This window comes from uncultured Tateyamaria sp., assembly GCF_947503415.1.
In the GTDB taxonomy this organism is placed as follows: Bacteria; Pseudomonadota; Alphaproteobacteria; order Rhodobacterales; family Rhodobacteraceae; genus Tateyamaria.
Genome location: NZ_CANNDS010000001.1, coordinates 1,871,919 through 1,983,089, shown reverse-complemented (window position 1 = coordinate 1,983,089; position 111,171 = coordinate 1,871,919). Strand labels below are relative to the sequence as shown.

At 60.4% G+C, this 111,171-nt stretch carries 120 protein-coding genes, 1 tRNA gene and 1 other RNA gene (2 of these 122 running past the window's edge); 54 read left to right on the top strand and 68 right to left on the bottom strand.

All coding sequences use genetic code 11. From position 1 onward, the window contains the following. Positions 1-659, bottom strand: the 5' portion of a protein-coding gene (hemE, locus tag Q1A32_RS09680; protein ID WP_299652244.1) for a uroporphyrinogen decarboxylase. The gene continues 391 nt to the left of window position 1, outside the view; 659 of the gene's 1,050 nt are visible here — the first part of the coding sequence; it begins with the start codon at positions 657-659; its stop codon lies beyond the left edge, outside the window. 65 nt (positions 660-724) lie between these two features. Between hemE and hemC the strand changes: the two genes are divergently transcribed. Next, positions 725-1,681: a hydroxymethylbilane synthase gene (hemC, locus tag Q1A32_RS09675; protein ID WP_299652243.1), complete on the top strand. Its 957-nt coding sequence runs from the start codon at positions 725-727 to the stop codon at positions 1,679-1,681. Between the two features lie 182 nt (positions 1,682-1,863). Next, a complete protein-coding gene (locus Q1A32_RS09670) occupies positions 1,864-3,450 on the top strand; it encodes an acyl-CoA dehydrogenase family protein (protein WP_299652242.1) in 1,587 nt (528 codons plus the stop codon). A 215-nt stretch (positions 3,451-3,665) separates the two neighbouring features. On the opposite strand, the gene hemF is transcribed toward Q1A32_RS09670, so the two are convergent. The 4 genes from hemF to clpS all read right to left on the bottom strand — a co-directional run bounded on the left by hemF (position 3,666) and on the right by clpS (position 6,763). After that, entirely contained in the window at positions 3,666-4,559 is an 894-nt protein-coding gene (hemF, locus tag Q1A32_RS09665) for an oxygen-dependent coproporphyrinogen oxidase (protein ID WP_299652240.1), read from the bottom strand. Positions 4,560-4,629: 70 nt separating this feature from the next. Beyond that, the gene (locus Q1A32_RS09660) at positions 4,630-5,433 is read right to left on the bottom strand and encodes an SDR family NAD(P)-dependent oxidoreductase (protein ID WP_299652238.1); all 804 of its coding nucleotides are present in this window, start codon (positions 5,431-5,433) and stop codon (positions 4,630-4,632) included. A 4-nt stretch (positions 5,434-5,437) separates the two neighbouring features. Next, a complete protein-coding gene (locus Q1A32_RS09655; protein ID WP_299652236.1) occupies positions 5,438-6,421 on the bottom strand; it encodes a class I SAM-dependent methyltransferase in 984 nt (327 codons plus the stop codon). Beyond that, complete coding sequence (clpS, locus tag Q1A32_RS09650) at positions 6,422-6,763, bottom strand: ATP-dependent Clp protease adapter ClpS (RefSeq protein WP_299048401.1); 342 nt, start codon at positions 6,761-6,763, stop codon at positions 6,422-6,424. Positions 6,764-6,873: 110 nt separating this feature from the next. On the opposite strand from clpS, the gene Q1A32_RS09645 reads away from it, so the two are divergent. Together Q1A32_RS09645 and Q1A32_RS09640 are read left to right on the top strand one after the other, a co-directional pair. Then, positions 6,874-7,572 carry an HAD family hydrolase gene (locus Q1A32_RS09645; RefSeq protein WP_299652862.1) on the top strand — a complete coding sequence of 233 codons (699 nt, stop codon included), beginning with the start codon at positions 6,874-6,876 and terminating at the stop codon, positions 7,570-7,572. A 207-nt stretch (positions 7,573-7,779) separates the two neighbouring features. Continuing rightward, positions 7,780-9,225 carry a D-alanyl-D-alanine carboxypeptidase family protein gene (locus Q1A32_RS09640; protein ID WP_299652234.1) on the top strand — a complete coding sequence of 482 codons (1,446 nt, stop codon included), beginning with the start codon at positions 7,780-7,782 and terminating at the stop codon, positions 9,223-9,225. Here the strand turns inward: Q1A32_RS09640 and Q1A32_RS09635 are convergent. Further along, on the bottom strand, positions 9,222-10,031 hold the full coding sequence (locus Q1A32_RS09635; RefSeq protein ID WP_299652232.1) for a zinc-dependent peptidase: 810 nt from the start codon (positions 10,029-10,031) through the stop codon (positions 9,222-9,224). The genes Q1A32_RS09640 and Q1A32_RS09635 overlap by 4 nt on opposite strands. Then, entirely contained in the window at positions 10,028-10,903 is an 876-nt protein-coding gene (locus tag Q1A32_RS09630) for a LysR substrate-binding domain-containing protein (protein WP_299652230.1), read from the bottom strand. The genes Q1A32_RS09635 and Q1A32_RS09630 overlap by 4 nt, the downstream gene beginning before the upstream one ends. A gap of 100 nt (positions 10,904-11,003) precedes the next feature. Between Q1A32_RS09630 and Q1A32_RS09625 the strand changes: the two genes are divergently transcribed. Beyond that, the gene (locus tag Q1A32_RS09625; protein WP_299613081.1) at positions 11,004-11,132 is read left to right on the top strand and encodes a hypothetical protein; all 129 of its coding nucleotides are present in this window, start codon (positions 11,004-11,006) and stop codon (positions 11,130-11,132) included. Beyond that, complete coding sequence (locus tag Q1A32_RS09620) at positions 11,129-11,368, top strand: DUF6552 family protein (protein WP_299652228.1); 240 nt, start codon at positions 11,129-11,131, stop codon at positions 11,366-11,368. The genes Q1A32_RS09625 and Q1A32_RS09620 overlap by 4 nt, the downstream gene beginning before the upstream one ends. Here Q1A32_RS09620 and Q1A32_RS09615 read toward each other — a convergent pair. The 6 genes from Q1A32_RS09615 to Q1A32_RS09590 all read right to left on the bottom strand — a co-directional run bounded on the left by Q1A32_RS09615 (position 11,351) and on the right by Q1A32_RS09590 (position 18,857). After that, a complete protein-coding gene (locus tag Q1A32_RS09615) occupies positions 11,351-12,319 on the bottom strand; it encodes an ABC transporter ATP-binding protein (protein ID WP_299652226.1) in 969 nt (322 codons plus the stop codon). The genes Q1A32_RS09620 and Q1A32_RS09615 overlap by 18 nt on opposite strands. Positions 12,320-12,350: 31 nt before the next feature. Further along, entirely contained in the window at positions 12,351-13,928 is a 1,578-nt protein-coding gene (locus Q1A32_RS09610) for an ABC transporter ATP-binding protein (RefSeq protein WP_299652224.1), read from the bottom strand. Beyond that, positions 13,928-15,106 (bottom strand): ABC transporter permease, encoded by a 1,179-nt coding sequence (locus tag Q1A32_RS09605; RefSeq protein ID WP_299652216.1) that lies wholly within the window; start codon positions 15,104-15,106, stop codon positions 13,928-13,930. Before Q1A32_RS09605 ends, Q1A32_RS09610 begins: the two co-directional genes overlap by 1 nt. Beyond that, positions 15,106-16,197 carry a microcin C ABC transporter permease YejB gene (locus tag Q1A32_RS09600; protein WP_299652214.1) on the bottom strand — a complete coding sequence of 364 codons (1,092 nt, stop codon included), beginning with the start codon at positions 16,195-16,197 and terminating at the stop codon, positions 15,106-15,108. The genes Q1A32_RS09605 and Q1A32_RS09600 overlap by 1 nt, the downstream gene beginning before the upstream one ends. Positions 16,198-16,201: 4 nt before the next feature. Beyond that, positions 16,202-18,049, bottom strand: a complete 1,848-nt coding sequence (locus Q1A32_RS09595) for an extracellular solute-binding protein (protein ID WP_299652859.1) — start codon at positions 18,047-18,049, stop codon at positions 16,202-16,204. Positions 18,050-18,353: 304 nt separating this feature from the next. Further along, a complete protein-coding gene (locus Q1A32_RS09590; protein ID WP_299652212.1) occupies positions 18,354-18,857 on the bottom strand; it encodes a cytochrome c family protein in 504 nt (167 codons plus the stop codon). A gap of 140 nt (positions 18,858-18,997) precedes the next feature. Here Q1A32_RS09590 and Q1A32_RS09585 point away from each other — a divergent pair, with 140 nt between their 5' ends. Continuing rightward, positions 18,998-19,828: a prephenate dehydratase gene (locus tag Q1A32_RS09585; RefSeq protein ID WP_299652210.1), complete on the top strand. Its 831-nt coding sequence runs from the start codon at positions 18,998-19,000 to the stop codon at positions 19,826-19,828. 69 nt (positions 19,829-19,897) lie between these two features. Here the strand turns inward: Q1A32_RS09585 and Q1A32_RS09580 are convergent, their stop codons facing one another. Together Q1A32_RS09580 and nudC are read right to left on the bottom strand one after the other, a co-directional pair. Beyond that, entirely contained in the window at positions 19,898-20,365 is a 468-nt protein-coding gene (locus Q1A32_RS09580; protein WP_299613096.1) for an SRPBCC family protein, read from the bottom strand. Positions 20,366-20,404: 39 nt separating this feature from the next. Beyond that, positions 20,405-21,376, bottom strand: a complete 972-nt coding sequence (gene nudC / locus Q1A32_RS09575) for an NAD(+) diphosphatase (protein ID WP_299652208.1) — start codon at positions 21,374-21,376, stop codon at positions 20,405-20,407. Between the two features lie 151 nt (positions 21,377-21,527). Here nudC and Q1A32_RS09570 point away from each other — a divergent pair, with 151 nt between their 5' ends. Beyond that, positions 21,528-23,345 carry a 5'-nucleotidase C-terminal domain-containing protein gene (locus Q1A32_RS09570; RefSeq protein ID WP_299652206.1) on the top strand — a complete coding sequence of 606 codons (1,818 nt, stop codon included), beginning with the start codon at positions 21,528-21,530 and terminating at the stop codon, positions 23,343-23,345. Positions 23,346-23,392: 47 nt separating this feature from the next. Continuing rightward, positions 23,393-23,490: signal recognition particle sRNA small type (gene ffs, locus Q1A32_RS09565), an RNA gene on the top strand. A gap of 71 nt (positions 23,491-23,561) precedes the next feature. On the opposite strand, the gene Q1A32_RS09560 is transcribed toward ffs, so the two are convergent. Continuing rightward, positions 23,562-24,425 (bottom strand): alpha/beta fold hydrolase, encoded by an 864-nt coding sequence (locus Q1A32_RS09560; protein ID WP_299652204.1) that lies wholly within the window; start codon positions 24,423-24,425, stop codon positions 23,562-23,564. Between the two features lie 84 nt (positions 24,426-24,509). Here Q1A32_RS09560 and Q1A32_RS09555 point away from each other — a divergent pair, with 84 nt between their 5' ends. After that, entirely contained in the window at positions 24,510-25,058 is a 549-nt protein-coding gene (locus Q1A32_RS09555) for a TetR/AcrR family transcriptional regulator (RefSeq protein WP_299652202.1), read from the top strand. On the opposite strand, the gene Q1A32_RS09550 is transcribed toward Q1A32_RS09555, so the two are convergent. Next, positions 25,055-25,891 (bottom strand): neutral zinc metallopeptidase, encoded by an 837-nt coding sequence (locus Q1A32_RS09550; protein WP_299652199.1) that lies wholly within the window; start codon positions 25,889-25,891, stop codon positions 25,055-25,057. The two genes, Q1A32_RS09555 and Q1A32_RS09550, sit on opposite strands and share 4 nt — an antisense overlap. Before the next feature lie 50 nt (positions 25,892-25,941). On the opposite strand from Q1A32_RS09550, the gene Q1A32_RS09545 reads away from it, so the two are divergent. The 4 genes from Q1A32_RS09545 to Q1A32_RS09530 are packed head-to-tail and all read left to right on the top strand — an operon-like array spanning position 25,942 to position 28,886. Continuing rightward, positions 25,942-26,304 carry a YidH family protein gene (locus Q1A32_RS09545; RefSeq protein ID WP_299613106.1) on the top strand — a complete coding sequence of 121 codons (363 nt, stop codon included), beginning with the start codon at positions 25,942-25,944 and terminating at the stop codon, positions 26,302-26,304. 34 nt (positions 26,305-26,338) lie between these two features. Further along, complete coding sequence (locus Q1A32_RS09540) at positions 26,339-28,129, top strand: DNA polymerase III subunit gamma/tau (RefSeq protein WP_299652197.1); 1,791 nt, start codon at positions 26,339-26,341, stop codon at positions 28,127-28,129. Continuing rightward, positions 28,116-28,526 carry a hypothetical protein gene (locus Q1A32_RS09535; RefSeq protein WP_299652195.1) on the top strand — a complete coding sequence of 137 codons (411 nt, stop codon included), beginning with the start codon at positions 28,116-28,118 and terminating at the stop codon, positions 28,524-28,526. Before Q1A32_RS09540 ends, Q1A32_RS09535 begins: the two co-directional genes overlap by 14 nt. 15 nt (positions 28,527-28,541) lie before the next feature. Further along, a complete protein-coding gene (locus Q1A32_RS09530) occupies positions 28,542-28,886 on the top strand; it encodes a YbaB/EbfC family nucleoid-associated protein (RefSeq protein WP_299613112.1) in 345 nt (114 codons plus the stop codon). Here Q1A32_RS09530 and Q1A32_RS09525 read toward each other — a convergent pair. Then, complete coding sequence (locus Q1A32_RS09525; RefSeq protein ID WP_299652193.1) at positions 28,883-29,395, bottom strand: hypothetical protein; 513 nt, start codon at positions 29,393-29,395, stop codon at positions 28,883-28,885. The genes Q1A32_RS09530 and Q1A32_RS09525 overlap by 4 nt on opposite strands. Positions 29,396-29,612: 217 nt before the next feature. Here Q1A32_RS09525 and recR point away from each other — a divergent pair, with 217 nt between their 5' ends. Beyond that, positions 29,613-30,206, top strand: coding sequence for a recombination mediator RecR (recR, locus tag Q1A32_RS09520; protein ID WP_299613118.1), 594 nt, complete (start codon positions 29,613-29,615; stop codon positions 30,204-30,206). Between the two features lie 136 nt (positions 30,207-30,342). Here the strand turns inward: recR and ltaE are convergent, their stop codons facing one another. Genes ltaE through Q1A32_RS09500 form a run of 4 tightly spaced genes read right to left on the bottom strand, consistent with a single transcriptional unit; the run spans position 30,343 to position 34,371 of the window. Then, complete coding sequence (ltaE, locus tag Q1A32_RS09515; protein ID WP_299652191.1) at positions 30,343-31,386, bottom strand: low-specificity L-threonine aldolase; 1,044 nt, start codon at positions 31,384-31,386, stop codon at positions 30,343-30,345. 32 nt (positions 31,387-31,418) lie between these two features. Continuing rightward, a complete protein-coding gene (locus tag Q1A32_RS09510; RefSeq protein WP_299652189.1) occupies positions 31,419-32,813 on the bottom strand; it encodes a trehalose-6-phosphate synthase in 1,395 nt (464 codons plus the stop codon). Beyond that, positions 32,798-33,568 carry a trehalose-phosphatase gene (otsB, locus tag Q1A32_RS09505; protein WP_299652187.1) on the bottom strand — a complete coding sequence of 257 codons (771 nt, stop codon included), beginning with the start codon at positions 33,566-33,568 and terminating at the stop codon, positions 32,798-32,800. The genes Q1A32_RS09510 and otsB overlap by 16 nt, the downstream gene beginning before the upstream one ends. 50 nt (positions 33,569-33,618) lie before the next feature. Next, positions 33,619-34,371 carry a DUF1013 domain-containing protein gene (locus Q1A32_RS09500; protein ID WP_299652185.1) on the bottom strand — a complete coding sequence of 251 codons (753 nt, stop codon included), beginning with the start codon at positions 34,369-34,371 and terminating at the stop codon, positions 33,619-33,621. Positions 34,372-34,495: 124 nt separating this feature from the next. Between Q1A32_RS09500 and Q1A32_RS09495 the strand changes: the two genes are divergently transcribed. After that, complete coding sequence (locus Q1A32_RS09495; protein ID WP_299652183.1) at positions 34,496-35,122, top strand: ribonuclease T2; 627 nt, start codon at positions 34,496-34,498, stop codon at positions 35,120-35,122. On the opposite strand, the gene Q1A32_RS09490 is transcribed toward Q1A32_RS09495, so the two are convergent. From Q1A32_RS09490 to Q1A32_RS09475, 4 genes are all read right to left on the bottom strand, one after another. Beyond that, the gene (locus Q1A32_RS09490) at positions 35,102-35,962 is read right to left on the bottom strand and encodes a sterol desaturase family protein (protein WP_299652181.1); all 861 of its coding nucleotides are present in this window, start codon (positions 35,960-35,962) and stop codon (positions 35,102-35,104) included. The two genes, Q1A32_RS09495 and Q1A32_RS09490, sit on opposite strands and share 21 nt — an antisense overlap. Next, positions 35,959-36,507, bottom strand: coding sequence for a TetR/AcrR family transcriptional regulator (locus Q1A32_RS09485; RefSeq protein WP_299652179.1), 549 nt, complete (start codon positions 36,505-36,507; stop codon positions 35,959-35,961). The genes Q1A32_RS09490 and Q1A32_RS09485 overlap by 4 nt, the downstream gene beginning before the upstream one ends. Positions 36,508-36,867: 360 nt before the next feature. Continuing rightward, complete coding sequence (locus Q1A32_RS09480; RefSeq protein ID WP_299652176.1) at positions 36,868-37,857, bottom strand: NAD(P)H-quinone oxidoreductase; 990 nt, start codon at positions 37,855-37,857, stop codon at positions 36,868-36,870. Between the two features lie 94 nt (positions 37,858-37,951). After that, a complete protein-coding gene (locus Q1A32_RS09475; RefSeq protein WP_299652174.1) occupies positions 37,952-38,647 on the bottom strand; it encodes a COQ9 family protein in 696 nt (231 codons plus the stop codon). A 257-nt stretch (positions 38,648-38,904) separates the two neighbouring features. On the opposite strand from Q1A32_RS09475, the gene Q1A32_RS09470 reads away from it, so the two are divergent. Further along, entirely contained in the window at positions 38,905-40,077 is a 1,173-nt protein-coding gene (locus tag Q1A32_RS09470) for a CAP domain-containing protein (protein ID WP_299652172.1), read from the top strand. A 98-nt stretch (positions 40,078-40,175) separates the two neighbouring features. Further along, positions 40,176-40,382, top strand: coding sequence for a 30S ribosomal protein S21 (rpsU, locus tag Q1A32_RS09465; protein ID WP_155428094.1), 207 nt, complete (start codon positions 40,176-40,178; stop codon positions 40,380-40,382). A gap of 92 nt (positions 40,383-40,474) precedes the next feature. On the opposite strand, the gene Q1A32_RS09460 is transcribed toward rpsU, so the two are convergent. From Q1A32_RS09460 to Q1A32_RS09450, 3 genes are all read right to left on the bottom strand, one after another. After that, positions 40,475-42,208: a methyl-accepting chemotaxis protein gene (locus Q1A32_RS09460; protein ID WP_299652170.1), complete on the bottom strand. Its 1,734-nt coding sequence runs from the start codon at positions 42,206-42,208 to the stop codon at positions 40,475-40,477. Further along, a complete protein-coding gene (locus tag Q1A32_RS09455; RefSeq protein ID WP_299652168.1) occupies positions 42,205-42,498 on the bottom strand; it encodes a hypothetical protein in 294 nt (97 codons plus the stop codon). The genes Q1A32_RS09460 and Q1A32_RS09455 overlap by 4 nt, the downstream gene beginning before the upstream one ends. Positions 42,499-42,575: 77 nt before the next feature. Next, positions 42,576-43,034: an Lrp/AsnC family transcriptional regulator gene (locus Q1A32_RS09450; RefSeq protein WP_299613144.1), complete on the bottom strand. Its 459-nt coding sequence runs from the start codon at positions 43,032-43,034 to the stop codon at positions 42,576-42,578. A gap of 134 nt (positions 43,035-43,168) precedes the next feature. Between Q1A32_RS09450 and ald the strand changes: the two genes are divergently transcribed. After that, positions 43,169-44,287, top strand: a complete 1,119-nt coding sequence (ald, locus tag Q1A32_RS09445; protein WP_299652166.1) for an alanine dehydrogenase — start codon at positions 43,169-43,171, stop codon at positions 44,285-44,287. A 7-nt stretch (positions 44,288-44,294) separates the two neighbouring features. Here the strand turns inward: ald and Q1A32_RS09440 are convergent, their stop codons facing one another. Beyond that, positions 44,295-44,726, bottom strand: a complete 432-nt coding sequence (locus Q1A32_RS09440) for a MarR family winged helix-turn-helix transcriptional regulator (protein ID WP_299652164.1) — start codon at positions 44,724-44,726, stop codon at positions 44,295-44,297. A 101-nt stretch (positions 44,727-44,827) separates the two neighbouring features. Here Q1A32_RS09440 and Q1A32_RS09435 point away from each other — a divergent pair, with 101 nt between their 5' ends. Then, positions 44,828-45,181 (top strand): hypothetical protein, encoded by a 354-nt coding sequence (locus tag Q1A32_RS09435; protein ID WP_299652162.1) that lies wholly within the window; start codon positions 44,828-44,830, stop codon positions 45,179-45,181. 46 nt (positions 45,182-45,227) lie between these two features. Here the strand turns inward: Q1A32_RS09435 and mscL are convergent, their stop codons facing one another. Continuing rightward, the gene (gene mscL, locus Q1A32_RS09430) at positions 45,228-45,662 is read right to left on the bottom strand and encodes a large conductance mechanosensitive channel protein MscL (RefSeq protein ID WP_299652160.1); all 435 of its coding nucleotides are present in this window, start codon (positions 45,660-45,662) and stop codon (positions 45,228-45,230) included. A gap of 147 nt (positions 45,663-45,809) precedes the next feature. Between mscL and Q1A32_RS09425 the strand changes: the two genes are divergently transcribed. Continuing rightward, the gene (locus tag Q1A32_RS09425; RefSeq protein ID WP_299652158.1) at positions 45,810-46,508 is read left to right on the top strand and encodes a glutathione S-transferase family protein; all 699 of its coding nucleotides are present in this window, start codon (positions 45,810-45,812) and stop codon (positions 46,506-46,508) included. Positions 46,509-46,588: 80 nt separating this feature from the next. Here Q1A32_RS09425 and Q1A32_RS09420 read toward each other — a convergent pair whose 3' ends face one another. From Q1A32_RS09420 to Q1A32_RS09410, 3 genes are all read right to left on the bottom strand, one after another. Then, the gene (locus Q1A32_RS09420) at positions 46,589-48,193 is read right to left on the bottom strand and encodes a GMC family oxidoreductase (RefSeq protein ID WP_299652156.1); all 1,605 of its coding nucleotides are present in this window, start codon (positions 48,191-48,193) and stop codon (positions 46,589-46,591) included. A gap of 75 nt (positions 48,194-48,268) precedes the next feature. Beyond that, the gene (locus Q1A32_RS09415) at positions 48,269-48,715 is read right to left on the bottom strand and encodes a YtoQ family protein (protein WP_299613158.1); all 447 of its coding nucleotides are present in this window, start codon (positions 48,713-48,715) and stop codon (positions 48,269-48,271) included. Between the two features lie 61 nt (positions 48,716-48,776). Beyond that, positions 48,777-49,406, bottom strand: a complete 630-nt coding sequence (locus Q1A32_RS09410; protein ID WP_299652154.1) for a class I SAM-dependent methyltransferase — start codon at positions 49,404-49,406, stop codon at positions 48,777-48,779. Between the two features lie 85 nt (positions 49,407-49,491). Here Q1A32_RS09410 and Q1A32_RS09405 point away from each other — a divergent pair, with 85 nt between their 5' ends. After that, the gene (locus tag Q1A32_RS09405) at positions 49,492-50,373 is read left to right on the top strand and encodes a LysR family transcriptional regulator (RefSeq protein ID WP_299652152.1); all 882 of its coding nucleotides are present in this window, start codon (positions 49,492-49,494) and stop codon (positions 50,371-50,373) included. Positions 50,374-50,434: 61 nt separating this feature from the next. On the opposite strand, the gene pheT is transcribed toward Q1A32_RS09405, so the two are convergent. The 3 genes from pheT to Q1A32_RS09390 form a co-directional block, all read right to left on the bottom strand. Beyond that, complete coding sequence (gene pheT, locus Q1A32_RS09400) at positions 50,435-52,834, bottom strand: phenylalanine--tRNA ligase subunit beta (RefSeq protein WP_299652150.1); 2,400 nt, start codon at positions 52,832-52,834, stop codon at positions 50,435-50,437. 136 nt (positions 52,835-52,970) lie between these two features. Continuing rightward, positions 52,971-53,783, bottom strand: coding sequence for a PHB depolymerase family esterase (locus tag Q1A32_RS09395; protein WP_299652148.1), 813 nt, complete (start codon positions 53,781-53,783; stop codon positions 52,971-52,973). Between the two features lie 31 nt (positions 53,784-53,814). Next, positions 53,815-54,027 (bottom strand): phenylalanyl-tRNA synthetase subunit beta, encoded by a 213-nt coding sequence (locus tag Q1A32_RS09390; RefSeq protein ID WP_299613166.1) that lies wholly within the window; start codon positions 54,025-54,027, stop codon positions 53,815-53,817. A gap of 469 nt (positions 54,028-54,496) precedes the next feature. Between Q1A32_RS09390 and Q1A32_RS09385 the strand changes: the two genes are divergently transcribed. Further along, complete coding sequence (locus tag Q1A32_RS09385; protein ID WP_299652146.1) at positions 54,497-55,279, top strand: PEP-CTERM sorting domain-containing protein; 783 nt, start codon at positions 54,497-54,499, stop codon at positions 55,277-55,279. Positions 55,280-55,468: 189 nt separating this feature from the next. Here Q1A32_RS09385 and pheS read toward each other — a convergent pair whose 3' ends face one another. The 7 genes from pheS to pyk all read right to left on the bottom strand — a co-directional run bounded on the left by pheS (position 55,469) and on the right by pyk (position 61,357). Continuing rightward, positions 55,469-56,542 carry a phenylalanine--tRNA ligase subunit alpha gene (gene pheS / locus Q1A32_RS09380; protein ID WP_299652144.1) on the bottom strand — a complete coding sequence of 358 codons (1,074 nt, stop codon included), beginning with the start codon at positions 56,540-56,542 and terminating at the stop codon, positions 55,469-55,471. Positions 56,543-56,827: 285 nt separating this feature from the next. Then, positions 56,828-57,316 carry a hypothetical protein gene (locus Q1A32_RS09375; protein ID WP_299652141.1) on the bottom strand — a complete coding sequence of 163 codons (489 nt, stop codon included), beginning with the start codon at positions 57,314-57,316 and terminating at the stop codon, positions 56,828-56,830. Between the two features lie 98 nt (positions 57,317-57,414). Then, positions 57,415-58,704, bottom strand: coding sequence for a WD40 repeat domain-containing protein (locus Q1A32_RS09370; RefSeq protein WP_299652139.1), 1,290 nt, complete (start codon positions 58,702-58,704; stop codon positions 57,415-57,417). Between the two features lie 229 nt (positions 58,705-58,933). Then, positions 58,934-59,299, bottom strand: coding sequence for a 50S ribosomal protein L20 (gene rplT / locus Q1A32_RS09365; RefSeq protein WP_076629178.1), 366 nt, complete (start codon positions 59,297-59,299; stop codon positions 58,934-58,936). A 17-nt stretch (positions 59,300-59,316) separates the two neighbouring features. Beyond that, the gene (gene rpmI / locus Q1A32_RS09360; protein WP_027257795.1) at positions 59,317-59,517 is read right to left on the bottom strand and encodes a 50S ribosomal protein L35; all 201 of its coding nucleotides are present in this window, start codon (positions 59,515-59,517) and stop codon (positions 59,317-59,319) included. A 142-nt stretch (positions 59,518-59,659) separates the two neighbouring features. Continuing rightward, positions 59,660-59,881 (bottom strand): hypothetical protein, encoded by a 222-nt coding sequence (locus Q1A32_RS09355; protein WP_299652137.1) that lies wholly within the window; start codon positions 59,879-59,881, stop codon positions 59,660-59,662. Between the two features lie 30 nt (positions 59,882-59,911). After that, positions 59,912-61,357, bottom strand: coding sequence for a pyruvate kinase (gene pyk / locus Q1A32_RS09350; RefSeq protein WP_299652135.1), 1,446 nt, complete (start codon positions 61,355-61,357; stop codon positions 59,912-59,914). A 100-nt stretch (positions 61,358-61,457) separates the two neighbouring features. Here pyk and Q1A32_RS09345 point away from each other — a divergent pair, with 100 nt between their 5' ends. The 3 genes from Q1A32_RS09345 to Q1A32_RS09335 all read left to right on the top strand — a co-directional run bounded on the left by Q1A32_RS09345 (position 61,458) and on the right by Q1A32_RS09335 (position 63,177). Beyond that, entirely contained in the window at positions 61,458-62,195 is a 738-nt protein-coding gene (locus tag Q1A32_RS09345) for an N-formylglutamate amidohydrolase (protein ID WP_299652133.1), read from the top strand. A gap of 80 nt (positions 62,196-62,275) precedes the next feature. After that, positions 62,276-62,590: a DUF1244 domain-containing protein gene (locus Q1A32_RS09340; RefSeq protein ID WP_299613185.1), complete on the top strand. Its 315-nt coding sequence runs from the start codon at positions 62,276-62,278 to the stop codon at positions 62,588-62,590. Next, on the top strand, positions 62,587-63,177 hold the full coding sequence (locus Q1A32_RS09335; RefSeq protein ID WP_299652131.1) for an OsmC family protein: 591 nt from the start codon (positions 62,587-62,589) through the stop codon (positions 63,175-63,177). Before Q1A32_RS09340 ends, Q1A32_RS09335 begins: the two co-directional genes overlap by 4 nt. A gap of 71 nt (positions 63,178-63,248) precedes the next feature. Here Q1A32_RS09335 and Q1A32_RS09330 read toward each other — a convergent pair whose 3' ends face one another. The 4 genes from Q1A32_RS09330 to Q1A32_RS09315 all read right to left on the bottom strand — a co-directional run bounded on the left by Q1A32_RS09330 (position 63,249) and on the right by Q1A32_RS09315 (position 65,649). Next, a complete protein-coding gene (locus Q1A32_RS09330; RefSeq protein WP_299652129.1) occupies positions 63,249-63,536 on the bottom strand; it encodes an NfeD family protein in 288 nt (95 codons plus the stop codon). After that, positions 63,533-64,426, bottom strand: coding sequence for an SPFH domain-containing protein (locus tag Q1A32_RS09325; protein ID WP_299652127.1), 894 nt, complete (start codon positions 64,424-64,426; stop codon positions 63,533-63,535). The genes Q1A32_RS09330 and Q1A32_RS09325 overlap by 4 nt, the downstream gene beginning before the upstream one ends. Before the next feature lie 100 nt (positions 64,427-64,526). After that, positions 64,527-65,387, bottom strand: coding sequence for a D-amino-acid transaminase (locus Q1A32_RS09320; RefSeq protein ID WP_299652125.1), 861 nt, complete (start codon positions 65,385-65,387; stop codon positions 64,527-64,529). 106 nt (positions 65,388-65,493) lie between these two features. Then, positions 65,494-65,649, bottom strand: a complete 156-nt coding sequence (locus tag Q1A32_RS09315) for a hypothetical protein (RefSeq protein ID WP_299652123.1) — start codon at positions 65,647-65,649, stop codon at positions 65,494-65,496. Between the two features lie 159 nt (positions 65,650-65,808). Here Q1A32_RS09315 and Q1A32_RS09310 point away from each other — a divergent pair, with 159 nt between their 5' ends. Then, on the top strand, positions 65,809-66,258 hold the full coding sequence (locus tag Q1A32_RS09310) for an Lrp/AsnC family transcriptional regulator (protein ID WP_299613197.1): 450 nt from the start codon (positions 65,809-65,811) through the stop codon (positions 66,256-66,258). Positions 66,259-66,283: 25 nt separating this feature from the next. On the opposite strand, the gene Q1A32_RS09305 is transcribed toward Q1A32_RS09310, so the two are convergent. The 3 genes from Q1A32_RS09305 to dgcN all read right to left on the bottom strand — a co-directional run bounded on the left by Q1A32_RS09305 (position 66,284) and on the right by dgcN (position 68,961). Then, positions 66,284-66,907, bottom strand: coding sequence for an exonuclease (locus Q1A32_RS09305; protein ID WP_299652121.1), 624 nt, complete (start codon positions 66,905-66,907; stop codon positions 66,284-66,286). Continuing rightward, entirely contained in the window at positions 66,904-67,869 is a 966-nt protein-coding gene (dgcA, locus tag Q1A32_RS09300; RefSeq protein ID WP_299652118.1) for an N-acetyl-D-Glu racemase DgcA, read from the bottom strand. The genes Q1A32_RS09305 and dgcA overlap by 4 nt, the downstream gene beginning before the upstream one ends. A 93-nt stretch (positions 67,870-67,962) precedes the next feature. Beyond that, complete coding sequence (gene dgcN / locus Q1A32_RS09295; RefSeq protein WP_299652116.1) at positions 67,963-68,961, bottom strand: N-acetyltransferase DgcN; 999 nt, start codon at positions 68,959-68,961, stop codon at positions 67,963-67,965. Between the two features lie 260 nt (positions 68,962-69,221). Between dgcN and Q1A32_RS09290 the strand changes: the two genes are divergently transcribed. After that, positions 69,222-70,181 carry an L-malyl-CoA/beta-methylmalyl-CoA lyase gene (locus tag Q1A32_RS09290; protein WP_299652114.1) on the top strand — a complete coding sequence of 320 codons (960 nt, stop codon included), beginning with the start codon at positions 69,222-69,224 and terminating at the stop codon, positions 70,179-70,181. A gap of 61 nt (positions 70,182-70,242) precedes the next feature. On the opposite strand, the gene Q1A32_RS09285 is transcribed toward Q1A32_RS09290, so the two are convergent. After that, positions 70,243-70,719, bottom strand: a complete 477-nt coding sequence (locus tag Q1A32_RS09285) for a lytic transglycosylase domain-containing protein (protein WP_299652112.1) — start codon at positions 70,717-70,719, stop codon at positions 70,243-70,245. Positions 70,720-70,831: 112 nt separating this feature from the next. On the opposite strand from Q1A32_RS09285, the gene Q1A32_RS09280 reads away from it, so the two are divergent. Both Q1A32_RS09280 and Q1A32_RS09275 read left to right on the top strand, forming a co-directional pair. Beyond that, positions 70,832-71,299, top strand: coding sequence for a DUF302 domain-containing protein (locus Q1A32_RS09280; RefSeq protein ID WP_299652111.1), 468 nt, complete (start codon positions 70,832-70,834; stop codon positions 71,297-71,299). Positions 71,300-71,397: 98 nt separating this feature from the next. Beyond that, positions 71,398-72,600, top strand: coding sequence for a LytS/YhcK type 5TM receptor domain-containing protein (locus tag Q1A32_RS09275; protein ID WP_299652109.1), 1,203 nt, complete (start codon positions 71,398-71,400; stop codon positions 72,598-72,600). Here Q1A32_RS09275 and Q1A32_RS09270 read toward each other — a convergent pair. After that, positions 72,597-73,049 (bottom strand): Lrp/AsnC family transcriptional regulator, encoded by a 453-nt coding sequence (locus Q1A32_RS09270; protein WP_299652106.1) that lies wholly within the window; start codon positions 73,047-73,049, stop codon positions 72,597-72,599. The genes Q1A32_RS09275 and Q1A32_RS09270 overlap by 4 nt on opposite strands. A gap of 72 nt (positions 73,050-73,121) precedes the next feature. Here Q1A32_RS09270 and Q1A32_RS09265 point away from each other — a divergent pair, with 72 nt between their 5' ends. Both Q1A32_RS09265 and Q1A32_RS09260 read left to right on the top strand, forming a co-directional pair. Beyond that, complete coding sequence (locus Q1A32_RS09265) at positions 73,122-73,715, top strand: LysE family translocator (RefSeq protein WP_299613214.1); 594 nt, start codon at positions 73,122-73,124, stop codon at positions 73,713-73,715. Positions 73,716-73,773: 58 nt separating this feature from the next. Then, positions 73,774-74,736, top strand: coding sequence for an acetyl-CoA carboxylase carboxyltransferase subunit alpha (locus tag Q1A32_RS09260; protein ID WP_299613216.1), 963 nt, complete (start codon positions 73,774-73,776; stop codon positions 74,734-74,736). Here the strand turns inward: Q1A32_RS09260 and Q1A32_RS09255 are convergent, their stop codons facing one another. The 3 genes from Q1A32_RS09255 to Q1A32_RS09245 form a co-directional block, all read right to left on the bottom strand. Next, the gene (locus tag Q1A32_RS09255) at positions 74,737-75,795 is read right to left on the bottom strand and encodes a PAS domain-containing sensor histidine kinase (protein ID WP_299652104.1); all 1,059 of its coding nucleotides are present in this window, start codon (positions 75,793-75,795) and stop codon (positions 74,737-74,739) included. A 67-nt stretch (positions 75,796-75,862) separates the two neighbouring features. Further along, entirely contained in the window at positions 75,863-76,513 is a 651-nt protein-coding gene (locus Q1A32_RS09250; RefSeq protein ID WP_299613220.1) for a GntR family transcriptional regulator, read from the bottom strand. A 31-nt stretch (positions 76,514-76,544) separates the two neighbouring features. Then, complete coding sequence (locus Q1A32_RS09245) at positions 76,545-77,237, bottom strand: M48 family metallopeptidase (RefSeq protein WP_299652102.1); 693 nt, start codon at positions 77,235-77,237, stop codon at positions 76,545-76,547. 143 nt (positions 77,238-77,380) lie between these two features. Here Q1A32_RS09245 and Q1A32_RS09240 point away from each other — a divergent pair, with 143 nt between their 5' ends. From Q1A32_RS09240 to Q1A32_RS09230, 3 genes are all read left to right on the top strand, one after another. After that, on the top strand, positions 77,381-77,710 hold the full coding sequence (locus Q1A32_RS09240; protein ID WP_299613224.1) for a TIGR02300 family protein: 330 nt from the start codon (positions 77,381-77,383) through the stop codon (positions 77,708-77,710). 91 nt (positions 77,711-77,801) lie between these two features. Further along, positions 77,802-77,877: transfer RNA gene (locus tag Q1A32_RS09235), tRNA-Ala, on the top strand. A 317-nt stretch (positions 77,878-78,194) separates the two neighbouring features. Then, positions 78,195-79,049 carry a DUF547 domain-containing protein gene (locus Q1A32_RS09230; RefSeq protein WP_299652100.1) on the top strand — a complete coding sequence of 285 codons (855 nt, stop codon included), beginning with the start codon at positions 78,195-78,197 and terminating at the stop codon, positions 79,047-79,049. A gap of 50 nt (positions 79,050-79,099) precedes the next feature. Here Q1A32_RS09230 and Q1A32_RS09225 read toward each other — a convergent pair whose 3' ends face one another. From Q1A32_RS09225 to Q1A32_RS09215, 3 genes are all read right to left on the bottom strand, one after another. After that, positions 79,100-80,365 (bottom strand): ABC transporter permease, encoded by a 1,266-nt coding sequence (locus tag Q1A32_RS09225; protein WP_299652098.1) that lies wholly within the window; start codon positions 80,363-80,365, stop codon positions 79,100-79,102. A 22-nt stretch (positions 80,366-80,387) separates the two neighbouring features. Then, positions 80,388-81,194 carry a taurine ABC transporter ATP-binding protein gene (locus tag Q1A32_RS09220; protein WP_299613230.1) on the bottom strand — a complete coding sequence of 269 codons (807 nt, stop codon included), beginning with the start codon at positions 81,192-81,194 and terminating at the stop codon, positions 80,388-80,390. Positions 81,195-81,308: 114 nt separating this feature from the next. Continuing rightward, positions 81,309-82,316, bottom strand: coding sequence for an ABC transporter substrate-binding protein (locus Q1A32_RS09215; RefSeq protein WP_299652096.1), 1,008 nt, complete (start codon positions 82,314-82,316; stop codon positions 81,309-81,311). A 390-nt stretch (positions 82,317-82,706) separates the two neighbouring features. Here Q1A32_RS09215 and Q1A32_RS09210 point away from each other — a divergent pair, with 390 nt between their 5' ends. Then, positions 82,707-84,101 carry an aspartate aminotransferase family protein gene (locus Q1A32_RS09210; protein WP_299652094.1) on the top strand — a complete coding sequence of 465 codons (1,395 nt, stop codon included), beginning with the start codon at positions 82,707-82,709 and terminating at the stop codon, positions 84,099-84,101. Between the two features lie 139 nt (positions 84,102-84,240). Here Q1A32_RS09210 and Q1A32_RS09205 read toward each other — a convergent pair whose 3' ends face one another. Beyond that, on the bottom strand, positions 84,241-85,113 hold the full coding sequence (locus Q1A32_RS09205; RefSeq protein WP_299652092.1) for a GTP-binding protein: 873 nt from the start codon (positions 85,111-85,113) through the stop codon (positions 84,241-84,243). Next, on the bottom strand, positions 85,110-86,729 hold the full coding sequence (locus Q1A32_RS09200) for an amidohydrolase (RefSeq protein WP_299652090.1): 1,620 nt from the start codon (positions 86,727-86,729) through the stop codon (positions 85,110-85,112). Before Q1A32_RS09200 ends, Q1A32_RS09205 begins: the two co-directional genes overlap by 4 nt. 156 nt (positions 86,730-86,885) lie before the next feature. On the opposite strand from Q1A32_RS09200, the gene Q1A32_RS09195 reads away from it, so the two are divergent. The 4 genes from Q1A32_RS09195 to Q1A32_RS09180 all read left to right on the top strand — a co-directional run bounded on the left by Q1A32_RS09195 (position 86,886) and on the right by Q1A32_RS09180 (position 91,385). Continuing rightward, positions 86,886-87,884, top strand: a complete 999-nt coding sequence (locus Q1A32_RS09195; RefSeq protein WP_299652089.1) for a TRAP transporter substrate-binding protein — start codon at positions 86,886-86,888, stop codon at positions 87,882-87,884. Positions 87,885-87,951: 67 nt separating this feature from the next. After that, a complete protein-coding gene (locus Q1A32_RS09190) occupies positions 87,952-88,491 on the top strand; it encodes a TRAP transporter small permease (RefSeq protein ID WP_299613238.1) in 540 nt (179 codons plus the stop codon). Beyond that, a complete protein-coding gene (locus Q1A32_RS09185) occupies positions 88,488-89,777 on the top strand; it encodes a TRAP transporter large permease (protein WP_299613240.1) in 1,290 nt (429 codons plus the stop codon). The genes Q1A32_RS09190 and Q1A32_RS09185 overlap by 4 nt, the downstream gene beginning before the upstream one ends. 9 nt (positions 89,778-89,786) lie before the next feature. After that, positions 89,787-91,385, top strand: a complete 1,599-nt coding sequence (locus tag Q1A32_RS09180; RefSeq protein WP_299652087.1) for an amidohydrolase family protein — start codon at positions 89,787-89,789, stop codon at positions 91,383-91,385. A 46-nt stretch (positions 91,386-91,431) separates the two neighbouring features. Here the strand turns inward: Q1A32_RS09180 and Q1A32_RS09175 are convergent, their stop codons facing one another. Together Q1A32_RS09175 and Q1A32_RS09170 are read right to left on the bottom strand one after the other, a co-directional pair. Then, positions 91,432-92,799: a sensor histidine kinase gene (locus tag Q1A32_RS09175; protein WP_299652085.1), complete on the bottom strand. Its 1,368-nt coding sequence runs from the start codon at positions 92,797-92,799 to the stop codon at positions 91,432-91,434. After that, complete coding sequence (locus tag Q1A32_RS09170) at positions 92,796-93,500, bottom strand: response regulator transcription factor (RefSeq protein ID WP_366141215.1); 705 nt, start codon at positions 93,498-93,500, stop codon at positions 92,796-92,798. Before Q1A32_RS09170 ends, Q1A32_RS09175 begins: the two co-directional genes overlap by 4 nt. A 102-nt stretch (positions 93,501-93,602) precedes the next feature. On the opposite strand from Q1A32_RS09170, the gene Q1A32_RS09165 reads away from it, so the two are divergent. From Q1A32_RS09165 to Q1A32_RS09145, 5 genes are all read left to right on the top strand, one after another. Beyond that, the gene (locus Q1A32_RS09165) at positions 93,603-94,709 is read left to right on the top strand and encodes a tricarboxylate transporter (protein ID WP_299652083.1); all 1,107 of its coding nucleotides are present in this window, start codon (positions 93,603-93,605) and stop codon (positions 94,707-94,709) included. Between the two features lie 70 nt (positions 94,710-94,779). Further along, positions 94,780-96,807 (top strand): tripartite tricarboxylate transporter permease, encoded by a 2,028-nt coding sequence (locus Q1A32_RS09160; protein ID WP_299652081.1) that lies wholly within the window; start codon positions 94,780-94,782, stop codon positions 96,805-96,807. A 27-nt stretch (positions 96,808-96,834) separates the two neighbouring features. Then, on the top strand, positions 96,835-97,917 hold the full coding sequence (locus Q1A32_RS09155) for a 4-oxalomesaconate tautomerase (RefSeq protein WP_299652079.1): 1,083 nt from the start codon (positions 96,835-96,837) through the stop codon (positions 97,915-97,917). Positions 97,918-97,966: 49 nt separating this feature from the next. Then, on the top strand, positions 97,967-98,206 hold the full coding sequence (locus Q1A32_RS09150; protein WP_299652077.1) for a hypothetical protein: 240 nt from the start codon (positions 97,967-97,969) through the stop codon (positions 98,204-98,206). Further along, entirely contained in the window at positions 98,203-99,171 is a 969-nt protein-coding gene (locus Q1A32_RS09145; protein WP_299652075.1) for a D-2-hydroxyacid dehydrogenase family protein, read from the top strand. The genes Q1A32_RS09150 and Q1A32_RS09145 overlap by 4 nt, the downstream gene beginning before the upstream one ends. On the opposite strand, the gene tcuB is transcribed toward Q1A32_RS09145, so the two are convergent. Together tcuB and tcuA are read right to left on the bottom strand one after the other, a co-directional pair. Continuing rightward, on the bottom strand, positions 99,168-100,229 hold the full coding sequence (tcuB, locus tag Q1A32_RS09140) for a tricarballylate utilization 4Fe-4S protein TcuB (RefSeq protein ID WP_299652073.1): 1,062 nt from the start codon (positions 100,227-100,229) through the stop codon (positions 99,168-99,170). The two genes, Q1A32_RS09145 and tcuB, sit on opposite strands and share 4 nt — an antisense overlap. After that, positions 100,219-101,604 (bottom strand): FAD-dependent tricarballylate dehydrogenase TcuA, encoded by a 1,386-nt coding sequence (gene tcuA / locus Q1A32_RS09135; protein ID WP_299652071.1) that lies wholly within the window; start codon positions 101,602-101,604, stop codon positions 100,219-100,221. Before tcuA ends, tcuB begins: the two co-directional genes overlap by 11 nt. Before the next feature lie 559 nt (positions 101,605-102,163). On the opposite strand from tcuA, the gene Q1A32_RS09130 reads away from it, so the two are divergent. After that, on the top strand, positions 102,164-103,837 hold the full coding sequence (locus Q1A32_RS09130; protein ID WP_299652069.1) for a class I SAM-dependent methyltransferase: 1,674 nt from the start codon (positions 102,164-102,166) through the stop codon (positions 103,835-103,837). A gap of 673 nt (positions 103,838-104,510) precedes the next feature. On the opposite strand, the gene Q1A32_RS09125 is transcribed toward Q1A32_RS09130, so the two are convergent. Next, the gene (locus Q1A32_RS09125) at positions 104,511-104,987 is read right to left on the bottom strand and encodes a hypothetical protein (protein ID WP_299652067.1); all 477 of its coding nucleotides are present in this window, start codon (positions 104,985-104,987) and stop codon (positions 104,511-104,513) included. 44 nt (positions 104,988-105,031) lie between these two features. Between Q1A32_RS09125 and Q1A32_RS09120 the strand changes: the two genes are divergently transcribed. The 3 genes from Q1A32_RS09120 (at position 105,032) to Q1A32_RS09110 (ending at position 106,355) form a co-directional block, all read left to right on the top strand. Then, complete coding sequence (locus Q1A32_RS09120; RefSeq protein ID WP_299652065.1) at positions 105,032-105,445, top strand: ester cyclase; 414 nt, start codon at positions 105,032-105,034, stop codon at positions 105,443-105,445. Between the two features lie 169 nt (positions 105,446-105,614). After that, entirely contained in the window at positions 105,615-105,998 is a 384-nt protein-coding gene (locus Q1A32_RS09115) for an MFS transporter (protein WP_366141227.1), read from the top strand. A 9-nt stretch (positions 105,999-106,007) separates the two neighbouring features. Next, positions 106,008-106,355: a hypothetical protein gene (locus tag Q1A32_RS09110; RefSeq protein WP_299652063.1), complete on the top strand. Its 348-nt coding sequence runs from the start codon at positions 106,008-106,010 to the stop codon at positions 106,353-106,355. 129 nt (positions 106,356-106,484) lie between these two features. On the opposite strand, the gene Q1A32_RS09105 is transcribed toward Q1A32_RS09110, so the two are convergent. Beyond that, complete coding sequence (locus tag Q1A32_RS09105; protein WP_299652061.1) at positions 106,485-106,940, bottom strand: Lrp/AsnC family transcriptional regulator; 456 nt, start codon at positions 106,938-106,940, stop codon at positions 106,485-106,487. Positions 106,941-107,042: 102 nt separating this feature from the next. Between Q1A32_RS09105 and Q1A32_RS09100 the strand changes: the two genes are divergently transcribed. Further along, positions 107,043-107,723 (top strand): AzlC family ABC transporter permease, encoded by a 681-nt coding sequence (locus Q1A32_RS09100; protein WP_299652059.1) that lies wholly within the window; start codon positions 107,043-107,045, stop codon positions 107,721-107,723. After that, complete coding sequence (locus Q1A32_RS09095; protein ID WP_299652057.1) at positions 107,720-108,016, top strand: AzlD domain-containing protein; 297 nt, start codon at positions 107,720-107,722, stop codon at positions 108,014-108,016. The genes Q1A32_RS09100 and Q1A32_RS09095 overlap by 4 nt, the downstream gene beginning before the upstream one ends. Before the next feature lie 111 nt (positions 108,017-108,127). On the opposite strand, the gene Q1A32_RS09090 is transcribed toward Q1A32_RS09095, so the two are convergent. Continuing rightward, complete coding sequence (locus Q1A32_RS09090; protein ID WP_299652055.1) at positions 108,128-108,997, bottom strand: LuxR C-terminal-related transcriptional regulator; 870 nt, start codon at positions 108,995-108,997, stop codon at positions 108,128-108,130. A gap of 130 nt (positions 108,998-109,127) precedes the next feature. Between Q1A32_RS09090 and Q1A32_RS09085 the strand changes: the two genes are divergently transcribed. The 3 genes from Q1A32_RS09085 to Q1A32_RS09075 all read left to right on the top strand — a co-directional run. Continuing rightward, the gene (locus tag Q1A32_RS09085) at positions 109,128-110,027 is read left to right on the top strand and encodes a 3-keto-5-aminohexanoate cleavage protein (protein ID WP_299652053.1); all 900 of its coding nucleotides are present in this window, start codon (positions 109,128-109,130) and stop codon (positions 110,025-110,027) included. Positions 110,028-110,065: 38 nt separating this feature from the next. Further along, positions 110,066-111,070, top strand: a complete 1,005-nt coding sequence (dctP, locus tag Q1A32_RS09080; protein ID WP_299652051.1) for a TRAP transporter substrate-binding protein DctP — start codon at positions 110,066-110,068, stop codon at positions 111,068-111,070. A gap of 64 nt (positions 111,071-111,134) precedes the next feature. Further along, positions 111,135-111,171: the beginning of a TRAP transporter small permease subunit gene (locus Q1A32_RS09075; protein WP_299652049.1), read on the top strand. Its footprint extends 485 nt past the window's final position; only the first 37 of its 522 coding nucleotides appear in the window; it begins with the start codon at positions 111,135-111,137; the stop codon falls past the right edge of the window.

Below are 111,171 nucleotides of genomic sequence, written 5' to 3'. Positions count from 1 at the left end.
AACGCGTCGCCTTTCAGCGACCCGGCCCAACTGTCAAAAATCTTCACGACCTCCGCGCCTGCATCGATCTGAGCTGCCAGATATTCAATCGTCGCCGCCGTGATCCGCGCCATCAGCGCATCGAACGCCTCCGGCGCGCCTTCGCGCATCGCGTGGGCTGGCCCCTGATCCGGCGTGCCCTGACCCGCGATCATGTAGGTGGCCACGGTCCAAGGTGCGCCAGCAAAGCCGATCAAAGTCGTCTCGGCTGGCAATTCCCGCCGCAAGATCTTCACCGTCTCGTAGATGGGGTTCAACGTCTCGTGAATCGCGTCCACAGGCTTCAACGCATCCACACCCGCCTGATCCGTGATGGTCGACAACCGCGGGCCTTCGCCTGTGACAAACCACAAATCGGCACCCAAAGCCTGCGGCACCAACAGGATATCGGCAAACAAAATCGCCGCATCAAAGCCATAGCGACGGATGGGCTGCAGCGTCACTTCGGCGGCCAGCTCAGGATTGTAGCACAGCGACAAAAAATCCCCGGCCTGCGCACGCGTCGCCTTGTATTCAGGCAAATACCGCCCCGCCTGACGCATCATCCAGATGGGGGGCGTGGGCAAAACCTCACCCGCCAAAGCCCGCAAAATCGTCTTGGCCGACCCACCATCTTTCATCGCGCACATCCCTGTCGTTCGTTTCCAGTTGTCAACATAAGTTGACACACCTAAAAGATAAACCCATGACTGTGCGCCTACCTTCTCCCGCCGCTCCGCTCAAGATCGGAACCCGCGGATCGCCCCTCGCCCTTGCCCAAGCCCACGAGACGCGCCAGCGTCTGAGCACTGCGTTCGATCTGCCCAAAGAGGCGTTCGAGATCGTCGTGATCAAGGTGCAAGGCGATGACCGTTCCATGATCGCCGCCGACCGCCCCCTGAAGGAAATCGGCAACAAGGGTCTGTTTACCCGAGAGATCGAAGAGGCGCTGCTGGATGGCGGCATCGACATTGCCGTCCATTCAATGAAGGATATGCCAACGGTCCAACCGGACGGCCTGATCCTCGACACATACCTGCCGCGCGAAGACGTGCGCGACGCGTTTGTATCCCCGAAGTACAAAGCCATCGCCGACCTGCCCGAGGGAGCCACTGTCGGGAGTTCGTCCCTGCGCCGCCGTGCGCAACTCATGCACACGCGGTCCGACCTGAATGTGGTCGAGTTTCGCGGCAACGTGCAAACACGGCTGCAAAAGCTGACCGACGGCGTGGCCGATTGCACCTTCCTTGCCTGCGCTGGCCTGAACCGCCTGAACATGACAGATGTGCCTGCCACCCCGGTCGAAACAACAGACATGCTGCCCGCCATCGCCCAAGGCGCCATCGGCATTGAACGGCGGCTGAATGACGACAACACGGCCCAAATGCTGGCCGCCATCCACGACGCCGCGACCGGGCACCGCCTCGCCGCCGAACGGCAGTTCCTGTTCACACTCGACGGCTCTTGCGAAACACCGATCGCCGGCCTCGCCACTCTCGATGGCGACACGTTGACACTCACGGGCGAAGTTCTCCGCCCCGACGGCTCCGACGCCATAAGTGGCACACGTCAGGGTTCTATCGCCGACGGCAAAGCCATGGGCACAGACCTCGGGCAGGACCTGCTCAAAACCGCAGGCAAAGGCTTTTTCGACTGGCACTGATCCGCTTTCATCTTGCCGGTTAAACTCCGGGGGAGGCCGCAGGCCGGGGGCAGAGCCCCAATTGTTGGCATACGCAACGGTCCGACCGTCAGGCGCTGTTGAAACAGCGAAGACGAACACGCTCGTGTCATCCACGCGGTCGCCGCTTGACCGACTCACGACCGTGCGCCCACGATTGGCATATGTCCGACCCACGCAGCGATCTTCCCACCCACCAGGTCGAAAACCAGCCCGACCCGCTGGGTGATCTAAACCTCTATGCTTCCGACCCCATCTTGCGCAGCACCGCACCCGATAGCCTGTCCGACTATGGCGCAGCTCTCGGGCAGTCAGAAACGCGCGCCACCGGGCGTTCCGCCAACCGGCACGGGCCGGAGCTTCAGCTTTTTGACAGTGGCGGGCGACGCTTGGACGAGGTCACGTTCCACCCCGCCTACCACGAGATGATGACGCTGAGCCAAGAGGCGGGCTATGCCGCAACAGCATGGGACGGGGGCAGTCATGTAGCGCATGCGGCGATGGTATATCTCGCCAGCCAGGTAGAGCCCGGACATTGCTGCCCTCTGACCATGACCTATGCGGCCGTGCCCGCCTTGCAGGTGAACACCGACATCGCCGCGCAGTGGGTGCCCAAATTGATCGCCCGCGACTATGACCCACGCACGCTGCCCATCGGGCAGAAGCACAGCGCAACGTTGGGCATGGCGATGACCGAGAAACAGGGCGGATCGGACGTGCGCGCCAACACCACGCGTGCAGTGCGTGACGGCGACAATTGGCGACTGACAGGGCACAAATGGTTCTGCTCTGCGCCGATGTCCGATGGATTTTTGACACTGGCGCAGACGGACAATGGCCTCACTTGCTTCCTTGTCCCGCGCTGGCTTGATGGGGACCGAAATGCGATCCACCTGATGCGGCTGAAGGACAAGATGGGCAACAAGGCCAACGCCTCGTCAGAGATCGAGTATCGCGATGCCCTCGCCCACCAACTCGGCGATGAAGGGCGTGGGGTGCAGACGATCATCGAGATGGTCCATCACACGCGATTGGATACGGCCATGGCCCCCGCCGGATTGATGCGCGGGGCGCTGACCCATGCGATGCATTGGGCGCAGCATCGGACTGTGTTTCAGAAAAGGTTGATCGACCAGCCGCTGATGCAATCGGTGCTGGCGGACCTGATCCTTGATTGGCAGGTGGCGACGCGGTTGGGCTTGTATGTCGCGATGGCATTTGATGACCCAGATGCCCGGCCCTTTGCCCGGATCGGCGTAGCACTAGCAAAGTTTCTGAACAACAAGCTGTGCCCGCGCGTCACGCTTGAGGCGATGGAGGCGCTTGGTGGCATGGGCTATGTCGAAGATACGCCCATGCCCATGTATTACCGCGAGGCCCCGCTCAACAGCATTTGGGAAGGGTCCGGCAACGTTATTTGTCTGGATATCCTGCGCACCCTGTCGCGCGACACAGATGCGTTGGAGGCGTTGCGCGCGCGGTTGGATGCCGCCACGGGAAGTGACCCACGGTTTGATCAGGCATTGAAAGACCACCGCGCGCGCTGGTCCAAGCTGCCGGACGAAGGCGAGGCACGGCTTTTCGCTGAACGCACCGCTCTTCTGCTAGCCGGATCGGTTCTGATCCGCACCGCTCCGGGCGCCGTCACCGATGCGTTTGTCGGGACCCGTTTGACTGCCCCGTCAGGTCAAATCGCTGGCAGCATCACCGGCGTCGACGCCCGGTCGATTGTACAAAGCTTCAATGGCTGAAAGGGCCGGCGGGTGGGCGTCTTTGCGCTCTGCGCAAACAGACCAGCCTCGGCCAAAAACTGCGACCGCGCCCCGTTGGGCACAATGGTGCCAAACCTCTGTTTAATTTGACGAAACCGCACCGCACGCTGGATAAGCCTTTGCAACCATTTGCAAATCACAAACCGGCTAAGAAATTGCAAAGCCACCGAAACCCGTGTCCCCGCGGGGACAAATCACACCCATTTCGCCAAAGGTGGCAACGACATCAGCACCGCATTCGCATCATGCCCGGTTTCCAGCCCGAATTTCGTGCCCCGGTCATAGACCAGATTGTACTCGGCATAGAGCCCACGATGCACCAGTTGCGCGTCCTTGTCGGCGTCATCCCAATCCTGCACGCGGCGCTTTTCGACCAGGGGAACGTAGGCTGGTAAAAACGCGCGGCCGATGTCCTGGGTCAAGGCGAAGTCCGCCTCCCAATCGCCGGTGCAGTGGTCATCCATGAAGATGCCGCCAACCCCGCGGGCGCGGTGGCGGTGCGGGATGTAGAAATACTCGTCCGCCCATGCCTTGAGCTTTGGGTAGTGCGCGTCGCCGTGCGGGTCGAGATGCGCTTTTTGCTGGGCGTGAAAGTGCGCCGTGTCCTCGGCGTATTCGATGCAGGGGTTCAGGTCCGACCCGCCGCCGAACCACCATGCGTGCGGGGTCCAGAACATACGCGTGTTCATGTGAACGGCAGGGGCATGCGGGTTCTGCATGTGGGCAACAAGAGAGATGCCGGAGGCCCAGAAGCGTGGGTCATCCTTCATCCCCGGAATGCCCTTGCGTGCGGCCATCGCCATCTGTGCCCGTTCGCCCAACGTACCGTATACGGTCGAGACGTTCACACCGACCTTTTCGAACACGCGACCGCCGCGCATGACGCTCATCAACCCGCCGCCCGCGTCAGAGCCATCGTCTGAGGTGCGCTTGGTGTCCGTCACTTCGAACCGGCCCGGCCCGGCGTCCGACATTGGCCCGGTGTCGTGGCTGTCTTCCAACCCTTCGAACGCCGCGACGATGTCATCACGCAACTGGCGGAACCATGCGGAGGCCCGTGTTTTCTGGGTGTCGAATTGTTCTGTCATCGCGCACTGTCCTGTTTGGTTGACAGATTTTTAGCGCAGGGTGCCACGCGGGGCAAAGGACAAAACGTCTCTAGTGCGCGGGCGCATCCACGGGATCAAGCAGGCTGCGCCCGCCATCCACCGTCATCACATCGCCTGTGACAAAGCCGGAGCCATCAGAGGCGAGGAATTGCACGGCGTCCACCAGCTCCGTCGGGCTGGCGATCCGGTGCAGGGGCGTGTGGCTTTCGATCTGATCGCGCCAGTCCGGATTGTCCCCGATGGAGGATTTGAGCGAAGCCGACATGACCGACCCGAACGCCACAGCGTTCACGCGGATGCGGTTGGGTGCCAGGGCCAGCGCCATGGAGCGGGTCATTTGTTCCAGTCCGGCCGAGGCGATGGAATAGCCCAGCAGTTCGGGCCGCGTCTGATGCGCAGCGATGGAGGAGAGGTTGACGATGGAGCCGATGCTGGTCGATTCCGTATCGTCCTTGGACTGTTTGATCATCCGCCGCGCCACCTGTTGGCTGAGGCGCAAGGCCGTCATCAGGTTCTGCTCCAGCAACATCTCGACAGAGGTATCCTCGGGATTGAGCGCGTCCGTCTCCATCACTTGCCGCGAGGCGTTCACAAGGATGTCGACCTGATCAAAGGCATCAATGGTGGCCGACACGAGATTGGCGATGGTCAGCCGCTGGCGGAGGTCACCGGCGAAGTAGCGGATATTCCCCTCTTCCGCGACATCGCCAAGTTCCGCGTGCAGCCGTTTTTCGTCCATGTCGGCGCACATGACATTGGCACCCCGATCCGCGAAATGCCGCGCGATGGCGAGGCCGATACCGTTGGCCGCCCCCGTCACGATGGCCGTCTTGCCGTTGATGGAAAAGGACATGGGGTTACCTCTTTGACCGTTTGGGCCGTTCGGCCCGCACCAGCTTGAACCGCGCATCGCCATCGAGATCAACCACTTTGGTGAAGTGGGACGCGAGGGCATCCTCGTAAGGCAAGTGCCGGTTGGCGACCATCCAAAGCGCGCCATGCGGCTTGAGGATGCGGGCAGCGTTGGCGATAAAGGAGCGGCCCAGTGACGGGTCGGCGCTGCGGGATTTGTGGAAGGGTGGGTTCATCACCACGGCGTCGACCTTTTCGGGCGGTGTCCACGAAGTGGCATCGGCCCAGTGGAAAAGGGCGCGGTCATCGGTGATGTTGTGGCGGGCGCATTGCAGCGCCATGTCATGCGCCTCGACCAGATGCACGGCTTTGACATCGCGGGTCAGGAGGTGGGCCGACAGGTAGCCCCAGCCTGCGCCAAGGTCGGCGATGGTGCCAACCATCACCTCGGGCAGCGCTTCGACCAGAAGGGCGGAGGCCGGATCGACGCCGTCGGCGGAGAACACGCCGGGCGCGGTCCAGAAGCCGCCCTCGTGCAGTTCAGGACCACGCGCCCAGTCCGCGAAGTCGGCGCCGCCAGCGGTCCAGTAGATCTTGCCGTGGGATTTGGAGATGGGGGCGCTGACCTCGGCCCTTTTGCGCAAGGCCTTTAGCATGGAATCCGCGCCGTCGGTCTTTTGGCCGTCCACGATCACCGGGCCGTCGGTTTGGGCCATGGCGGCTGCAACAAGCGCTTGGGCTTCGGCGCGGGCGCGGGTCAGGCAGACGATGCTGGTGGCAAAGCGCGTATCTTTGGGCAGCTCGGGCGAGACGATATAGCCGCGTTGTTCGAATTGGGTGCAGACGGTGACCAAAGGCGACACGATGTGCACGCAGTCCTTTGGCAAGCTGGACAGGTCGGCATCTTCGGCAGGATGCAGAACGGCCACGGGGCCATCGCCCAATGCGTCCATCGCATCGAGCGCCAAGGGCAAGCGATCACCGATCACTTACTCTTCTTTCTCCATTGTGCATTGCAGCGGGTGCTGATGCCGGCGGGCAAAGTCCATGACCTGCGCCACTTTCGTCTCGGCAATCTCGTGGCTGAAGACACCCACAACGGCGAGGCCCTTTTTGTGGACCGTCAGCATGATCTCGAACGCCTGCGCGTGGTTGAGGCCAAAGAACCGTTCGAGCACGTGGACCACAAACTCCATGGGCGTGTAGTCGTCATTTAAGAGCAGCACCTTGTAGAGAGGCGGGCGCTTGGTCTTGGGCTTGGTTTCAGTGACGACGCTGGTGTCCCCATCGTCGTCCATCGGTCCTGCCATCATGTGCATGTCAGACTGCATGCGCGTCCTCGCTTGCGGGAATCTCTTGGTGAGCTTGGATCACCCTATATAACGCAGGGGACGCTTTAGAAAAGAGGGTGGTGCGGGAATGTCGCGCCGCAGGCAACGGGATGGTCTTCGAAACCAGATGTATTGCGTTCGATGCGGACGACACACTTTGGCACAATGAACGGGTGTTCAAGCTGACGCAGGACCGATTTGCAGAACTGCTGGCCCCGCACGCGGATGTGCCTGATCTGGATGCGCAACTGCTGTCGGCAGAGAGGCGCAACATCGGGCATTATGGCTTTGGTGTAAAAGGCTTTGTGCTGTCGATGATCGAGACGGCGCTGGAAGTGACTGAGAACAGGGTGCCCGGTGCGGTGATCGGCGACTTGATCGCGGCAGGGCAAGAGATGCTGTCGCATCCCATAGACCTGCTGCCCTTTGCCAAAGACGCGGTGGCTGTCGCCAAGGACCGTGGCCCTGTGCTGCTCATAACCAAGGGCGATTTGTTGGATCAGGAGCGCAAGCTGGCGCAGTCGGGGCTGGGGGATTTATTCGACGGGGTCGAGATCGTGTCGGACAAGACGCCTTCCGTTTACGCCCGCATTTTTGCCGAATTTGGCGGGCCGGATCGCGGCATGATGATCGGTAATTCGATGAAATCGGATGTGCGACCGATGATCGATGCGGGCGGCTTCGGCGTCTTTGTGCCTCACGATCTCGCATGGGACCTGGAAGCGGCAGACGCCCCGGACGGGCACCCGCGTTACGCGGCCTTGCCTGACTTGGGCGCGCTGCCGGATTTTCTGCGCATGCGCGATTGAGCGCCGCCACAATCCTGCCACAATCGCCCAAATGGGGCCATTCGGGACCGCATCCGCAACATGTTGAGAGATGCAGGTGCAGAAAAACGGAAACGTGAGTGGCATCAAGACTTTATCGAAAATGCGACCTGTGCTAGCTTTGCGCCAATAAATAAAAAGGTCAGTCGAATAATCGGCGGCCAGAGGCAGTCATAAGGCAGGTTTACCGTGAAGGTTCGACGCGCGCAGTCGGCCCGTATTGGGCTCATTCTTTTTGCAATTTTGTGGATGGTGGTAATTTTGCCCGCCTCCGTCATGGCAGCGCCTTATGCCGCATTCGTTATGGATGCGCGCACAGGCGAAGTGCTGCATTCCCGCAACGCGGACACGCGACTGCACCCGGCATCGCTGACCAAGATGATGACCCTCTACGTCGTCTTTCAGGCGGTCGAGCGGGGCGAGATCACCATGGACACCAAGGTGAAGGTATCCAAGAAGGCCGCCGCCGAGGTGCCATCGAAGCTGGGCCTGCGCGCTGGCTCAAGCATCAAGCTGCGCTATCTGGTGCGTGCCTCTGCCGTGAAGTCGGCCAATGATGCCGCCACAACCATTGCCGAAGCGATTTCCGGGTCCGAAGCAGCATTTGCCCGCCGGATGAACCGCACTGCGAAGTCATTGGGCATGACCCGCACCACCTTCAAGAACGCGCACGGCCTGACAGAAAGCGGGCATATGTCCACGGCCCGCGACATGTCGATCCTGGGCCGCCATCTGCTGTATGATTACCCGCAGTATTATAACCTGTTTTCGCGCACCTCGACAGATGCAGGCATCAAGAGTGTGAACAACACCAACCGTCGGATGCTGGCCAATTACAAAGGCGCGGACGGGATCAAGACCGGGTACACACGGGCCGCGGGCTTCAACCTTGTGGCGTCCGCAGAACGCGGAAATGAACGCATCATCGCCACGGTCTTTGGCGGCAAATCGACCGCATCGCGGAACGCCAAGGTGGCTGAACTGCTGGATTTGGGCTTTCGTCGCGCACCCAGCCGTGCGCCGCTGCGCAAGCCGCAAAAGCCGGGATACGTGCCGGGTGACGAGCCCGTCATCGTTGCCGGCAATCAGGATGCGCCAAAAGGTGCGGGCAAGATCATCCGCCTGAGCGGTGCGGTGAAAACCAGCTACCGACCCAAGATGCGTCCAGGCAGTGCCGCCCCCGTGCTGGTGGCCGAAACCCCGGTGGTTCCCACCGTGTTGCCGGATGACATCCAGACAGCGCTTGTCGCGGCCCAAACCACCGAGACGACGGCCGCGGCTGCAGCCACTGCCGTGTCTGCCGCCTTGGTGCCCACCGTCCGTCCTGAGGCGCGTCCGACGCAGGTGGCATTGACGCAAGAGCCTGAGGTCGTGACCCGTGTGTCTACGTCCGGCGGACGACACTGGGGTGTGAACGTGGGCCGCTATGGCAGCCGCTACAAAGCCGAAAAGGTCCTGTTGCAGACCGCGCTGGCCGAAATGTCATCACTGGACGGCAGCCTGCGCAAGGTTGTGCGACGCCCTACCGGATTTGACGCCAACTTCATGGGTATGACTCGTGATGGAGCGGACCTCGCTTGTCGTCGTCTGCAGTCGCGCAACGTCACCTGCTTCATGATCGGGCCGAAATCCTAGGACCAGCTGGCCGGGTCCACGTTCAGCAGAATGGCGATCTGGTCATAAACATCCGGTTCCGCGCGTTTGAGGGCTTGGGGTCGTTCGAAAAAGGCTTCGACCGCGACCGCAAAGAACTCTTCATGATTTGTGGCGCCATAGGGATCGATAACCGTGCGGCGTCCGGCGTTAATACTGGCGACGTGCCGGTCAAAAGCCTCGACAATCACAGCGCGCCACGTGGCAAAGCTTTGACCCGCAGCCATGGGCGGCGCACCATCGGTCTGGCCGGACAGGTCATCAAGCTGGTGCGCAAACTCATGCAGGACCACGTTCAGACCGTCATTGTCGTTCAACCCACCCTGCTGGGCGTCCTGCCATGACAGAACAACTGGCCCGCGTGACCAGCTTTCCCCAAGCCGCACGACGTCCTGCTCGGTCACGACATAGCCATCCTGTGTGGTCTGCTTGGATTTGAAAGCGCCGGGATAGATCAAAACGGTGGTCAAATGCTTGTACCAGGCATCGGTGTTTACCACGAGCAAAGCCGCCTGAGCCGCAATGCTGAGCGCCATTTCATCCGTGACCTCAAGCCCATTGCACCCCACCAGGTCTGCCTGGTTCAGAAGCAGGGCGACCTTGCCTTCGAACGGTGCTTTGAGGTCCGGCGGCAGCTTGCGAATAAGCGGCATCTGCGCCCGGATGATGCGCCATTCCTCGTCCGTGAGACGGGATGCGAGCACCTCTTGTTGCCATTGGCGTTTGCGCCATGTGCGGTAGGCCAACGCAAGGCCGATCAGGGTAAGAAGGCCAAAGAAGTAAATCATGTCTTGGCGGCCTTTCTGATCCAGCGGATGAAGTCGCGCAGCGGGGGGCGCTGAATGCCGGGGCGCGTGACAAGGTGATAGCCTGCGCCCTCCGTTACGTCCTCGTGCAGAACACATAAGCGGCGCGCCTGAATATCCGCCTCGACAAAGGTGCGAACGGTCACGGCGACCCCCTGCCCGTCCCGTGCGCCGTCGAGCATCAGATTGCCGGGCACTTGGGTGACGGGCCCGCGTGGCATGCCTGCGCCACCGCGCAGGGCAAGCCACTGAGAGCTTTCGGTGGTACCGACCTCTTCCAGCCAAGGCAGCGCGCCAAGGCGCGAGGGATCGGAGATATCGCGCCCTTCGATCAGGTCAGGGGCTGCGACCACGACCATGGAGGTGGGCACCAGTAGTTCGTTGTCCAACCCCTCCCATCCGCCCGTGCCATAGCGGATCGACACGTCCACACCGCCGGGGGTGAGCGTGACCAGTTCAGCAGTGGGGTTGAGCACCAGATTGATGCCGGGATGCTGCGCGCGGAACTCTGACAGGCGCGGCATGAGCCACGCGGCCGCAAAGCTGGGTGTAGGCGAGATATGCAGTGGGCGCGCGGCCTCCGCTCCGGTGACCATCGCCAAAGCGCGGGCAATGCTGGCGAAACCGTCAGCGCAGCCCTGCGCCAGCAATTCCCCATCGTCGGTGAGGCGCATGGCCCGGCCCGAGCGGTCGAACAGGCTGACACCAAGATGCGTTTCCAGCGCGCGGAGTTGCTGGCTGACCGCCGCATGGCTGACGGACAAGGCGTGTCCCGCCGCCACAACGCTGCCGGTGTCGACAAAAGCTGCAAAGGCGCGGAGTGCGGCCAATGGGGGAAGGTCACGCCATTCCATATGTTATTTCAGCTTACATGTGTGCATTCCATTTGAGTCGCATGATCAGCCTTATTCGTCAATATAGGTGCATATTCCTTCTTTCCCCAAGAGGTGCACCATGCTGGATATCTACGCACAAACTTTCATGACCGCGACGCGCAATCGCCCCTGTACCCGTGTGACATTGCCCAAGACCCGCTGGTGGCAAGGCAAGCGCACCAAATGCATCGATCTGGACAAGCTGTGATTGCTGTTCTTCGGCGGTCCGTCGACACGGACACGATCAAATGGGCAGCGTCCCTCGTTCAAATCATGGGCTATGGCGCGACAGCCATGGGTGCAACACCTGCCAATCTGTACTTCTTCCTGGTGGGTATTCTGGGCTGGTTCGTTGTGGGCTGGCGCTGGAATGATCGGGCGATCATGCTGATCCATATCGTGGCGCTGGCTGCCATGATGGTGGGGCTAGCTGCCGGGGCCTGAAACCTCTCCCCCCTCAAAGCTGTCGCGCAGCAGGCCATAGCGCATCCGCGCGTCAGCGATGCCCCGGTAGGACCCGATCAGATCCCGGATCGGGTCCCCGATCCGCTCCAATCCAGAGATGAACGCAACAATCACACCCACCTGTACCTCGCCCTGAATGGCAAGGTAGCCGCCATAGGCGATGACCCCGAACGGCCCGAGTGCGATCAACAGGTTGTTGATCGTTTTCATCGTGTGCTTGGTCAGAACAAAGCTTTTGCGCAGATCACGGATGCGATCCGACATGCTGTTGAACTTGTCCGGCGGGTCGTGGTTGAACAGGCTGTCGTCTGGTTCATCCACCATGAAGTCACCCAGATCGCGCGTCTCTTCTGCCTTGGCCTTGGCCAACCGGTTCATCCGGGCCTGCGCGATGGGAACGATCACGAATTGCGGCAGGTAGAGTCCGATGGCAATGGCCGCGATCACCGGCTCGACCGCCAGCATGTAGCCCAAAACCGCAATGAGCGTGCCCGCCTGCAACAACGGTGCGGAGATTGCATCGCCCGCAAACCCGCCCAGCTTTTCGACCTCGTTCGACAGGATCGACACCACGGCGCCATCATCGACAGAATCGCCGTCATCCTTGCGGTATTGGGGCGGACAGTGCTCGGTATAGATGTTCCGATAGGTGTCATCCCGCAGACTGCGCGTCACATGGGCCGAGATGTAATCGCGCCAGAGACGCACGCCGAATTTGACAGCGGCCGCCCCGAAGATTGCCACCAGATAAAGACCGCATAGAAGTGTCAGCAGATCGAGATCGCTGTTCGCGACGGCATCGTCCAATGCCCGGCGTTGCAACTCAAGCGGCACAGGTTGTAGCAGCGCCAAGATCAGCGTCAGCCCGGCAAGACCGATTTGCTGGCGCCGCGAGTGGGCAAGGATATAGCGGTACAGTGAACGATGCATGCCGTGGACCTAGCGCACGGAACCGTTTGGCCTAGTGCGTGGCTTGCAGAAGAAGGCGCGTGTAGTCGGTTTGTGGCCGTTCAAACAGGTCGTCCGCATCGCCTTGTTCGACCACGTCGCCCTGTTTCATCACCATGACCTTGTGGCTCATTGCGCGCACGACCTTGAGATCATGGGAAATAAACAGGAACGCCAGCCCGTATTTCTGCTGAAGCCCGCGCAGCAATTCCACGATTTGCACCTGTACTGTCATGTCGAGGGCGGAGGTCGGTTCGTCCAGCACCACCAGCTTGGGTCGCAACACCATGGCCCGCGCGATGGCAATACGCTGCCGTTGACCACCCGAGAACTCGTGCGGGTAGCGATCCATCGTCAGGGGGTCGAGGCCCACTTCGGCCATTACCTCTGCAACCACCTCGCGCGCGCTGCGTCCGTCGTCGATGCCGTGCACGCCAAGTCCCTCGGCAATGATCTGCATTGCTGTCATACGCGGGCTGAGCGACCCAAACGGGTCCTGAAACACGATCTGCATGTCTTTGCGCAGGCGCCGGAGTTCGCGGACCGACCATGACCGGATGTCCTGCCCCATGTAGACGATGCTGCCCTCTGACGAGATCAGCCGCATGATGGCCAGTGCAAGAGTGGTCTTGCCTGACCCGGATTCGCCGACAATGCCGACTGTTTCGCCCGCATGCACTTGGATGGTGGCGTCGTTTACCGCCTTCACATGTCCAACAGTCTTGCGCAACAAGCCTGCCGTGATGGGGAACCAGACCTTGAGGTGTTCCGTCTCGGCCACCAGTTCGGCGCTTTCGGGAACGGGGGCCGGTTGTCCGGTGGGTTCGGCGCTGAGCAATTTCTGCGTATAGGGGTGCTTCGGGTTGTCGAAGATGTCCTTTGTGGGACCGGTTTCCACGATTTCGCCGTGCTGCATGACACAGACGCGGTCTGCAATGCGGCGCACGATGCCAAGGTCATGGGTGATGAACAAAAGGCCCATACCCTCCTTTTCTTTCAGGTCCGCCAGCAGGTCGAGGATTTGAGCCTGGATGGTGACGTCGAGTGCGGTCGTTGGCTCGTCCGCGATCAGGACATCAGGCTGGTTGGCAAGAGCCATTGCGATCATGACGCGTTGACGCTGACCGCCAGACAATTGGTGAGGATAGGCGCCAAGGCGGCTCTCCGCATCGCGGATGCCCACCTTGTCCATCAGTTCGAGGATGCGGCTACGGGCAGCATCGCCAGCAATCCCCTGATGCAACGCAAGGCTTTCCGCGAGCTGCTTGTAGATCGTGTGCAGCGGGTTCAGGGATGTCATCGGCTCTTGGAAAATGAACGAGATGTCGTTGCCGCGCACTTTGCGCAACAGGCGTTCGTCGGCATCGATCATTTCCTGCCCGTCATAAGTGACCGATCCCGACACCTCTGCGCTGTCGCCCAAGAGCGAGACGGTGGAAAGCGCGGATACCGATTTGCCAGACCCGGATTCGCCCACGAGTGCGACAGTTTCACCCCGGTCGACATGGAAGGACACGCCTTTGACCGCCTCAGTCAGCTGACCATCCTGCCGGAAACCAACGCGCAGGTCATTTACTTGGAGAAGCGCCATCAGGAGAATGTCTTTCTTGGGTCGAATGCGTCTCGGATGCCTTCGAAGATAAAGATCAGAAGGCTGAGCATGATCGCGAACACGGTAAAGGCAGTGAAGGCCAGCCACGGCGCTTGCAGGTTCTGCTTGGCTTGCAACGTCAGCTCCCCCAGCGACGGGGCCGATGACGGCAGGCCAAAACCAAGGAAGTCGAGGACCGCGAGGGAAGAGATGGTGCCGGTGATGATGAACGGCAGCATCGTCAGTGTCGCCACCATCGCATTGGGCAGCATGTGGCGGAACATGATCGTCAGGTTTCCGACGCCCAGCGCCCGTGCGGCACGCACGTATTCGAGGTTGCGCGCACGCAGGAATTCGGCGCGGACCACACCCACAAGACCGGTCCAGCCAAAAAGGACCAGCAGGAACACAAGCAGCCAGAAACTTCGCCCCAGGATCGCGAACATGATGATGATCACGTAAAGGCTGGGCGTGGACGACCAAATCTCGATGATGCGTTGGAAGATGAGGTCTGTTCGTCCGCCGAAATATCCCTGCACGGCGCCCGCGATAATGCCGATGATGGCGGAGGCACCTGTCACTACAAGCGTGAACAGCACCGACAGGCGGAAGCCATGGATGACGCGTGCCATCACGTCGCGCTTGGTGCCATCCGTACCCAGCAGGTTCTCGCCATTGGGGGGCAGCGGGGCTGCACCGGGCCGGTCCACGGCGGTGTCGAAGCTGTAGGGGATCAGGGGCCAGATGGTCCAACCCTTCTGGATCTCGACGCCATCAACTTCGCCATCCTGCGCATCTGCAATGATACCTTCGGGGTCGTCAAAACAGTCGATCAGACCGCCCGAGACAATCAGACATTCGACCTCCGGATCGCGGTAGCTCGCCTCGGTTCGAAAGTCGCCGCCGAAATCTGTTTCGGAATAGAAGTTCCAGATGGGCGTGTAGAACTGGCCTTGATACCGCACGAGGATCGGCTTGTCGTAGGCGATGAATTCCGCGCAGAGCGAGAGGCCGAAAAGGATCGAGAATATCCAGAGCGACCAGTAAGCCCTCCGGTTTTTCTTGAAATTTCGCCAGCGGCGTTGGTTCAGCGGCGACAGGGAAAAGAACGGGCGTCGCGGCGCTGGTACCACCGCCGGTGCCGGTGCCACGTCGATTTCGGTTTCGGGCAGCGCCATCAGCCTTCCCTCCGCTCAAAATCAATGCGGGGGTCGACAAGCACGTACATAAGGTCCGAGATGATACCAACCAAAAGGCCCATCAAACCAAAGATATAGAGCGTTCCGAAAACAATCGGATAGTCCCGCGCGACCGCCGCTTCGAACCCCAAGCGGCCCAAACCATCGAGCGAGAAGATGGTTTCGATGATGAGCGAGCCGCCGAAGAAAACACCGATGAACACTGCCGGGAAGCCTGCAATCACGATCAGCATGGCGTTGCGGAATACGTGGCCATAGAGCACGCGTCGTTCTGACAGGCCCTTTGCACGGGCCGTCATGACGTAAAGTTTCTTGATCTCGTCGAGAAAGCTGTTCTTGGTCAACAGCGTGAGCGTTGCGAAAGCACCGATGGTGCCTGCGAGAACGGGCAAGGTGATGTGCCAGAAATAATCGAGCACTTTGCCGATCGTACTGAGGTCTTCGAAGTTGTCAGATGTCAGACCGCGCAGCGGAAAGATCTGGTAGTAACTGCCCCCCGCAAAAAGAACGAGCAATAAGATCGCGAAGAGAAAACCGGGGATGGCGTAGGCGGCGATGATCGCCCCCGACGTCCATGTGTCAAAGGGGGTGCCGTCCTTGACCGCCTTGCGAATGCCCAACGGGATCGACACGAGATAGGCAATGACCGTGGACCACAGGCCAAGCGTGATTGATACGGGCAGCTTTTCGATGACAAGGTCTATGACGCTGATAGATCGAAAGTAACTTTCGCCGAAATCAAAGCGGGCGTAGTTCCAGATCATGTTGAGAAAGCGTTGGATCGGTGGTTTGTCAAAGCCGAACTCGCGCTCTAACTCCTCGATGAACTCGGGCGGCAGGCCCCGTGCGCCGACATAGGTGCTGTCGGAAGCCGTGTTCAGCTCATCCGCGCCCGCGTCATTGTTGCCTCCCGCGAACCCACCAAAGACGTCACCGCCCCCTTGGGCCCTTGCGATGGCTTGTTCCACAGGGCCGCCAGGCACGAATTGGGTCAGTGTGAAGTTGACCAGAAGGATGCCAAGAAGGGTCGGGATGACCAACAGCAACCGTCGCAGGATATAGGGGGCCATCCGATTATCTCAGTGCGCCGGAGGACCGAAGTGCTGCGGCCTTTTCTTCGTTGAACCACCAGAAATCCAACTGGCCCAGCGCATAGGGTGGAATCGTCTCCGGGTGCTCGAACATGTCGTAGTAAGCGACCCAGAAGCTGGGGTTGTACCACACAGGGATCATTATGAATTCGTAGCGCAGTGCCCGGTCGAGCGCCATAACGGCAGCCACTTCTTCCTCACGTGTTTCCGCGGTGAGAGATGCGTCGATGATCGCATCAACCAGTGGGCTGGCCAGTCCGGCAGGGTTGAACAATGAAAATTCGGCGGCTTCGGATCCGAAGCGTTGGCGCAAGCCGGTGCCCGTACCAAGAAAGGCGGCGTAGGCATCATAGACCAGATCGTAATCCCGGTCCCGCTCTCGAGATGTGTATTGCGAGGGATCGACCTTCTCGAAAGAGATGTCGACCCCCAGCTTCTCGACGTTCGAAACGAAATTCTCCATCGCGCCCGACAGCGTGTCCGGCGACGATGAGTTAAACAGGTAATTGATTTTCAGCGTGTCACCATTGGCGTTGCGGCGGACGCCATCATCGCCGACGGCCCAACCGGCCTCATCCAACAATGCCATTGCCTTGCGCGCGTTGCGCCGGTCAAACAACCGTGCTTCGCTTGAGGTGTGGGGTTGACGCACGTCTTCGGTCAGCATGTCTGGCGGAACCAGATCGCCCAGACTTTGCAGCAATTCCAGCTCCGCCCCTTCCGGCTTGGCCTTCGCCATCACGGGTGTGTCCTGACTGAACGATGCACGCTGTTTGAACAGGCCGTATTGCAGCGACGCATTGGTCCACTCGAAGTTGAAGGCCAAGGCCACCGCTTCGCGCACGCGTTTATCTTCGAAGACAGGCGAGTTCAGGTTGAACACGATGCCCGACGGTGTGGGGGGCGACCCGTTTGGCAGCTCTTTCTTGACGATGGAGCCGTTGTTGACCTTGGGAGTGTTGTAACCCGTCGCCCACTTCTTGGAATCATTTTCGGTGCGGAAGGTAAACTCACCGGCAAGGAAGCCCTGAAAGGCCGCCTCTGCGTCACCAAAGTATTCGATGCGGATGCTGTCAAAATTATTGCGTCCGACGTTGAAGGGCAGATCGTTGCCCCAATAATCGGGATTGCGTTTGTAAACGACGCGCCGGTTCACATCGAAACTGTCGAGCATGTAGGGACCCGAGCCGGGCGAGATTTCAAGCCGTGCCTCGTCCAGCCGCGCACCTGTTTCCTCGTACCACTTCTTTGACCATGCCGGGACAAAGCCCACCTGATCGATCAGCGACCGGCGAGAAATTCCTTCTGCGAAGTGGAATTTGATCGTGTGATCGTCCAACACTTCCACCTTGGGGATGCGTTTGCGCACCGCGTCGGCATAAGATTTCAGGCCTTGGTCAAGCAGCAGATTGTGGCTGAACTCAATGTCATGGGCCGTCACTGGGGAGCCATCGGAAAACTTCGCCTCGGGACGCATGTAAAAGATAACCCAGTTCTTGCCTTCGTCATATTCGAGGCGTTCCGCCAAAAGGCCATAGTATTCAGCGTAAACATCTGCTGGTGCGGGCGCGGCATTCACACCCTCGCCCAGCAAGCTCTCGAACATCACACTCGACAGAGCCGCACCGCGGCCTTTGCGCGTGTAGGGGTTCAGGGAATCAAAGGTGCCGACCGTGCCCAACGATATTTCACCACCCTTGGGGGCGTCCGGGTTCACATAATCAAAGTGCGGAAAGTCCTCGGGATAGGTGAGGTCGCCGTAGAAGGAATAACCGTGGGCCGATGTTACGTTCTCATGACCATCTGCGCGGGCCACTCCTGACACTGCCATCGTGATCAAAAGACCGAAAACCCCAAGTCCGCCCCACAGGATGTGTTTGTTCCGTGCTGCTGTCACACGCGATGTCACATGGGCCTGCTTTTGAGCGCGATTGGGGTTGGGTCGCATGGAATTCCTCCGGTCAGTGGCATTCAGGGCCGTCTTGTCATTGGAAATAAGCTAAATACGCGCCACGCCAATATGCAACTTGAGAATCCGTGATCCGATCCCTGCCATGTGAGAGGACTGTAACATTTGGCACAAAAAAAGCCGCGGGCGAGACGCGCGCGGCTTCGATTGTTGGTTTTGAAGCGGATCAGTTGACGACGCTTTGGAGATAGGCAATCAGGTTTGCCCGGTCTTCGACGTCACGCAGACCGTTGTAACCCATGGATGTGCCCGGCGCGTAGCCGCGTGGGTTTTCCAGAAATCCGTTCAGGTGCTCAGGCGTCCAGACATCAGCCACTTCCTCAAGCGCGCCGGAATAGGAACCGTAATCCGTCCCGTCGACTTCACGTCCGACAACGCCATAAAGGGATGGTCCAACAGCATGTTCGCCTTCCTCAAGCTTGTGGCATGCGCTGCACTGACGGAACACGCGGGCACCTGCGCCTGCGTCGGCCGCGGCAAACACGTCGGCAAAGGCCACTTCGACCACCTCTTCTGCAGATTCGTCAGCCCCTGTGTCGATGACATAGGCCTGATCACCGTGACCATTGACATGATACAGTTCGTCCGCGGCCCACTTGCCCAGCAAAAGAACCAGCAGCGCGCCACACAGGCTGGCCGCAATCTTGGTAAAGGTCATGGTGTCGAACATTTGGCTTCCGATTCCGTGGCTTTGTTGTCGTCGTTCCGGCGGGTATCTACGGCTTCCCCTTGGCACTGGCAAGGTATAGAAACCGCGACCAATCGCCCTGCCCGACCACGAGGTAGCGGCCCGGCAGCAAAGGACAAACGATGTCGACACGGATTGCGTTCCAAGGAGATTTGGGCGCTTACGGCCACGAGGCCGTGCTGAAAGCCCGACCTGATGCCACGCCTGTGCCCTGTCATGCCTTTGAAGATGTCATCGCCGCCGTGCGCGAAGGCGCTGCCGATATGGCCATGCTGCCCGTCGAAAACACCACCTATGGCCGCGTGGCGGACATTCACAGGTTGCTACCGCAAAGCGGCCTGCACATCGTCGACGAGGCGTTTGTCCGCGTGCGCATTGCGTTGATGGCAATGCCCGGCCAAAGCCTGGACGACATTTCGCTGGTCCGCGCTCACCCGGTCTTGATCCCACAGGCGCGTGCCTATCTTGATGCGCGCAACATAGCGGCAGAAGCCGCGCCCGACAGCGCTGGTGCGGCTGCCGCAATTGCCCAAGCGCAGGAACTGGGTGTCGGGGCGCTGGCATCATCCGTCGCCGCAGAGATTTACGGGTTGACCGTGCTGGCCCGCGATATCGAAGATCAGGGCCACAACACGACACGTTTTTTGCTGATGTCGCCTGACGACGACACCACGCGCCGGGGCGACACGATGATCACCACCTTCGTTTTTGAAGTGCGCAACATTCCCGCCGCTCTCTACAAAGCCATGGGCGGTTTCGCGACCAATGGCGTGAACATGACAAAGCTGGAAAGCTACATGGTTGGTGGGGCCTTCACCGCAACGCAGTTTTATGCGGATGTCGAGGGACACCCGGACGATCCTGCGTTGGCACGGGCGCTGGAGGAACTGGATTACTTCACCCATCGCTTGGATATCTTGGGCGTATACCCGGCCGCACCCGGTCGCGATTGATGGAACCGGGTCGGCGGGTGGGCGCATTTGGCCCGTTAAGGGACAAACAGAGCCGCCCGACAGGCCCGATCAAGCGCTGCGCTGCAACCGGTCTTCCAGCGTTTTTGCATAATCGGCAACACGCAGCTTGAATCGCTTGGTCAACGACGATTTCGCAAGTTTCAGCGATTGTACGAAGAGCCGCGTCGACAGCGTCAAAGGTGCGATATGCAACGCCAACGCCATCCGCGTTCGACTGCGCGACAACGCCAGCAGCTCAACAGTGAAGGTGCCGGTCATGCCGGGCGACGCCACATCAAACACCATTTCATTGGGGGCATCGTAGCGGCTGAGTTCCAGATCAAGTTCTCGACGACGACCGCGCATCTTGAAGTAAATCTTCCACCGCATGCCAACACCGGCCTGCGTCAGCGGGTCCACCCGCTGCACTTCGGCCCCACGACGCATGGCCTGTCGTTCAAATCCTTCAAAGTCGTTGAGAGCGGCAAACACCTTGTCGATAGGAGCCGCAACGTCTTCCCGCGCCGAGAATTTCATGCCAGTTGCCTGCAGTTTTTTTCAGGCCCCAGTCTCCCCTCAATCCAGTGTATCTGCAAGCCAGTTTTCAAGTAAAAAGTGTGCAATGGCGCCTTTGCGTGCTGGCAGGATGTTTGCGTGCTCTCCTGCAAAGATCGCCAGCATTTCTTCGCGGCTAACCCAAATGGCGTCCTCGATTTCCGCCGGGTCGATGGTGATGTCACGGCTCGTGGCTGTGCCTTTGCATCCGAACATCAGTGACGCAGGAAAGGGCCAGGGCTGACTGGACAGATATTCGACCGCCCCAACCCGGATGCCCGCCTCTTCGAACACTTCGCGTCGCACTGCCGCTTCAAGCGTTTCGCCAGGCTCCACGAACCCAGCGATCAGGGAATACATCCCGTCCGGCCAACCGGGCGAACGGCCCATCAGGACCGAATTGCCGTGTGTGATCAGCATGATGACAACGGGATCGGTGCGTGGAAAGTGATGCGCACCACAGGATGGGCAGATCCGTTGCCAGCCCGCTTGTGTCATGTCGGATGCCGTGCCGCACTTTGCGCAGAACCGGTGCGAGTCGTGCCAGCCGAAGATGGCTTTTGCCGTGGCCGCAAGCTCTGCGTCGCGGGGTGTGAGCCAGGTCATAACCCTGCGCAACTCGGCAAATACCTCGTCTTCCGCAAAGGCCGGATGGTGCTGCTCCGTCGGGTCCAGAAAACCACCCAGCTGGCTGGGATCAAGGTCTGCTGGCTCCCATTTCGACAGATCGAGAGCAAAGCGCGCGGCGCCGTCTTCGCGTCCCAAGAACACAGCTGTGTCCAGATCTGCGTCCCTGCAAACCGGGTGTGTCAATGCCACACGCATCAATTCGGCAGGACGCGTTCGCGCGATCAGCGGTTTGCCGCGCCAGATCAGGATGGCACGCGCAGTCGCTTCTTCCATGGCCGCTTCAATCGCTTGGGCGTCGCCGCGCATTTCTGCTGCACGGTCGAGCGCCGATCCCCCGAATGTCACGGTTTCCGCATGTCTCATGCCTGCTCACTCGTTCCTTTTGTTCGTCCACGTGATTGGCACGGGCCGTTCGGTGACGCAATGGGACAGCGTATGGTGCCCGTGCGGACAAACCCATGTGAATTACTGATTTTTCTTGCGTCTCACTCAACCTTAGGGTGCAAATGGGACTATGACTTCGTTCACGGCCCATTTGCGCATCGCCGCAACCACCGACGTGCACATGCATCTGACCGGTTGGGATGCACTGCGAGACACGCCGTTGGCGCATAACGGCATTGATCGCCTCGCCACGCTGATCCGGGACGAGCGGAGCCGCGCACGTGGTGGCTTTGTGCTCGTGGACAATGGCGACGCGTTGCAAGGCACTCCTTTGGGTGACTTCTGCACGCAGATGCCGGACGACCATCCGTGGCCCGCAATTCTGAATGCGCTGGACTATGACGCCGTCGGCTTGGGCAATCATGATTTCGATTTTGGCCTTCCCTTTCTTGAGCACGTCATGGCGCAGGCCAATTGTGCGGTCTTATGTGCCAACGCGGTCGGGGGTGCGATCAAAGGTATCGCACCCGTTTCTCTGATAGAGCCCTCTATTCCCTGTTCAGACGGGACGGACCGATCCTTGCGCATCGGTCTGACGTCCGTATTGCCGCCACAAACCGCGGTCTGGAACAGGCGTTGCCTGGATGGGTCCGTGCGGTTCGAGGGGGGCGTACATGCAGTACGCCAGTCGGTTGCTACCCTCCAGCATGCGGGCGCGGATCTTGTGATCGTGCTGTGTCATAGCGGCATGACGGACGGTCTGGACCCGACCGGAGAAAACTTTGGCGCGGCCATTGCGGCGGAGGTGCAGGGCATAGATGCGATGGTCCTTGGCCACACCCATCTGCGGTTTCCCGGACCCGATCATGCTGGGTTTGACGGGGTCGATAATGCAACCGGTACACTGCATACGGTCCCGATGGTTATGCCGGGACACGCGGGACATGAACTGGGCGTCATCGACCTGACACTTGACCACGGTCCGAAGGGTTGGGCTGTCGCGACACACCATGTGCGACGGCGCGGCATAGGTGCGAATGATGCGCCAGACGCGTCGATCGTTCACATCACGCGCCCCGTGGTCGAAGCCGCGCAAACCCACCTGAACACGCCAATCGCCACAACGACCGAGCATCTACACACATGGTTTTCCATGTTGCGCCCCTCGCGCGCCGAAGACCTGATGGCGCGCACTCTGTCCCATACCGTGGCCGAAGCTGTGGCAGGAACGGAGCTGGAGAGCCTGCCGCTGTTGGCGAGTGTCGCGCCTGCGGCGCTGGGTGGTCGGGCGGGGCCATTTAACTTTGTCGACATCCCTCCGGGTCCGGTGCGCGAACGTCACCTTGCCATGCTCAGCCCATATCCCAACACCGTGTGGGGCACCGTTTTGACCGGGGCGCAGGTTTGGGAATGGATTGACCGCAGCCTGGCATTTTTTGCGCCACTGGGCGCCGATGGGGCCGATTTGGTCAATGCCCACGCGCCCGCCTTCAACTTCGATGCGGTACACGGGATTGAGGCAGAGATTGACCCTTTCGCGCCCACGGCTTTCGACGCGAATGGACATAGGGTGGCCCAAGGTGCCACCCGTGTGCGCCGTCTGACCCACGCAGGACGTGACGTGCAACCACAGGAACGCTTCGTTATGGCAATGACAAGTTACCGGGGTGCGGGTGGCGGCAATTTTCCTGGTTTGGGGCCGGAAAGCCGAACGGTCCGAACCGATGTCGAAGTCCGCGAAGCACTGCGCAACGTGGTGATGCAGGCCACGTCCGTCCAACCAATGAGAAACGCGCCGCCATGGCGTTTCGCGACATGGGGCGACACCCGGCGGGTGGTTCGTACGTCACCCGCAGCAGAGCAGTATTTGGCCGACATTGCCGCTTTTGAGCCGCGCGTCTTGGGTGTCGGCAAGGATGGTTTTCTGCACATCGAAGTTTCAATCTAGCGGAACGCCCCCTTGCGTCGCCCCATGCGCCGCTTTATATCTCTCACTGAGAGGTTGGCGCGGGCGAGCGCCTCGCCAACCCGGTCAGATCCGGAAGGAAGCAGCCGTAACGAGCCCCGCTTGGGTCGTTGTCAATCTCTCACCTCAGCGTAGCGGGCGCAGCACGATACGCGTCAGCCCGGCAGCGCATCATAGATGCGCGAGACGGCCAAACCCTTACTCCTCCAGCAATATCGGCCAGATTGCTCTGTTCTTGCGTGAAAACGCGCCAAGATGCCCGACTTTGATCAGGTCGTAGTCCTTGGGATCGATCAGCACCGGGTCGGCACCATAGACCTTGGCCAGTTTTTCCACCTGCGCAGGTGGAATCAGATCATCATCCGCAAACGCATGAAGGCGCACAACCGCATCGCTGTCCCAGTTCGGCGCGGGCAAACGCGGGCCCAAGTCGTTGTCGTAAAACGCACGCGACGTGCACCATTTGCGCCATTGCCAGAAGACGCCTGCGGGCAGGTCCTCTCCGAACCGCAGACGCTTTCCGGGTAGGTATCCGCACAGCAACGTCGCCAACGGACCAAGGGTGAACCAGAAGTTCAGCGCGACAGCACGGTAGGGCCAGGGATGATCGTTGTGATGAACCATACCCGACGCGACACCGATCACGCGCACCACGTCCTCAAGTTCCGGCTGATTGGGCAGCAGCATGGCCCCGAGGGAATGTCCCACGATCCAAAGCGGTGCCCCCGGCACCTCGCGCCGAATGGCACGGCGGGCGGCGACTTGGTCGCGGATGCCCCAATCCGTCATGTCAGCTTGCACCTTTCGCATGGGCCCCGCATGCGAGCGACCCAGACCGCGATAGTCGTAGGTCAACACCGCCATCCGGCGCTCAGCCGCGAGCCACCGTGCGAAGTGAGTGTAGAAGGTCTGCGGCACGCCTGTGGCACTGTTCAGCACAACGGCAGCAAAGGGACGCCTTTCGGGGCGATAGAGACGACCCACCAGTTCAGCACCATCTTCGGTTTTGAACGCCAGCGACCGTTCCGTCACCTCGCCTTGCACCACGCTTGCATCAAGCATCGGATGCCTCCTTGCATCAAGACTAGACCACTCGGTCTAATTCACACGCTGGACCAATCGGTCTAATCCTGTCAAGATCAAAGAATGAGCGACCGCCCTCTTCCGACCAAAGACCGACTGATCCTGTCGGCGGCAACACTGTTCCGCACGCGCGGGTATCACGGTGTGGGTCTCGCGGATCTTTTGGCCGAAGCCAAAGCGCCCAAAGGATCGCTGTATCACCATTTCCCGAACGGCAAGTCGGACTTGGCGATGGCCGCTGCAACATGGGCATCAGACGAGATGCTACGCCTCATCGCAGCCAGTTTCGATGGGTCCGACACCTTCAAGGATGGGGCCACAACGCTTTGTTTCAAATTGGCAAAACTGTTCAACATCACGGGTTGGGATACCTGCCCCATCGCAGCCACGCTGTTCGAAGGCCCCGACAACGAAGACTTCAGATCACACGCCAGCCATATCTACGAAGGGTGGATCAAGGAAGTTCACGATCACGCGGTACGTCTGGGCATGTCCGACAACGACGCGCAGGCCAAGTCCGAACACCTGTTCATGCTGATCCAGGGGGGCTGGGCACTGGCCCGCGCGCGGCGCAGTTCAGATGTGATCAGGCAAATGACAGATCGCCTTTAGAGTTGCTGAACAGCAAACGTATCGCATTCCGACATCATGCCCGAATCGTACCCACGCTGGAACCAGCGTGCGCGTTGTTCCGATGTCCCATGCGTGAACGTGTGCGGCTGCGGTGTGCGCCCCGCCTGACGTTGCAGGTGATCATCGCCAATCATGCGGGCTGCGTTCAAAGCCTCCTGTAGATCACCGCGCTCCATCAGATCACCCACGTTGCGCGCCCAGATGCCGGACAGACAATCCGCCATCAGTTCGGACCGAACCGTTAGCGCGTTGGACTCGGCTTGGCTGGCGTTTCGACGAGCCTGCTGAAGCTGATCAAGTATGCCGAGTTCGTTCTGAATATGATGCGCAACTTCATGCGCGATGACGTAGGCAGCAGCAAAATCCCCACCCGCCCCCAGTCGATCCCGCATTGTCGTGAAGAAAGAAGTGTCGAGATACGCCTTCTCATCAGCAGGGCAGTAGAACGGTCCGGTTGCACCAGATGCGCCGCCACAGGGGCTTTGCGTGACGCCGGAAAACAGGACCATCACAGGAGGGTCATAAGGACGGCCAACCTGTTCAGGAAACTCGCGCGACCAGACCTGTTCGGTGGTTGCAAGGACACGGGCAGCAAACTCGCCTTCGCGCTGGTCCGCCTCGGTTACGGGTCGGCTGACTGTTGCCGGGGCCTGACCGCCCGAGATCAGGGGCATCACATCAATGCCCGTCACCCAGCCGATCACAAGCAATAAAAGGATACCGCCGATGCCCAGCCCTCCGGCGGCACGACCACGCCCTCGGCCCCGACGATCTTCGATGTTTCGGCTTCTCGTGATCCCACGCAGGCGCATGATGTCCCTCCCTCACTTGCAAGTGAACGCATTCACCCCACAATAGGTTCATGTCTGACAAAAATGAACTCGCCGAAAACCGCACGGACTGGGCCGAAGACCGTACAAGCCTCGCCAATGAACGGACATTTGCAGGATGGATGCGGACAGGTATGGCGTCCGTGGGCGTGGCGATCGGATTGAAGGCTGTGTTCGGTGCAACTGATCCAACCTGGTTGGCCAAGTCTGTTGCCACGATTTTTCTGGCGGCAGCGTTGTTCATGTTCTGGGCTGCCCGGCAGCAGGCATGTGCATCCCATTCCCGCCTCAGCGAACGCGATGCCAAGACCCAAAGCAGCACCAACTTCACCATGATCGCCATCGCGATGACGTCCGGCACGATTGCAACTGCCGTGATCCTGTGGCTGATCTGACGGCAGTGGTGGACGCCGCCCGCCCTGCCCCGTAGTGTCCACAGGTCACTCCGAATCCGCGCGAAGGCCCCCGGAAATACCCATGTCAGACGAGACCCAGAAATATCAGGTATTGGCCCGGAAATACCGGCCTGAAACCTTTGTCGACCTTGTGGGTCAGGACGCGATGGTGCGCACGCTGAAAAATGCGTTCGAAGCCGACCGGATCGCCCAAGCCTTTGTGATGACTGGCATTCGCGGAACGGGCAAGACAACCACGGCCCGCATAATTGCCAAAGGAATGAACTGCATTGGCCCCGAAGGTGAGGGTGGTCCGACGACGGAACCTTGCGGACAATGCGAACATTGCGTGGCAATCATGGAAGGGCGTCATGTGGACGTTCTGGAAATGGACGCCGCATCAAACACCTCCGTCAACGACATCCGCGAGATCATCGACAGCGTTCACTACCGTGCGGCCTCTGCCCGCTACAAGATCTACATCATCGACGAAGTGCACATGCTGTCCAACAGCGCGTTCAACGCGCTGCTGAAGACGCTGGAAGAGCCGCCGGCGCATGTGAAATTCATCTTTGCCACGACAGAAATTCGCAAGGTGCCCGTCACGGTTCTGTCGCGGTGCCAGCGCTTTGACCTGCGCCGGATCGAGCCGGAGGTGATGATTGCCCTGCTGCGCAAGATCGCGTCCTCCGAAGGCGCCGAAATTGCGGATGACGCACTGGCCCTGATCACACGGGCTGCGGAAGGATCCGCACGGGATGCGACATCACTTCTGGATCAGGCGATTTCGCATGGTGCAGGCGAAACGACTGCTGATCAGGTGCGGGCCATGCTCGGGCTGGCGGATCGGGGCCGGGTACTTGACCTCTTCGACATGATCCTCAAGGGGGATGCCGCCGGGGCGTTGACCGAACTGGGTGCGCAATATGCGGATGGGGCCGACCCGATGGCCGTGCTGCGCGATCTGGCCGAAATCACGCATTGGACGTCGGTTGTAAAGATAACACCCGAAGCGGCGGATGATCCCACCATTTCGCCGGACGAACGCAGCCGGGGTCTGCAGATGGCAGAGACGCTGCCAATGCGCGTGCTGACCCGGCTTTGGCAGATGCTGCTCAAGGCGCTGGACGAAGTGGCAGGCGCTCCGAACGCGATGATGGCGGCCGAAATGGCGGTTATTCGCCTGACCCACGTCGCTGACCTGCCCAGCCCCGAAGACCTTGTGAAGAAATTGCAGAACGCGACGTCGCCGCCATCCCCTGCCCCGAGCGCACCGACGGGTGGAAGCACCGGTGCCCAAGCGGTGCTGCAGGCGCAAACCCGCATGGCCGCCAGCCCAAATGCAGCGGGGCAAACGACGGCACTGGCGCAGGATATCGACGCAGCGCTCGCCCGCTATCCAACGTTTGACCACGTGATCGAACTGATCCGCAGCAATCGCGATGTGAAGCTGCTGGTCGAGGTTGAGACAACCCTGCGTCTGGCTGCCTATCAACCCGGTCGGATCGAATTTGAACCGACTGAAAAAGCACCGCGCGATCTGGCCCAGCGTTTGGGCGCGCGTCTGCAAGTCTGGACGGGCAATCGGTGGGGCGTGTCCGTCGTTAATGACGGGGGTGGTCAAACCATCGCCGAAGTGCGCGATGCGGCCGACCTTGCGTTGAGATCCAAAGCGGAGGAACACCCGCTTGTGCAAGCCGTCCTAGCCCAATTTCCAAAGGCCAAGATCACCATGATCCGCACACCCGAGGAAATCGCCCAAGAAGCGCATATCGAGGCGTTGCCCGAGGTCGATGACGAATGGGACCCCTTTGAAGAAGATTGAATTCTGGCCCGTCCGGCTTGCCCCACTGGCGCTGTTTGCAGCGGCTGCGCCAGGGCAAGCATTGGCGCAGGCCTGTGCAACCCAGCGCCCCGATTGGGACGGAACGCCTGTTTCGGCTCTGGACGAAGCACTGGCGCTTTTGCTGTCTCCCGGAGGCTTGTTCTTACTTGCTGCAACGGCTGTGGCATTGGTGGTGCGCAGCCAATGGGGCGGACTTGTGACGGTGCTTTTGTGGACCGGTTTCATCACATTGATCACGATGTTCGACCCGACCGGCCTGCGCGGCCCAGCGGCGGCGGAGGGCTGCGTTGGACCACCCACCTTGTTCATCGGGGTCGCGGCTGCGATATGTGTTGTGACCGTTCTTCTTACCATGCCGCGTCAAAGCGGCGACTGACATTCGGAGATGACTATGCTCAAAGGACTTGGCGGGCTCGGCGATATGGCCGGGATGATGAAAAAAGCTCAGGAAATGCAGACCAAAATGGCGGAAATGCAGGACGAGCTGCACAACGTCATGGTCACCGGCGAAAGTGGTGCGGGCCTTGTCAAGGCGACGGCCACGGCCAAGGGAGAGCTGACAGCGCTGGATATTGATCCATCGATTTTCAACGGTGATGACAAGGAAGTGGTCGAGGATCTGATCCTCGCTGCGATCAAGGATGCACAGATGAAAGCGCAGGAACGTGCGCAGGAAGAGATGGGCAAACTGACCGAGGGTCTGGGCCTGCCACCGGGTATGAAACTACCGTTCTAGATCAGCTCCGCGTCATCCGGCTGCGCTGGTTCGGCGGCTCGAGCTGCCCTTATCCGATCCTTGATCGAACGGCGGGCACCAAGCAGGAACGCAAGAAAAGCCAAATAGATGGTGAAGGTGATGCTGAGCCGAGCGACGCCTTCACGAAACGTCAGCGCACGTCCACCTGATCCTTCTGACCGGTCAGAGCCGTGTTCGGCACTTTTTGCATCTTCCGTGCCACCGGCAGAAACAGCCGTCCCGGTGCACGCACCGCGCACGGCCTGTTCGAGGCGCGCCACGTCTTCCCGCAACTCAAGGGGGACGGCCATACCCCGCCCGCCGGCAAGCGCCACTGCGGTGTCGATCACGGCACCCGCCGCGCGGGCGTCACGGCGCGCGATATCTTGTCTGAGGGTCCGTTTCAGGGCGTCGGGAGTGACCTGTGACATGGCCCGGCGGAGTGCCTCACGTTGGTGGATGGAGACGGTGCCACCGTTGTCCAAAACGGCAAGCAACGTTGTGTTCACACTGCGCAACGGTGCAGGAAACGCGCAGGCCCAAACCATGGCCGGACATATCAGAAATAGCATTGATACCCAAAGCGTTGGCCGAAAGCGTCGCATACAAGACCTGTCCATTTTGTTCGTTCAGCACGCTACGGCCAATGGGTTGAGAACTGGTGAACTGCCGCTATGGCAATACTTCCTTTTTGTTCTGTCCAAACCGCAATAGGGTCTGGGGCACATGAGCAGCACACGTGACATAGACAACCTGATCGAGATGATGGCGAAACTGCCGGGGCTTGGGCCACGGTCTGCGCGACGGGCTGTGCTCCACCTGATCCGCAAGCGCGCGCTGTTGCTGACACCGCTTGCCGATTTGATGCAGACTGTCGCCGCCACCGCACGGGAATGCCTGAACTGCGGGAATGTCGGCACCAGTGACGTTTGTGATATCTGCACATCCGAAAAGCGCGCAAACTCAGAACTTTGCGTGGTCGAAGACGTCGCTGATCTGTGGGCGATGGAGCGGTCGGGTGTGTTCAAGGGACGCTATCACGTACTGGGTGGCACGTTGTCGGCTTTGGATGCAATTGGACCGGACGAGCTACGGATTCCGCGGCTGATTGACCGGGTGCAGACCGAGAATATCACGGAAGTTATTCTGGCTTTGAACGCTACGATCGACGGGCAAACAACGGCGCACTACATCGCGGATCAACTGGACGGACAGGTTAAGCTGACGTCGCTGGCCCAAGGTGTACCGATCGGCGGTGAGCTGGACTATCTGGACGATGGCACGATCACGGCGGCACTGCGGGCGCGCAAGGCCTTATAGATGGCAATGCTGCATGCGGTGGCCCGATCGCGGTCCGAGGGCAACTACATTTGCCAGATTGGGTCATAGTTAAGAAATTCTAGGCTGCCGTTGACGTTGGTCAGTACCGTTACTCGTCGAGCGTCGTTTTGTCGTCCTAACCACCAAAGTAGCTGCGGAATCCGGTGATTGCGGCCCGTAGACCGTCATCCGTGACGTCCTTGTGCAGAACCAGCCGTGTGGTGCCAGTGGCTCCGGTCAGTTGCACACCGTGCGCCGCCATGTGCTGTGGCAGGTCGGGCTGCACACCACCCTCGGGGGTGAAAAAGATCATGTTCGTGGCATGTTGTACGTCACCGTAGCTGCGCAGGGCGTCTGCCAGTTGTGTGGCGCGGGCATGGTCGTCGGACAGACGGTCGATGTTATGATCAAGCGCATACAGACCCGCGGCGGCTAGGATGCCCGCCTGCCGGGTGCCACCGCCCAGCATCTTGCGCCAGCGACGGGCCCGGTCGATCAGGTCCTGCGGGCCGACAAGAACCGAGCCGATCGGCGCACCAAGGCCCTTGGACAGACATATGGAAACGGAATCGAAAAGGTCTGCAAGCGCCGCTTCGGGGCAATTGAGGGCCGCGATGGCATTGAAATACCGTGCCCCGTCCAGATGCACGGCAAGGCACGCGTCGTGCCCAGCCTGCACAGCCTCTTCTAACCGAGTGAGTGGGATCGCCATGCCGTTATGCGTGTTCTCCAACGCCAAAAGCCGGGTGATGGGCATGTGTGGGTCGTCATCTTTGACCGCCGCCGTGATGTCCCGTGGTTCAAGCGCGCCATCTTGCGCCACATCCAGCGGTTCCAACGCGATACCGCCTAGGACGGAGGTGCCTTTCGCCTCGTACTTATAGATGTGGTAGGGGCGACCTGTGATGATCTCCTCGCCACGTGCGCAGTGGGCGAGAAGGCCCACAAAATTACTTTGAGTGCCAGACGTAAGGAACACGCCCGCCTCTTTGCCCAGACGTTCGGCAAGTGTCGCTTCGAGGCGGTTCACCGTGGGGTCATCGCCAAAGACATCATCCCCCACATCCGCGTCAGCCATGGCCTTGCGCATGGCGGCATCGGGGCGCGTGACGGTGTCGCTGCGAAGGTCGCAAATGATATGCGTGGGGCTCTCGCCCGCGACTGTTGCATACTGGTTCATCGCGCCGGTTCCCTTGTGGACTGACCCGCAGTCTAGGCGGCGGAGCCGGGAACATAAAGATCGGGTTGCGGCGCGGGCGCGGTTTGCAGCGCAGTGAGGTAGCGATCCGTCCACCACCCAATGTTTTCCTTCATAACGTTGTCGCGCAAGGACGCATGGCGCCGTTTCCGTTCATCCAGCGGCATAACGAGCGCTTGCTCCAACGCCAGTGCAACGTCCTGCGGATCGTAAGGGTTCACGAGCAGTGCATCGCTGAGCTGTTCCGCGGCCCCGGCAAAATGGGACAGAATCAGCACGCCGGGATCTTCGGGGTCCTGAGCTGCGACGAACTCTTTGGCCACAAGGTTCATGCCATCAGCTAGCGGCGTCACCATCGCTACATCTGCACGGCGGTACAGTCCCGCCAACCTATCGCGATCGACCGAACGACGAATGTAGCGGATCGGGGTCCAGTCAAGCTCGGCATGAGCGCCGTTGATCATGCCCGAGGTCTGTTCCAATTCGGTGCGGATATCGCGGTAGGCATCCACATCCTCACGTGAAGGGGGCGCGATTTGCAGCAATGTCGCCTTGGGGCTGTCGGGTGTGCGCCGGTCCAGATAGGTTGCGAACCCATCAAAACGGTGGCGCAACCCCTTGGAATAATCGAGCCGATCCACGCCAAGCACCAGCTTTTGCCCGGCGGTCATACCAAGTTGGACGTTCACCTCTTCACGGGCGGCCAGTTTGGCGAACTCCTGCGCGTCAATCCCGATGGGGAAGTGCCGGGGGCGCATGCCCGTATCGGAGGCGACCATGCGCCCTTGGGTGTTGAACACAGCGCCAGGATCATCGCGGTAATGCGCCATAACGCGGGCCACGTCGCCTTGGGTCTGCACGCCGAACACGTCAAATTCGGCGACCCATGTTTTAAGATCGCCAGCCTGCGGCAACGCCATGATGTCGGCCACGACGGGAAAGGGGATGTGCAGGAAGAAACCGATGCGCGCCGTCACGCCCGCCTCGCGCATCAATGCAGCCAGTGGCAGGAAGTGGTAGTCATGCACCCAAATCAGGTCGTCCGGCGTTGTGAAGTCCGCCAGCATCTGCGCCAGCCTGCGGTTCACCTCCATGTAGTGGTCCGCAAAATCCGGTTGCAGGTCGATCAGGTCCGCCCGCCGGTGAAACAACGGCCAGAGCACGGAATTGGCGTAGCCCAAATAGTACCCCTCATGTTCTTCGGGCGATATATCGAAGACCATGCGGGTATATGGACCGTCGGCGATCTGGCGGAGTTTGGGTTCCGGTGACGCTTGCGGATCACCACTGGTGCCGATCCACACCCCGCCACGCGCCGTCAGGCAATCGTGCAAAGCAACGACAAGGCCGCCTGACGGCTCAGCCTCTGTCGGGATGCGATTGGAGACTACAATCAGTCTGCCAGACATGCAGGATGCTCCTTCGCCCAATGGGTCAGAACGGTGCGGACGGCATTTGGATCAGCGAGGCGGTGGTGGGCTTGGCTGTCCCCTTCGCCGACCTTGATACCTAGCCCGCCGCGGGCCTGAGCCCAGATGAGTGCCGGCTCGTCCGTTGTGTCATCCCCGATCATCAACGGGGTCCGGCCTTTGAACGGGGGCATGGCCATGAGATCGGCGAGCGCCTTGTCCTTGCCGACCCCTTTGGGACGCAGTTCAATGGCCATTTTTGCGGGATGCGCCTCGAACTCCGGATGCTGTGCGACCAGTTCATCGGCGATCTGTTCGACGTGGGACTTCATTTTGGGCGCTGCGCGGTAGTGCAGCACGGCGCCGGTGGGTTTGCGTTCAAGCAGTGTACCGGGGTGGTTTTCGGCGAACGCGTGAGCGCTGTCGGTGAGAACGGAGAGGCCGTCAGAGTTGACGTTCACACGTGGCTTCACCGCGTCACCCACCCGCCATTCAGCGCCGTGCCCGCCCACGATGATGCCAGTATAGCCCGGCAGGTGGCGCACTATGTCGGACACGGACCGTCCGGACACGAGGGCAATTGCACCTTCCAAACAGCGCAACAGGTCTGACAAAAGGGTATCGAGTGCGTCGGGAACTGCGATGCTGTCCGGCGTCGGGGCCAGATCCACCAATGTCCCGTCAAAATCCAGAAAGACTGCCGCCCGAGTGCAGGCCGGCAGCCGCGATGCATCAAGCAAATTGAAAACGGCCATATCGCTGCAACGCGGCATGGCCGTAAATAGTTCCCGAAAAAGCGTGATGCCTAGGGTTGTTCGTCTTCGTCGTCGCCGCCCTTGGGCAGGTTGAAGAAGCTGTCCGCATCCACAAGCGTGCTTTCGTCTTCCTTGTCGTCATCGCCATCGTCGGCGAGCGAGAAGGTTTCGAGCCCTTCGATGGCTGTCGGAATCTTGGGTTCTGCTTCCATGCCAAGGGACTGCTCGGTGCTGACCAGCTTGCGACGCTCGTCGTCGGACATCACCTCGCCATCAGCAGCCTTTTTGGCGGCGGCTTTTTGAACGGCGGCATCCAGTTCGGACTGCTTGGTCAGACCCAGCGCCACCGGGTCCACCGGCTGGATATTCGAGATGTTCCAGTGCGTGCGTTCACGAATCGACTGGATCGTCGGCTTGGTCGTGCCCACCAGTTTCGAGATCTGGCCATCCGTCAATTCGGGGTGGAATTTCACCAGCCAGTAGATCGCGGCAGGCCGGTCCTGACGCTTGGACAGCGGCGTATAACGCGGGCCACGGCGCTTTTCCTCGCCCACGGCGGCCGCGTTGAATTTGAGCTTCAACTTGTGCATCGGGCTGGCTTCGGCCGCGTCGATTTCTTCCTGCGTAAGCTGGTTGTTTGTAATGGGATCAAAGCCTTTGACACCTGCGGCCACGTCGCCATCGGCGATGCCCTGCACCTCCAGTTCGTGCATGCCAACGAAATCGGCGATCTGCTTGAAGCTGATCGTCGTGTTGTCCACCAGCCAGACGGCGGTGGCCTTGGCCATGATCGGTTTTGCCATTGTCACATGCTCCTATGCATAACTGTCCCGTCGCCTGAAAGAGGCTGCCTTGGGATCAAGGCGGTTTCCATTGTCGGGGAACTTGAGCGGGATATAGTCGGCTGTGACGAAAAAGGAAAGCCTCATGCGCGTTGTTTTGATTTGGGTGGTGATGGCAGGTGCGGCGTGGGCGCAGGACCGTTCGGGCGCCTTTGACTACTATGTGCTGAGTTTGAGCTGGTCGCCCAACTGGTGTGCCTATGAGGGCGATGCCCGGGGATCAGACCAGTGCGATGCGCGCCATGACCATGGCTGGATCATGCATGGGCTTTGGCCGCAATATCATCGCGGCTGGCCCGAGTATTGCAACACGGCGGAACGCCCACCAAGCCGTGCGATGACCCGCGATATGGCCGACATCATGGGCACGTCCGGGCTGGCGTGGCATCAGTGGAAAAAACATGGGGTCTGTTCGGGCCTGTCGGCGCCAGCCTATTACGCGCTGTCGCGTCGGGCCTATGAGAGTGTCGTGCGCCCGCCGGTGTTTCGCAAGCTGGACAAGACCGTGAAGCTGCCTGCGTCGGTTGTGGAAGAGGCGTTTTTGCAGGCCAATCCGGGGTTTGAGAAAGATGGCGTGACCATCACCTGCCGCGATGGTCACATTCAGGAGGCGCGCATTTGCCTGAGCCGCGATCTGCATCCGGTGCCATGCGGTCAGGACGTCGTGCGCGACTGCACAGCCCGAGATGCGCTATTCACGCCCATCCGCTGAGGGCCGCCACCCCGGCGGACGCATCATGAAGTGCCACGCCTCTTTCCAAGTGCGCGCATTGACGACGTCGCGCCAGAGCCCCGGCAATTCAGAGAACCAGACCCTGATGGGATTGCGGCTGTCGAAATCGCGCTTGAGGCCGTAGCGCGGGGTTTCTTCCTCAGCCTGATAGGTACCGAACAGTTGGTCCCAGATCACGGTGATCCCGCCGTAGTTCTTGTCGACATACTTGTCGTCGCAGCCGTGGTGCACACGGTGGTTGGCGGGGCTGTTCATGATCGCGTCGAACCACCCCATCTTGCCGATGACTTCGGTGTGGATCCACGTCTGGTAGGCCAGCACAGTGATGATGCCAAAGAAGATCAACTCCGGCGAAAAGCCAAGAACGACGAGGGGGATGTGCATGATCAAGCTCCACACACCCTCAAGCGGGCCAAAGCGGATCCCGGTGATGATGTTGTAGTCGCGCGAGGAATGGTGCACGGCGTGCTGGGTCCAGAGCAGACGCACCTCGTGTGCGATACGGTGCTCCCAATAATAGGTGAAGTCAGCGGCGATGACCGCCAGCACGATGCCCCACCAAGCAAGCGGGATCTGCCAAGGCTGCGCCAATTCGGCCAGAATATAGTAGATGACATAAGCCCCAGTCAGGACAAAGATCTGCACGGCAATGGAGGGGATTTGCGTGCTGGCACTGACCAGCATTTCCGCGATGGTCCGACCGCGATGGCTGCCTTTGAACAACATTTCGGCCAGTTCGATCAGCAGGATCGCAAGACCGATCAGAACAAATGCGTCGTCTATCTGCCTGCCAAGGGTTTCAAGCATATCGGGGGTCATGGTCGGGCTCCTCGTGTCAGCGTACGCCATGCCAGAGCGGAGGCCTGTTTCGGCGTTGCATCGCCGGCAGAGACCATTGCCCAACCGGCGTAGATCAGGTTTTCATAGGCTTGCACGATCCATTCATTGGGGATGTGCGGGTCGAACGTGCCTTCGGCTTTGGCCATATCGACGTCATGGGTCAGATCGCGGGTTTGTGACGCGTAAACTTCCGCGACACGCGGGTCGTGCGTCGCTGGTTCCGTCGCCAGAAACATGTGCCGCGCTGCCAGTGGCAGGATCGCCCCAAGGGCCACTTCCAGCCCTTCGGTATAGGTTTTGCAGTCAGCCACTGCGGCGTTCACTGCCTCGTCCAGCTCCTGTGCCGCCGCCAATGTCAGGGCGACCATCAGCTCGTCACGTCCCGCATAGTGGCGATGCAAAGTGGCGCGTCCCACGCCCGCCTGCTTGGCCACATCCGCCAAGGACGCGCCGGGGTTTTGACTGAACACCTCGAAGGCCGCCTCAAGGATGAGGTCAGGTATTGATACATTTTTGTCTCTCATGAGACACATATGTCTCGCCTGGTGCGCAAATTCAAGAGGCAACCACATGAATGCGCGCCCATTGTTTCCGACGGCACCGCATCTGACAGGTATAGGAGCCTCCGGCGGTGGTATTTTCAGTCAGAAGAAACGAAACCGCCCGCGCCACTCATCCGATGTGGGCACCGCGGGCGAAGAGGGAAGCATACGCTTCTCCTGACACGGCCATCGGCTCCACAGCCTGTACCGCGCGACGACAAAACAGGCGTCAACCTTAAGAATGCGTTTCTTCTGACCAAAAACACCACGGGGGGGCCCAAAGGGCAGGGGCAGAGCCCCACAAATAGTGGTGTCGCCGCAAGGCGGCCTTTGGATCAGAGACTACCCGCCTGCGACTTCCAGAACGATCTTGCCGATGTGTCCGGAGCTTTCCATACGGGCGTGTGCCTCGGCCGCCTCGTCGAGTGGGAATTCGGAATCCATGACAGGCTTGATCCGCCCCGCCGACAGTAGCGGCCAGACCGCCTCACGCAAATCCTGAGCGATACGCGCCTTGGCCAGATCACTTTGCGGTCGCAAGGTGCTGCCAGTCATCGTCAGGCGACGGGTCATGAGTTGGGCAAAGTTCACCTCAGCCTTTGGGCCTTGCAAGAAAGCGATTTGAACCAATCGCCCGTCGTCAGCCATCGCAGACAGGTTCCGGGCGATGTAGGGGCCGCCGACCATGCACAGGATCAGATTGGCGCCACCTTGCTCTTTCAAAACGTCGACGAAATCTGCATCGCGGTAGTTGATGGCCACCTCTGCCCCCAGATCGCGGCAGGCTTTGCACTTGTCGTCGGATCCGGCCGTGGCAAAGACGCGGGCGCCGAAGTGGTTGGCGAGTTGGATGGCCGTGGTGCCGATACCCGACGATCCACCGTGCACGAGAAACCTTTCGCCACCCTTCAAGCCGCCACGTGAAAACACGTTTGACCAGACAGTGAAATAGTTTTCGGGCAGGCAGGCCGCTTCTTTCAGGCCAATTCGATTGGGCACGGGCAGGCAGTGGGCCGCGGGTGTTGCAACGTATTCTGCGTAACCGCCGCCCGGCAAAAGGGCACAGACCTGATCGCCGACCGACCAGTCGCTGACGCCGGTCCCAATCTCGACAATGGTGCCGGACGCTTCCAATCCCGGCAGATCGCTTGCGCCAGCTGGAGGATTGTAGAGCCCGGCGCGTTGCAGCGCATCAGGGCGGTTTACCCCGGCCCAAGCGACCTCGATCACAACCTGTCCGTGACCTGCCGCAGGACGTGGTCTGGTGACCGACTGCAGCACCTCCGGTCCGCCGGGGTTGGTGATTTCGACGGCGCGCATGTCCTGAGGCATTCCTGATCCTTTCCTTTTTTGCACCGTATCCCGGGATACGTCAGGAAAGAAACCCGTTCGCTGACCTTGGGTCAGGGTCTAAACACTTGCTGTGTCAGTCGCGCGGCGATGACCACGTGCCGGGCAGGTCGGAATTGGACATGGCCGATGGCGCTTTGATCTGGTCCAAAATCCAATTTGGACCTGTGAACAGTTTCGACAGGACCTTGTTGTCCCGCACCTGGGCTTTGAACTTTTCAATCTGCATCACATCATCGATCCGTCGGTCGAGAAAGGCCCATGTTGCCTGATTGTCCGTGCTGTCATCCCCCAACCAATAAAGCACTGTGGCGGAGTAGACGCCCGAAAGAGTGGCGCGCTTGGTGTACCAGTTCACATCGTCCGACGTGTCGCCAAGCGCGGTCCATATCTTGTCGGCCGTGCCCCAAATTGCCTTGGCCCCGTCCGCGGCATGCATGGGCAGCGCAAAGAGCGTTGTACCGCGGCGCACGGCTTCCTTGTCCGTGACCGCTTCGATCCGGAACCGTATGCCTGCCGTGACCTTGTCGCGGAAACGGTCGGGCAGGTCGTCCGAGTGCAGGCGCTCGACCATCGCCGCGTCGCCTCTTGCGTGATAGGCCAGCGCCAGATCGACAGCCCCGCGTGGGCACATCGCTCTGGCCATGACCATATCGATGTCGGCGTCGCGGGCGGCGGCCTTGAACGTCACCTCTGACCAGCCGTCAAAGGGTACGTGCATCAAGGCCGCATCCAGCAGCCGGTCGATCAACTCTGAAGGTGTTTGTGTCATGTCTGAATACCTAGAGCGCGGCTGGCAACCGGACAAGTGTGCGTGCCGTCGCATCCCTTCCCCCACCGCACTGCGCCATCTTTTGCCGCGCCGGTCGGCATACGGCAGCGACAGTTGGCCGACCCGCCAGCCACGACGTCTCAGGCGCGGATTGCTGCCGCGTCCAAACCAACTTTTCTGCGCCCGCCCGCTGAAATCAGCCGGCACTCCCAATCGGCTTGCTGCGGCGTCTATGACCGCTGACACAGAGGGCCACCATGCAGAAAACAAAGGAAAATGCCATGTCCGTTGCCAGCACAGTCGAACGCTTGATGCTTGACCTGATCAACGAAGAACGCATCTCGCGCGGTCTGGACCCCCTCGCCCTCGAGCTGCGTCTGAACGATGCCAGCGAGGACCACAGCACATGGATGGATGACACCGGAGTATTCAGCCACACAGGCGCTGGCGGGTCGACCGCGGGTGATCGGATCGAAGACACGGGCTTCACCCTGTCGGGCAACTGGACGTGGGGTGAGAATATTGCCTTTCAGTCCGAACGCGGTGCGCCCGGGATCGCAGACGATGTCGCTGACCTGCACACCTCACTGATGAACAGTCCCGGGCACCGGGCCAACATCCTGAACCCGAATTTCGAGTTGATCGGCATCGGCGTCGAGATCGGAGATGGGCGCGGGTATGACGCGGTGTATGTGACGCAGAACTTCGCCCGCACCTCAGCCCCGGTGCAGATCGATTCTGGCACACCCACCCCGCCGGAACCCGACACCGACGTTCTGACCGGCACTGCGGGCAATGACCGCTTGAGCGGGGGGGCTGGCGAAGACGCCTTGCGTGGGAATATGGGGGCCGACACCCTCCTTGGCCGGGACGGAGATGACTCCATCGAAGGGGGGACCGGATGGGACCACCTCTATGGCGGCGAGGGCAATGATACTGTGCGCGGCGAACAGGGCAACGACCGTGTCAGTGGCGGTCTAGGCAATGACCAGGTCTTTGGCGGTGCCGGGGCAGACGTACTGTTCGGAGGGAACGGTGCGGACGTGCTGATGGGACGCTCCGGCAACGACACCATGTTCGGCGGGTTCGGGCAGGACCGGTTGGAAGGCGGCGCGGGCCGTGACGCAATGACAGGCGGGGCCGGACAGGACCGCCTGAATGGCGGAGCGGGCAATGACACCATGACCGGAGGCACGGCCAGCGATGTCTTTGTCTTCTCGGTTGGCCGCGATGTCGTGACCGAATTCAGCGACGCCGACGTGGTCGACTTGCGAGGCGTGAACTCGATCACGTCATTTGCCGATCTGTCAGGGAACGGGCATTTGCGGCAATCGGGGAACAACGCCATCATTGACGATCTGGCGGGCAATACGCTGGCATTGCGCGGCGTCGATGTGGATGATCTGCAGGCCAATGATTTCCTGTTCTGACGTGCCCGCCCTGCTCTGGACAAATCGGAATTGGTTTGCTATGCGCACCTTTCCTGCAAATCCTTGCAACTCTTATCTAGAAAGGTGGTGACAACCACATGCAGGTTAGTGTTCGCGACAACAATGTCGATCAGGCGCTTCGTGCCCTGAAAAAGAAGCTGCAGCGCGAAGGCGTGTTCCGTGAAATGAAGCTCAAGCAACATTTCGAGAAACCGTCCGAGAAAAAAGCGCGCGAGAAAGCTGAAGCGATCCGCCGGGCCCGTAAGTTGGCTCGCAAAAAAGCGCAACGCGAAGGGCTTATGTAAGTCAGGCGCACACGCGACGAATCAAAGAACCCCGTAGCCGCCCGGCTGCGGGGTTTTTTCGTGGACGGACCTGACGCCCGATGGCTTATGCGTCAGGCGGTCTGTTGAAGGTCGGGTGCTTCACCTGCCGTGTCTGCCCCAAGCGGTGCCCCGAGTTTGAATTGGGCAAGCGCGTCCATCATCTTCTGCATGCCGTCCATTAGGGACGTACATGTGGTGTTGGTCTCATCGAACATGGTCGCATTTTCCTGAGCGACCTTGTCCATCTCGGACACCGACACATTTACTTCGCTCAATTGATCGGACTGGGACCGTGTCGCTTCGGCTATTTTCTGAACTGAACCAGTCACGTCCGATACGGACGTCACGATGTCCCGGAGCGCTTCGCCAGCGCGTTTGACCAACACGACACCGGACTGAACCTGATCCGTACTGGCCTCGGTCAGGTCATTGATGCTGCGCGCCGCTTCGGTCGCGCGCTGGGACAAGGCCCGCACCTCTGAGGCGACAACGGAAAAGCCGCGTCCGGCCTCGCCCGCCCGTGCCGCTTCGACACCGGCGTTGAGGGCGAGCAGATTGGTCTGGAACGCAATCGCATCCATAACCGCATTGATTTTTGCGATCTCGTGTGACGATCCTTCGATATCGCTCATGGCATCAATGACACAGTGCACCACCTCACCACCCGCAATCGCATCGTTGCGCACCTTGTCGGCAGATGTGGCCGTTACCTGCGCGTTGTCGGTAGAAGCGCGCACGACACAATGTAACGTATCGACTGCATGGCTTGTAACTTCAAGCGACGCCACCTGCGCCTCTGTCCGACGAGCCAAATTGATGGCCGATGCCTGCACCGCCGCTACCAGCGCCATCAGGTCAGACGTGCCCCTCGTGACATCAGCAAGCACATCCCGCAGATTTGCAACGGCCCGATTGTAGTCGGTACGCAAAGGTTCGTACGCATCGGGAAATTCCTGATCGATCCGATGCATGAGATTGCCCCGCGCGATATGTTCAAGCCCGGCCCGCAGTGATGTCACAACGATGGACTGCGCGTCGAATTGCGCTTTCTGAGCTTCTGCCGCGCGCGCATCTGCTTGCTTGACCGCTTCGCTGGCCTGTTCGCGTGCTACTTGTTCGGCTTCGAGCGCCGTCAGCAGGCTTTCGGCTTCGGACTGAGCCGATTGCGCGCGCAGTGCCTCTGCTTCGGCCTCTTCACGGGCGCCTTCAGCCTGCTTTCCAGCGGCATCCGCCGCACTTAAGGCTTTGTCCGAAGCGTCCAGCGCCGCCTGCACATCAATTGTCATTTGCAGGCGCTTGCGCACCGTTTGCGCCAGAATAAAGACCTGTAATGAAACGACGGCACCGTGAAATAGCGCGCGTTCGATGTTTTCGACAAGATCAACGGTCGGAAACACTAGATGCGGCAGAGCGACACCCAATGAGACATGGTGCAATATGATTGTCGTTGCCGCAAACAGGATTGTGGGCACATGCACAAGCCCGACGAGGGCGGAAAGCGCCACGAAGAAAAGCATGTGGCCATCGCTTTGCCACCCTGTCCCGCTCAGGGCTGCCACAAGGCCGATGGACTGCGCAACTGCACTTTGTCCGACAAGAATACAGTAGTGTTTGTGCCGCGTCCGAAAGGCCCAATATCCAACCAGCGCGGAGCCGAGACAAAAGATGCCGGGCAAGGCAGAGTGGACAGGCAACACCAGCCCCAAGCCCGTGACCGCAATGCCAAGCACGCCACAGCCCACGAGAATCCAATACGCGGCCAGCCTGCGTGACCGTTCTATTGATTTCTGAATATCCACTCTCATACGCTCACCCCGCACAAGATGGCGACTGTCTTTCCATTCAGGACAGCCAGGGCACCCGCTGCACGCGCAGCCGCGGCAAATGCAGGTACGTCATCGGTTTGGGCGAGGACCGCGAACAACGCCCGATCCGGACCAATGACGTTGCCTCCGGACATCCTCACCACCCTTTGTGCGTTGTGCCAAGGGGCCACGATCACCAATCGCAAATCGGACGCATCGTCCGGCCCCGTCGCCAGTCCAATCAAAGGCCCGCAAACGACCAGACATACCATCATAATAAACACGCGCATGCCGCACCATCCAAACTTGGTGGCGCAGTTCTAGGACGGAACCTCTGAACAATTGCCTAAGGCAGTCTGAGTGCCGCTTAGACAGGCAGCGCTGTTGTCTTGAAGACAGTCCTCAGCGCAAAGCTGGATTGCATCTGCGCCACCCCCGGCAAGCGCGCAAGATGCTGGCGGTGGATGCGGGCGAAATCTTCGGTCCCTTCAGCGACGACCTTGAGGATGTAGTCCGCCGTGCCCGCCATCAGGTGGCATTCCAGTACGTCAGGAATGCGGGCAACCGCCTTTTCGAATGCCTCAAGAACCTCGTCCGCCTGACCCTGCAACGTGATCTCGACGAACACTGTTGTGGGCACACCCATTTTGCGGGCGTCCAGCAGCGCGACATAGTCACGGATGTAGCCCGCCTGCTCCAACCGTTGCACCCTGCGGTGACAGGCCGAGGGGGACAGGTGCACAGCCTCACTCAGGTCTGCGTTCGACATCCGCCCCTGTTTTTGCAGGGCTGTCAGGATGCGGCGATCTGTTGGATCGAGTGCCATGGGCGCAGGATTCTCCGGCATTTCAATGCATATGCGCATGTTTCTTCGACTGTTATGCGCCAACACGAGCCTTTTACGGTGCCCGATTGCAAGCGAAATGCGACACGCTTGGAGGAAGCGGAGGAGGAAACACCATGCACATCGGATGCCCGACAGAGATCAAGGCACAGGAATACCGGGTCGGTTTGACCCCGAATGCCGCACGCGAGGCGGTGGCCCATGGCCATGCGGTCAGCGTGCAGACGGGTGCGGGCAAGGGCGCGGGGTTCGAGGATGCCGCCTACGTTGCCGCCGGAGCGGCCATTCTGGACAGTGCCGAAGAGGTGTTCGCCACCGCCGACATGATCGTGAAGGTGAAGGAACCTCAAGCCGGTGAACGCAAGATGCTGCGCGAGGGACAGTTGCTGTTCACCTATCTGCATCTGGCCCCTGACCCTGAGCAGACCCATGATCTGCTGGCGTCTGGTTGCACCGCCATCGCCTATGAAACCGTGACCGACAGCGCTGGCGGGCTGCCCTTGCTGGCGCCCATGTCAGAAGTTGCGGGTCGTCTTGCCCCGCAGGTCGGCGCATGGACGCTGCAAAAAGCCAATGGCGGGCGCGGAGTGCTGATGGGCGGTGTGCCGGGCGTGGGCCCCGCCCGCGTGGTGGTCATTGGTGGTGGTGTTGTGGGAACCCATGCGGCCCGAGTGGCTGCGGGTATGGGGGCGGATGTCACTGTGCTGGATAGGTCCCTTCCCCGGATGCGTTATCTGGACGATGCGTTTTCGGGCCTGTTCAAGACCAGCTATGCCAGCGCAGGCAACACGGCTGAACTGGTGACGCAGGCGGATATGGTGGTCGGCGCGGTGCTGATCCCCGGCGCAGCGGCCCCAAAACTGGTCACCCGCGCACAGCTGTCAGACATGAAACCGGGCGCTGCCATAGTCGATGTGGCAATTGACCAAGGCGGATGCTTTGAGACATCGCGGGCCACAACCCATGACGACCCGATCTATGACGTGGACGGGATCATGCATTACTGCGTGGCAAACATGCCCGGAGCGGTCGCGCGCACATCGACCATCGCGCTTGGCAATGCAACGATGCCGTTCATGCTGGCGTTGGCGGACAAGGGGTGGCGAAAGGCATGCGAAGATGATCCTCACCTGTTGGCGGGCCTCAATGTGCATGCCGGCAAGCTGACATATTACGCCGTGGGCAAAGCACTGGGGATCGACGTGATTTCGCCTACTCTGGCCCTCAAGAGCTGAGGGACGACTAAGGCGCAACTTCGTTCGCGATTGCGTCCAGCGTCTTGCGCAATTGAGCCAAGTCATCCGGCCCCAAGAGGTCCACGACCTCCGCATGCAGGGCCGTTTTGACCTGCACCAAGGCCGCGACCAGTGCGCGACCCTTGTCGGTGTGCATCACTCGTTTGGCCCGCGCATCGTTCGGGTCCGGTTCGATCCGGACATAGCCGCGTTGCACGAGGCTGCGGACCTGCCCCTGAATGGCCTGCTTGGACACACCGCGCCCGCTGGCGATCTGCACCATGCTCTGTCCAAGCGGGCCAATCTGAACCAGCACGTCGCTGTCGGTGACGGTAATGTCGTCAAACCCAAGGCGGGCCACGCGATCAAACATGGCCGCCTCATACGCTTTGAAGCCGCGCCACAATTCCACACCGATATGATCAGGGTCTTGGTCCAAAATCCCTCCATTTAGTCAAGCGTATTGACTATCCAACATAGTCAAGCTAGTTGACTAAATCGCTTTAGCAGTACGGAAGAATGAAAATGAGAGGACTTGCAATGGTTTCTTTGCTGGCTGCCACCGCAGCGCAGGCCGATACGCAAATGTCGGAGCCACAATTGGACGCGTTGCTGACCGGCAATACGGTCTATGTCGCAACGCCGGGCGGCGAGGCGCCGGTGTTCTATGGCGCAGATGGGCGCGCGGCCGCAAATCTGCCCAATGGCGTAGAACTACGCGGAACATGGGCCTTGAAAGATGGCGGATATTGCGTCGATTGGACGAACGGTCCGCAGAACAGCTGCACGCGCGTGGTTAAATCTGCAACCGGTCTGGCAATGTTTGATCAAGCCGATGATGCGCCACGCGGTTCGGTCGTCCGCATTGTGCCCGGAAATGCCGAGGATCTGTGACGGCAATGCAAAAGGCCCGCAACGCGCTGCGGGCCTTTCAAAATGACTAGCCCTGTTTGGCCAGTTGGTCCCGAATTTCCAGCAACACATCCAGCTCGGATGGACCGCTGTCGACCTCGGGCGCTACTTCTTCCGGCTTTTCTGCAGCGGCTTTGACCTTGTTCACGTAGCGGACGAGCATGAACACCACGAAGGCGATGATGAGGAAGTTGATGATGGCCATGATGAAGGCGCCATAGGCGAACACGGCTGCTCCACCCTCGCGGGCGGCTTCCAGCGATGCACCTTCAGCCACGTCCCCTGCCAGAACGGCATAATTGTTGGTGAAGTCCAACCCGCCCGTGAACAGACCGATCAGCGGATTGATCAAGTCGCCCACCAATGATGTGACGATTGCAGTGAAGGCGGCGCCGATGATGATCCCGACGGCCATGTCCATGACATTGCCCTTGGCGATGAAATCCTTGAATTCGTTTAGCATATTTAGTCCCTTGTTCGCTTCCACACGCATTATCTTGTTTTTTGGTGCGTGCACGAACATTGGTTAACACATCTTTTCACATGGCAAAGGCTATTTTAGGGGGGAATTTCGCCTATGTGGTGCCCATAGTTACAAGGAGACATCCCTATGGCTGACCTCAGCGAATTTCCCATTACCCAGAAATGGACCCCGCAGGATCCGACAGTTCTGCAACTGTTTTCGTTCCCCACACCCAACGGGGTGAAGGCGTCCATCGCGCTGGAGGAAATGCAAATTCCTTACGAGGCGCATCTGGTCACGCTGTCGGATGCGGATGTCAAAAGCCCGGAATTCCTGTCACTGAACCCCAACAATAAGATCCCCGCGATCATCGACCCGAACGGCCCCGATGGCGCGCCCATTGGCCTGTTCGAATCCGGTGCGATCCTGATCTATCTGGCCGAAAAGTCCGGCAAATTGATGGGTGAGACGGCCAACGACAAGGCCAAAACACTCCAGTGGCTGATGTTTCAGATGGGCGGTCTTGGACCGATGCTGGGGCAAATGGGTTTCTTCGTGAAATTCGCAGGCAGCCAATGGGACGACAAACGCCCGCAACAACGTTACGTGGACGAAGGCAAGCGCCTGCTGGCCGTGCTGGACAAGGAACTTGACGGCAAGGACTGGATCACCGGCCAGTACTCCATCGCCGATATTGCCATTGCGCCCTGGCTGAACGCGCTGAACTTCTACGAAGCCAAGGACATGGTCGGCTGGGATGACCATAAAAACCTCGTGGCCTATCTTGAGCGGTTCTACGCCCGCCCCGCCGTCGACAAGGCCAAAAACATCCCGCCCCGTCCCTAAGTCTTCTTCTGACTTAAAATATCACGGGGTTTGGGGCAGAGCCCCAGCAAAAAATGGCGTCGCCGCAGGCGCGCTTTGGGTCAGGCGGCGCGCATCCCGGCACTGATCTTTTCGGCCATCATGATGGTGGGGGCATTCGTGTTCCCACCAACAAGTCGCGGCATCAGCGACGCATCCACCACGCGCAACCCGTCGACACCATGCACACGGCCCTCGGGATCGGTCACCGCCATGTCATCCCGCCCCATCCGGCATGTCCCCACAGGGTGATAGATCGTGTCGGCGCGCGCGCGGATATCGGCCTCAAGCCCCGTGTCACTCCCATCATGCGCATAGAGCTTTTGCCCACGCCAAGGCTCAAGCGGGGGTGCGGTCAGGATATCCTCCATCTGCCGCGCCCCTTTCTTCATCAGGTCAAGATCGCGCGGATCGGACAGATATGCCGGATCAATGCGCGGCGGCTTGGACGGGTCCGACGAGCTCAGGCCCACATGACCGCGACTGTACGGGCGCAGCACGCAGACATGGCACGAATAGCCAAACTTCAGGTGAATCTTGCGCATATGTTCATCCACGATACCCACCACGAAATGCAGTTGCAGATCGGGCCGCTCCACCGACGGGTCAGACCGCAGGAATGCGCCTCCTTCGGCAAAAGGCGAGGCGAACATACCCGTCCCGTCCTTGCGCCATTGCAGCCCTGCCTTGGCCAGCGCCATCAAGCCCTTGGGCCCCAATCCCACAACATCGTCACGCTTCGAATGATAGCTGATGATGTAATCCAGATGGTCCTGCAGGTTCTGTCCCACACCGGGCAATTCGTGCACCGGTTCGATCCCATGCGCCGCCAATTCGTCGCGCGGTCCGATCCCCGACAACAACAGCAACTGCGGGGACCCAAAGGCACCGCCCGACAGGATCACCTCACGCGATGCCTCAACCAACTTGACCGCACCGCCGTGCTTGATGCGCACGCCAACGGCACGGGTACCCTCCATCTCGACCTTCTGGGCCATCGCGCGGGTCAGGATTGTCAGGTTGGATCGCGCCTGCACCGCATCCGGCAGGTAGGCGGCTGCGGCAGACCAGCGTTCGCCCTTGGCAAATCCTGAATGGGCTTGCGTCACCTGATACAGCCCCACACCGGCCTGTTCCGCATCGTTGAAATCCTCAGTCACACGCAATTGCTGCTGTGCCCCCGCCTCGATAAACGCATGGGTGATGGCGCGGGGCTCGGACTGTTCGGCGACTTGCAACGGGCCATCTGCACCATGCAGATCATCGGCCCCCCGCATATTGCCTTCGGACTTTTTGAAATAGGGCAGCACACTGTCCCAGTCCCATCCCTCAGCCCCCAGATCGGCCCACTCGTCGTAATCCTTCTGATGCCCGCGTACGTAAAGCATCGCATTGATGGCGCTCGAACCGCCCAACGTCCTGCCGCGCGGCTGAAACCCGCGTCGCCCGTTCAACTCGGGCTGGGGCTCGGTGTGAAAGGCCCAATTGTTGATCTTGGGCCGGCCCGAGATCATGCCCGCCACCAACGCAGGCGCGCGCACAAAGATATCCCGTCCTGCACCGCCCGCCTCGATCAGGCAAACGGATGTGGCTGGATCTTCGCTGAGGCGCGAGGCCATCACACAGCCCGCAGACCCACCACCGACAATCACGTAGTCGAATTTCATCCAGCACTCCTCCCGGTCGGACGGAGGCTAAAAGCGCTGCTGCCGCGAGACAAGCGTGACCCAAGGTCGGCCCAATTATCCGGGCAATGTCCCGGACAGGACGTAGCGCAAGATATCGACCACTTGCGCGGGCTCTTGGGCCACCGCAAGGGCCGCGGCATCCACCTCTTTCAACGCATGGGCATGATCGGGACCATGCAGGATAATCAGCGACTTACCCAAGGCCGCGGCATAGCCTGCATCAAAAGCGGCGTTCCATTGCTTGTACTGATCGCCAAAACGCACGACGACGATGTCTGCGTCCGCGATACCCTTGCGGGTGCGGATGGCGTTGACCATCGCGCCCTTGTGATCATGCCAGTACTTCTTGTCCTCGCCCCCCAGGATCGCCACACCGCAATCGTCGCTGGCTCCGTGATCCGTCACGGGCGCGGAAAAGGTCACATCCAGCCCCTGCGCCCCGTCGATGATCTGTTCGCGCCAATCGGTATGGATTTCTCCGGACAGGTAAACGTTCAGCATCGCGACACTCCTTTGGCTGTGACGTGCCTAACCTGCGCCTGTGCGCGACAAAGGCAAGGGGTCAAATATGGCGGGCTACAACGAAATGGTTCGGCGGTCGGATTGGGTAGTTGCCGGTTTCCACAATCTCGAACCCGGCGCGGATGATCCTTGCGTCCAGCTCGGCGATGGTCTCGAAACGGACAAATGGCGCTTTGCCCACCCATTGCATCAGCGGGATAAGCCGTTTCAGCAGCCCGAATTTCAGACCCAGTGACCGCTCAGCCAGACAAGGCGATTTCAAGATGAACAGGCCACCCGGTTTCAAAAGGTCATGCACCCGCACCATGGCGGCATCCACATCCTCGACCAGATGGAACAGGTTGAACCCCATCACCACATCAAATGATCCATCCTTCAATCCCGGGCTGAACGTGTCAGCCTGCAAGAAGCGCACAGTGTCGGAACCTGCCTTGACCTGCGCCTGCGCGATCATACCGGCAGAAAAATCGGTGGCGAGGATGGACCCGGCATGGGGTGCCAGTTTCAACGCCGTGCTACCCGTGCCGCAGCCAAGTTCCAGCACCCGATCCGCAGGTTTCAGATAGGACACGACACGTTCCAATGTTTGTTCGTAAGCATCTGGGTTGCTCACCGGTTGAGCCGCGTATTTCACAGCAACCTTGTCCCAGAAGTGTGGGTTCATTTTCATCATATGTCTCCTTCAAGAGTGCATATACGACCGATGATTTCAGCCATAAATTGACGAAAATCGCAGAATATGTATACGGATTTGCATGGATAGAGGCTTTGATTGGACACAACTGCGCGCCTTTCTCGCCACGGCCGAGACCGGGTCGCTGTCGGCAGCAGCCCGGCAATTGGGGCTGACGCAACCCACCGTGGGGCGACAAGTCACTGCGTTGGAAGACGAATTGCGCCTCGCCCTGTTCGAACGCACCGCGCGGGCCATGACCCTGACCGACGCGGGCCGCGATCTGCTGGTCGAGGCACGCAAGATGGGCGAGGCCGCCACGCGCATCAGCGTGATGGCGCAGGGACGCACGCAGGGGCTGGAGGGGACAATCCGCGTCACCGCATCGGACATGATGAGCGCCTATGTCCTGCCCGACACCCTGCTGAAACTGCGCGACCTCGCCCCGCGCCTGCGGGTTGACGTGATCGCCGCCAATGACATCCGCGACATCCTGCGGCGCGAGGCCGACATCGCCATCCGCCACGTCCGCCCGACCGAGGCCGACCTGATCGCGCGCAAGATCAGCGACGCATCCGCGCATCTCTATGCCTCGAAATCCTACGTCGCGGCGCGCGGCCTGCCCGAGACGGTTGAGGATCTGAAGCACCATGACTTCATCAGCATGTCGGACGACGAGATGTATATCGCAGCCATGGCAAATTACGGCATCCCGATCACAGCCGCCAATCTGCGCACCGGGTCCACCAGCGGGATCACCACGTGGGAGTTGATGCGCAAGGGGTTTGGGATATTTCCGATGTCCGACCACATCGGTGATCAGTTCGAGGATGCGGTGCGCCTCTTGGACGGGGTAACAAACCTCAGCTTCCCGGTCTGGCTGGTCACACACCGGGAACTGCACACCAGCAAACGCATCCGTCTGGTGTTTGACCTGCTGGCCGAGATGCTGAGCGAGAGCTGACCCGCATCTTCATCTTGCCAGAAAAACTCCGGGGGTGAGGGGGCTGGCCCCCTCTCCTGCCCTATCCGCGCAAGCTGCCGCCCGTCGCCTTGGTGACTTTCTCGACCACTTTCTGGGCCACAGCCTCGATATCGGCGTCCTTCAATGTCGCGTCTTTGGGCTGCAAGCGCACGGTCAGGGCCAGGGACTTCTTGCCCTCGCCCAAGCTGCCGCCAATGAACTCGTCAAAAATGCGCACATCTTCGATCAATGCCTTGTCGGCGCCCATGGCCGCGTTGACCAGCGTCAGCGCCTCAACCTCTGCATCGACGACAAAGGCAAAGTCGCGCTCGACCGCCTGCAAATCGCTTATGTCCAAAGCGCCCTTGTTGGCCCCAGCCTTGCGGGGCAGCGGCACTTCGGCGGGCCAAAGGGTGAAGGCCATGGCCGGTCCTTTGACATCCATAGCCTCCAACACGCGGGGGTGCAGTTCACCAAAGATGCCCAGCACCTTTTTCGGACCGAGGCATATCTTGCCGTGCCGCCCCGGATGCCACGACGCATCTGCGCCGCGCATGATCTGCACCTTCGCAGGTGCGCCTATGGCCGACAGGATCGCCTCGGCATCGGCCTTCACGTCATAGACGTCGACCGCGCGCGACGCGCCATGCACATCCTTGGGACCTGTGCGCCCCACCAGCAGGCCAGACACCAACAGGTTCTGTTCACCGGGCTCCCCACCGCTGAAGGCGGGCCCAACCTCGAACAGGGCCAGATCGGCAAACCCACGCGCCTGATTGCGTGCGGCGGCTTGCAGCAGGCCGGGCAACAGCGCCGGGCGCATATGGCTCATGTCGCTGGAGATCGGGTTTTCCAGCATCGTGGCGTCATCGCCTCCACCGAACAGTTCGGCCGATGCTTGGTCAATGAAGCTGTAGGTGACGCATTCGTTGTACCCCAGTGCAGCCGCCGTGCGTCGCGCGATCTGTTCGCGGCGCTGGATGGCCGTCATCACCGGTTTCGGCACACCCGAGGTGATCCGGGGCAAAGGACGGCCCTGCAGCTTGGTGAGCGAGGCGACGCGGGCCACTTCTTCGACCAGATCAGCCTCTCCCATCACGTCAGGACGCCAGCTTGGCACGTGGGCCATGTCGCCTTCGAGCCGGAAGCCAAGCGCCGTCAACGTCTGGCGCTGTTCGCTTTCGGGGATGTCCATGCCCACAAGGCTTTGCACCCGTGCCGCATCCAGCTTGTAGGCGCGCGTGGTGTCGGGGATTGCCCCGGCCTGCACCTTGCTCGACACCTCGCCGCCAGCATGCTCCATGATCATCTCGCACGCCAGATCCAGCCCTTCAGGCGTGAAGGCGGGGTCGATCCCGCGTTCAAAGCGGTAGCGCGCGTCCGAGTTGATCTTGAGCGCGCGGCCCGTATAGGCGGTGCGCACCGGATCGAAATAGGCGGCCTCGACAAAAACATTCACCGTGTCTGTCGTGCATCCGGATTGCAGGCCGCCCATCACGCCGCCGATGCTTTCGGGGCCGTTTGCGTCGGAAATCAGAGTCATGCCTTCCGCGAAGGTGTATTCCTTCTCGTCCAGCCCCATGAGGGTCTCGCCACCTTTGGCCCGGTGGATGCGCAGGCTGTTGCCCGCGACCTTATCCGCGTCGAACACGTGCAGGGGCCGGTTGCGGTCAAAGGTGAAATAGTTGGTCACATCCACGAGGAACGAAATCGGGCGCAGGCCGATGGCGCGCAGGCGGTCCTGCAGCCACTCGGGGCTGGGGCCGTTTTTCGCGCCACGGATCAGGCGGCCGAAAAAAACGGGGCACTGGTCCAGCGTGTCGTCATCGATGGTGACGGAGATCGGGCACGGGAACGCGCCCTCGACCGATGGGTGCGGTGCCGGTTTCATCTTGCCAATCCCGCGTGCGGCCAGATCGAGGGCAATGCCGCGCACGCCCAAGGCGTCGGGGCGGTTGGGCGTGATCGCGATCTCGATCACCGGGTCAACCTTGGCGGGGTCGTTGGCGGCCAGCCAGTCGACGAACCGCTCGCCCACCTCGCCCGAGGGCAACTCGATGATGCCGTCGTGCTCCTCGCTAAGCTCCATCTCACGCTCGGACGCCATCATGCCGAAGCTTTCAATGCCGCGGATCTTGCCCACGCCGATGGTGGTGTCGATGCCCGGCACGTACACGCCGGGCTTGGCCACGACGACAGTGATGCCTTCGCGCGCGTTCGGGGCCCCGCAGATGATCTGCTTCTCGCCCTCATCCGTGGCCACCTGACACACGCGCAACCGGTCCGCATCGGGGTGCTTTTCGGCGCTCAGCACCTTGCCGATGGTAAAGTCGGCCAGCTTCGCCCCACGGTCCTCGACCCCTTCGACCTCAAGGCCGAGGTCGGTCAGCGCATAGGTGATCTCGTCCACCGATGCGGCGGTGTCGAGGTGCTGCTTGAGCCAGCTGAGCGTGAATTTCATGGGGCGTATCCCTTGGCGTCCGAATTGGCTCTGCAATGGCAAAGATCGGGCCAAGGTGCAAGCGTGGCGGGGGCGGAGGACACCTCCGCCTTACCGGGCGCATCTCGTAAGGCGGAGGTGTCCTCCGCCCCGCAGGTCAGGGATAGACAGGTTCGCGGCCCAGAAGCTCATCCAGTTGCCGGGCGATCCAGCCATGGGGAATGAAATGGCCCCCCGGATGGACATCCAGCGCCACCTTGGTCCCGTTTTCGCAATCGCGCCATTCCGTGCGGCTGAGCGTCAGGAACTCAACCGCCGACCAATCGCGCACCTGCGTTGCCGTATCGGTGCAATCGAGATGATCCCGCCACAGGAAAACTGGATACGTGATCTCCCCATGCGGGCCATATGGAAAGTCCAGCACATTGTCTTTCAGGCCATGCACGTGTCGGGCCTCCTGTGGGGCCTGCGCGCAGTTTTCGGACTGACCGATGGTGCCTGAAATGCCCAGAAGCGCGCGTACTTTCATCTCGGTCCCACGATCACAGGCCACACGCCACGCCATGATGGAGCCATAGGAGTACCCCGACAAATAAATGTTGTCGGTGTCCACCGGATAGCGCCGTATCACGTCGGCCAACACATCTGCGGCGAATTGCACGTCTTCGGTTTCAGATGACCACATGTTCCAGGTCTTGCGATTGCCATTGGGCGCGATCAACAACACCCCCCGCCGCCGCGTCGCACCAGAAATGCGCTGGTGTTGCACGGGCAAGGCACCTGTCCTCTGCCAGCCGTGGAAGTGTATCAGCACGGGCATCGGGCTTTCCCCGTCCCAATCATCCGGCTCTCTCACATGATAGGATCGGTCGCCAAGGGCACACGGTGCATCCAGGTGGCAGGCGTCCCTTTGTGCGGCATAAGCGGGAATGGCCCAACACAGGGCAATCAGACAAAGCAGGTATTTCATGTGCCGCACGCTACGCAGTTACACAGGCGTGTCACGTCACATTGTCGTGGTCATCACGGTTGCGCCGCTGGATCGCGTCGAGCCAACGGTCGATCAGAAGGATGGGGGCCAATACGATGGTCCATCCAGCCGCATTGATGATCGTGAACGTGAGCTTCAGATGCCCCGGCATGTCGGAGCGCCACAAGAATACATGGGCAACCACGATCATGATGACCATTGCGATGACGAGATAAACTTTCATGATCAAAACCTAATACGATCGCCGCCCTTGGGTAGAGCACTGCCGTGCCCCCGTGCGGGAACCCCGGCCTTATTTGGAGGGCTGAAACAGAGAAGTATTGAGCGCAGAAACAACTTTTCGGTTTGCAAAGCGTGGACGCAACCCGATCTTGCTGAGGTAAGGCCTCGGCTACGGACCAATCCACGTGGTCTGTGACGGAAGCAAACCCGAGTTTCCCCGATGAGTATGCAGACACAATTATGCCTTATACAGCTTTGTGACAATGGCTGCCCCAGAGCCTATGGATGCACGCAAAAAACCGGCACGGCGGAAGCTGGCGAACAGTGCTTATAGCAATTTATCGTCAAGGTTGAATTACGGCAAAACTGACACCAAAAGTTGACACTTCACTTGCGACTTGGTTGCAAAGGGGCCTTTTTTAGTGCACTGATGAGTCATTAAATTGCCTATGGTACTTTAGGAGTAATTGGTGAAACGTTTTTATTTGAGTTCAGGAGCCGCAGTTGCAGCCCTGGTTCTAAGTTCCCTCAGCACAGCAAATGCGTCCACAATAAGCATTGTTCGCCACAATGATGCCGAAGTTGAGATGGTTGGTGGCATCCGTGATGACACCTCGACCTATGGATCGGATCTGGCTGGGGCACGAATCTACGCGCACTACGCAGACGGGACGAGCGAAGAGATTATTTGGGAATCGCATGCCCGGACATTCGTCGAGCCGAATGGCGAAACCTGGAGCACGACCGAGGGCGGAGCAAGCGGCACCGACATCGACCTGTCGATGACATGGGACGGCTTCGTCGTCACGACGCGGAACGTCTTGTCCTACATCACTATCGATTTGCTGAATGCCGGTGTGGTTTTCGATACCACCACGACGTTCGACTACGACTGGATGGGCAATCCGACAAACGGGTCCACGCTTGGGTCCAGTTTCGGATATGGCTTCGAGTACTACGATGAATACGAACCGCTTCCCGGACACACGACCGCATCCTATTACGGCGTCGTGAATGAGGTTGGCGAAGAAGCCGTGGGTGATCTCTACACGACAATGACCGTTGATTTTTCCGGGATGGAAAACAACGGGATTTTCGGGGATGTCGCGTTTCGGTCAGACCTTGATGCTCTGAGCATCACGGACGGTCTGTCTCAGGTGCCGCTGCCGTCGAGCCTGTCTTTGCTGCTTCTCGGCTTGGGCGGATTGGGTCTGCGCCAACGCCACTTGAACCGTGCGAAAGCGCGCGCTTGATCCAATACTTCGGAGCGTAGGGCATTTCTGAATGCCCCGCTCACCCTGCCTTGATCTTGTTCAACTGATCGGCGTCATCAGACACAGATAGTGAATATGCCACCCGGAATTCGTTCCGGGTGATTTGCATTTGAGGCGCGTCCCACGTGGCAGGTTCGTCACTGCCCTTGCTGCCTGACGTGTGGGCCGCTAGCGGCTGAGGCCGCCGTGCAGCGTGGGGACGTCGAGCGCCGCAAAACCGTAGTGACGCAGCCAGCGCAGGTCACTGTCAAAGAAGGCACGCAGATCTGGCACGCCGTATTTCAGCATCGCAATGCGGTCGATCCCCATACCGAAGGCAAACCCCTGCCATTCCGCCGGGTCGATCCCGCCCGCTTCGAGCACTTTGGGGTGCACCATGCCGGAGCCGAGGATTTCGAGCCAGTCGTCGCCCTCGCCCACTTTGAGCGTGCCGCCTTCCCAGCTGCACCGGATATCAACCTCGGCCGAGGGTTCCGTGAATGGGAAATGCGAGGCACGGAAGCGCAGGTCGACGCCGTCCACTTCGAAGTATGATTTCACGAATTCTTCGAGCACCCATTTCAGGTTCGCCATCGAGATGTCGCGGTCGATGGCGAGACCCTCGACCTGGTGGAACATGGGCGTGTGGGTCTGATCGTAATCGGCGCGGTAGACGCCGCCGGGGCAAATGATGCGGGTGGGCGCGCCTGTGGCCTCCATCGACCGGATCTGCACGGGCGAGGTGTGGGTGCGCAGCACGTGGGGCGGGCGATTGTCGCCGTCGGCGCGGTGCATGTAGAACGTGTCCATCTCGGCCCGTGCGGGGTGGTGGCCGGGGATGTTCAGGGCATCAAAGTTGTACCAGTCGGTGTCGATCCGCGGGCCTTCGGCGACGGAGAACCCCATCTCGGCAAAAATGGCCGTGACCTCTTCGGTGACCTGGCTGATGGGATGGATGGTGCCGCGCCGCTGGGGTCGTGTGGGCAGGGTGACATCCAGCCATTCCGACCGCAGCCGCGCATCGAGGGCTGCATCCGCGAGGGCTGCTTTCTTGGCGGTGAGGGCGCTGTTGATCTCGTCCTTGAGGGCGTTCAGGGCGGGGCCCGCCACCTGACGTTCCTCGGGCGTCATCTTGCCCAGCTCGCGCATCTTGAGGGCCACTTCGCCTTTCTTGCCGACGGCGGCGACGCGGATGTCTTCCAACCCCGCCTCGTCCGCGGCATCAGCGATCAGGTCGATATACTTGTCGCGCAGGTCGTCCATGGGGGGTCCTCGGGTCGGTGTTCTCTGGCGATCTACAAAACTGGGGAGGGCAGCGCAACTGTTGCTGGCCCTTGATCGGGTGTCCCATGCTGGGACAGGCCCCGGCGCACCAGAAATCAATGGGTTACAGGGGGCGATTTACGGGCTGTTAAGGAATGGACCGCAGCGTCAGACATGGAGGGTCGCCCCGTTCGGGATGCAAGCCCACATATCCGGACCGCGCCACGACGGGCATCTGCGCCCGACGGAAGCCGCCGATCCATGGCTGCGGGGACGGAGCGGTGGTCAGAGGCCCTCGCACTGGGTGCTGGCCTGAAGCGCGTTCAATGCCCCTGCGGAGCCCGACAGGTCGAACCGGGACATGACCTGACCGCCAAGCATCACGTCCACGGTCGATCCGGCCCGCAGGGCGGAGGTGATGGCCGTCATTTCGCGGACTGGCCAGGGGCTGCCGCCCAGCATGAAATCCTGAAAACACCCTCTGGCGACGCAGGTCGCGGGCATCTGCAAAGGCTCACCCCCGTCCACGCGGAAAAAGACAACCGCGCCATCCGTCAGGAAATTCAGATCGGCGGGCCGTGTGTCGGGGGTCAGGGAGATGGCGATGGTGCCGGAGTTTCCGCATCCGATGGCCAACCGGTGGCCTTGTGCATTGGTGACGGACGCGCCGCCATTGTCGTCAGCCGCCGAGGACGGACGATGCGTCCATTCGGCATGGGCCATACCGGCTGCAAGGGTGCTGGCCACTGCAATGATCGTCAAAGCCTTTGTCATGTTCTGGTCCAATCCAATTTTTCAAATGCTGTCAAAAAGTAATACGCGCCCGCAAGGTCAGCCTGATCGCCCCGCCCCTGCGCTTGTGGGCATCTGCGTCAGTCCCGCACCACCTGTTCGGCGGCGACCTCGTCCTTGAGCGCGGTGGGGAACCGGTCGATGACCGCCTGATAAAGCTCCAGCCCGCGCGGCATATCCGCACCGCGATAATCCAGTAGATCAGGTGAGCCGCCCATCATCTCGCCCCCCAGAGAGAACACGCCGTGAATGGCTGTCAGCTTGTCGATATCGTCCAGCGGCGCGTCTGTGCCGTTGAAATTCAGGCGGCGCGGTAAGGCGTCCAGAGACGACAGCAAAAGCACGCCCTCGCCCGACGGGGCAACGACACCCGTGGACTGACCGATGATGCTGGAGGGCAGCCGGGCCACTTCGTTGCCGGTGGCGCGTTCAAACACGATCAGGTCGAAATTGCCGTTGGGCATGGCAAAGAGCCGGTCCATGTCGTCCGTGGCAATGCGGCCCCAATGCGCGCCAAGGCCGGATGGTTCGGGCGGGAACTGGCGGACAAGGCCCGCGCCGTTGCGTCCGATGCCCCAAAGCTCGACCGGGGGCGGATTGCCCTTTGCCACATCGGCGGCGGTGAAATTCATGGTCCCGTCGCGCCCGCCGTCAATCGGGCTGAGCAAGGTAAAGTCGCCAAAATCCTGGCTGGCAACGCGTTGCCACGTGGTGGTGTCCCACAGATGCGCCACAGTGGGGGACGCGCCCAGCGTCAACAGCAGCGATCCGTCACGCGAAAAGGCGGTGCCGCCCGAATTGGGGATGTTGCCGGGTGCGTGCCCGGGCAGGCGCGCAATCTCTTGTCCGGTTGCCGCATCAAAGACCACGGCCACACCATCGACGGGCGCCATCTGGACAAGAAACCGCCCATCCGGCGAGAATGCGGGTGCCTGCACGCCCCACGCCCCGCTTGTCAGGACATCAATGGGCAGCAGGTCTGCCAGTTTCTGTCCATTGCGCGGGTCCCACAGGGTCAGGCCACTTTGAGACTGGTCCCCGTCCGTCGATGGAAAGAGCCCCACGCTTGCCAGCCGCGTGCCTGTCCCGTCAAATTCGAACACCGACATGACCGGCAGGTCGAGCCGCACGGACCGGGACACGGCCGCACGGACCAGCGCGTCATAGGCGTCGCTGAACCGCGCAAGATCCGGCGCCTGCGGGTCGGCGGGCAACCCTTTGATCGCGGCGATGATGGCGGCGGCACGGTCGCCTGTGCCAAGTGCTGCGCGGGATTGCTGTGCAAAGTCCCGAGACTTGAGGTCTGCCAGCGTGTCCGCCCAAAGCGGCGTGATCAGAAGGGTCAGTAAAACAGCCAGAAATACGCGCATCCATACACCTTTTGTGCGCGGTGACGGGCAACAACACCCCTTGGTCAAAGCGCTTTTTCAAATTTCAAAAACGTCGTCCGGTGATTTGAATACGCGGCCGAATGTCTGTCAAGCCTGCAGCGCTGTCACCGCGCGGGTGTGTCTGGGGTCCGAACCTGTGTGCAGGACACAAAAAAAGCGCCCCGTTTCGGTGTGAAACGGAGCGCTTTTGTCGTGTTGTCTGCGTCGCTTACGCGGTCAGCTGGGCCTTGGCCTGATCCACGATGGCAGCAAATGCCTCTGGCTCGTTCACGGCCAGATCGGCCAGAACCTTGCGGTCCACTTCGATGCCAGCCAGGTTCAGGCCGTTGATGAAGCGGCTGTATGTCAGCGCTTCGTCATGGGCGCGGACAGCCGCGTTGATGCGCTGGATCCACAGGGCGCGGAAGTTGCGCTTGCGATTGTGACGGTCACGCGTTGCGTATTGGTTGGCCTTGTCGACCGCCTGGCGTGCGACCTTGAAGGTGCTCTTGCGGCGGCCATAGTAACCTTTGGCGGCCTTGATGACCTTCTTGTGACGGGCGTGGGTGACGGTTCCACCTTTGGTGCGGGACATGTATCTGCTCCTTCTTCTTAGCGGTCGTAGGGCATGAAGCCCTTGACGATTTTCGCGTCGGGGGCAGACAGGGTCGTGGTGCCACGGGCGTCACGAATGAATTTGCGGGTGCGCTTGATCATGCCGTGGCGTTTGCCGGCCTGACCACCCATCACCTTACCGGTGGCGGTCACCTTGAAGCGCTTCTTGGCGCTCGATTTCGTCTTCATCTTGGGCATTTCCGTCTCCATCATTTGAGTTCGGTCGGTACGCGACTCGGCATGCCACTTGGGCCGGACGCGCGGAACGAAATGGGCGTATAGGACGAGAATGCAGCGGTGGCAAGGGCCTATCAGGCCGGGCCACGCACAAGGGCGCGCATCAGGTGAAGCTGGCAATCACCCGGACAAAAACCTCGGGAATTTCCTCGAGGCTGTACCCGCCCGGCTGACTTTGGATCGCCAGCAGGATCAGCCCCCCCGCGATGAGGATCGTGATCGCCGACGCCCGGGGCGCACGCCGATCAGATACCGCCGACAAAATGGATGGGATTGAAAATCCGGCGATCAGAATGCCGAGAACCAAGTAAAAATCTGGGCTCATAACGTGACCTTAACGTTTAGTCAGGTCACGCTACTCCGGATCGGTCGAGTAAATCAAACGTTCATCGCATGGCGCCACGCGGAGGATGTTCGTCGTCCCCGGCACGTTGAACGGCACCCCTGCGGTCACGACGATCTGATCCTCAGCCCCGGCAAAGCCCCCATCGCGGGCGGCGCGGGCGGCACCGACGACCGCTTCCTTGAACCGTTCCATCGTGGGCGTGATGTAGCAATTGCACCCCCAGCTGAGCGCCATGCGCCGCGCGGTGCGCGCCAGTGGTGTCAGCGCAAGGATCGGCACGCGGGGCCGTTCACGCGCCACAAGCAGCGCCGTGGTCCCGCTTTGCGTGAAGCAGCAGATCGCCTTGATGTCCGTCGTTTCCGCAATCTCACGGGCGGCGGCCACGATCCCGTCGGCCACCGATGCGCGGCTGGCGCTGCGGCTGGCTTCGATGATCTGGGTGTAGGTCGGGTCCTGTTCGACCTCGGCCGCGACGCGGTCCATGGTTGTCACCGCCTCGATCGGATAGCTGCCCGCCGCACTTTCGGCGCTCAGCATGACGGCGTCGGCACCTTCGTAGATGGCCGTGGCCACGTCGCTAACCTCGGCGCGGGTGGGCATCGGGCTTTCGATCATGCTTTCGAGCATCTGCGTGGCCACGATCACGGGCTTGCCCGCGTGGCGGCACTTGCGCACGAGGCGCTTCTGGATCGGCGGCACGTTCTGAACGGGAAGCTCAACGCCCAGGTCGCCGCGGGCAACCATGATCCCGTCGCTGACCTGAAGGATATGATCAAACCTTTCAACCGCATTGGGCTTTTCGATCTTGGACAGCACCGCGGCACGGCCCTTGATCAAATCCTTGGCCTCCTCGACATCGGCCGCCCGCTGCACAAAGCTGAGGGCAATCCAGTCGACACCCAATTCGGCCACGAATTTCAGGTCCGCCTTGTCCTTTTCGGACAGGGCGGCCAGCGGCAGTTCCACATCGGGCACGTTGACGCCCTTGCGGTTGGAAATCACGCCACCCGCAATCACAACGCAATTGGCAAAGTCAGGGCCGCACTCCTCGACCCGCAAACGGATCTTGCCATCATTGACAAGCAACGTCTTGCCCGCTTCAAGGGCCGCAAAAATCTCGGGGTGGGGCAGGTTCACACGGGTGCTGTCCCCGTCCTTGGTGTCCAGATCCAGACGGAACTTGGCGCCCTCGTCCAGCATCTCGCTGTCACCGGCAAAGACGCCGACACGCAGCTTCGGGCCCTGCAGGTCGGCCAGAATCGCGATGGCAGAGCCTGTGTCCTCTTCGATCTTGCGAATGATCGTGTGCTTTTCGGCAATCTCTTCATGGCTGCCATGGGACATGTTCAGGCGGAACACATCCGCGCCCGCGTCGTGCAGCGCCCGGATCGTTTCATAAGTGTCCGAGGCCGGGCCAAGGGTGGCCACGATTTTCACGTTGCGCAGGCGTCGCATGATCTTGCCCTTTTCTGATACCGCTAACAGCGCCCTTATTGCCCAATTCACATCGCGTGGCAACTGGCCTAAACCTGCGACACAAAGAGGTGACTGGCAGATGACGCATACCCCCTTTTTCATTGATGGCGCAGCACGAAGCGGCGCATGGGTGATCACCTGCGATCACGCCACGAACACGGTTCCGCCGCACGTCAATGGCGGCACGCTTGGTCTGCCCGAGGACGAGATGGAGCGCCATATCGCCATCGACATCGGCGCATTGGGTCTGGCGCATGCGCTGGGTGCGCTGCTGAACGCACCTGTGGTCAGCGCCAACTTCTCGCGGCTCGTGATTGACCCGAACCGCGGCGCGGATGATCCCACACTGATCCCGCAGCTCTATGACGGCACGATCATCCCCGGCAATCGCGTCCTGCCCGAGGTGGAACGGCAGCGGCGCATCGACATGCTCTATGACCCATATCACGACGCCATTGCGCGCACGGCCTCGACCCGGGACATCGCGTTCCTTGCGGTGCACAGCTTCACCCCACAGCTCAAGAAGCGCCCGCCGCGACCCTGGGAAATCGGCGTGCTGTCGGCCAGGGACAGACGCATCGCGGACCCCCTCATCGCGGGTCTGCAAGGCGCACTCACCAGCCCGGTCGGCGACAATGCGCCCTACGCCGGGTTCTTCCCCGGCGACGCCATGAGCCAGCACGCCCATATCCCGGGCCGCCCAAACGTGATTCTCGAAATCCGGCAGGACCTGATCGCGGACGCGCGCGGACAACAGCACTGGGCCGCCCTTCTCGCCACACACCTTGAAGCCGCGCGAACAGACGCCAATCTTTGATCCAATCTTCATTTCGCCACATAAACCGCGGGGTCCGGGGCAGCGCCCCGGTCCGACAGAGCCAAAAAAGGACCACACATATGGATGACCAAACCCGCCTCGAGCTTGAAGCCGCCGCCTTCCGCCGCCTGCGCCAGCACCTGATGCAGGACCGCACGGACGTCCAGAACATCGACATGATGAACCTTGCGGGCTTCTGCCGGAACTGCCTGAGCCGCTGGTATCAGGAAGCCGCTGCCGAAAAGGGGATCGAGATGTCCAAGGATGACGCACGCGAGACGTTCTACGGCATGACCATGGCGGACTGGAAAGCCAACTATCAGACAGAGGCAAATGACGCCCAACAGGATGCGTTCAAAACCGCCTTTGCAGAAAATGTCGGGGACAAATCGTGACCTACCGGGTTGGCACACGGGCAACAGGTGCGCCCACTCCGACGGCCTTTACGCCCGATCCGTTCGAACGGGCCAAGGCGCCGGATCCGCTGCAATTCGAGGTGAACCTCGTGGCCGAAGCCGGCACCATGCAGCACAAGACAGGCTCGGTGTCCGTCAACATCCCCGGCTTCTCGCCGCTGACGCTTTATTGTGATGAACAACCGCCCGTGGGCGAGGATCAGGCCCCGCCGCCGCTGGCCTATTTCTGCGCAGGCATCGGGTTCTGCCTGATGACGCATCTGACGGACATCTACTCCGCCCGCAAGATCGAGATCACGTCACTGAAACTGGAACAACGGGTGCGGTTTGCCACCAATCTCGGGCACATGCGCGAGCTGGGGCACATGACAAACGGCAAGACCGAACTGGTCGAAACCCATGTGCTGATCGAAAGCCCCGAACCGCGCGACAGGATCGAAGCGCTGCTGGCCGAAGCCGAAGGCGCGTGCATGGCGCATTTCGCGCTGCGCAACCCGATCCCGTGGACCACACGGCTGGTGCACAACGGGGAGGAGGCGCTCAGCCATTCCGGCAATGGCGCGTAAGGCGGAGTTCACTCCGCCCCAAGCACCGCAAAAAAACCCGTAAGGCGGAGGTGTCCTCCGCCCGCGCGCGGTCAGTCGTTGATATCACGGTCCCATAGCTTGACCTGGCCCTGCCGCACACCAATCGCGCGGCGCAGGGCAATGGCGGCGATCAGGCTCGCCACGGCGAACAGCATCAGCAAGGTGGGCAGGCCCGCGCCAACCCAGCCCAATGCGCCAAATCCAAGCGCCACGCCAACTACAACCGCGCCAACGGCCATGCCAAGAAACACAAAGGCGGGCACAAACACCTCGACAAAGGCAAGGATCAGGGCCGCGACGATCCAGACCCACCAGATGCTCCACAGTGCTGTCATCATTTCTTCCTCCCGGCCAACATGCCAAAGGCTTCGCCAAAGGCGTCCATTGCGCTGGCGGGCAGAAGAACCGTCTGCTGGCCCGCGCCTGATGCAAGTGTAGACACCGCATCCACCTGTTTCAAAGCCACCTGATATTGGGCCGCCTCGATCCCGTGCGTGGCAATGGCCTCTGCCACCACCTGCGTGGCATAGGCTTCGGCTTCGGCCTCCACACGGCGGGCCTTTGCACCCTGTTCGGCGGCATAAAGCTCCGCATCCGCATTCAGTTCCGTGGCCCGCTTGTGCCCTTCGGCTTCTGTCACCGCGGCACGGCGTGCGCGTTCGGCATTCAGCTGTTGCAGCATCGCCTCGCGGGTCGCCTTGTCCAGGTTGACGTCCAGAATTTCGGCGCGCGTGACCTCGATCCCCCAATCGTTCACCGCTTCCTCGACCAGATGCTTGATCTGGGTGATCAGTTGCGACCGGTTCGACTGCACCTCGTCCAGTTCCATCTTGCCGATCTCGGCACGCACGATCCCGGCCACGGTTGTCTGCACGGCCCCGTCCACGTCGCGGATCCGGTACACGGTGCGCTCGGGCTCGGTCACGCGGTAGAAGATGCTGGTTTCGACCTGTACCAGCACGTTGTCCGACGTGATCGCATCCTGACTTGCATTGGGCAGCTGGCGTTCAAGCACCGACACCTTGTGCCGCACCACGTCCAGAAACGGCACGATGAAGTTGATGCCCGGCCCCAGCACCGAATGCAGACGGCCAAAGCGTTCCACCACGTATTTTTCGGATTGCGGCACGATGCGGACGCCCAGAAACAGGCAGACCAGCAGGAACGCCGCCCCGAGGATGAGGATCAGGTTCTCGCTCAGCAGGTTCAGGATTAACTCTTCATTCATTTAATTTGTCCCTCGATGTTAATATTGTTTACATACTGAGATGGGAACAAAAAGCCCGCTTTTCAAGGGGTAATCGAAAAGCGGGCTAGAAATGAGGGGCTTAGATGGCGGCCTTGCGGCTCTCGTCCAGATAGATTTCGCGCAGGCGCGGGGCGACCCGACCGGGCGTGCCATCGCCCAGCTTTGCGCCGTCAATCTCAACCACCGGCATCACGAAGGTCGAGGCCGATGTGATGAACGCCTCGTCCGCCGCGCGCGCCTCGTCGATGGTGAAGTTCCGCTCTTCCACTTCCATCTGCGCCTCTGCCGCAAAGCGCAGCACGGCGGCGCGGGTGATCCCGTGCAGGATGTCGTTGGATTTTTCGCGCGTGATGATCTTGTTGCCCTTCACGATATAGGCGTTGTTGGAGGTGCCTTCGGTCACGAACCCGTCCTGGATCATCCACGCATCATCCGCGCCCGCCTTCTTGGCCATCATCTTGCCCATCGAAGGATAGAGCAGCTGCACCGTCTTGATGTCGCGCCGGCCCCAGCGGATGTCGTCGATGCTGATGACCTTCATGCCCTTCTTGGCTGCCGGATTGTCGGCCAGCCCGGGCTTGTTCTGCGTGAACAGCACGATTGTGGGCGGCGTCGTTTCGGGGTCGGGAAAGACGAAGTCCCGGTCATCCGGTGCGCCGCGCGTGATCTGGAGATAGATCATACCCTCTTCGATACCGTTCAACCGCACCAACTCGCGGTGCACCTCGAGCAGGTCCTCTTTGGCGATGGGCGATTGCATCTCCAGCTCATCCAGCGAGCGTTGCAGGCGGACCGCATGGCCGTCAAAGTCGATCAGCTTGCCGTCGAGAACGCTTGTCACTTCATAGACACCATCCGCCATCAGGAACCCGCGATCAAAGATCGATACCGTGGCTTCGGTTTCGGGTATGTACTCTCCGTTGACATAGACGGTGCGCATCTCGGATCTCCACTCTTTGGCGTGCGCCGCATGCCTGCACCGCAACAGGTTTCACGTCAACGCCAAAGCACGAAACCGGCATGCGGCAAACCGCTGCTGAGGTGGGTCAACGGCGCCGCTGGATGGGTGCGCCAGAGGGATGCACACCGATGTCGCGCTGAACATCACGTGGCAGGTCCGCCAGAATGCGCCGCGTGGACACGGCGCGCAGGCGGGCGCGAAATGCGGTCATGTGCTGCTTGAGGCTGAGGGGGTGTCGCATCGAAACTCTCCGATCTGGTGAATGTGATGCTGTCAGATTACGGATGCCGCATTGGGGCTTTTCGCGAAAACTCCGTACTGGATGATAAATTCTTGCATCTTTTCACCAATATTGCGGTAAACTCACACGCGATACGAAACCAGAAATCGCAGCACCCCAATGGACACACTCGATTCCTTTGACAGAGACCTGCTGTCCCTGCTGCGGCGAGACTGCCGCCGCACGGGCGAAGAGCTGGCGGCCGAGGTCGGGCTGTCTGCGGCGAGTTGCCTGCGCCGCGTACAGCGCCTGCGCCGGATCGGCGCCATTCAGCGCGAGGTGGCGGTGGTGGCCCCCGATCTTCTGGGCACCCCTGTTACGGTGGTCGTCCTGCTGACCCTGCGACGGGGCGGGCGCGACCGCGTGGATCGGTTGCGCCAACACCTTCTGGGCCTGCCTGCCGTCGAACAGCTGATGCACGTCACGGGGCCTGCGGATTTCGTGCTGACGCTGCGCTGCGCCTCGATGGAGGCATATGCCGCCTTCACCGAAGCGCATTTCTACGATGATGTGATCAGCGGGTTCGAAAGCCTTGTGGTCCTGCGCGACCACGCCCCCGATCTGGGCTGAAACGCGCGCCCCGACTGGGCCGCTGTCAGCTTTGCGGCCCGGTCAACAGGTCCGGATCAAGCTGGCCCTCTTGCATCAGATGGCGCAACACTTCGGTCACCATGCGCGCATCGCCCAGCGCATCGTGGCCGCGCGCGTCTGGCAGGCTGAGGCCGAAATGGTCCAGCATGGTGTTGCTGCGCAATCCGTGGATCACATCCAGTGGCACGCCCGCTGCCAGAAACAGTTCGGGCGCGTTGCCAAAGCGGTGGGCCGGGATTGGTGGGGCGATGCCCGCGACATAGCAACTGATCGCCATCATGTTAAACTCGTCCTTGCCCCACGCCCACATGCGGTCTTGGCCCGCAAAGGCGGCAAACCGGTCAAGCGCCTCGGCCAGCGTGACGCCTTCGGCGTCCAGACGGTCAGTTGTGACGCCGGTCAATCTGGCATTGAGCGGGTCGAGAACCAGCGGCGCACCTGTCCGGTCCAACGGGCGGATCAACACCTCGAACCGCTCAAGGCTTTGGAACGGCGCATCCAGTGACATCCGCACAGCACCAATCTGGAACACGATCGGATCCGGGTCGTTTGGCCCGCACCAGAACCGTTGCGGCGCGCCGGGCGCGGTTGCAAATTCGCAATCGTAGATGATGGCTGTGCCGCTCATCCCCACAAGGCCGCTTGCGGTGGATGCACGCCGGATGTGTCGTAGACAAGCGGGGCTTTGCGATCCTCGGCCAAGAGGAGCGGGCCATCCAGATCCACAACCGCGGCACCCTGGGCCACCAGCGTGGCCGGGGCCATGGCCAGTGACGAGCCCACCATGCAGCCCACCATCACGCCATAGCCTTCGGCAAGCGCCGCGTCCCGCAAGGCCAGTGCTTCGGTCAGGCCGCCGGTCTTGTCGATCTTGATGTTGATCATGTCATATTTGCCCTTCAGCCCGGGCAGGCTGGCAGTGTCGTGGCAGGATTCGTCGGCACAGACCGGCACAGGCCGCGCCATCCCCAGCAGTGCATCATCCTTGCCCGCAGGCAGGGGCTGCTCGACCAGCTGCACGCCCAAGCGCACCAGATGCGGTGCCAGATCGGCATAGACCTCAGCTGACCACCCTTCATTCGCATCGATGATGATCGACGCCTTGGGCGCACCGGCGCGCACCGCCTCGAGCCGGGGCATGTCATCGGGCGTGCCGAGCTTGATCTTCAACAGCGGGCGATGTGCATTCTGTGCGGCCTGTGCCTGCATGGCTTCGGGCGTGTCGAGCGACAGGGTATAGGCCGTGATTTCCGGCCCGGGTTTGGGCAACCCGGCCAGTTCCCACACCCGCTGGCCTGTGCGCTTCGCCTCCAGATCCCACAGGGCACAATCCACCGCATTGCGCGCCGCCCCGGCAGGCAGCAGGTCATACAGACCTGCCCGGGTCAGGTCGCCCGACAGCCCGTTGATCTCGGCCGTGACCGAGTCCAGCGTCTCGTCATATCGGGCATAGGGCACACACTCGCCCCGGCCCGTGTGCACACCGTCGCTCACCTGCACGGTCAGCACATGCGCCTCGGTCCGTGAGCCGCGCGAAATGGTAAACACCTGCGCCAGCCGAAACACGTCCCGCGTCACTTCTATGCGCATTGGTCCACCCTTCCCTGTTTCAAGAATTCTCCCCCTCTGCCCGGCAGGTGGCTCTGCCATCGAGGGGGAGGGAGCATCTGAAAAGTGCCAGCCTCAGGATGTCAGCGCATCCACCAGCTTGCCAGCCCCAAAGCGGAACGGGTCGGTTGCGGGCAGGCCCATGCGGTCCTCGATCTCGGCCAGACAGGCGCGCGCGGCGTTTTCGTCCAGCGCCTTGGTGTTGACGGATACACCGGCCACAAAGCAGTCGGGGTTTGCCACGCGGGCCAGCGGCACAGCGGTGTCGCGCAGCGTTTCAAGCGACGGCAGCCCAAATTGCGGCAGGCCGCGCATGTGCGTGCGCGTCGGCTCGTGGCACAGCACCAGCGCGTCGGGCTGGCCGCCATGGATCAGCGCCATGGTCACGCCGGAATAGGAGACGTGGAACAGGCTGCCCTGCCCTTCGATATGGTCCCAGTGATCATCGTCATTGTCGGGGGTCAGATACTCCACCGCACCGGCCATAAAATCGGCGATGACCGCGTCCAGCGGCACGCCCTTGCCGGTGATCAGAATGCCGGTCTGGCCCGTGGCGCGGAAGGTCGACTTGAGGCCCCGGTCCCGCATCTCGGCATCCATGGACATGGCCGTGTACATCTTGCCACAGGAGCAATCCGTCCCGATGGCCAGCACCCGCTTGCCGCTGCGCTTTTGACCGTTTGCAATGGGATAGGCGATGGTCGGGACCCGCACGTCATGCAGGGTGCCGCCGTTGACCTTGGCCGCGGATTGAAGTTCGTTCTCGTCCCGCAGCAGGTTGTGCAGGCCCGCCGCCAGATCGTATCCCATCTGCAGCGCCTGAACGAGGACCTCTTTCCACGCGGTCGAGATCATGCCGCCCCGATTGGCCACACCGATCACCAATGTCTTGGCCCCGGCATCCAGCCCCTCTTGCAGCGACATGTCCGTCAGCCCCATATCCGCGCCGCAGCCCGGCAGACGGAACTGGCCCACCGCGTTTTCCGGCCGCCAGTCCTTGATGCCCTGGGCCACTTTTGCAGCCAGCTGGTCCGGCGCATCGCCGAGAAACAAAAGATACGGTGTCTGAATCATGTCGGGCCTTCCTTTGGTCGTTGCGCGTCATTCTACTCATCCGCAACGCAATCACATCGCGAAACGTGCCTGAAAGACGGGAAGTGTCGAAAGATCGTGCGTGAAATGGCGAAAGATGGCACAAATTTGCGCAAGGCCGGGGCGTGCGCACAGAATCTGCGCGCCGATGCTGCACCTGCAAAATGACCCTTGCAGCGCGTGGCGCAATTTAATACCAGCGAGCGGAAGAAAAACGAAATTATCTTACCAAAGGACGCGCCATGTCTTTCCGCCTGCAACCCACCCCTCCGGCCCGTCCCAACCGCTGCCAATTGTTCGGCCCCGGCTCGCGCCCCGCGATCTTCGAGAAGATGGCGGCCTCGGCTGCGGATGTCATCAATCTGGACCTCGAAGACAGCGTGGCCCCGTCCGACAAGGACAGTGCACGCGCCAACATCATTCAGGCCATCGGTGATATTGATTGGGGCAACAAGACGCTGTCGGTGCGGATCAACGGGCTCGACACGCCCTACTGGTACCGCGATGTGGTGGACCTGATGGAACAGGCGGGCGACCGGCTTGACCAAATCATGATCCCGAAGGTCGGCAATGCGGCTGACATCTATGCGGTGGATGCGCTGGTCACAGCCATCGAGACGGCCAAGGGCCGCACCAAACCCATCACCTTCGAAGTTATCATAGAATCCGCTGCTGGCATCGCCCACGTGGAAGAGATCGCTGCCGCTTCCCCCCGCCTCGCAGCCATGAGCCTCGGGGCCGCCGACTTCGCCGCCTCCATGGGCATGGCGACCACGGGCATCGGGGGCACGCAGGAAAATTACTACATGTACCGCGATGGGCAAAAGCACTGGTCCGATCCGTGGCACTGGGCACAAGCGGCCATCGTCGCAGCCTGTCGCACACATGGGGTGTTGCCCGTGGACGGCCCCTTTGGCGACTTTTCGGACGACGAAGGGTTCCGTGCGCAGGCTTTGCGGTCGGCCACGCTTGGCATGGTTGGCAAATGGGCGATCCACCCCAAGCAGGTCGCCATTGCAAACGAGGTCTTTACCCCGTCAGCAGAGGCCGTGTCAGAGGCCCGCGAGATCCTCGCCGCGATGGAAGAGGCAAAGGCCAAGGGCGAAGGGGCCACGGTCTACAAGGGTCGCCTCGTCGATATCGCGTCGATCAAACAGGCCGAGGTGATCGTGAAACAGTCCGAGATGATCGCGAACCATTAAGCAAAAAAGGGATGGTGGGTGGGGTGTCTTTGGCGGATGCCAAAGCACGTCACCCATCAGACTAATCCGGCCAGACCTTGCGCCCGTCCACGCCGGTTTCTTCGATCAGGCCAAGGCGCTTGGCCTCGTAATAATATCCGCGCGCGTACCACATCACGGCGGCATCCATGTCGTTGCCCGACACCAGCCACGCCCCGCGCAAATAACGCGTCGCGTATTTCAGGTTGGTTTCGGCATCGAGCAGATCATTGGGCTGCCCCCGAAACCCCATACTGCGCGCCGTCGCGGGCAGGATCTGCATCAACCCGTAATAGGGTCCGTTTCGTGCTTCGGGACGGTGCGTGCTTTCACGGATGACAACGCGCTGGACCAGGGCCACGGGAATGTCGTTCGCGGCAGCCGCCGCTTCGATCTGGGCACGCAATGCAGGCGTCTCATTGGGATACAGCGGCACGGTCTGCACCGCCGGTACTTCGGGTTCGGGCGCGGAACAGGCCGCGACACAGGCCAGCGCACATATCAGGAAAATTCGTATCATGGGCGCACCGATACTGCGGCACGGCCCGTGATACCACGCACACAGACGTGATTGGGCAAGACCCCGCCCACATGGTTCCCTGCGCGCCAAATCCAAATGCCGGAGACACCCCATGCGCGCCATCCTCGCCGCCCTTGCCCTGATCCTGACACCGCTGACCGCCCTGGCCGAGATGGCCCCGCGCGACGGCTGGTCCGTCACGCCGACGGACAAAGGCTATGACCAGTTGATCGCAGACGTGAAGTCAGCGGCCAAGGCCAACAAGATGGGCGTGGTCACGCAGGCCGGGCCAACAGGTGCCGCCAAATCCCGTGGCATCACCATCCCCGGTAACCGCGTGATTGGCCTGTTCAACAATGTCTATGCGGTCGACATCCTGAACCTGTCGACCGCCGCGATGATCGAAGCCCCGGTGCGGGTGTATGTCACTGAAAACGCGGACGGAACGGCAACGCTCAGCTACAAGCTGCCGTCCATGGTCTTTGCGCCCTACGTGCAAGAAGCGGGGCCAGACCTGGAAGCACTGGCCGGAGAATTGGACGTCATTTTCGCCTCAATCGCTCAAGATGCCATCAAATAATGCATAAATTCTAATTACTTACGGCGGAACTCTGCCGGGCATTTCGCCTTTTCTTCATCAATCCAGTCTTTGTTGGATGGCGGTGAAAGAGGTACGATATGACGTTTGTTGGTGTTTCGGTTTTATTGGATTTTGTCAGTTCGCTGGCGGTTCTGGGCCTGCTTGTCGTGGGCTTCAGCGCACTTGCACCAAGTCTGACCTACAAGTGGTTCAGTGCCCCGCTTCTGGGGGTGTTCTTTGCGCTTGTCGTCGGGCTTCAGATGTCCATGCCGCTCAGCCCGACGGACGGTGTCATCGTCGATATGCGCAACGTGCCCATCGTGCTGGCAGGCGCGTTTCTGGGTCTGCGCGGACTTCTGATCTGCCTTGTCATATCCATCGCGTTTCGGGCGGGGCTGGGTGGCGTTGGCACGATGCCCGGGATCATCGGCATGTTGATTGCGGGCGGCGTCGGATATGCCTGGTCACTGGCGCAGCCGCTGCTCAAATTTGGCGATATCGGCAAACTTGGTGTTCTTGGGTTGCTGGTGAACCTTCACATGTTGTCCGCCTTCACCGCACCGCCACAGATTGTAGAATGGTATTTCGCGCAGGCCGCGCCGACGATCTTTTTGCTCAACATGATCTGCGTGCCCGCGCTCGGGTGGTTGATGTTGCGCACCCAGTATCTTGTGGCGCATCAGGCACAGCTTGCGGCATCGGCGCATGTCGATCCGATCACCCGCCTGCTCACCACAAACGCCTTTGCCCGCGAAGTGGCACATTTCCATTCGGCAGATGCGCAGCGACGTGTTCAGGGCATGGTGGCCGTCACGCTCAAAAACGCCGCGTGGCTCGACAAAACTTGGGGGGAGACGGCGACGGTACAGGCCCTGGGTGCCCTGCGCGTGCGGTTGTCTGAAATGTTCCATGACAACAGGCCCTTGGGTGCCGATGGGCAGCAACGTGTTTTGATCCCCGTTACCGTCTCGGAAATGCAGGACCTGCGCCCCTTGCGGCACGCGTTGCGGCGACTGGCGTCCGATATGCCCATCAGTCTTAATGGCGATGTCGAGGTGCCCTTGTCCGTGCTGGTGGAAACCGTCAGCTTTCGCAACCCGGACAACCCGGACGAGACATTGAAAGACATTCGCCGCTCTGCGTCGGTTCGGCGGTCTGCCGGAGCCAAACAGGGCCCTGCGCCCCGGCCAGCGGGACGCGACATCGATATGTCGACCCCCGCCGGTGTATGCAGCGCCACGCTGAGACGGCTTTTTGACGAAACGGATGCACAATTGCAGAGAGTGGCGCGCCAAAGCTAGGCGCGTTCATCCTTGGGCGATCCCATCACCACATAGGATGTGATGCCGTTCACCTGTGGCAGTGCGCCCAGCATGTCGGTGTGAAAGGTTTTGTAACTGGGCAGGTCGGCACATTCGATGCGCAGCAGGTATTCGATTGTCCCGGTGATGTTGTGGCATTCCCGAACCTCAGGCGCGCGGGAGATGGCACGTTCGAACGCCTCTTGGCTGGCCTTGGAATGGTCGTTCAATCCCACGCCGATATAGGCGACGAACCCCGTTCCCAGCTTGGTCCTGTCCAGCACCGCCCGGTAGCCGGTGATGATCCCCGCCCGTTCCAGTTCTTGCACCCGCCGCAAACAGGCCGAGGGGGACAGACCGACGCGATCCGCCAATTCGATATTGCTGATGCGGCCGTCACGCCCCAACTCTTGCAATATTCGTTCGTTTTTCTGATCCAAGGCCACCATTTGTTGCAGTATTAGACAGGAAGGGTCGTACTTTGCAATCTTTCGCCGATCGAACACCGTCACTTCTTGCACATGACTTTTGAACTGATCACCGCCCTTGCGGCGTTTGCCTTTGTCAGCTCCATCACGCCGGGGCCGAACAACCTGATGCTCATGGCGTCCGGGGCAAATTTCGGGTTTCGGCGTACGATTCCGCACATGCTTGGTGTTGGCCTGGGCTTTGTCTTCATGGTGCTTCTGGTGGGGGCGGGTCTGGTGCAGGTGTTTGATGCCTATCCGATCAGCCACACGATCCTCAAAGCCCTGTCCGTCGCCTATCTGCTGTATCTGGCGTGGAAAATCGCCAATGCGGCGCCCATCGCGGACAAGGGGGACAAGGGCACGCCCATGACATTCCTGCAGGCGGCGGCCTTTCAGTGGGTCAATCCCAAGGCGTGGACCATGGCGTTGACCGCGGTCACTGTCTACACGCCCGACACGACGTTGTGGGCCATCGCGACGGTGGCCGTCGTCTTTGGTGCGATCAACCTGCCGTCGGTGAGTTCGTGGACGCTTCTTGGCCAGCAGATGGCCCGCGTGCTGACCAATCCGGCGCGCCTTGCCGCCTTCAACTGGACAATGGCGGTGCTGCTTGTTGCCTCGCTCTACCCGGTGATCTTTCCCTGACGTTGCAAAAGATGCATCCTGCGGCCATATAGCGGCAAATTGCATCGGGGACGCAGGCGTGACGCAGTATCTGGAATTCGAAAAGCCATTGGCGGAAATTGAGGGCAAGGCAGAGGAACTGCGCGCCCTCGCCCGGCAGAACGAAGAGATGGATGTCACGGACGAAGCGGCGGGGCTGGATGCCAAGGCCGCCCAGATGCTTGAGGACCTGTATGCGGATCTGACGCCATGGCGGAAATGCCAGGTCGCCCGCCATCCGGACCGGCCGCATTGCGTGGACTACATTGACGCGTTGTTTTCGGAATACACCCCTCTGGCCGGTGATCGCAATTTCGCGGACGATCATGCCGTCATGGGCGGGTTGGCCCGATTTGGCGACCGACCGGTCATGGTCATCGGCCATGAAAAGGGCAACGACACCAAGTCGCGCATCGAGCGCAATTTCGGCATGGCCCGGCCCGAAGGGTACCGCAAGGCGATCCGCCTGATGGACATGGCCGACCGCTTTGGCCTGCCGGTCATTACCCTCGTCGATACGCCCGGCGCCTATCCGGGCAAGGGCGCGGAAGAGCGCGGCCAGTCCGAAGCCATCGCGCGGTCGACCGAAAAATGCCTGCAGATCGGCGTGCCGCTTGTGTCCGTGGTCATCGGAGAAGGTGGATCAGGCGGGGCCGTTGCATTTGCCACGGCCAACCGGGTGGCGATGCTGGAACACTCCGTCTACTCGGTGATCAGTCCCGAAGGGTGCGCGTCGATCCTGTGGAAAGATGCCGAAAAGATGCGTGAGGCTGCCGAAGCCTTGCGTCTGACCGCGCAGGACCTGCGCCAGCTGGGCGTGAATGACCGCATCATTCCGGAGGCCACGGGTGGCGCACACCGGCATCGGGACGCGACGATCAGTGCTGTTGGCAACGCCTTGACCGCGATGCTTTCGGAGTTGGACAACAAGGACCCTGCCGAGCTGATCGCCGACCGGCGCAAGAAGTTCCTCGGTCTTGGCAGCACCGGTCTGGCTGCCTGATCAGCTCACCTTGCTTAATTCAGGTGCCGGGTCGATCATCTGGCCCGGTAATTCAACACGCACCTCCGCCCCCTCGCCCGTGGCCGGAGCACCGAACTTGACGGTGCCGCCCCGCGCCTTGACCAAGCGTCTGACACCCATCAAGCCAAAGCCGTTGGCGACAGATGTTGCCGGGTCCGCGTCCGCAGGCGCTTGCTGAAACCCGGGGCCGTGATCCCGGACACAAATCGCAAGGCGTCGCGTGTTCATCTGGTCGACAGAGATTTCGACCCGAAGTGCATCACGGTCCGCATGTTTGAATGCGTTGTCGATCAAGTTTCGCACGATGATCTGAACTGCGGTGTAGTCCGCATCCAACGTGATCCGCGGATAGGACACCGAATGTTCCCGCAGCGGGTCCAGCAAGACCAGAATGTCGTCGCACACCCCGCCGAAATCGAAGGGGCCGGACTTGACCGGGGCGCTTTTGGCCATGACCTGCGCCATGGTTTCGGAAATCACATCAAGGGACTTGTCCGCCAGCGTGTCGATCATGTTGATCAGTTCCAGCTTGCCGTCGCCGTGGTCCACGAAGTCGTGGCGCATCAGGTAGGCAAGAGATTTCATGTTCCCGATGGGGCTGCGCAGATCGTGCGCGGCGAGGCAGACAAGATCTTCGACCTCGCGGGCGGCGGCGGCAGTCATGACTTCCTGTTGCAGCAGGCTGCGCTCTGCGGAAATGTCGTGTGATGTGCCCACCATGCGCACCAGCGCCCCGTCTTCGTCATGTGTGGCCACAAGGCTGGTCCGAAACCAGACCTTGTCATCGCGCAAGGGCAGCGCAATCTCGTAACAGGTGGTTTGCCCGGCTTGCCATGCGATCAATTGGTGACGAAAAACCGAATAGGCGGCGCGCCCGTCAAACACCTCGTGGGCGGCTTTTCCGATGATTTCATCCAAGCCCTTGCCAAGGCGGTCCCGCCCGACCTTGTTGAGAAAGTCATATACCGGCCTGCCCTCGTCATCGGCGACAAGAACGAAGACCGGGGCATCCACCAGGTCGTAGATCGAATAGTCCAAGCGTCACATCCTGCGTCCGTTCACTGTGCGATGTACCTATCAACGCCTGGCTACCAAACGTTTAAGCTCAGCTCGCCAACATGCGCAAACCTTGAGTCACATCCGAACGAACTGCCAGTCGCAGGCTTGGTTCATCACCCGCGCGCAACGCGGCGATGATCAAACGGTGGTATTGTGGCGGCTCCGTTCGGCGCAAACGGCCATAGAGCGCGCGCATCGTCGGCCCCATCTGCAGCCATACCGTTTCGGCCATCGCCAGCATCGCCGGTGCCTGTGCACGCAGGTACAAGGTGCGGTGAAATTCGAGGTTGGTGCGGATGTAGCTGACCGCGTCCCGATGCGCGACCGCCTCGGCCACAGCGCTGTTGATCGTTTGCAGGCGTTCGATCAGGGCCAGATGCGCACGCGGCAGGGCACGGGTTGCCAGCTCCACTTCGATCAGGGCACGCAGTGCCGCCAATTCCTCGATCCGTTCGTTGGACAGCTCGGGTGTCGACACGCGACCCGATTGCGACATCGTCAACGCCCCTTCGGCCACCAGACGGCGCACCGCCTCGCGGGCGGGCGTCATCGACACATCGTATTGCTTGCCGATCCCGCGCAGCGTCAACGGTTGGCCGGGTGCGATGTCGCCATGCATGATGCGTGTCCGCAGCCGTCGGTAGACGCGGTCATGGGCGGCAGAGGTGGTGTCTCGGGTGCGCGGAACCTGTTGCATGGATATTTGTGATCACACCTGATGACGTCGGTCAATTGCCAAAGCGATACCGGTGCAAGGCATTGCCCTGCGTCCGCAACCATTTGCGTTCCGCGTCATAGGGTCCATGAATGCGCGTCACCTCGGCCCAGAAAGCGGGCGAGTGGTTCATTTGCGCCAGATGCGCGACCTCGTGGGCCGCCACGTAGCGCAGGACCTGCGGCGGCGCGAGGATGAGCCGCCACGAGAACATCAACCGGCCCGCCGAAGAACACGACCCCCAGCGCGAACGCGTGTCTCGCAAGCTGAGCCCCGAATAGGGACGCCCCAAACGACCCGCATAGTCGTCGCAGGCCGCAGCCAGCACATCACGCGCACGGGCCTTGAGAAAGGCCTGAACACGGCGCGGTGCCGCCTCGGGCGTGCCCGGAACCTCAAGCGCGCCTTCGCTCAGCCGTACCGTCCGGCCACGGCCCGGCACAATCTCGAACGCTGCGCCCTCCACCGGGAGGGATATCCCGACGCGGACCGCCACATCCTCGACCCGGTCCGACAGGTGCTTGCGAATCCACGCCTCTTTTTCCCGCGCGAAGGCCAGCGCCTCGTGCTCGGGCACGTGCTGGGGCAATGTCAGCGTCACGCGGCCATCGAGGGATGAAATGCGCAAGGTCAGCCGCCGCGCACGGGCGGATCGGCGCAGCGTCAAAACAATATCGGGCTGCCCTTGAAGAACACGCTCGGCCATCCCATCTCCCACGACCTGACCATAAGGCTTTGACTCCGTCCCGGCCTTATGGCACTTGCCCAGAATCGCCGCAACACGAGGCACACCCGTCCGCCCGCTTATCAAGTGCCGGACCGGGCCACGCGCAGACAAAAGGATGACACATGCCAAAGGAAGAATGGGGCACCAAACGGCTTTGTCCGACGACCAATAAGCGGTTCTACGACATGAACCGGTCGCCCATCATCAGCCCCTATACCGGCGATGTGGTCGAGGTCGACAGCTCCAAGACCCGCATGATCGCAGCGGATGCCGAAGATGCGGCATCGGCAAAGGCCAAGGCGAAAACCGCCAAGGACAGCGACGATCAAGTGCTGGACGAAGACGACGTCGAGGTCGAACTGGACGACGATCTGCTGGACGATGACGAAGAAGAAGACAACGTCCCGCTCGAAGAGTTGGCGGACGTCGCAGCCGAAGACGACGACTCTTGAAAACGCACTGCCGGACGGGGTCTTTTTCGCTTGATCCCGTCAGGCAAAGCGCCTAATCAGCGGCGCACGGCCAAGGACGGCCACCAAGGATGGGGCATTAGCTCAGCTGGGAGAGCGCCTGCATGGCATGCAGGAGGTCAGCGGTTCGATCCCGCTATGCTCCACCATCCCTCTTTTCAATCGACGTACGAAACGGTACGCCCGGCATTGGCCGCAGGCGCCGACTTACGCGCGCCCGCGAAGCGGTCACTCTGAGTGCAGCGGTCGGGTCCCGCTATGCTCCACCATCCCTCTTTTCAATCTACGTAATGAACGGTGCACCCGGCATTGGCCGCAGGCGCTGACTTTCGCGCATCGGCAGGGCTTGGGCAGCCGCTGCCCTTCGAACACAAGCCAATCGCGCTGACACACGTTCATGCGAGCGGGCTCGCAACGTGGCGGGCAAATCCAAACCTAGGGAGCACTCACTGCCCGAAGGTGCCTCATGCTGCGTCTGTTCCTTGTCCTGTCCGCAATCCTCGCCATCACCGCCTGTATGCCCATTGAACGGCTCTTTGCGCCCAAGGCGGACCTTATGTCGGACAGATGGAGCAGAGTGGCAGGCACGCCCGGCACCGCACCGGATTACGGGGCGTTCGACGCTTTTCTTGCGACCTACCATGCGGACACACCCAACGGGATGACCCGCGTGCGTTACGCGAATGTGACCGAGGCGGACGAGGCCGCGCTTCTTACATTTCTGGCGCAGATGCAGCGGGTTGATCCCGCGACGCTTGACCGCGATCAGCAACTGGCATTCTGGATCAACCTTTACAACGCGCAGACGATCCGCGTGATCCTCGATCACTATCCGGTCGACAGCATCCGCGACATTGGCGACGGTCTGTTGGGGCTTGGGCCTTGGTCCTACGCTGATCTGCGGGTGAACGGCACGGCCCTCAGCCTCAATGACATCGAACATGGCATCGTTCGGCCCGTCTTTGACGATCCGCGTATCCACTATGCGCTGAATTGTGCGGCTGCCGGATGCCCGAACCTTGCCGCGAAAGCGTGGCGCGCGAGCACGCTGGAGGATGATCTGAATGCCGCCGAACACGCCTATATCCATGACCCGCGCGGGATCACCATTGCGGACGATGGCGCGGTCACGGTGTCGAAAATCTTTGGCTGGTTTCGCGAGGACTTTGGCGGCACCGAAGCCTCGGTCCTTGCCTACCTGATGGACCGGGCCAACCCGGACCTGCGTGCCGCACTGGAAGCACGGGGCCAGATCGACAGGTATGCCTATGACTGGTCACTGAACGATGCCCCCGCAACAGTGGCGCAGGTCGCGGAATAGAAAACGGCGCCACGCGGGCGCCGTCTTTGATCACATCTGGCGAATGGGCGTCAGCCCTTGCCCTTCCAAGGCACGAGGATCCGTTCGGCCCAGCGCATCAGCATGTCGATGCCGAAGCCGATGATGCCGATCAGGATGATGCCCATGATCACGATGTCGGTATTCTGGAACTTCGAGGCGACCATGATCATCATGCCAGCCCCCTGTTCGGCGGCGACCAGTTCAGCCGCAACCACAGTGCCCCAACAGACGCCCATAGCGACGCGCGCGCCGGTGAAAATCTCCGGCAGCGAGTTGGGCACAATGACGTGCCGCATGATCTGAGCCTTGGACGCGCCGAGGCTGTAGGCCGCATGCACCTTGGAAATCTTCACACCGCTCACACCCGACCTGGCGGCAATGGCCATGATCCAGAGCGCGGCAAGGAACAGCAGGATGATCTTTCCGGTCTCTCCAATGCCTGCCCAGATGATCACAAGCGGGATCAGGGCCAAGGGCGGTACGGGGCGCATGAATTCCACGATGGGATCAAACCAGCCCCGGAACCAGTTGGACAGGCCCATGGCATAGCCCAACGGAATGCCCACCAAAGCCCCAAAGAAGAAGCCGACGACAACGCGGAACAGGGAGTACCCCAGATGTTCCCACAGGGTTGAGCCACGGAAACCTTCACTCGCAATCTCGCCAATGCGCTGCACCACCGCTTCGGGTGAGGGCAGCCAGATGGGTTCCATCTGCCAGCCTTTGGCGGGCTGAATGTTGGGCGTGCCCTTGTCGGAAATGGTCACGGTGCCGAAATCGACGTCGACCGTGTCACCGGGCTGCACCTTCTGGCCGTTGATCTCGATGATCTCGGCCCCGTCACCGCGGCCCAGTTCATCGTTGCGGTCCACACGCAGCAGGCCCGAGCGCCACATGCCGATGGCCACACTGTCATCCTTGGCCCAACCATCCCCTTCGGCCACGTCGGGCGCGTCCGTTGGGGTGTCAATCGGGTGAACAACGACCGTAACGGTGGCCGTGTCGATCTCATTGCCCGCCTGCGCGGTGTATTCAAACGTGCCGGTCCCCTCAAACGGGCCGGGGGCATGCAGGAAACGGGGCAGCAGGGACGATCCCGTGAACATCCCCCAGAGCAGGAAGATGGTCAGGATCGAGATGACCGATGCGGCCCGGTTGGGCGTCACGGCGCTTTCGTCGCCAAAGGTCACGGTCTTGAGCGAGCCGTAATCCGAAATGGCCGACCGTTGCGCGATCTTAGTGACGACAAAAAAGGCGACCACGAAGATCGCGACGTAAATCAGAAACGGGATCATGTCGCTGCCTCCATAAGATTTTTCATGCGCTCGCCTCCGACCGACCCATAATTTCTTCTTCCATGTCCCAGATCATGCCGAGGATTTCTTCGCGGCGCTCTCCGAACTCGGGGTGCTTCTTGACCTCACGCAGGTCCTGACCCACGCCCATCTCGGCAAAGGGCAGGCGGTATTCCTTGTGAATGCGCCCCGGGCGCGGGGCCATGACCAACAGGCGCTCGCCCAGCAAAAGCGCCTCTTCGACCGAGTGGGTGATCAGGATGATGGTCTTACCCGTCTCTTTCCACAGCTTCAGAACCAGGCTTTGCATCTTTTCGCGGGTCAGCGCGTCCAGCGCGCCCAGCGGTTCATCCATCAGGATCACGTCGGGATCGTTGGCCAGACACCGGGCCAACGCCACACGCTGCTGCATCCCGCCCGACAATTCATAGACGGCCTTTTCCTTGAAGTCCTGCAGGCCCACCACGTCCAGCAGGTGATCCACGATCTCCGCCTTGTTGGTCTTGGGCATGCCCTTCATCGACGGGCCAAAGCCCACATTCTCGCGCACGCTCATCCATTCGAACAGCGCGCCTTGCTGGAACACCATGCCGCGTTCGGCATCGGGTCCGTTGATTTCGTGACCGTTCAGGATCATCTTGCCATCGGTCGGGGCCAGAAAGCCCGCGACGATATTCAAAAGCGTGGTCTTGCCGCAGCCCGACGGGCCCAGCACGCTCAGCAATTCACCGGCCTTGAGGTCCAGCGACACATCTTGCAACGCCTGCACATGCCCGCCACCCGGCAGGTCAAAGCGCATCGAAAGGTTTTGAATTGAAAGTCCGGACATCGGTTCCCACCTGTCGCTTAGGTGCAAATGCACCCGGTAGGGCGGGGTTCACCCCGCCTCGGTATCGCAGAAAGGGCCCGCGCGCATCACGCACGCGAGCCCAATCAAATGGTCTTAGTTGATCGACGACAAAGGCGCTGTGTTCACAGTACCTTCGTAGCTGTCGAGCGCGCTGTCGATCGAACCCGCGTTCACGAACACGTCGGCCACACCTTTCATAAACGAAGGTGCCGTGCCGCCCAGCCATGCTTCGCTCAGCTGCTCTTCGACCGTGGGGAATTTGAAGGTCGCCAGCGTGGCCGCTGTTGCGTCTTCGTCCATACCCGCGTCTTTCGCGATGACAGGCAGCATTTTCGCGTGGTTGGCTTCATCCGCCCACATCGCGTTGGCTTCGGCTGTCACGGCCAGGAACTGGCTCAGCGTTTCGCCTTCTTCGGCGATGAAATTGGCAGGCGCGGTTGTGGCGTCAAACACCAGAATGCCCAGCTCTTCCTTCTCCGCACCGGTCAGCAGCACGTTGCCGCTTTCCTTCATGCGACGCAGCGCGCCACCCCAGCCACATGCCATGTCGACCGAGCCTTGTGCCAGAGCAGCCGCCCCTTCCGCCGGTGCCATGTCCACAACGTCAAGCGACGCAAGGTCGACGCCAAAGTGGTTCATCTGGCTCAGGAAGCCGTAGTGAGCAGCTGTCCCCAGTGGCACAGCCACTTTCTTGCCAGCCAGCTCGCCTGCGGATTCCTTGTCAATCTCCAGACCGGAGGCGACAACACAATTGTCGTTCTCGGAGTAGCTCACAGCCACGTCCACGATCTGGATGTCCTGACCGGCAGAGGCCGCAACCACGAAGGGCGGAACGCCTTGGCTAACCGAGATCTGCACGTCGCCCGACGCCATCGCCGCGCTCATCGCGGTGCCGGTGTCAAAGCTCACCCAGTTGATCTTGGTGCCGCCCATGGCCTCTTCGTACATGCCGGTCTCTTTGGCGAACTGGAACGGCATCGGCCACTCCAGGAAATAGGCGACGGTGATCTCGCCACCATGGCCCGCGGCCACAGCGCCTTGCGCACCGGCCAGCATCGCAGTGGCTGCCACAGCACCCATCAGCTTTGTCTTGAATGTCATGTCTTAACTCCCGTGTTTTCACGCAGGTGAGCCCTGCGTCTGGATCGTTTTGGACGGTATCCCGCCTCTCGTCGCACGCGGGTCCCGCGGCGCTGGCGTGATCCGAGCCGATAATCCGGCCCGGATCAACGTAAAATCGGGGCATCTGTCATAATTTTGTGCAGGTGAAACGGGGCTTTCGGAAATCCAAATTTCGGACAGGCCCATGAAAACAAGGCATTTCCACTGCCCGGCACTGGACCAGGCGACGCATACACGCGTGAACTGGCTTTACTTGTGACCCCAAACTGGCCCTACTGTTGTGACCAGATTCTCAGCGATTGTGCACGCCAGCTAGCGTATTTGGCCCTTAGTTTCATGGGCCGCCCCCTCTTTCGAAAGGTTCGACCCATGGACGGAACGTTCAACGAAAACGACATGAGCCGCGTGATCGAAGCCGACCGCGCAAATGTGTGGCACCACCTGATCCAGCACCAGCCGTTCTTCACTGGCGCCGACCCCAAGATCATCATCGAGGGCAAGGGCCTGCGCGTGTGGGACCAGAAGGGGATCGAACATATCGACGCCGTCTCGGGCGGGGTCTGGACGGTGAACGTGGGCTACGGCCGCGAAAGCATGGGTGACGCCGTGCGCGACGCGATCGTCAAGATGAACTTCTTCGGCGGCACCGTCGGCTCGATCCCCGGCGCTTTGTTCGCCGAAAAGCTGCTGACCAAAATGCCCGGCCTCGACCGCATCTACTACGCCAACTCCGGGTCCGAGGCGAACGAGAAAGCCTTCAAAATGGTCCGCCAGATCGCGCACAAGCGCTACGGCGGTAAAAAGCACAAGATCCTTTATCGCGACCGCGATTACCACGGCACCACCATCGCCTGCCTGTCAGCGGGTGGCCAGGACGAGCGCAACGCGCAATACGGCCCCTACACCCCCGGCTTCGTCCGCGTCCCCCATTGCCTCGAATACCGCAAGCACGAACAGGACGGCGCGCCTGACGCGAACTACGGTGAATGGGCCGCCAACCAGATCGAAGAGATCATTCTGCGTGAAGGCCCCGACACCGTGGGCGCGCTCTGCCTTGAACCCGTCACCGCAGGCGGCGGCGTGATCGTCCCTCCGGAAGGCTATTGGGAGCGGGTGCAGGAAATCTGCAAAAAGTACGACATTCTGCTGCATATCGACGAGGTTGTCTGCGGCGTGGGCCGCACCGGCACATGGTTCGGCTACCAGCACTACTGCATCAAACCCGACATGGTGACGATGGCCAAAGGGGTCGCCTCGGGCTATGCCGCCATTTCGTGCCTTGCGACGACCAACGAAGTCTTCGACATGTTCAAGGACGACACCAGCGATCCGATGAACTACTTCCGCGACATCTCGACCTTTGGCGGCTGCACAGCTGGCCCTGCTGCGGCGCTGGAAAACATGCGGATCATCGAGGACGAGGACCTGCTCGGCAACACCACCGCCATGGGCGACTACATGTTGGACAAGCTGGCAGAGCTGAAAGAAAAGCATGCCGTCATCGGTGACGTGCGCGGCAAGGGTCTGTTCCTTGGCGCGGAGTTGGTCGCAGACCGCGACAGTCGTGATCCGGCGGAAGAGGCCAAAGTGCAGGCCGTGGTCAAGGACTGCATGGGGCAGGCGGTGATCATCGGGGCCACCAACCGCAGCCTACCGGGCAAGAACAACACACTCTGCTTCTCGCCCGCGCTGATCGCTACCAAGGACGACATCAACCAGATCATCGAAGCGGTCGACGGCGCACTGACACGGGTGTTTGGCTAGGGCGGATCAAGATCCGCCTTACCGGGCTTGCATCGAACGACATGAGGAAAGGCGGAGGTGACCTCCGCCTTTTTTAGTTTGCGCGGGCGAAACCCGGCCGGTTTTTGCCAGTCGTTGGAGGCAAAGCTCGAAGCCGCCGTCAGGTACCCAGCCACCACCGCCTGATCTCTGCTTGCGACAGGGCATCGTTCAACCCGATGGCCACAAGGCCGATTGAGGCGACATCGTCCCGTCGCCGTACCTGCTTTTGCCGTCCGACAACGTGAACCTCCCAGAACCCGCTGGTCTTGTCAGGAACAAGGGCCTTCAGCCGCAGCAATCCGGGCGGCATGTCGGACAATCGCAAGTAAATGTCTTCTCTGGACAACGCAGGCGGGGCAGTGTCCGACCAATGCAGATAAGCGGGATGGCTCTGCGCGTCTGAAGCCGGCCGCGCCGACAAGTCTGTGCGGTCCAGCATCAAGGCGGCAACCGTTTCAAGATCATCCGCGTAAGCCCAGCGCGGAATATCCATGTCCTGCAACAACGACCCGACATGAAAATCCCGGATTTTGCTGACGACAACCAGATCAGCGGACCGCAGCTGGCTTTTTACCTGCTCCGAAATGCGCGGGTCCGAGAGTTGTTCTGCGATATTCAAGCCGTCCGCCACCGTGATGATCCCGGCATAACGCAGTTCTTTTTCCGCCAGCGAAACGGCCGCGATCTTGGCTGGGTCGCCGATGCCGCTTGCCTCGATCAGAATGTGATCGGGACGGGGGTCGCGATCCAGAAGATCACCGATGGTAAAGAACAGATCACCGGACATGGTGCAGCAAATGCAGCCATTGGTCAGTTCAATCGTGTCCTCCGTGGCAGATTGAAGCAATGCCGCATCGATATTGATTGCGCCGAAATCGTTCACCAGAACGGCCAGCCTGAGACCGTGCGCCGCGCCCAGCACTTGGTTGATCAGGGTTGTCTTGCCCGCCCCCAGATAGCCGCCGATCACAGTCAGTGGCAGGCCTGTCATGGCAGATGCACCCGCCCTCCGAACACCGTGCCAAGGACCGGCACATCTTTCAAACTCGCCCCGTCCCCGATGGTTGGATCGTCACCCAGCACGGCAAAGTCGGCACGTTTGCCGGGCTCGATACTGCCGATGTCATGGTCGAGCCTGAGCGTGCGGGCCGCGCCCAATGTGATCAATTCGAGCGCCTCAGACACGGAAATCCGTTCTTCGGGCCCAAGCACTTGGCCGGTCATGGTTTCGCGGTTGACTGCGCACCACGCGGTGAACAGCGGCCCAAGTGGCGTGACCGGTGCGTCGCTGTGAATGGCTGTCATCACACCGGTATCAAGCGCGGTGCGCGTGGCATCCATCCGGCTCGCCCTGTCGGGGCCAATTGTCAGTGCCGCGTGTTGATCGCCGAAATACCAAAGGTGATTGGCGAAGATGTTGCAGGCGACACCCAGCTCAGCGGCGCGCGAAAACAGCGCCCGGTCCATCATCTGACAATGCTGCAGAACATGCCGCGCGCCGGGCCACGGGTGCGCACGCGCGGCCGCCTCAAGCGCTTCAAGCGAGACCTCGGCCGCTTCGTCGCCATTGACATGGATGTGCATCTGAACGCCGCGGCGTTGCATTTCTTCGGTCAGGGCGAAGATCTCGGCCGGGGCCGTGTTCCAGATGCCGTTTGGCTGCCCCCCAACATATCCGGGCCAGCGGACGCGGGCCGTCCATCCTTGTATCGATCCGTCCGTCATCAGTTTCACGGCACCAAGCCGCAGCTTGTCGGTTGATTGTTCGCGCAGCGCCAGAGCCTTGTCCGCCACATGTGCAGGCGCGCCGCTCGCACCAAGTGCGGGGACAATGCGCAGGGGGTAGTCGTCGGCCCCCGTCAGGCGCAGCATCAGCGCGATATCCTCGTCCTCCAGCATGGAGTAGAGGTCTGTCATGGTGGTGACCCCTGCCCGCGTCGCGATCTTGCCGTAGCTTTGTATCGCGTCCTCGCTCTGCGACAGGGTTCGGAAGTCGATCTCCATCCGCCGCAGGACCGGAAACATGGCCGCCATCTCCTGAAGCTCTCCGGTGGGGGTGCCATCGGGTCCCTTCACAACACCTTCGAGCGGCGTGTCGGCGTCATAGCCCGCCATCTCGAGCGCGACGGAGTTCACGCACATCAGATGGAAATTCGAGAACAGGACGGCGACGGGGCGGTCGGTTGAAACCTGGTCCAGATGGGTCTTGTTCAAACGCTCAGAGGATAGAAAGATCGGATCGAAACCCCAGCCGAACACCTTTTCGTTCGACTGTGCGGCCCCGTCCCTGAGCCGTGCAATCATAGCATCTGCAGTATCGATCCCGGCCCATGCGCGCCCGTCCGGGTCCGTTCGGTCGTGATAGCCGACATAGGTGAATTGCCACATGGCGCCCGCCATGAGATGCGCGTGCCCTTCGACAAGGCCCGGCATGATCACGGTATCCGCCAGCCGGTTGTCCATGGTAAAGTCACCCCAAGGCGCTGCACAATCGCCGTCACCCACCGCGAGAATGCGACCTTCACGCACCGCCACATGGCTGGCTGTCGGGCGCAGCGGGTCTATTGTCAGGATTTTTCGGGCTTTGAAAACGCGTGTTTCGGTCATGTCATTCGTCCGCAATGTCGGGCGCAGCTTTGCCCATTCCATCGCCGTAGTCCATCGACGGCCACGCTTAAATCCTTGACGGGACGCGCAATCCCGTGATCGGCTTCCTAAAAAACCGAGAAAAACAAAACACCAAGCGGACACGGGAGGTCCAGAATGATCAGAAGACATCTACTCAAAACAACAGCGGCATTGATGCTGGCAACACTGACGGCTTTGCCCGCAGCGGCGGCTGACGTCACCATGAATGTCGGCTTCGGCGCGCCCGAAGAATCCTTGTACGGACGCTTCGGAAAGATTTTCCAAGCCAAGGTCGCGGAAATCTCTGGCGGCGATATCGAAGTGAAGCTGCGCTGCTGCAATCAGATCTCCAGCGAAGACGAAGCGTTCAAGGCGATGCAGCTGGGCACGGTCGATGGGTTCTTTATTACTGCCAACAACGTGTCGCCGCATTGGCCGCTGATGGACGTGACTGTCCTGCCCTACATCTTCCAGAACGACGCGCATCTGGCACGTGTACTGGACGGTGATGTCGGGCAAACGATGAAGGACAAGCTGCAGGCCGACACCAGCGTTCACTTGCTGGCCTTCGGTCCGGCCCTGTATCGCGACTTCTACAACTCGGTCCGGCCCATCAACACGATGGCCGACATGGAAGGCCTGAAAATCCGGGTGCCCAAGAACGAAGTGATGATTGCGACGTTCGAAGCATTTGGTGCCAACCCCGTGCCGCTGGCGTGGTCGGAAACCCCGACAGCGCTTCAGACGGGAACCGTGGACGGTGGCGACAACGGTACGTCCTTCATCCGGGACATGAAGTTCTTCGAATTTGAACCGCACCTCGTGATCCTGGAACACTTCGTGTCGTTCGCCCCGCTCTTTGCGTCGGACAACTTCATGAAGAAGCTGAACGATGAGCAGCGTGCGCAGATCATCGAAGCGGCCGAAGCGGCAGGCGTTGAGTTTGCGGCACAGGTTGCAAACGAGACCGAGGAAGTGCGTCAGTGGCTGGTGAGCGAAGGTGGCATGGCACGGACCGACCCCGACAAGGCGGATTTCGTAACTGCGGCCAAGACGGTTCAGGACGATTTTGCAGCCAAACGCGGTGAAGACTTCGTCGAACTGGTCAAGGCAATTCAAGCGGCGGCCGAGTAAGACATTTCGACTCTGTCCAGGGGCGGTGATCCGCCCCCGGACAAACACTTTGGGGATTGGGGCAGATATGGCCGGGCTCAGATGGCTTGAGCGACACTTCGAAGAGCTGATCTGCTGTGTTTGCCTGTCAGTTATCGCGATCAGTGTCTTTGCGCAGGTGGTTGCGCGTTACGTTTTTGAAGTGGCACTGCATTGGACTGAAGAGACCGCTGCCATGTGCATGGTCTGGGCGGTCTATATGGGCGCATCGCTTTGTGTCCGCGAACGGTTTCACATCCGTATCATGGTCGCCGTTGCCGCCCTGCCGACAACGTTTGGCCGGATCGTCATTTTTATTGCGGATATCCTCTGGGCCTTCTTTTGCCTGTTCATGCTGCGGGTCAGCTGGGATTACCTGTCGGTGTTCTGGCGGTTTCCGGAGACGAGCCCCAGCCTGGGCATCAACCAGTTCTATCCACAAACCATATTGGTCATCGGCTACGGGCTGATGCTTGTCCGGCTGATCCAGACCTATGTCACGTGGTGGCGCGACGGTGCTGATGGCCTGCCCGGTATGCTGGCAGAAGAGTGGGAAGACACGACGAAGGATCAGGAGCACCAGATTTGAGCCCCTTGATGATCCTGGCCATCGCCTTTGTCGTTTTGACGATCATGGGCATTCCGCTGTTCGTGGCCGTAGGCCTGACCACGGCACTGGCGCTTTACCTGATCGACATCCCCTACACCCTGATGGCGCAGACAGGCTATGGCAGCCTGACGCCGTTTCCGTTGTTGACCATCCCCCTGTTCGTCCTTGCCGGGCGGCTGATGGAGGTGGGCGGCATGGCCAACCGCATGATTGCCATCGCCACCAACCTTGTCGGGGCTTACCGCGGCTCAATGGGGCTGGTCACGGTCTTTGCGTGCATGCTGTTCGCAGCCCTGTCCGGGTCCGGCCCCGCGACGACGGCGGCCATCGGTTCGGTCACAGTCCCTGCGATGAAGCGCGATGGGTATGACGTGCCATTCGCCGCGGCCATCACCGCAAGTGCAGGCGCACTTGGCAGCTTGATCCCGCCCTCGAACCTCATGATCATTTACGGGCTTGTGTCCGAAACCTCGATCCCGCGCCTGTTTCTGGCGGGTCTGCTGCCGGGTCTGATGGTGACGATCCTGCTGATGATCACCACTTACATCATCGCGCGCCGTCGCGGGTATGGCGGCGATGGGGACCCGTTTTCGTGGGGGCCCTTTCTGAAAGCAGCCTGGGACGGCAAATGGGCCATCGGCGCACCCGTGCTGATCCTTGGCGGCATCTATGGCGGCGCATTCACACCGACCGAAGCGGCTGGCGTTGCCGTCTTTTACGCCCTGTTCGTTGGTCTTTTCGTCTACCGCGAGCTTACGCTGCAAAAGATCATCTCGGCCTTGCGCTTTACGGCGTTGCTGACCGGTATCCTGATCCTGCTGACGCCGACACTGGCCTTCGGTCAATTGACCGCCTTTTACGATGTGCCAACCGCCGTGCAGGAGGGGATCACATCGATCACCACCAACGTCTTTCTTGTGATGCTGCTGATCGGGATCTTCTACATCTTCATCGGCACATTCATGGAAAGCCTTGCACAGATCGTGCTGTTCACCGCCGTTTTCCTGCCGCTGGTCACGTCGCTGGGCGTTGATCCTGTCATGTTCGGCGTCTTCACGGTCATCACCTGCGAGATCGGGTTTCTGACCCCACCGCTGGGCGCGAACCTGACGGTGGCCGCACGCATATCCGGCATTTCGATCGAGCGGATATCGGTCGCTGTCCTGCCCTTTATCCTTGCCTATATCATCGGCATGGTGATCCTGATCTTCTTCCCGGACTTGACGCTGTTCCTGCCCAATTGGGCATATGGCGAAGCGAAATAGGAGGCCCAAATGTTCGATGTCATCCTGAAAGGCGGCGAAGTGTTCGACGGCACGGGCACAGCAGGCATCGTCACCGACGTGGGCGTGACGAACGGCAAGATCGCAACAGTTGGCGACCTGAGCAAAAGCAGTGCCGCACAGGTCATCGACGTTCGCGGCCTGACGGTGGCCCCCGGCTTTGTCGACATGCACACGCATTCCGATTTCACCCTGATCGCGGATGGTCGCGCCGAAAGCCAGGTGCATCAGGGCGTGACAACCGAAGTCATCGGCCAGTGCGGGATCAGTTGCGCACCCGTCTGCTCGCACAAGGATATCCGGGCCGTGTCGCCTTGGTATACCGATCAGGCCAAACACCGGAACTGGCTTGGCTTTGGCGAATATCTCGATGCGCTCGACGCCACTGACCTTGGGGTGAATGTCATGGCCTTTGTTGGCCACGGCACGATCCACCGCGCAGTTCTGGGCGACGAATTGCGTGCAGGCGAACCCGAAGAAGTGGCCCAGATGGCCAAGCTGGTTGATCAGGCGATGGAGGAAGGCGCGGGCGGTTTTTCGTCGGGGCTTGAGTACTTTCCCGGCATTCTTGCCGCACCTGAGCATCTGGTGCCCATGTGCGAGGTCGCGGCGGACCGAGGGCGTTTGTATGCCACCCATGTCCGCAACCGCGACACACATTACGATCTGGGCTTTGCCGAAGCGATTGCCACCGCCCGCCAGTCCGGGGCGCGCCTGCAGATCAGCCATATCCAGCCCAAGTTTGGCGCACCTGATTACGCCATGAACCACACGCTCGAGATGATCGAGCTGGCGCGTCAACACGATGTCGACATTGCTTTTGATGTGATCCCGCATGACTGGAACCACACGCTGATGGCGGCAATCCTGCCCAAATGGGCACAGGCAGGCGGCGTCGACGAGGTGATGAAACGTCTCGCCAATCCGGAGATGCGCGAGCGGATCAAGGCCAATCCCCAGCCGATGTGGCTGATCGTCAAAGCGGACCGCTGGGATGACATCGTGCTGCTGAACGCGACCGTCAACAAGGACATCGTGGGCGCTGATTTTGCCGAGATCGGACGCATGCGAAACACGCACCCCTACGATGCGGTGCTGGATATCCTGCTTGAGGAAGGCGACAACCTGATGTCGTGCATGTGGTCATCCAAAAGCTTCCGCAACAGTGATGTGGACCTGTGCCTTCAGCAGTCGGAATGCGCCGTCATCTCGGACACGGTTGCCATCGCCAATGACGGCATTCTCAAGGATCACATCGGCTCGCTCAGTGGTTATGGCTGGGCCGCACGCTTCCTTCAGCACTATGTGCGGGATCGCGGTGTACTGAACCTGGCCGAGGGCATCAGCAAAATCACCTCTGTGCCGGCAAACCGCCTTGGACTGAAGGATCGGGGCAAGCTTCGGCCGGGCTATGCCGCAGACATCTGTGTGTTCGATTCCGCCAACATTGCCAGCAACGCCACGGCGCGAAACCCGCGCCGCTATGCGTCCGGCATTGCTCACGTGCTGGTCAATGGCAGGCTGTCCATGTCCAATGGGCAACGCACGGACGTAAACGCCGGGCAGGTGATCCGAGAGTTTGCCGCCTGAGCGACGCTGCCTTGTATTGAAGTCACATTTTGGGGACGGCTGACCGTCAGGGTCGGTCGATCGGAAAGGTGAGCTGGATACCCGCACCATCCGGCACATCCAGAATGTTCAAGTGCCCCTTGTGTTGAGACATCACCCTGACGGCAATGGGAAGCCCTAGCCCGCTGCCCGGCCCTGCGTTCACCTGACCAAAGCGATTAATCGCCTGCAGGTGCTTGGTCTTGGGAATACCGACACCATCGTCCCTGACCGTCACAACCGCCGTATCGTCACAATCCGAAAGCGTGAGCACGATGCGCGTCAACCGCCCCCCGCCATGGACCAGCGCGTTGCTGAGAATGTTGCGAATCGCCTCCTTGATCATGATCCGATCCCCGCGCAGTCGAAGCGCACGGTCTGGCACCTCGACATCAAGGGTCACATCCGTACCCGCCAAGTCTGCGCCAAAGCTGTCTGCCACCTCGGTCACCACCGTGTTCAGGTCAAACAGCTCGGAATTGAGCGAAAGATCAGAGCCTGCGGCACGCTCGAATGATAAAAGCTGGTTGGTCAGGCGGCTGGCTTGGCGCGCAGCAAGTATCAATTCGGCGCTGCGTGTCTTTGCCGCCTCGGGGTTTGGCGCGTTTTCGACGGCTTCCGCCAATGCCAGAACACCTGCCACCGGGTTCCTGAGTTGGTGGGCTGCGTTGGAAATGAACTCGTCTTTCGAGCTGATCCGCCGCGACACCCGGTCCAGCAGCGCATTGAGCGTTGTGACGATACCCCGTGCCTCGGCAGGCACATCGCGGCGGATCGGCTCAAGCTCTGTCGGGGTGCGTTTGGCAATCGCCTGTTCGAGGTCCAGAAGCGGCCGCAGCCCAAGACCGACGCCAAACCAAACGATGAAACCCACCGACACAACCAGCGATGCGATAACCATGGTGGACCGCGTGACCAACTCCTGCACGAAATTGCGCCGAAGCGCCGCGTTTTGCCAGACCGTCACATTGTACACGCCCGCAACGTCACTGACCGTCGTGACATATTGAAACCGCATCACCCGCACATCGCGGCCCTGATAACGCGCATCGTAGTAATACGGCTCGGACAACTCGGCAGGCACAGACTTGGGCAGAACCGGCGGAGTAGAATAGCCGGTCACGAAAACACCATCCGGCGCGAAGACATGGTAGAACACCTCGCCCCCGGACGTGTTGTTGATCAAACGGCGCGTGGTCGGGCTTAGCGCGTCTCCGTCCGAAATCGCCACGTCCCTTGAAATCGCAAGCGCTGCCGACAGAAGCCCCCGGTCAAAGATGTCCTCGGCCCGGTCTGTCTCGGACGAGAACTGCCAGACGGTGACCCCCGCAGCGATCAGAAGAAGCGGTGCCAAGATGATGACGATCAAGCGGGACCGCAGCGACGGAAACGTCATGTCCCGGCCTCGGCCAGCAATTGATACCCCAAGCCGCGTTGCGATTTGATCTGGATGCCGAATGGTTTTAGGCGGCTGCGCAGACGGGACACGTGTACTTCGACCACGGATTCCTCAACATCCGCGCCGGTCCCGTAGCAATGCGCAATCAAGGCGGACTTGGGCACCAACCGCCCGTCCGCCATGGCAAGGCATTCAAAGACCGACAGCTCGCGGCGGGGAATGGTTAACTCCTGCCTACCAGACACCAGCTGGCGCGAGGACACGTTGTACTCGATCGCCCCGACCGTGCGCACGACATCCTGCGGCACGGCCCGTCGGCGCAGCAAGGCGCGCACGCGTGCCTCAAGTTCGGCCATCTCGAACGGCTTGATCAGATAGTCATCGGCCCCCGCATCAAGGCCCACAACGCGGTCTTCGGTTTCCGCACGCGCTGTCAACAAGATAACCGGGCGCGCATCCCCGCGTTTGCGTAGCTCCTTGAGTAGGGACAGCCCGTCCAACCCCGGCAGATTGATGTCCAGAATGACCAGATCGGACCTGTCAGATTTGAGGAACTGTTGAGCCTGAAGGCCGTCATCAAGGACATCGACCGCGTGCCCTTCGTCCTCCAGACGATATGCTATGCCCTTGGCAAGGCTGACATTATCTTCGACCAGAGTGATCCGCATCCGACTATTTCGGGCCTGTGCAAGTTTCATGCAAGCTTCGCAGGTCATACCCTAAACATCAACGCGGGGCGGACACCCCGCGTGATTCGAACATCGTGACCCGGAAAACGGGCACACAACCGGGAGGAACATATGTCCATCTTCAAAACCACGCGGCGCGTGGCCGTTAGCCTTATTGCAGCCGCCGCAGCCACAATCGCCCTTCAGGCCAACGCCGGGGGCCATGGCATTGATCTGGAAGGCAAGACCGTCGAATGGATCATCCCATTCTCCGAAACCGGCGGGTCGGCCAAATGGGCCAACTTCTATGCGCCGCTGCTGTCCGAGGCCCTGCCCGGCCAGCCCACCGTCGTCGTCAAGTTCATGCCGGGTGCCGGTTCGACCAAGGGTGCCAACTTCTTTCAGGAACAATCCTATGATGACGGCACACTGATCTTCGGCTCTTCGGGCTCCACGCAGTTCCCGTTCCTGCTGGGTGATCCCCGCGTGAAATATGATTATGCCGACTGGAATGTCGTTCTGGCCTCTGGCACGGGCGGTGTCGCCTATCTGCCGCCTGAGTTGGCGGCCAAGATGGACGGTCTGGATGCCAGCGGCTTGCAGGGCGAGGATTTCATCTACGGCAACCAGGGCGCCACACGTCTGGACCTTGTTCCGACGCTTGCATGGGAAATGCTGGGCCTGAATGTTGAATCCGTCATGGGCATCAAGGGTCGCGGTGATGGCCGTCTGATGTTCGAACGTGGCGAAGCCAACATCGACTACCAGACCTCGTCGTCCTTCCTGTCCGGCGTGACCCCGCTGGTTGAGGCGGGCACAGCCGTGCCGATGATGACATGGGGCTCGCTGGATGCGGATGGCAACATCGTGCGTGACCCGACATTCCCCGACATTCCGACCTTCAAGGAAGTGTGCGAGGCCACAGCCGGCTGCGAGACGTCCGGTGAGAAGTGGGATGCGTGGAAAGCGTTCTTCATCGCGGGCTTCCCTGCGCAAAAGATGGTGTTCCTGCCAAATGGTGCGTCCGCTGATGCGATCGCGACCTACACCAAAGCGTTCGAAGACGTGCAGGCCCGTGCAGACTTTGCCGAGATTTCGTCCAAGCGTCTGGGCAAGTACCCGCAAATGACCGGTGCGGCGGCAGAGACCGCCAAGGCCAGCGCCACCAGCGTGTCGGCAGACGCCAAGACATTTGTCGTCAACTGGTTGCAGGAAAAGTACGGCGTGTCGCTGAACTGATCTTTGCTTATCGAGCGCCCCGCCCCCAGCGGCGGGGCGCTTAGATAAGGAAAGAGGGGGGGAAGGCGCCATGGACGTCATCATGGAGGCCCTGCCGGCACTGTCAGACGCGTGGGCGCTGATCCTGCAGCCGGTTGTTTTGGGATATCTCGTCCTCGGCGTGGTCATGGGCCTTTGCATTGGCGTGTTCCCCGGGTTGGGTGGCATCGCGGGCCTGTCGCTGCTTTTGCCGTTCATGTTCGGGATGGATCCGATCCTTGGCCTTGCCCTGATGGTGGGAATGGTGGCCGTGGTACCCACTTCGGACACGTTCGCCTCTGTCCTGATGGGCATCCCTGGGTCGTCCGCGTCGCAGGCCACCGTGCTTGACGGCTTTCCCATGGCAAAGAAGGGCAAGGCCGCGCGGGCGCTCTCCGCCGCCTTTGCCTCGTCCCTGTTTGGTGGGCTGGTGGGGGCCACGTTCCTTACCGGTTTCATCCTGATCGCGCGCCCCATCGTGCTTGAGTTCCGCACGCCGGAGCTGCTGATGATCACAATCTTCGGCCTCTCCATGGTCGGCATCCTTGCAGGCCGTGTGGCGATCAAGGGGCTGGTGGCCGCAGGCCTTGGTATGCTGATCGGCACAATTGGTGAGGGTGCGTCTTCGGGTGATCTGCGCATGTCCTCGTATGATTTTCCGTATCTCACTGATGGGTTGAAACTGGTTATCGTGGGCCTTGGCATCTTCGCCATCCCCGAGATCATCTCGCTACTGCGTCGTGACCGCGCCATCTCGTCCGAGCCTCAGCTGGGCGGCGGTTGGCTTGAAGGGGTCCGCGACTGGTTCGCCAATATCTGGCTGTCGGTGCGCTGCTCCATCATCGGCGTTGTGGTCGGCGTGATCCCCGGCCTTGGCGGGTCCGTCGTGGATTGGATCGCCTATGGCCACGCGGTACAAACGACGCCGGACAAGTCGAACTTCGGCAAGGGCGAAGTGCGCGGTGTGATCGGGCCGGAAAGCTCCAACAACGCCAAGGAGGGCGGTGGGCTGGTCCCTACCCTGCTCTTTGGCATCCCCGGTTCTGGCTCAATGGCGATCTTCATCGGGGCCATCGCCCTGCTTGGCTCGGGCCAGATCGAGGTTGGGCCCGCGATGCTGCAAAACAACCTCGACATCACCTATTCCATTGTCTGGCTACTGGCGCTGGCGAATGTGGTCGGTACGGTCATCTGCATCGCGGCCTCCGGTGGCATCGCCAAGCTGACCACCATCCGCTTCGTGCTGCTGGCGCCGTTCCTGTTCATGATCATCAGCTTCGCGGCCTTCCAATCGGGGCAAAACCTGATGGACCTTGTGGCACTTTTTGCCATCGGCCTTCTGGGCATCCTGATGCGCCGCTTTGACTGGTCGCGCCCGGCCTTCCTCATCGGCTTTGTCCTGTCCACTCCGGCCGAAAACTACGCCAACCAGGCCGTCCAAATCGCCTCGTCGCGCTTCCGCAAAGGGTTTGGCGAAGGGCTCGACTACATCTTTTCGCCCATCGTGATTGTGCTGCTCATCATCACCGTGATCTCCGTAGTGCTGGGCCTGCGGCAAGCCAAGAACATCATGGCCGAAGGCGACGTGCAGTCGGGCAGCAAACGCGCGCCGTTCGTCTTCCTGATCGCGGTGACAGGCTACATCGCCTACGCGTTCTACGATGCCGCTTCCATCCCGTCCTTCAGCCGCGACCGTGTGTTCCCGATGTTCGTGGCGGGCGTTTGCCTTGTGGGATGCGTGGCCCTGATCATCCGCATGATGCTGAAACCCGAAACGGACACGATTTTTGCCGACCGAGAGCGGGAGGGTGATGACGCCGACAGCACCTATGGTCTTTGGCCCACGCTGGCATGGTTCGCGGGGCTATTGGTTCTGACATCGCTGCTGGGGTTCATCCTTGCCCTTGCCCTGTTCCTGTTCACCTTCATGAAGCTGCGCGCGGGTCTGTCCACGGCACTGGCAACCGCCTACACAGCCGCGGGCATCGCATTCATGTGCTTCATGGCATGGCTGTTGAACCGCGATTTCCCGCCGGGGCTGTTGCAAGACTACACCGATTTGCCCTGGCCGTTGGGCTAGGTCCGCCGCCACATAAGAGACTGACATATGCAAACTGCCATACCCTTCCTGTTCATGCGCGGCGGCACCTCGCGCGGACCATACCTGAACCGCGCCGACCTGCCCGAAGACCTCGACACGTTGGCCCGCGTGTTGATCGCCATGGTCGGCTCTGGCCACCCGCTCAACATCGACGGGATCGGTGGTGGGGCCGCGGTGACAACCAAGGTCGCCATGCTGTCCCAGTCCGACGATGACTGGGCCGACATCGACTATTTCTTTGCCCAGGTCAGCGTCGAAGACGGGCTGGTCGATTTCAAGCCCACCTGCGGCAACATCCTGTCAGGCGTTGGCCCCGCGGCCATCGAGATGGGGCTGATCCCGGCGCAGGACGGCGAAACCACGGTCAACATCCGGGCGGTGAACACCGGGGCCAAGGTCAAGGCCATTGTGCAGACCCCTGACAAGGCGGTGAACTACGAAGGCTCAGCGCAGATCGACGGTGTGCCCGGCACGGCAGCCCCGGTGGCGCTGCAATTCATGGAAACGGTTGGCGGTGCGACCGGCGCGCTGCTGCCCACGGGCAACCTTGTGGATACGATCGACGGCATCGACGTGACCTGTATGGACGTCGCCATGCCTATGGTGATCGCACAGGCCTCCAGCTTTGGCCTCACCGGCTACGAAAGCGCCGAGGCGTTGAATGACAACGCCACCTTCTTCGCCCGGATGGAGGCGATCCGGCTCAAGGCGGGCGCGCTGATGGGCATGGGCGATGTGTCCTCATCGGTCACGCCGAAATTCGGAATCGTCGCCCCGCCACGGGACGGCGGCACCATTTCCACACGCTATTTCATGCCCTGGCAAACCCATCCGTCCACGGCTGTAACAGGCGCGCAATGCCTTGCGTCCTGTGTGCTGACGCCCGGCACCGTCGCCAACGCACCAATCCCGAACGGACGCCCGGCAGGCATCGTGCTGGAACATCCCGCAGGACAGATCGACGTGATGGTGGACTACGACCTGACCGACGACGGCATCACGATCAACTCTGCCGGGCTTGTGCGCACGGCACGCAAATTGGCGGCGGGCCAGGTCTTTGTTCCCAGCGCAGTCTGGGATGGGAATTGACGTTTCAGCAATATTGTATACCATGGTATACACAATATAGGGGCCACAGATGATCGACACATACCAGAACTGCATCATCGCCGCGCGCGCGGAACTCGCCATGGCCCGGCAATTGCTGCAAGACGAGATTTCCAGCTACCCCAGCCCCATCGCGGGCTGCGACGCCCAGTTCAACCACCTGCTTGCAGAACGGCAAAAGGTGCTGACAGCGATCCGGTCTCTGGACGAATTTGTCTTTGTGCCAACACCGCGCACGCCAACGCCCCAAGCGGGCGTCGAAAGCAGATGAAGGTTCACATCCTCGATGACTGGTTCGACACGCTGCGCAGCCTGCCCTGTTTTGCAAAGCTGGCCGGCCACGACGTCACCGTCTGGACGGATCACGAACCGGACCCGGCCAAACTGGCAGACCGGGTAAAGGATGCCGAAGCGCTAGTTCTGTTCCGTGAGCGCACGAAGATCGGGGCGGACCTGCTGAACCGCCTGCCCAACCTAAGGCTCATCTCTCAACGCAGTGTTTATCCGCATATCGACGTCGCGGCGTGCACCGCCAACAACGTCCTCCTCTGCTCGAACATGCACGCAGGGTCCCCATCCTATGCCGCCGCCGAGCACACGCTTGCCTTGATCCTCGCCAGCTACCGCCAGATCCCGCAGCAAACAGCCTCGCTCAAGGCAGGCAACTGGCAAAGCGGCGTGGGCCGTACCCTGCGCGGAAGGACTTTGGGACTTTATGGTTACGGGCGCATTGCGGGGGCAGTTGCGACCTATGCCAAGGCGTTGGGCATGAACGTGCAATGGTGGTCCTCCGACGCCGGACGTGCCCGCGCCGCAGCCGACGGTGAAACGGTCGCGCCATCACGCGCGACGTTCTTTGCCACATCCGACATTGTCAGCATCCACGTCCGCCTCAAGCCCGACACGCGCGGGATCATCACGGTAGATGATTTGGCCGCCATGCAGCCCCGCAGCCTTTTCGTGAACACGTCCCGCTCTGGCCTCGTCGCGGCTGGCGCGTTAGAGGATGAGATGGCGAGGAACCGCATCTTCGCCGCCGTCGATGTGTTCGATCACGAACCGCTGACCGACACGTCCCACCCGCTTCTGACGAACCCGAACGTGATTACCACGCCCCATATCGGCTATGTGACCGAAGACGAATTTGACCTGCAATTCTCGGACATCTTCGATCAGATCAACGCTTTCGCAGACGGTGCGCCGATCCACATGATCAACCCGGAAACCCGGTCCTAGCGCTGCGCCGACGCCTCTTTCGTCAACGCGGCCAAGCGGTAAAAGCCATGGGCCATCTTCGAATAGGGCGTCAGTAAAAAGAACGTCAGCACGGTGCCGAGGTGGAGCGGCAGCAATAGCGCAACAGCCCCGGTGCCCGTCGCAGCATAAAGCAGCAGACCGGTCGCACTGACTGCAAAGAGCAGCAGAACAAACGCCATCTCACCGCCCCACACCTTAGGTGCGCCAAGGTTCGGATCAGCCTTTGTCTTGAGCCAAGCAAGACCCGCCGTGCCCAGGCACAGCAGCACTCCACCTGGAATGCCCAACAGCTTGGGCAGGCTGAACAGGCCGTAGGGCGCTTCAAGCCCGAACCCGTAATGCAGCACCGTCCCGCTGGATGTGGACGCAAAGCACAGCAGAAACCCATAAAGCGTGGCTTGATGGAAGTGCCGCCGGGCGTGGGTGAACCGATCCTCATCCTCGAAATTGCAACCATCGCCATGCCCGCCTTCAAGGTTTTTCATGCGTCCCGCAGACGCCATGGCGGACCACAGGTCACGCAAGTGAAACCCTCCGCCGCCCACGGCCCGCCAATAGGACCGCAACGACACGGCAAGCGCCAGAAGCGGCAGGACAAAGGCAGGCGCAAAGATCGCCACCATCAACCCATGCGACATGTACGCGTAGAACTCCATGCCATCCGCCGGGCGCAAACCCTGCGCGAGCATGAACACAAAGGCGACGGCCAGCGTCAGCCCCGCCGCAATCGCCACGCCGGACCGATCAAACAATGCGGCAAAACTGCCGGGCCAAGCATGTGCCTTCCAACTGTCATGCCGCACCTCTGCCAGTGCGCGCGGCAGGTTCAGATAAAACTCATGCGGGGCCGTGTATTGGCACGCATAATAACAGCCCCGGCAGTTGTGACATAGATTGGCCAACTGGGTGATATCGCCATCCGAAAATGCCCGCTCGCGGTGCAGCGCGGGAAAGACGGAACAATAGCCTTCGCAATATCGGCACGCATTGCAAATCTCGGCCTGTCGCCGCGCCTCGGCTATCAGATCAGTTTGCATGAGCAGCCGCCTTTTGTCCTGCGATGCGGCCAAAGACGGTGCCGATGGTCATCCCAAACCCAGCCAGATAGCCTTGGCCAAGAATGGACCCCGCCATGGTCTCACCCGCCGCCCACAGATTGCTGACGGGACGGTTGCCAATGGAACACTGCGCGTTTTCGTCCACTTTCAGCCCCAGATAGGTAAAGGTCACTCCGGTCCGCAGCGAATAGCCGTAGAACGGCGGCTCGATCACGGGCCGGGCCCAGTTGGTCTTGGGCGGGGTCAGGCCGGTTGTGGCCACGCCGTCCAGCTCCGTAGGTTTGAAGCCTGAAGTGTCGCCACAGGTCGCATTGAACGCATCCACCGTCTGGCGCAGCGCATCGGGCGAAAGCCCCATGATCACGGCGAGGTCTTCGATCGTGTCGGCCCTTTCAGGCGGGAACACCGATGGCATGAACAGATCAATGGATTTGGCGTCGATGATGGCATAGGCCACCTGATCGGGCTGCCCCGCCACCAGCCGCCCCCAGATGGCATAACGCTTGGGCCAGACATCCTCGCCCTCGTCATAAAAGCGCTGGGCATCCTTGCTCACCACGATGGAGAACGGCACGCAGTCCAGCCGCGTTACAATCCCACCGTCGAACTTGGGCGCGCGCCCGTCGATGGCAACAGCATGGCACTGGGTCGGGTCGCCCACCTGCTCCACCTGTTGATCCAGCAAATTGGCCAGCACCACGCCACGATTGTAGGGCGTGCCCCGGATCAGAAAGTTGCGCGCCGCAGGTCCCCATGCGCGGGTCAGCCAATCGGTATCGGCTTGAAAACCACCGGAAGCGACAACGACGGATTTGGGGGTCACACGCATAGTCTCGCCGCCGTGGGTGTAGTCGACCCAGACAACCGCGCCATCCTCGACCTCCAAATGCGTGACCTCCGCCTCATACGCGACCTCGACCCCCAACGTTTCGGCTGTGCGGTAGTACGCGTTCACCAGCCCTTTGCCCCCGCCCAGAAAGAATGCATTTGTCCTAGCCAGCGACAAGGTGCCGGACAGCGAGGGTTGAAATCGAACACCGCGCGCTTCCATCCACGGCAGACACTCTTCCGAGGTTCTGATGGCAAGCCGCGCCAGATGCTCGTCCGTTTTGCCCGCAGTCACTTTCAGAAGATCGTCGAAATATTCATCCTCACTGTAGCTGTCGACCAGCGGTCCCAACGGTCCGCGATGCATGCATCTGAAGTTCCGCGTATGTCGTGAGTTGCCACCGCGATACGGTTTCGGCGCAGCCTCCAGAATGAGCACGCGGGCGCCCGCCTCAGCAGCGGTGATGGCGGCGCACAAGGCGGCGTTTCCACCCCCAATGACCACAATGTCCGGCGTGTCGACCATCCCGCACTCCCCTCTGCAAAACGGCTTAGCATCGGCGATTGATTTTGACTAATGCATCCTTTCGATCCGCGGATTCTGTAGGCTGATCGATTTCGACTGCATCGATCTAGAAGCTAGTTTTGCTGTGCAGGAGAACCATGTTTTCCATCTTGCCCTCAAGAGACTGGGACCATCGCAATGGGGCATCACACTGGATTCAATACCTTGAAGTTGCCCGCAAATTGCAGATTTTTCCGAACGACGCTGACAGAGAAACCCGCGTTGAAGACCCAATGGATCAAGACGTCCCGCATGTTTCATGATTAATGGCGCCTGCTGTCTTTACGGTCAGAAGGATGAAGCAACCGGGCAAAGCGACTGCTTAAAGGTCGCCGTTCGACCCAAACAGCGAGCAGGTGGCACCTCGCCGCCATGAATCCTTTTGTTTCGGCGACCAAACTGGGTGGTTCGAACGCTATGACATTTACCGGAACTAGCGTTGCTCATACCGCTGGTCGAAAGATCAAGTTAACCCCGGAGCGTGTAGTCGTTTGTGACCAAGCAAACGCGGGGAATCCCAATGGCAGCCACGGCACCAAGTGCAATTCAAACACCCACTCTGCCCATATCGCCAACAGGAGGCTTTGGGCACCATGGGGTTGGGTCCAACGATGCAACAGTGCGCGCAGTTGTTGAATGTCCTGAAAACCACCAAGTCATTGATGAGTTTCTTGGCGTGCTGGACCAAATTGATCCCTCCGTGCCTCGTTCTGACGACCTCACTATGGCTTTGACTGCTGCTCTTTCAGCAACCAATGACACCGCTTGGAAAGCAGAACAATTTGCTCATCAAAGCCTGAAATTCGAGTTTCAGGCTTCAATCTTGTCAGGCAAAGATCAGATAGATTTTTCTCCTGCGACGTTGTCACTGATCATCGCCCTTTTGCATCACGGACGCATCTGCTGCCTGCTCCTGGAAGATATCCTGATCTCCCTCCGCAAAAGTCAGCTGGCGTTGGCCCGAACCGACGAAGCGGCAAGTACAGATCAAACCCGTTTGGTGGAGGCGATGGCATGTCACAATTTCCTGACCGAATATCTTTGGGAAGAAACTGATGCCGAAAGCGCCGATGTCGCCAGGCTGGTGGCCAAGGTCTCTGGCAATATCGAAGCCGGCGCCGAGGTGTCCGCCTTCGACCTGTTTCTGATTGGAGCATATGCACCGCTTCATGCCGTTGACGCGGTACGGAATTGGGTGCGCGAACTTGGTTGTTGCAACCTCAGCGCCTTGGACCCCACACTCAGGCTGCTTGTTTTTGACCGTTTGCTGGAGGACGAAACTGAAATCGAGGCGATTACGCCAGTCACATCGCACATCTCGAAAAAAGTGCAATCCCAATACGAAGAAAACCCATACCCGCGCTGGCGGCGCATGCCTTCGTTCACGGAATTTGAAGAAGTTGAGGCCTATGTCGCTGCCGGAACTGGACAGCGCCAGCGCCGCGCGACCTCCAATCAACAACGCGCCAAAGTGCTGATTGCCGGAGCAGGCACGGGGGCACATCCCATCAGTGTCGCTCAGACCCTGCCGCACGCTGCCGTGCTTGCGGTTGACCTGAGCCGGGCGAGCCTCGCATACGCGACCCGCGAGGCCAAGGCGCGCGGTGCAACAAACGTCGCATTCGCCCAAGCCGACATTCTGAAGCTCTCCGACGTCGATGTTGAGTTCGATCTGATCGAGTCCGTCGGTGTCTTGCATCACATGGAAGATCCTGAGGCTGGGCTACAAGCGCTTCTCAAGGTTTTGAAACCGGGCGGTTATCTGAGGCTGGCGCTATACAGCAAAGCAGCGCGTCACGCAGTGAATGCGGCACGGAACTACTATTCGGCTGACAAGTATGCGCCCGGCTTGACAGGAATTCGAGCCTTCCGGCGCGATCTGATCCACACGGATGATCCAGCCCTTGTTCCGCTCCAGACCATCCCCGACTTCTTTGCGGCTTCGGAGTTTCGGGATCTCGTGATGCATGTTCAAGAACATCAATTCACGCTTCTCCAAATCGATGGGATGTTGAAGAGGAATGGTCTAGAATTCCTTGGGTTTTCCAGTCCGTCCGCACACTCGGCACTTCGCAAAATGCCCGCCAAGATGGCACAAAGACGAGAGCGTGATCTAGACGCATGGGACAAATACGAACAGCGCAACCCGGATACCTTTATTAGGATGTATGACTTTTTCTGCATGAAGCGCTGAGGCGAATCCAAGCTAAGGAAAACATGGCAGATGTGGGTGGCTGCTGGTTTCGACGGTCATAGTATTTCCCAGACGGTGCGATCAGGGAAGTAGGCGCGGTCGACCTGCTTGGGGATTTTACTGAGTTGGACACTTGTCTGGATCGGGGCCACTACCTTGCGGGTGATCCATCATGCAGATCAAAGACATCTTCGAACTGGCTATCGAAACGCTCTGACCAAACGTGCGCCACCGGTCACACCCTAAATCGACTGGCCCGAGACACGCACCCGAGCCCCAACCCGCTGACGCGGCCGTCGAGGACAAACCAGACGCCCAGTTCTTCGGTTAAGTGCCGAACGTCGACGCTTGATCCTTTGTACATGAACGTGGTGTTGGGCGCGATGATTGATAGCCAGCGTGAGCGCGGCAAGGCGGTGAAGATGTCGTCGCTGATCCCGTGCGAAAAGAATTCTGTTCGGCATCACCTGACATGTTCTCAAAGGCAAGGCCCAGAGGATCGGCGATCTGCTGTTGGCTTGCGCCTTACGTTTGAGCCTCGGCAATCTGACGTTCGCGGTTACCGAGCGTGCTTTTGTCCGCGGCGTTGTCATTTACCGATGTTCCGCCCGAATGGCTCTGATCATGCGTGCGCTTTCCAACGCGATGACACATCGGGCTGCAAACAGTTACGCTAGCCGGGCGGCGGCGTCGCAAAAAAGACGGACGGTTTGGCGATAGATGCAAAGGGCCCGACCAATGTGACCCATGCAAGCTTCGGTATTGCAGCAAAGGACCGCGTCCCACCCAGATCGGCGGTGGCATGGCGCAACGGATCGTCGGTGCGATAAGCAGCCTCAGATTTGACATCCATGATTTTGATAACAGTGCGCGATCCGTTCATCCGGCCAAGGCCCGTATCCGCGCCGACTGCGAAGACGCCCTGCCCGTCCGGCCAAGCCTTGAACGGCTTCGGTGTGCCCATGGCATGATTGTCCACAAACCGGCCCTGCCGCCGGTACTCGAACAGGATCCTGAACTCTGCATCACAAAGCTCAAGCGCGTAGGTCAGAATCGCGGCATCACGACGTCCTGCAAATGCGGTAGATCGATTACAGCAGGGGCCATGCCCATTTTGATACATCTGCACGATATGCAACGTGTGGGGCACCGGACTATCCTCACCCCTACAAGATTGAATCAAAGGACGGAACGATGACGAATTTTGAAACTGCAAAAGCCTTTTTCGAAGCCTGCGAAACCGGCAAAGGGTGGGACGCTTGCGCATCCTTTTGCCATGACGGGGCGACCTTTTCCTGTCAGGCCGATGCGCTGGCCGACACGACAACTCTCGCCGCCTATGCGGATTGGATGAAGGGGCTTTTGACGCCTGTGCCAGATGGCCGGTACAAATTGACGGCCTTCGCAATTGACGAGGAACGGCGCACGGCCGTCGCTGCGGCTGAGTTTCACGGGACACAGACGGGCGCAGGCGGACCGGTGGCACCCACAGGGAAATCCGTTGTCTCGGACTATGCCTATGTCATGCAATTCGATGGCGACAAGATCCGTCATATGACCAAGATCTGGAATGATTTGCACGCGTTGCGCCAACTCGGCTGGGCGTGATGCGCTGGCGTATTCTGAGCCTGGTGTTTGTGTCCCGCGCCGGGCTGGGCCTTCAGTTTTTGACAGTAGGTTTTGTGGGCAACACCTTCGTAGACGCCTTCGACTTTAATTAAGTGGGCGTTGACCTTCTGATCGGGCCGGTCATGGCGCCGGGTTTGTTTCTGGCAATATCTGCCAGTTACTGGGGGCGTTGGCTTTAGGTGGGGCCGTGCCCTCGGTTGCGGCAGAAAGCTGGGTCATCGGGTTGGGCCGCCTTTTTGCAGGGGTCGGATTTCTGTTCACGACACTCTACTTCACCAAGATGGTCGCGGATTGGTTCGAGGGGCGGGAAATCGCCACGGACATGAGTGTCTTCGTCGTGAGTTGGTCGTTCGGCATCGCCATGGGTCAGATGGGCCATGCATTGCTTGTCCATGTCTACAGCTGGCAGGTCCCATTCCAAGCGGCCTCGATCCAATGCTTGATCGCAGCACTTGGGCTGTTTCTGTTCTACCGATCGCCGCATGGTTTGCCGTCGGCCGAAGAGGGTACGGGCGCGGCGTTGACAGGCTAGGAATGGCGTTTGCTGCTTTGTGCAGAGACCGCCCAGGGCGTGTTCGATGCAGGCCAAGTCATTTTCCTGCCGTTTGCGCCAAAGCTGCTCGAAACCCCGGGCCAATTCGCCGTTGCCGCTGCGGGCGCAATCAGCATCGACAGTTGGATCATGATCGTGTCTGGTGATGCCTGCGGGCAGATTATGGACCGTTTCGGCAGGCGTACCTTGTTTTTTCTCTCTGCATCGGCGGGGCTATCGCCGCTGCTCCTGATTGGCCAGCCCGGGACGGGCTTGGGCGCAAGCGTGCTTTGCATCGGATTGTCGGACGGAACACAAGCGTACCCGCGCGTTGGCAACGGTTCGGGCCCCTCCTAGACGTCCGGCCTTTCTTGCAGCAGTTGGTGCCCGTCAGCCATCCGGCCCGTACCCGGAATTCCGGCGACTGGCTCGAAGGCGCGTCGGTTTTCATGCGAGAACACCGGCAAATTGGCACATACCTGTCCGCTAAGGGATTGGCAGTTCAGAAGTCGCTTTCTCTGTTGAAACAACGATGGAAGTTCGAAACTTCCGGACATTCTTGTCGGCAAAGAAAAACCGGTGCGTGAAAGCTTCGTAGCCTGTGATGTCTTCTGCCATGACGATCAGGATGAAATCGGCCTCGCCTGCGATACAGTAGAAATGAGTCACTTGCGCGTCTTCACGCGCCTTACGCTTGAACGCATCAATTTGGTCAAGCCGATCCCGCTCCAACTCCACCGATACGATGGCCGTGATCCCCAAACCCACTTGCTTCGGGTCAAGAATTGCAACCTCTCGCTGGATAACACCGGCGTCGCGCAGCGCCCGCATCCGTCTCTGGACAGACGCGGTTGAAATGGCCGTTTTTTCTGCAAGTACCTGAATGGAGTTCTTGGCGTTCTTCTGAAGAAGATCGAGTAGCCTCCGATCTACGGCATCCATGATTGATGATCTCCAATAACTGAAATTCAGTGATGATGTTACATCATAAAACGCAAGAATTCGGTATTTTGTCGATCACCTTTTCCACCTAGTTCTACATCTATGAAACACGGTGCAATTGCTATCCTGCCTCTCGCCCTTGGTGCTGCCATCTATGGCTTCGCGTTCGGTCTTCTTGCCGCTCAAGTTGGTTTTCCATGGTGGGGCGTTGGGCTGATGAGTGCCGCCGTTCATGCAGGGTCCTCTCAGATCGTCGCGGTTGAACAGTTTGCGTCGACGCAAACGGTGATCGGTGCTGCCTTGGCAGGGGCCGCGCTGAACCTGCGCTATATCGGGATCGTGGCGACACTGTCAGACGTTTTGGCCGGACTGACACTGAGGACCAAATTGCTGGCCATCCACATCACCGGCGACGAAAACTGGGCGCTGACCATGGCGGAACGCGCCAAGTCGCGAGATGTCGGGGCGGCGTTTCTTATGGGATCGGGTTTGGTGATGATCACAGTATGGACCGCTTCGACCATCGCCGGGGCGGCAATTGGCGCGGTGCTGCCCAACCTTGAACGCTTTGGATTGAGCTTCGCATTTACCGCCGCGTTCATTGCGATGGCCAGAGGGCTCTGGCGCGGCAGGCCACAGATGTTTCCTTGGCTGGTCGCCTCGACCGCTACCATCGCTGCGGTATCTTTGGGCGTTCCAAAGGCCTATGCAATCGTCGCCGGGACCGCCTGCGGCCTCGCGATGTCCTTTTTCCTGCGACGCACTGGCAGAGTGCTCGCATGACGGGCGCGCACTGGGCTGTCATCGGCATCTTGGCCCTCGCTGCATTTTCTATTCGCGTTCTTGGATTGGTGGCTGGCGGACGTATTCGCGCGTCCCGCCATGCATGGGTATTGGACGAACTTCCGGGACTGATCGTGATCAGTTTGGTAGCAGCATCGCTTGCGGGTCAGCCCTTGCAAACATGGATCGCAGCCGGTGCCGCCCTCGGAACAGCGGCTGTGACCAATCACGTGATTGCCACGATGGTCGTTGGTGTCATGGCCTTTGCCGGTCTTGCAGCAATCGGGCTGTAAGGGTTTTGGCGACGACATAAGGCACATTTGCGTAAGCAGTTCTTCGGGCATCTCGCAGCAAATGGCAGGAAGAGATATTGCAGATCTCAGAGGCGCGGCGCCAATCTCGTGTTAGCCAAAACACAAACGTGACGCTTCTGTGCGATTGCGCGCACCGATCCGTTTCAGAATTTTTGAAATATGCAGTTTGACCGTGCCAACTGTTATGGACAGCGACTCCGCAATCTCTTGGTTCGACGCACCGGCCTGAACCAACCTCATGATTTCCAATTGCCGCGCGGTGAGAGCGGCGTGTGTCGCGGACCGCGTGGCTTGCTTCCGTTCAACTTGGGCGGGATTGGCCTCGACCATTGAACGGGCGGCGGACAAGGCTCGGGTGAAGTCCTCAAAGCTGCGCAATACCTCGGCCACCTGTGGCGACACACTTTTCGGGTCCATGCCGCTTTGAATTTTGAGCGCAGCCACCGCCTCGGCCAATGTGTTCAGAGGCTGCAACATATCCTGCGTCGCGATAGCCGCGAACCGGCTTTCGGACACTTCATTGCGGCGCGCATCGCTCAAGGCGCGCTCCAACGCCATAAGCGCCTCGCGCCGGTCGGTCACATCAAGCGCCACGCCATCCCAAATGACGGTACCATCTTCCATGCGGCGCGGTTGACCCAATGAACGCACCCATTTGGTCCCGCCGGACTGCAAAAGTACCCGTACTTCTTCATCCAGCGTCGTCAGGTGTTCAGCCGAATGTTCAAGCGCTGCGATGAAACGCCCCCGATCATCGGCATGAATCCAGGCGTGGTCCACAGCCGTCTCGGCCATCAGGGCGTGCGCATCAAGGCCGAAGGCGGCCTGCACCTCGGAACTGACATAACTGTAACGGTACGCGCCGTCCGGTGTGCGCAGTCGCTGCATCGTATGACCGGGAAAGGCGCCGCCAAGCAGGCTTGCCACATCGCGTGGCTGAGGAGAATCTGGATCAATCATATATCTTAGGGTATATATACTCCGAGAAAATGCAATCGAGTATATATCTTTTTATATTCACATTACTGATTCTGCTCTATACGCGTCCCCAATCGCAGCCTGAAACGGGCGCAGATGGGAGGACAAAACGATGGAAAAAATCATCATCGAAGCGCGTGTAAACGAGCTGGCAACGCGCCGGGGCAACCCCAATGTGCCCTTCCTGCCAAGCGAAATCATTGCAGATGCCAAGGCCTGTTACGACGAAGGCGCATCCGTCTTTCACTACCATGGTCGCAAAGCGGATGGCGCACCGGATCATGCGCCTGAATTCTATCTCGAAACCAATGCAGGCATCCGGGCGCAATCCGATATCCTGCTTCATCCGACACTGGGCTACGTGGCCAATGACGCAGACGCACGCGAACGCTTTGCCGCCGTCGAAGCCATGATGGCATCAGCAGACACCGCGCCGGACTTCGCTCCGATGGATTGCGGCAGCGTGAACGTGGATTGGTGGAACCCCGAGACGGGCAGCTATGACACCACCGACCTGATCTACAAGAACTCGACCGCGACGCTGATGTATTTCGCAGAACGCATCGATCACTACGGTCTGAAACCCTATCTGGTCAGCTGGAACGTCAGCTTCACCCGGCAGATCGAACAGTTCCTCAAAATGGGCGTGCTGCGCGGCCCGGCCTATGTCTGTTTCTGCATGACGGACGAGATTATCTTTGCGGGCCATCCCGGCACGCAGGCAGGTCTGGACGCACACACCGCCTTCTTGCCATCGGACTTCCAGACGGTCTGGACCGTGGTGAACTACAAGGGCGACCTGTTCCAGCTGTCCGAACAAATCATCCGACAGGGCGGTCATATCTCCATCGGACTGGGTGATTACGCCTACATGGACGGTGCGCGCCACATGACCAACGCAGAGGTCATCGCGAAGATCGTGGCACAGGCCCGCAGCCTTGGGCGCGAGCCTGCCACGGTCGCGGAAACCCGCGACATACTTCAAATGCAAAAACCAAAAATAGCGACGTGAAAGTCGCATGTGAAACGCTTGTCACAGGGAGAAAAATGATGAGACAAACTAAGTTGACCGCGAGTATTGCGACCTTGGCCTTGATGGCCGGAGGGGCCGCTGCTGAATCGTTCAAGATGCAAACCTTTCTTGGTGCCACTGCAGCCACGACAAAGGCATTTGAAGAGATGGCCGCGACGCTGAAGGCCGATACCGATGGCGAGATTGACATCAACGTCTTCCCAAGTGGCGCTGTTGTCGGCCCGACCGAGACGCTGGAGGCAGTTCGGAACGGGCTGCTGGACGGACACTACACCGGTCCAACCTTCTTTGCCGGTGTAGACCCGGCATTTGCCGTGCTTGGCGATACGCTGTCTGCATATCCAAACACGGACGTACGTGACAAATGGTTCACCGAAGGCGGAGGGCTCGAGCTTGGTCGGGCGCTCTATGCGAAATACGACATGCACATGATCTGCACGATCCACTGGCCGCAGGAACAAATCCCGTCCAAGGTACCGATCCGCAGCGTTGATGATTTCCAGGGTATCAAGATCCGCGCGCCGGGCGGCCTGCCGTCTGATCTCCTGACACGGGCGGGCGCATCGCTGGTCAACCTCACGCCCGGTGACGCCATTGGTGCGCTTGAAACCGGTGTTCTGGATGCATCCGACCTGGCCAATGTCGGGTTGAACATGGCGTTCGGCATGTACGAAAACGCCCCGTATTCGATCTTTGCCCGCCATTCGATGCCGGTCACTGAAATGTCGGTCTCCATGTCGAAATGGAACGGCCTGTCCGACGATGCCAAGGGGGAATTCCAGGCCGCTTGCGAAGGGCTGTCCGACACCCTGACCGTCACGTTGGGCGAACAGGAAACAGCGGCCATAGACAAAGCCATCAATGAAATGAACGTGGAGTTCATTGAGTTTGGCGAAGCGGACGCGACCAAGTTTCGCGACATGTTGCTCGAGGTCTGGGACGATTGGGGCGGTCGCAACGCAGATGCCCAGGCGATCGTCGACAGCCACAAGGCCTACATGACCTCGCTCGGCATCCTTTGAACAAGGGGGCCCGGCCGGAAGGGTGCACATCTTTCCGGCCCGTCCACGTGAAGCAGGACCAGATATGAACTGGCTGATCAGAAAACTGTCTGAAACAGCGT

Coding starts and splice junctions, on each gene's coding strand:
- hemC (WP_299652243.1), top strand. CDS start 725: ATGACTGTGCGCCTACCTTCTCCCGCCGCTCCGCTCAAGATCGGAACC.
- Q1A32_RS09670 (WP_299652242.1), top strand. CDS start 1,864: ATGTCCGACCCACGCAGCGATCTTCCCACCCACCAGGTCGAAAACCAG.
- hemF (WP_299652240.1), bottom strand. CDS start 4,559: ATGACAGAACAATTCGACACCCAGAAAACACGGGCCTCCGCATGGTTC.
- Q1A32_RS09660 (WP_299652238.1), bottom strand. CDS start 5,433: ATGTCCTTTTCCATCAACGGCAAGACGGCCATCGTGACGGGGGCGGCC.
- clpS (WP_299048401.1), bottom strand. CDS start 6,763: ATGCAGTCTGACATGCACATGATGGCAGGACCGATGGACGACGATGGG.
- Q1A32_RS09645 (WP_299652862.1), top strand. CDS start 6,874: ATGGTCTTCGAAACCAGATGTATTGCGTTCGATGCGGACGACACACTT.
- Q1A32_RS09635 (WP_299652232.1), bottom strand. CDS start 10,031: ATGATTTACTTCTTTGGCCTTCTTACCCTGATCGGCCTTGCGTTGGCC.
- Q1A32_RS09630 (WP_299652230.1), bottom strand. CDS start 10,903: ATGGAATGGCGTGACCTTCCCCCATTGGCCGCACTCCGCGCCTTTGCA.
- Q1A32_RS09625 (WP_299613081.1), top strand. CDS start 11,004: ATGCTGGATATCTACGCACAAACTTTCATGACCGCGACGCGCAATCGC.
- Q1A32_RS09615 (WP_299652226.1), bottom strand. CDS start 12,319: ATGCATCGTTCACTGTACCGCTATATCCTTGCCCACTCGCGGCGCCAG.
- Q1A32_RS09610 (WP_299652224.1), bottom strand. CDS start 13,928: ATGGCGCTTCTCCAAGTAAATGACCTGCGCGTTGGTTTCCGGCAGGAT.
- Q1A32_RS09605 (WP_299652216.1), bottom strand. CDS start 15,106: ATGGCGCTGCCCGAAACCGAAATCGACGTGGCACCGGCACCGGCGGTG.
- Q1A32_RS09600 (WP_299652214.1), bottom strand. CDS start 16,197: ATGGCCCCCTATATCCTGCGACGGTTGCTGTTGGTCATCCCGACCCTT.
- Q1A32_RS09595 (WP_299652859.1), bottom strand. CDS start 18,049: ATGGCAGTGTCAGGAGTGGCCCGCGCAGATGGTCATGAGAACGTAACA.
- Q1A32_RS09590 (WP_299652212.1), bottom strand. CDS start 18,857: ATGTTCGACACCATGACCTTTACCAAGATTGCGGCCAGCCTGTGTGGC.
- Q1A32_RS09585 (WP_299652210.1), top strand. CDS start 18,998: ATGTCGACACGGATTGCGTTCCAAGGAGATTTGGGCGCTTACGGCCAC.
- Q1A32_RS09580 (WP_299613096.1), bottom strand. CDS start 20,365: ATGAAATTCTCGGCGCGGGAAGACGTTGCGGCTCCTATCGACAAGGTG.
- nudC (WP_299652208.1), bottom strand. CDS start 21,376: ATGAGACATGCGGAAACCGTGACATTCGGGGGATCGGCGCTCGACCGT.
- Q1A32_RS09570 (WP_299652206.1), top strand. CDS start 21,528: ATGACTTCGTTCACGGCCCATTTGCGCATCGCCGCAACCACCGACGTG.
- Q1A32_RS09560 (WP_299652204.1), bottom strand. CDS start 24,425: ATGCTTGATGCAAGCGTGGTGCAAGGCGAGGTGACGGAACGGTCGCTG.
- Q1A32_RS09555 (WP_299652202.1), top strand. CDS start 24,510: ATGAGCGACCGCCCTCTTCCGACCAAAGACCGACTGATCCTGTCGGCG.
- Q1A32_RS09550 (WP_299652199.1), bottom strand. CDS start 25,891: ATGCGCCTGCGTGGGATCACGAGAAGCCGAAACATCGAAGATCGTCGG.
- Q1A32_RS09545 (WP_299613106.1), top strand. CDS start 25,942: ATGTCTGACAAAAATGAACTCGCCGAAAACCGCACGGACTGGGCCGAA.
- Q1A32_RS09530 (WP_299613112.1), top strand. CDS start 28,542: ATGCTCAAAGGACTTGGCGGGCTCGGCGATATGGCCGGGATGATGAAA.
- recR (WP_299613118.1), top strand. CDS start 29,613: ATGAGCAGCACACGTGACATAGACAACCTGATCGAGATGATGGCGAAA.
- ltaE (WP_299652191.1), bottom strand. CDS start 31,386: ATGAACCAGTATGCAACAGTCGCGGGCGAGAGCCCCACGCATATCATT.
- Q1A32_RS09510 (WP_299652189.1), bottom strand. CDS start 32,813: ATGTCTGGCAGACTGATTGTAGTCTCCAATCGCATCCCGACAGAGGCT.
- otsB (WP_299652187.1), bottom strand. CDS start 33,568: ATGGCCGTTTTCAATTTGCTTGATGCATCGCGGCTGCCGGCCTGCACT.
- Q1A32_RS09500 (WP_299652185.1), bottom strand. CDS start 34,371: ATGGCAAAACCGATCATGGCCAAGGCCACCGCCGTCTGGCTGGTGGAC.
- Q1A32_RS09495 (WP_299652183.1), top strand. CDS start 34,496: ATGCGCGTTGTTTTGATTTGGGTGGTGATGGCAGGTGCGGCGTGGGCG.
- Q1A32_RS09490 (WP_299652181.1), bottom strand. CDS start 35,962: ATGACCCCCGATATGCTTGAAACCCTTGGCAGGCAGATAGACGACGCA.
- Q1A32_RS09485 (WP_299652179.1), bottom strand. CDS start 36,507: ATGAGAGACAAAAATGTATCAATACCTGACCTCATCCTTGAGGCGGCC.
- Q1A32_RS09480 (WP_299652176.1), bottom strand. CDS start 37,857: ATGCCTCAGGACATGCGCGCCGTCGAAATCACCAACCCCGGCGGACCG.
- Q1A32_RS09475 (WP_299652174.1), bottom strand. CDS start 38,647: ATGACACAAACACCTTCAGAGTTGATCGACCGGCTGCTGGATGCGGCC.
- Q1A32_RS09470 (WP_299652172.1), top strand. CDS start 38,905: ATGCAGAAAACAAAGGAAAATGCCATGTCCGTTGCCAGCACAGTCGAA.
- rpsU (WP_155428094.1), top strand. CDS start 40,176: ATGCAGGTTAGTGTTCGCGACAACAATGTCGATCAGGCGCTTCGTGCC.
- Q1A32_RS09460 (WP_299652170.1), bottom strand. CDS start 42,208: ATGAGAGTGGATATTCAGAAATCAATAGAACGGTCACGCAGGCTGGCC.
- Q1A32_RS09455 (WP_299652168.1), bottom strand. CDS start 42,498: ATGCGCGTGTTTATTATGATGGTATGTCTGGTCGTTTGCGGGCCTTTG.
- Q1A32_RS09450 (WP_299613144.1), bottom strand. CDS start 43,034: ATGGCACTCGATCCAACAGATCGCCGCATCCTGACAGCCCTGCAAAAA.
- ald (WP_299652166.1), top strand. CDS start 43,169: ATGCACATCGGATGCCCGACAGAGATCAAGGCACAGGAATACCGGGTC.
- Q1A32_RS09435 (WP_299652162.1), top strand. CDS start 44,828: ATGGTTTCTTTGCTGGCTGCCACCGCAGCGCAGGCCGATACGCAAATG.
- mscL (WP_299652160.1), bottom strand. CDS start 45,662: ATGCTAAACGAATTCAAGGATTTCATCGCCAAGGGCAATGTCATGGAC.
- Q1A32_RS09425 (WP_299652158.1), top strand. CDS start 45,810: ATGGCTGACCTCAGCGAATTTCCCATTACCCAGAAATGGACCCCGCAG.
- Q1A32_RS09420 (WP_299652156.1), bottom strand. CDS start 48,193: ATGAAATTCGACTACGTGATTGTCGGTGGTGGGTCTGCGGGCTGTGTG.
- Q1A32_RS09415 (WP_299613158.1), bottom strand. CDS start 48,715: ATGCTGAACGTTTACCTGTCCGGAGAAATCCATACCGATTGGCGCGAA.
- Q1A32_RS09410 (WP_299652154.1), bottom strand. CDS start 49,406: ATGAAAATGAACCCACACTTCTGGGACAAGGTTGCTGTGAAATACGCG.
- Q1A32_RS09405 (WP_299652152.1), top strand. CDS start 49,492: ATGGATAGAGGCTTTGATTGGACACAACTGCGCGCCTTTCTCGCCACG.
- pheT (WP_299652150.1), bottom strand. CDS start 52,834: ATGAAATTCACGCTCAGCTGGCTCAAGCAGCACCTCGACACCGCCGCA.
- Q1A32_RS09395 (WP_299652148.1), bottom strand. CDS start 53,783: ATGAAATACCTGCTTTGTCTGATTGCCCTGTGTTGGGCCATTCCCGCT.
- Q1A32_RS09390 (WP_299613166.1), bottom strand. CDS start 54,027: ATGAAAGTTTATCTCGTCATCGCAATGGTCATCATGATCGTGGTTGCC.
- pheS (WP_299652144.1), bottom strand. CDS start 56,542: ATGGACGACCTGCGCGACAAGTATATCGACCTGATCGCTGATGCCGCG.
- Q1A32_RS09375 (WP_299652141.1), bottom strand. CDS start 57,316: ATGACAAAGGCTTTGACGATCATTGCAGTGGCCAGCACCCTTGCAGCC.
- Q1A32_RS09370 (WP_299652139.1), bottom strand. CDS start 58,704: ATGCGCGTATTTCTGGCTGTTTTACTGACCCTTCTGATCACGCCGCTT.
- rplT (WP_076629178.1), bottom strand. CDS start 59,299: ATGTCCCGCACCAAAGGTGGAACCGTCACCCACGCCCGTCACAAGAAG.
- rpmI (WP_027257795.1), bottom strand. CDS start 59,517: ATGCCCAAGATGAAGACGAAATCGAGCGCCAAGAAGCGCTTCAAGGTG.
- Q1A32_RS09355 (WP_299652137.1), bottom strand. CDS start 59,881: ATGAGCCCAGATTTTTACTTGGTTCTCGGCATTCTGATCGCCGGATTT.
- pyk (WP_299652135.1), bottom strand. CDS start 61,357: ATGCGACGCCTGCGCAACGTGAAAATCGTGGCCACCCTTGGCCCGGCC.
- Q1A32_RS09345 (WP_299652133.1), top strand. CDS start 61,458: ATGACGCATACCCCCTTTTTCATTGATGGCGCAGCACGAAGCGGCGCA.
- Q1A32_RS09340 (WP_299613185.1), top strand. CDS start 62,276: ATGGATGACCAAACCCGCCTCGAGCTTGAAGCCGCCGCCTTCCGCCGC.
- Q1A32_RS09330 (WP_299652129.1), bottom strand. CDS start 63,536: ATGATGACAGCACTGTGGAGCATCTGGTGGGTCTGGATCGTCGCGGCC.
- Q1A32_RS09325 (WP_299652127.1), bottom strand. CDS start 64,426: ATGAATGAAGAGTTAATCCTGAACCTGCTGAGCGAGAACCTGATCCTC.
- Q1A32_RS09320 (WP_299652125.1), bottom strand. CDS start 65,387: ATGCGCACCGTCTATGTCAACGGAGAGTACATACCCGAAACCGAAGCC.
- Q1A32_RS09315 (WP_299652123.1), bottom strand. CDS start 65,649: ATGCGACACCCCCTCAGCCTCAAGCAGCACATGACCGCATTTCGCGCC.
- Q1A32_RS09310 (WP_299613197.1), top strand. CDS start 65,809: ATGGACACACTCGATTCCTTTGACAGAGACCTGCTGTCCCTGCTGCGG.
- Q1A32_RS09305 (WP_299652121.1), bottom strand. CDS start 66,907: ATGAGCGGCACAGCCATCATCTACGATTGCGAATTTGCAACCGCGCCC.
- dgcA (WP_299652118.1), bottom strand. CDS start 67,869: ATGCGCATAGAAGTGACGCGGGACGTGTTTCGGCTGGCGCAGGTGTTT.
- dgcN (WP_299652116.1), bottom strand. CDS start 68,961: ATGATTCAGACACCGTATCTTTTGTTTCTCGGCGATGCGCCGGACCAG.
- Q1A32_RS09290 (WP_299652114.1), top strand. CDS start 69,222: ATGTCTTTCCGCCTGCAACCCACCCCTCCGGCCCGTCCCAACCGCTGC.
- Q1A32_RS09285 (WP_299652112.1), bottom strand. CDS start 70,719: ATGATACGAATTTTCCTGATATGTGCGCTGGCCTGTGTCGCGGCCTGT.
- Q1A32_RS09280 (WP_299652111.1), top strand. CDS start 70,832: ATGCGCGCCATCCTCGCCGCCCTTGCCCTGATCCTGACACCGCTGACC.
- Q1A32_RS09275 (WP_299652109.1), top strand. CDS start 71,398: ATGACGTTTGTTGGTGTTTCGGTTTTATTGGATTTTGTCAGTTCGCTG.
- Q1A32_RS09270 (WP_299652106.1), bottom strand. CDS start 73,049: ATGGTGGCCTTGGATCAGAAAAACGAACGAATATTGCAAGAGTTGGGG.
- Q1A32_RS09265 (WP_299613214.1), top strand. CDS start 73,122: ATGACTTTTGAACTGATCACCGCCCTTGCGGCGTTTGCCTTTGTCAGC.
- Q1A32_RS09250 (WP_299613220.1), bottom strand. CDS start 76,513: ATGCAACAGGTTCCGCGCACCCGAGACACCACCTCTGCCGCCCATGAC.
- Q1A32_RS09245 (WP_299652102.1), bottom strand. CDS start 77,237: ATGGCCGAGCGTGTTCTTCAAGGGCAGCCCGATATTGTTTTGACGCTG.
- Q1A32_RS09240 (WP_299613224.1), top strand. CDS start 77,381: ATGCCAAAGGAAGAATGGGGCACCAAACGGCTTTGTCCGACGACCAAT.
- Q1A32_RS09230 (WP_299652100.1), top strand. CDS start 78,195: ATGCTGCGTCTGTTCCTTGTCCTGTCCGCAATCCTCGCCATCACCGCC.
- Q1A32_RS09225 (WP_299652098.1), bottom strand. CDS start 80,365: ATGATCCCGTTTCTGATTTACGTCGCGATCTTCGTGGTCGCCTTTTTT.
- Q1A32_RS09220 (WP_299613230.1), bottom strand. CDS start 81,194: ATGTCCGGACTTTCAATTCAAAACCTTTCGATGCGCTTTGACCTGCCG.
- Q1A32_RS09215 (WP_299652096.1), bottom strand. CDS start 82,316: ATGACATTCAAGACAAAGCTGATGGGTGCTGTGGCAGCCACTGCGATG.
- Q1A32_RS09210 (WP_299652094.1), top strand. CDS start 82,707: ATGGACGGAACGTTCAACGAAAACGACATGAGCCGCGTGATCGAAGCC.
- Q1A32_RS09205 (WP_299652092.1), bottom strand. CDS start 85,113: ATGACAGGCCTGCCACTGACTGTGATCGGCGGCTATCTGGGGGCGGGC.
- Q1A32_RS09200 (WP_299652090.1), bottom strand. CDS start 86,729: ATGACCGAAACACGCGTTTTCAAAGCCCGAAAAATCCTGACAATAGAC.
- Q1A32_RS09195 (WP_299652089.1), top strand. CDS start 86,886: ATGATCAGAAGACATCTACTCAAAACAACAGCGGCATTGATGCTGGCA.
- Q1A32_RS09190 (WP_299613238.1), top strand. CDS start 87,952: ATGGCCGGGCTCAGATGGCTTGAGCGACACTTCGAAGAGCTGATCTGC.
- Q1A32_RS09180 (WP_299652087.1), top strand. CDS start 89,787: ATGTTCGATGTCATCCTGAAAGGCGGCGAAGTGTTCGACGGCACGGGC.
- Q1A32_RS09175 (WP_299652085.1), bottom strand. CDS start 92,799: ATGACGTTTCCGTCGCTGCGGTCCCGCTTGATCGTCATCATCTTGGCA.
- Q1A32_RS09170 (WP_366141215.1), bottom strand. CDS start 93,500: ATGAAACTTGCACAGGCCCGAAATAGTCGGATGCGGATCACTCTGGTC.
- Q1A32_RS09165 (WP_299652083.1), top strand. CDS start 93,603: ATGTCCATCTTCAAAACCACGCGGCGCGTGGCCGTTAGCCTTATTGCA.
- Q1A32_RS09160 (WP_299652081.1), top strand. CDS start 94,780: ATGGACGTCATCATGGAGGCCCTGCCGGCACTGTCAGACGCGTGGGCG.
- Q1A32_RS09155 (WP_299652079.1), top strand. CDS start 96,835: ATGCAAACTGCCATACCCTTCCTGTTCATGCGCGGCGGCACCTCGCGC.
- Q1A32_RS09150 (WP_299652077.1), top strand. CDS start 97,967: ATGATCGACACATACCAGAACTGCATCATCGCCGCGCGCGCGGAACTC.
- Q1A32_RS09145 (WP_299652075.1), top strand. CDS start 98,203: ATGAAGGTTCACATCCTCGATGACTGGTTCGACACGCTGCGCAGCCTG.
- tcuB (WP_299652073.1), bottom strand. CDS start 100,229: ATGCAAACTGATCTGATAGCCGAGGCGCGGCGACAGGCCGAGATTTGC.
- tcuA (WP_299652071.1), bottom strand. CDS start 101,604: ATGGTCGACACGCCGGACATTGTGGTCATTGGGGGTGGAAACGCCGCC.
- Q1A32_RS09130 (WP_299652069.1), top strand. CDS start 102,164: ATGGCAGCCACGGCACCAAGTGCAATTCAAACACCCACTCTGCCCATA.
- Q1A32_RS09120 (WP_299652065.1), top strand. CDS start 105,032: ATGACGAATTTTGAAACTGCAAAAGCCTTTTTCGAAGCCTGCGAAACC.
- Q1A32_RS09105 (WP_299652061.1), bottom strand. CDS start 106,940: ATGGATGCCGTAGATCGGAGGCTACTCGATCTTCTTCAGAAGAACGCC.
- Q1A32_RS09100 (WP_299652059.1), top strand. CDS start 107,043: ATGAAACACGGTGCAATTGCTATCCTGCCTCTCGCCCTTGGTGCTGCC.
- Q1A32_RS09095 (WP_299652057.1), top strand. CDS start 107,720: ATGACGGGCGCGCACTGGGCTGTCATCGGCATCTTGGCCCTCGCTGCA.
- Q1A32_RS09090 (WP_299652055.1), bottom strand. CDS start 108,997: ATGATTGATCCAGATTCTCCTCAGCCACGCGATGTGGCAAGCCTGCTT.
- Q1A32_RS09085 (WP_299652053.1), top strand. CDS start 109,128: ATGGAAAAAATCATCATCGAAGCGCGTGTAAACGAGCTGGCAACGCGC.
- dctP (WP_299652051.1), top strand. CDS start 110,066: ATGAGACAAACTAAGTTGACCGCGAGTATTGCGACCTTGGCCTTGATG.